The following is a 111,110-nucleotide window of genomic DNA, read 5'->3' as shown; positions in this document are numbered from 1 at the left end:
AACGGTCTCATCGCGCCGGAGATCGAGCCCGTGGAGTCCGGAGACGGTCTCGGATGGCGCACCCGGGTCACGCTGCACGTCGACGACACGGGCACGGTCGGACCGTACGCGTCGCGCAGCCACCGCGTCGTGCCGGTCACGTCGTACCCGCTGGCGCGGCCGGCGATTGCCGCGGCGGCCCTCGCGCTGAGCGGGGAGGCTCCCGGTCGCATCGAGCTCGTGGAGCCCGCCGACGGCACCGTGCGCATCATCCGTCGCGAGGAGACCGAGCGCGCTCCGCGCGTGCAGAGGGGCTTCCGCAAGCGGCCGGCCCCCGAGGTGATCCACGAAGTGGTCAACGATCGTCGCTTCGAGGTGGACTCCACCGGCTTCTGGCAGGTCCACCCACGCGCGGCCTCGGTGCTCGACGCCGCCGTCTACGGCATCCTCGACGGTCATGTCGACGACCAGAAGACCCACTTCGACCTGTACGGCGGTGTCGGCTTGTTCGCGGCGACCCTGGCCGACCTCGGCGGCACGGAGATCGTGACGGTCGAGTCGAGCGCACGCGCCACTCAGCATGCGGCCGCGAACCTCGCCGCCCTCCAGGTGGAGGCGGTGACGGCGCGGGTCGATCGGTTCCTGGTCACGCGGAAGGGCGGAGGCCGGGCCGGCGCCGTCGTGCTCGACCCGCCTCGCGCCGGAGCAGGGCGTCAGGTGGTCGAGGCGATCCACGGGCTCGCTCCCGATGCCATCGCGTACGTCGCGTGCGACCCGGTGGCACTCGCACGTGACCTCGGCACCTTCCGCACGCTCGGGTGGAACGTCGACCGTCTTCGCGGCTTCGATCTCTTCCCCCACTCGCACCATTTCGAGGTCGTGGCGCTGCTCACCCGATGAGGGATCCACGGCCTTCCGAGGGGACTCAGTAGGCTGAGGGAATGAGCACGGTCGCACTCATCGACGATCACGAGTCCGTTCGCCTCGGCCTCGAGGCCGCGTGCGCGCGGGATTCGCAGACCGTGGTCTTCTCCGGAAGCACCGTGTCGTCGTACATCGAGTGGCGGAAGGCGTCGAAGGCCGCACCGGCGGATGTCGTCGTGCTCGACCTCACGCTCGGTGACGGCACGACCGTGACCGAGAACGTCACATCGCTCGTGAACGACGGCGCGAGCGTCGTGATCCACAGCGTGGCGGATCGTCCTGCAGCCGTGCGGGAAGCCCTCTCCGCCGGGGCCGCGGGCGTGGTGAGCAAGTCGTCCGCACTCGACGACGTGCTGGACGCGATCCGCACCGTGGCGCAGGGTGAGGCCCTCAACAACGTGGAATGGGCGAGCGCCGTCGACGGAGACCGGGCGTTCGCCGATGCGCAGCTGGCCACCCGCGAACGGGAGGTCCTCCGGCTGTACGCGACGGGTCTGCCCTTGAAGGCCGTCGCCGAGAAGCTGGGGGTCGCCTACTCGACCGCCAAGGAGAACATCACCCGCATCCGCGTGAAGTACGTGGAGGTCGGGCGACCGGCACCGACGAAGGTCGACCTGCTCCGCCGGGCGATGGAGGACGGGATCGTCACGGCCGACGAGGCACTCGGTGGCCGCTGAGCCGCTGAGCATCCGCGACGCCTGGAGCAAGATTCCTTCTCCCGGCAGCACGGAGACGGCGTACGAACGCTTCACCGGCAAGCGCATGGAGCGGATCCTCGCCATCGTGGTCGCGATCGGCTCGGCTGTCCTCGGCGGACAGGCGCTGGTCTCCGCCGTGGCATCTCTGTCCAGCGCGGACACCGCACACGTCGTCACGCTGTGCGTGGTGTTCGTGCCACTGGTCGCGATGCTCGTGGCATGCCTCATCGGGCGCGGGGTGCGGACCTTCTCCGGGATCTTCGCCGTGGTCTACGTGCTGGCGCTCGCCGCATGGCCGACGGTCGTCGATCCCTCCGACAAGGGAGCGGGCGAGCAGCCGTGGATCTTCTTCCTCGTCAACGTCGGGGTCGTCGCGGCGATGCTCGCTTTCCCTTTGGCGCTGCAGTTCGCCTGGGCGGCAGGGATGCCGTTCGTCTACGGCTATGTCCGTCTCGTCCAGGGGGAGTTCTCGCGCGACTTCTGGGTGACGACCGCCTTCGACGTGTCGTTCACTCTCATCCTCGGCGTGGTGATCGTCTCGCTCGGATGGATGTTCCGTTCGGTCGCCGCCGGGGTCGACGAGGCCAGGGGACAGGCGGTCGCGTCGTATTCCACGGCTGCGGCAGCGGCTGCGGCCGAGGAGGAGCGGGCGGCGATGTCCGCTCTGATGCACGACAGCGTCCTGGCCGCTCTGATCGCCGCAGAGCGTGCCGAGGGCGAGCGCGCCAGGGAGCTGGCCGTGGCGATGGCACGGGAGGCTCTCACTCGCCTCGCGAACACCGAGGCCGCCGTCGCACAGGAGGGGAGCGACGAGCCGGTCGGAACGGGGCAGATCGTGGTCGAGCTGCGCCGGGCGCTGTCCGAACTCGGCGCGGACGCGATCGTGGAGGAGCGCGGGGGTATCGGACTCATCCCCGGACGCGCCGCCCGCGCCCTGGTGCTCGCGGCACGTCAGGCGATCGGCAACGCGGTGTCCCATGCGGGTGGACGCGGACTTCACATCATCGTCGAAGGTCACGGCGACGAGGGCATCGGCGTGACGGTCTCCGACACCGGATCGGGATTCGACGTCGAGTCGATCGGTGCCGACCGACTCGGGATCCGTGCGTCGATCTTCGCGCGCATGGCGGGAGTGGCCGGCACGGCCCACATCCTCTCCGACGAGCACGGGACGACGGTCGTCCTGGGATGGGAGCGCTCGTGAACCGCACCGTGCGGAGTGTCGCGACCTCCCTCGCCGTCGGCTTCGCGCTGTACTTCGTCGCCCGAGGGATCTGGTGGATCGAGCAGCCGACGGCTCCGCTGCTGATGGTGCTCGCGATCGGCATCTACCTCGTGGTGGTGAACATCGCGATCCTCGGGACCGGCGCGGTGGTGAGGATGCCCATGTGGTCCGCCGTCCTCGCACTGGTCGCGAGTGCGCTCATCCCCACCCTCGTCACCGTGTCGCTCGACCCGGCAGACCGGACTGCCCCCTTCGCCACGTGGTACATCGGCGCACTGGGGCTCCTCGGGGTCGTGTGCGTCGTCCGGAGGCGGGCTCTGATCGGGGTGCTTCTTCTCGGAGTCCTCGTGGTGAGTGCCTCGGCATATCTGGGATTCGTCGTGGCCCTGAACCTCGGGCTCGTCGGCTCCATCATGTGGGTGGCGGTCGCTCGGCTCCTCGTGATGTTCTGGGATCGTGCTGTGCGCGACACCGAGCGGCTCGCCGAGATCCAGCAGGCGGTGTCCGCGTGGCATGCGACGCAGCGGGTGCGTCAGCGGGAGCGGCGCCTGCGCACGCAGTTCGCGCTGGCGGTCGCCGGTCCCGTCCTGAGCAGGGTCGTCGCGGCGCGGGGCGCCTTGGACGACCAGGAGCGGATGGACGCTCGACTCGCCGAGGGCAGGTTGCGGGACGAGTTGCGTGGAGCCGATCTGCTCAATGATGCCGTGCGCAACGCGATCGAGGCGGCACGACGCCGGGGCGTGGTGGTGACGGTTTTCGACGAGGGTGGATTCGACGGGATCGACGAGATGCGTCGCGAACAGATCAGGGACGAGCTGGCGGTCGTGCTCAGCCGCGCGCAGACTGCTCGCCTGATCATCCGTTCCGCACGCGATCCTCGCGTCGCGGTCACCGTGGTCGGCCGCGCAGGAGCTCGGGCGTCGGGCGATGACGATGCCGTCGACCTCTGGCACGAGATCCCACGCTGAGTCCCGCGCTGAGGCACCGCCGAACGGGGAGATCGGAGCACGTCCTCGGCCCCGGCCTGGGGAGGTGACCGGAGTCGAGGATGGTGAGAGTGGGAGAGGGGCGGCGAATCCGCCTGCCCCTCTCCGTGCGGACAGTTACCCGAAAACCGTCCGCTGGTGGCCAGTCAGCGTCTGTCTACCCTGGGACAGAGAGACCAGCCGAACGCGAAGCGTCCCCCTCAGTCTGATGGTTCGCGCGAACATTGTCTGTAGGTATTTTGGGGGACACGATTTCAGCCCCGATAGGCCATCATTGGACGATGGCAACTCGTCGTGGCACCAATCTTCCGCGCATGGGCGACTTCAACCAGTCCGTGATCCTGGAGGCCATCCGGCAGTCCGGCGAGGGGCTCAGCAGGATCGAGCTCTCGACAGCGACGCGCCTCTCGGCGCAGACGGTGACGAACATCACCCGCAGACTCCTCGATGACGGGTTCATCAGGGAAGCGGGCCGAACGATCAACGGACCGGGCAAGCCGCGCGTCACCCTGCGTCTGGTGGCGGACAGCCGCTTCGCTGTCGGGGTCCATCTTGATCCGGCCCTGATGACGTTCGTGCTGCTCGACCTGTCAGGGGCCGTCGTGCGGCGCGTGAGCGTGCGCACCCCTGCGGAGGACCCGCCTCGGATCGTCGAGGCCATGGCGACGACCATCGACGCGTTGATCGCGGGCTCGGGTGTCGATCGCTCACGGATCGCCGGGGTGGGGGTTGCGGCTCCCGGCCCGCTCGATGCGGAGTTGGGCACCGTCATCGACCCGCCGAAGCTCACGGGGTGGCACCGCGTGCCGTTGCGCGCGGTGCTTGCGGAGGCGACGGGTCTGCCGGTCGTGCTGGAGAAGGACACGACGTCGGCTGCAGTCGGCGAGCTCTGGACGCGGCGGGAGTCGGCGGACGACTCGTTCGTCTTCATCTACCTGGGGATCGGGATCGGCGCTGCCCTCGCGCGCGATGGCGAGGCCGTCCGCGGGAGCACGCGCAACATCGGCGAGATCGGCCACATCATCGTCGACCCCGACGGGCCGTCCTGCGCGTGCGGGGCCCGCGGATGCGTCGAGGTGGTGTGCACCCCGCAGGCGATCGTCGAGCAGGCGGAAAGGGCGGGAGTGTTCGACGATGCGCATCAGACGAGCGATGCCGCGGCCGTCGATGAGCGGTTCGGGCAGCTGTGCGAACGAGCGGCCGCCGGGAACGAGGCGGCTGTGGAGGTGCTCCGGCGCTCTGCCGCGCACATCACGGTGCTGACGGCGGCGCTCACCAACATGCTCGACGTCGACCGTGTCGTCTTCGGCGGGCCGTTCTGGTCACGGCTCGCCGATGTCTACCTGGCAGAGATCCCCGACAGGCTCGATCGGGCCAGTGCGACCCGTGCGATACGCACGCTTCCGGTCGACGGCACGGTGGTGGGCGATGACGTCGGTGCGGTGGGTGCGGCGTGCGTGGTGCTCGACTCGGTCCTGAGCCCGCGGGCCTCGGATCTCCTTCTCGACAGCTGAATACTCGCGGGGTGCCGGCACTCGGGCATCCACGTTTGCACGCATAAGTCGAATCGATATAGTATTTGGGCTTCGTTCTTCGGACAGATCCACGGACTCCGCGTTCCACTGTGTGCACGGCACCGTCACACGATGCGGAACACGGATTCGGGCCTGGACGAGGAGGGATCCGTGCACCGCTTGCAGAGGGGTGCACGAGGCGGCGACGGGGACGCGGCCGCGCGGGGCTCTGGGGGTCCTGCGGTGATCGTCGACGTGGTTCGTGAAGCGGAGGGTTCACGGATCACGCCGACGGCGTCCCTCCGCGTGCCGAGCGGAGGCGGAAAACGGGAGCCGGGGCGATCAGCCGGAGAAACGCCCCCACGGGATGTCGCGCCGGAGCGGGCGACGCAGCGGACGCTGGGTCTTGGTCCAGGCGGAGACGGAGGGCTCGTCGGCCACCGCGGCAGCCTCCTCCGTCGCGTATGCCTCGCTGATCACGGCGATCAGAGCGGCAAGCTCCTCCTCGGTGGCAGCGCCGCGGGTGATGTCGAGCAGCGGCGCGTCGGGGGAGGGTTCCTCCTGCAGGTTCTGCTCGGTCACAGCGGGATGTTCCCGTGCTTCTTCGGGGGCAGCTCCGCGCGCTTTCCGCGCAGGGCGCGAAGTGCCTTCGCGATCGAGACGCGGGTGTTGGCCGGCTCGATGATGCCGTCGAGTTCCCCGCGCTCGGCGGCCAGGAAGGGCGACGCCACGTTGTACGTGTACTCGTTCGCGAGCCGGGTGCGCACGGCGGCGACGTCTTCGCCGGCCTCTTCGGCCTTCTTGATCTCGCCGCGGTACAGGATGTTGACCGCTCCCTGACCGCCCATGACCGCGATCTCGGCGGTCGGCCACGCGAGATTCACGTCCGCGCCGAGCTGCTTCGAGCCCATCACGATGTATGCGCCCCCGTACGCCTTGCGCAGGATGACGGTGACCAGGGGCACGGTGGCCTCTGCATAGGCGTAGAGCAGCTTCGCGCCACGACGGATGACTCCCGTCCACTCCTGATCCGTGCCGGGCAGGTAGCCGGGAACGTCGACGAGCGTGACGATCGGGATCGAGAAGGCGTCGCAGAACCGCACGAAGCGGCTGGCCTTCTCGCCTGCCTCGATGTTCAAGGTGCCCGCCATCTGCGAGGGCTGGTTGGCGATGATGCCGACCGAGCGGCCCTCGACACGACCGAAGCCGATCACGATGTTGGGCGCGAACAGCGGCTGCACTTCGAGGAAGTCGCCCTCGTCGACGACGTGCTCGATCACCGTGTGGATGTCGTAGGGCTGGTTGGTCGAGTCGGGGACGATCGTGTTGAGCACTCGGTCCGCGTCTGTCGTCTCGAACTCGAACGCGCTCTCGTACGACGGCAGCTCCGCCATGTTGTTGTCCGGGAGGAAGCTCAGGAGCGTCCGCGCGTAGTCGATGGCGTCGTCCTCGTCCTCCGCGAGGTAGTGGGCGACACCCGAGCGGGTGTTGTGAGTGTACGCGCCGCCCAGTTCCTCCATGCCCACGTCTTCGCCCGTGACGGTCTTGATGACGTCCGGCCCCGTGACGAACATCTGGCTGGTCTTGTCGACCATGATGACGAAGTCGGTCAGAGCGGGGGAGTACACAGCGCCACCCGCGGCCGGACCCATGATGATGGAGATCTGCGGGATGACTCCGGAAGCGCGGGTGTTCAGGCGGAAGATCTCACCGTACTTGCCGAGGGCGACGACGCCTTCCTGGATGCGTGCGCCTCCGGAATCGAGGATGCCGATGCAGGGCATCCCTCCGGCGAGTGCGAACTCCATGATCTTCACGATCTTCTCTCCGGCGACCTCGCCGAGCGAGCCGCCGAATGTGGAGAAATCCTGCGAGTAGACCGCGACGGTCCGGCCGTTGATCGTGCCGACCCCGGTCACGACCGAGTCGCCGTAGGGGCGGGAGCGGTCCATGCCGAACGCTGTCGTGCGGTGGCGCACGTATTCATCGAACTCGACGAAGCTTCCCGGGTCCACGAGCAGCTCGATGCGTTCGCGGGCGGTCATCTTGCCCTTGGCGTGCTGCTTCTCCTTCGCCTTCGCTTCTGCGTCGACGACGGCTTCGGTGTAGCGAGCGCGCAGATCCGCGATCTTGCCGGCAGTGGTAAAGAGGTCGGGCTTGTCCGTCACGGATTCCACCCTATCGTCGGCTCGCCCTCGGCCGTTGGATGCTCGCCACAACGGCTCGGCCGATCCTTTGGCGACCTGCGCTCAGCGCTCCTCGCGCTCCTCGCCGGGATTCGAGGGCAGGGAGTGGTCGCCGGCGCCGACCTCGAGCTCTTCCGGCTCGCTGCCGTGACGGCGCCCGGCGCGTCCACCGACACGGTGTCCGACCCACTCTGCGCCTCGTGCCACGGTGCCGGCGGCACCCACCACGGCGTTCCCGGCGTAGCGTGCGCCTCGCAGCATCCGCAGCTCGAACTTCTCGGCGCCGGGGATCGGCTCCAGTTCCAGTGGCAGGTCGATCGGGGCAGCGCCGAAGGCTTTGTGAGAAGTGGTCAGCACGCGTCGGCCGAGGATGTTGTTCCCCGCGCCTCCGATCGCGGCGCCGATCCCGAACGGAAGTGCCTTGCCGATGACCGACGCGCCGCCCTTCGCGGCGAACTGCTTCACGAACATGCTCTTGAGCTGGTCGACGAGGGGGCCGACCGCGGCGCGAGGGAGGGATTTCGTGACGAGCTCGCCCCAGTAGGAGGATCTGCTCCCGCCGCGGCCGGCCACCTGCCCGGCGAGCTGTCCGACGAGGTCGACGCCCTCCTTGCCGAGCATCAGCGTCATCACCAGAGCGCGAGCACGGTCCGGATTCGCGACCGCGATCCCGTGCACCTCGGCGACCGACTGCGCGAACAGTGCGGTGGACTCCACGAAGCCCACGGTCTCGACGCCGGAGAGGGCGAGGGTGACACCGGTGCCGATGCCGGGGACGACCGCGGTCGCTCCGACCGCCGCTCCTCCGGTCGTCACTGCCGCGAGGTAGCGGCGCTCGAGGATGCGGATGATCTCGGTGGGCGACGCGTGGGGATTGCGCAACCGGATGCTTCGGATGTGGGCGAGGACCAACGGTCGCTGGATCGCCAGCACGCGGTCGAGACCGCGCACCATCATCGGATGCTCCGCCGAGCCGGCGGGGGGCACGCCCTTATCCCACGGAGCATCGTCCGGGAGGGAGTGGATCTTGTGCACCTTGGGAGCCATGCAGTGATCCTATGGAGACAGTCCGCGAAAACGCCGAAAGCCCGGTCCCGCGAGGGGGACCGGGCTTTCGTGCCGTGCGATCAGACGAAGAGGTTCGCCCGCTCCAGGTCTTCCGCGAAGTCGACCTCGACCGCGTACAGGTCGGAGACGTCCATCGGCTCGAGCAGCAGCCCGTCCTCGGCGATCGCGAGTTCGAGACCGCGCTCGAAGTAGTCCTGGTCCTCCACGCGCTGGAGCTGACGCATGAACGCCTTCTTCTGGCTGGAGGAGATGTAGTTGATGCCCACGGCCTCGCCGAGTCCGCCCTTGACGGTCTTGGACAGTTCGTTGATGAAACCCTCGGCCGTGACCGTGTACTTCACCTCTTCGTCGCTGACCTTGGAGGTGTTGACCGTGACGAACGACTGGTCGCGCTCGATGTATTCGAGAGCGCGGCCGAGGATCATCGGATCGAAGACGACATCGCCGTTCATCCACAGCACTCCACCACGGCCCGTCGCACCGAGTGCGCGCAGCAGGCTCTTGGAGGTGTTGGTCTCGTCGTAGCGCTCGTTGTGGACGTAGTTCACGTTCGGGAATGCGTCGATGATCGTCTCGGCGCGGTAGCCGACCACGGTGGTGATGCGGGCGTCGGAACCGAAAGCGGCCCGGATGTTGTCGTGCTGCTGGCCCATGATCGTGCGGCCGTCGCTCAGTTCGGTGAGCGGCTTCGGCAGCGCGCGGCCGAGGCGCGAGCCCATTCCGGCGGCGAGGATGACGGTCTGAAGAGTCACGAGTGCTCCTAAAGGAAGTTGTGTTCACGGTCGATTAACCGACCAGACACTTCGTCGTGCCGCGTTCATGGTATCGATTCCGCCTGGGAACCCCAGGGCCAGGAGGTCCCCGTTGTCATTTCGTGATCGACTACACACGAGACGCACAGGGTTGGGACCACCCTGCGATTGCTGGGAAGTCCCCGCATCCGAGGGCAGTTTATTGCGCGGCGGCCTTGGCGCACAGCCGCCCGTTGATACCGTAGGACGGTGACTGCCTCCCCTGACGACCGCACCGCCCAGGTGGACCAAACCGAGACCGCGCAAGAGAAGACGTCGACGAAGCGCCCGACGTCGAAGAAATCGAGTACCGACGAGGTATCGACGGCTGAGACGACGGCAAAGCGACCTGCCGCGAAGAAGCCTGCCGTGAGGAAGCCTGCCGCGAAGCAGCCGGCCACGAGCAGCACCACGAGTGCCAAGAGGACGGCGGCTTCGAAGTCGCCGGCGGCGAAGACGTCGACAGCGAAGGCGTCGACAACGACAGCGAAGGCGTCGACAGTGAAGGCCGCGGCGGAGAAAGCCGCACCGACTGCCGACATCGTCGTGGAGCCGTTGGCCAAGGCGTTGCCCGATCAGAAGGGAACGTCGACCTCTACCGCGCGCGGCTCGGCAGCGGCTCGCACCGCCGCTGCGAAGAACTCGGCTTCGAAGACGACGGCGGCGAAGACCACGGCTGCCAAGAAGACTGCGGCGAAGACGACGGCGGCGAAGACGACTGCGGCGAAGACCCCGGCTGCCAAGACGACTGCAGCGAAGTCCACGGCGGCGAAGACGACTGCAGCGAAGACGACGGCGGCGAAGACTTCGACGGCGAAGACGGTCGCGGCGAAAGCTGCCGCGACGAAGGCGGCCGCGACGAAGTCCACTGCTCGTGCGGCCGCCGCCAAGACGACCGCGGCGAAGACAGCGGCGGCGAAAGCAGCGGCAGCGAAGAACGCGGCAGCGAAGAAGGCCGCCGATGAGGCCGAGAAGGCGGCGGCCGACGCGGCGAAGAACGCCCCGGAGCCCCGGGCGGCCGAGACGGCTCCGGTGGACTCTTCACGTTCCGCCGAGCCTGCAGCGGAGCCGGTGCTGCCGGTCGAAATCGCCTCGACGCCGGAGCCGGTGACTGAGCCCGCTTCCGAGCCCGAGCCGATTGCCGAGTCCGAGCCGGTTGCCGAGCTCGTCGATGCTCCCGCCCTCGCGGCGGAGGTCGTCGACGACGAACCGGTCGAGGTCGAGTCGGTCGCCGAGGCGCCGATCGAGTCGGGAACGGCTGCATCGGTCGAGGTCATCGAGGTCGTCGAGGCCGTCGGAAGTTCCGATGATGCGGCCGCGGAGGCGGCTGACGCCGTCGAGGAGCTGTCGGGCGGCGAGGCGATCAGCATCCGCGGTCTCGTCAAGCAGTTCGGCGACAACCGCGCCGTCGACGGCATCGATCTGACGGTGCCGGCCGGATCGTTCTATGGGGTGGTCGGTCCCAACGGCGCGGGCAAGACGACGACCCTCTCGATCGTCGCCGGACTCCTGCGTGCCGACGAGGGCAGCGTCGTGATCTGCGGAATCGACCAGGCGAAGCAGCCGCTGGCCGCGAAGAGACTGATGGGAGTGCTGCCCGACCGTCTGCGTACGTTCGACCGTCTCACGGGTCGTCAGCTGCTGTATTACTACGGGCTGCTGCGCGGCCTCGCTGCGGACGTGATCGAGAAGCGTGCGGCCGACCTCGCTCGCGCGTTCGACCTCGGCGATGCGCTCAGCCGGGTCGTCTCGGACTACTCGGCCGGAATGACCAAGAAGATCATGCTCGCAGGAGCCATGATCCACTCGCCGCGAGTGCTCGTGCTCGATGAGCCGTTCGAGTCGGTCGACCCTGTCTCCTCGGCCGTGATCCTCGACATCCTCCGCGCCTATGTCTCCCATGGAGGCACGGTGATCCTCTCCAGCCACGGCATGGACCTGGTCGAGCGCGTCTGCTCCCGGGTGGCGATCATCGTCGGAGGAGAGGTGCTGGCCGAGGGGACCATCGACGAGGTTCGCGCGGGACAGACGCTCGAGGCGCGCTTCGTCGAGCTCGCCGGTTCCAGCGGAGAGGTGGAGGGGCTCGAGTGGCTGCACACGTTCTCCGACTGAGGCTCGCGCTTCTGATCGGAACCCTGCGCGGTGACCGTCGGGTCCGTTCGATCATCTCGTTCGTCGCTGTCGTCGCCGTCACCGCCGTGGTGTGCATCGCGGTCTTCAGCCTGTCGACCGCCCCTGTGCCGGTCGCTCGGGCGGTCACCGTCCTCGGTGGTGCTGCGCTTCTGGTCGGTTTCCTCGTGGGGCCGCTTCTCGTCGGTGCGGTGGACCAGCTCGATCCTCGCCGGTTCGCGGTCTTCGGGGTCGATGAGCGCCACATGCCGTGGGTGCTCACGCTGGCCGCGTTCGTGAGCGTGCCCAGCCTCGCGCTCCTGGCCGTCTACATCAGCGTGTGCATCGTCGCGATCGGCGCGGGGACCCCGTGGCCGCTGGCGGTCCTGATGACTGTCATCGGCGTCGTCACCACCATGCTGGTCTCGCGGATCGGGATGGCCCTCAACGCGTTGCTCCTCCCCGAGCGGAGGTCTCGGGAGCTCACCGCCCTGTTCGCGCTCGCGCTGATCGTGATCGCCTTCCCGGTCGCGGTGTTCTTCGGATCGCTTCGGTGGGACGGCCTCGTGCCTCCTTCGCTGGCGACCCTTTCCGGTGTGTTCGGCTACAGCCCGTTCGCGGCGGCGCCGGCGTTCCTCTTCGATTCCGCGGCGGGGGCGACGGCATCCGCGTGGACCACGGGGATCATCGCGTTCCTCACCGTCGTTCTCCTCTGGATCTCGTGGGCGTGGGTCGTCCGCCGCCTCCTGACGACGACCGAGCGTCCGGTCGCCTCGCGGGAGCGCACCGGGCTCGGCTGGTTCGGGCTGCTGCCGTCGAACGCCTTCGGGGCGATCGCGTCTCGAAGCCTCGTGTACTGGCTCCGCGACCGTCGCTACATCATGAACATCATCGTGGTCCCGGTCGCAGGCGTGCTCACCGTGCTGCCGCTCATCGTCGCCGGTGTTCCGGTGGAGATCGCCGCGCTGGTCCCCGTACCGGTGATGGCACTGTTCTTCGGCTGGTTGCCGCACAACGACGTCGCCTACGATTCGACCGCGCTGTGGACGCATGTGGCGAGCGGGGTCCGTGGGCTTCCCGATCGCCTCGGCCGACTCGTGCCCGTACTGCTCGTCGCGATCCCGGTGCTCGCCATCGCGGTTCCACTGTCCCTCCTCCTCGTGGGCAACTGGAGTCTTCTGCTGCCGCTGGGTGGCGTGGCCGCCAGCCTGCTCTTCAGCGCCCTCGGCATCTCGAGCATCGTCTCGGTCGTGGCTCCCTACGCTGTCTCCCGGCCGGGAGACAGTCCATTCCAGCAGCCGCAGAGGCCCACATCCCGGGGGGTCTACGGGCCCGCAGCGACGTTCATCGGAGCGATCGTGCTGAGCGCGCCCACCATGTGGTTGTTCGCGGCGACGATCCTGGAGGGGACGGCGTATGCTCCCGCCACGTTCTGGGTCGGGCTCCTCACGGGCCTCGGGGTGCTGGCGCTGGGCGCCGTCATCGGCGGTCGCATCTTCGAGCGCAGCGGAGAGCGTCTCATGGAGTTCGTCGAGACGGCATGACGGCCACCCGCGAGGCTGTCGACGCGGCTAGACTCTCGGGATGAGTACTCCGCTGGACAGCCCCGATCAGGGCGGCGTGGCAACGCTTGATCGCGAACTGGAAGAGCTCCTCCGCGAAGAGAACCTCGAACCGGGCGACCACGAGCGCTTCTCGCATTATGTGAAGAAGGACAAGATCCTCGAGTCCGCGATCACCGGCAAGCCGGTGCGCGCCCTGTGCGGCAAGAAGTGGACTCCGGGTCGCGATCCGGAGAAGTTCCCCATCTGCCCTACGTGCAAGGAGATCTACGAATCGATGATGGGCTGATCTCAGTCCGCTTCGACGTACACGGTGGGGATCGCCGGGTCGGACTTGCTGAGCGCGAGCGCCCGCACCGGGAGTTCCTCGCGCACCCGCAGATGGTGGGCGCGAGCGGCTGCTGTGCCTTCGACCCCTTCGTAGGACGCATCTATGTCGCCGGCCTCGACGAAGGCGACCTGCAGGGGGCGGCCGTCGGGATGGTCGGCTGCGGTGTCGAGCTGCTCGAAGCCGTCGGAGACGACGACCGTCTCCGACGTGGCGACGCCGTCGGACAGAGTGCGGAACGCCGCCTTCCGTCCGCCGTGTGACGCCTTGTCCGCCGACGCCTTGGCGACACCTACCCACGACCCGGCGGCGTCCTGTCGCGCCACGAGCTTGTAGACCATGCTCGCTGTCGGGTATCCGGAGCCGGTCACGACTGATGTCCCCACTCCGTATGCGTCGACCGGGGAAGCGGCGAGGGCGGCGATCGCGTACTCGTCCAGATCGCTGGTCACCGTGATGCGCGTCGATGTGGCGCCGAGTTCGTCCAGCTGGGCACGGACGTCAGCGGCGACGATCGGGAGGTCGCCCGAGTCGATCCGCACACCGCCGAGTTCCGTGCCGGCGACACGGATGGCGGTCTCGACGCCGGTCCGGATGTCGTACGTGTCGACGAGTAGCGTCGTGCCGGAGCCCAGGCTCTCCACCTGGGAGCGGAACGCCTCCTCCTCCGTGTCGTGCAGCAGTGTCCAGGAATGGGCGGCTGTTCCCATGGTGGGGATGCCCCAGCTCCGTCCCGCTTCGAGGTTGCTCGTGGCGCCGAAGCCCGCGATGTAGGCCGCGCGAGCTGCCGCGACGGCGGATCGCTCGGCGGCACGGCGGGAGCCCATCTCGGCCAGTGGGCGCTCTCCGGCGGCGATGCTCATGCGCGACGCGGCGGTGGCGACGGCGGAGTCGTGGTTGAGCACACTCAGCGCGAGCGTCTCGAGCACGACCGCGTCTGCGAACGTACCCTCCACCGTGAGGATCGGGGAGCCGGGAAAGTACAGCTCGCCCTCGCGATAGCCGCGGATCGAGCCGGTGAACCGGTAATTCTCGAGATGCTTCAGAGACTCCGCATCGACGACCTCCTCGTCGCGCAGGAAACGCAGCTCGTCCTCGCCGAAGTGGAAATCGCGGAGCAGACCGAGAAGCCGGCCTGTCCCCGCCACGACACCGAAACGACGGCCTCCGGAGAGTCGTCGGGAGAACAGCTCGAACACGCTCGGGCGGAATGCCGTGCCATCGCGCAGGGAGGCGGCGAGCATCGTCAGCTCGTAACGGTCGGTGAGCAGCGCCGTCGACGTGGTCATGCGCTCAGTTTAGTGAGCGCCGTGATGCGCGCGGCGGGCCACGCGCGGGTAGGCTGGGGAGTCATGAACGACGCGCCGATCGGGATCTTCGACTCCGGTGTCGGCGGGCTCACGGTGGCGCGGGCCATCCGCGCCCAGCTGCCCCGTGAGTCGTTCGTCTACATCGGCGACACTGCGCACTCGCCGTACGGGCCGAAGCCCATCGCCGATGTGCGCCGTTACTCGCTCGAGGTGCTCGACACGCTCGTCGACCAGGGCGTGAAGATGCTGGTGATCGCGTGCAACACCGCATCCGCCGCCATGCTGCGTGATGCCCGTGAGCGTTACGACATCCCCGTGGTCGAGGTGATCGGTCCCGCGGTGCGCCGTGCCGTGTCCACGACCCGCAACGGCCGTGTCGGAGTGATCGGAACGGTCGGCACGATCGGCTCGCGCGCCTACCAGGACATGCTCGAGGTGAACGAGCGGCTGCAGGTCTTCACCGCCGCATGCCCGCGCTTCGTCGAGTTCGTCGAAGCCGGGATCACCGGCACGCCCGAAGTGCTCGCGGTGGCCGAGGAGTACCTCGCCCCCCTCCGCGATGCAGACGTCGACACGCTCGTGCTCGGCTGCACGCACTACCCCTTCCTCCGTGGTGCCATCAGCTACGTGATGGGCGAGGGCGTCACGCTCGTCTCCAGCGACGACGAGACCGCCGGTGACGTCTATCGCCAGCTCGTGCGCGGTGACCTGCTCGCCTCGCCGGATGCGACCGCAAGCTATGTGTACGAGGCCACCGGCGCCGCGACCGACGACTTCACCGCGCTGGCCAACCGACTGATGGGGCGTGAGGTGCGCGATGTGCAGCTCGTCCAGACCGGCGTCATCACCCTCCCCGACACCGCCTTCGAGTAGTCCCGATCGTCTCGCTCCGACGCGATCACCCATTCCGACCTGAGAGAAGCACATGTCCGAAATCGTCCGCGTCGACGGCCGCTCCACCGATCAGCTGCGTGAGATCACCATCGAGCGCGGCTGGAGTGCTCACGCCGAGGGATCGGCATTGATCAGCTTTGGCGGCACCAAGGTGCTGTGCACCGCGTCCTTCACCAACGGCGTACCGCGGTGGCTGACCGGCAAGGGCAAGGGATGGGTCACCGCCGAGTATTCGATGCTGCCGCGCGCCACGAACAGTCGGAACGACCGCGAGAGCGTCAAGGGTCGCATCGGCGGCCGCACGCACGAGATCTCCCGGTTGATCGGCCGCGCTCTTCGTGCGGTCGTCGACACGAAGGCGCTCGGCGAGAACACCATCGTCATCGACTGCGACGTGCTCCAGGCGGACGGCGGTACCCGTACCGCAGCCATCACGGGGGCCTACGTGGCGCTCGCGGACGCGATCGAGTGGGGTCGGGAGAAGAAGTTCATCGGCAAGAACTCCACCCCGCTGCTCGATTCCGTGGCGGCGGTGTCCGTGGGCATCATTGATGGCGAGCCCATGCTCGATCTGGCATACGTCGAGGACGTGCGCGCCGAGACCGACATGAACGTCGTGGTCACCGGCCGTGGACTCTTCGTGGAGGTGCAGGGCACAGCCGAAGGTGCACCGTTCGACAAGCGGGAGCTCGACGCGCTGCTCGAACTCGGCCTGGCCGGGTGCGCCGATCTGAAGGGCGCGCAACTCGCCGCGCTCGCGGGGGAGTGACGATGCAGGTCGTGCTCGCGACGCACAACGCGCACAAGGTCGCGGAGTTCCAGCAGATCGTCGAGCAGACGCGGCCAGATCTCGAGATCGTCGGTTATGACGGCCCCGAACCCGTCGAGGACGGCGTGACCTTCGCCGAGAACGCGCTGATCAAGGCGAGGGCGGCGGCTGCCCACACGGGGCTCGCGGCACTCGCCGACGACTCCGGCATCTGCGTCGACGTGCTCGGCGGCTCGCCCGGTGTGTTCTCCGCGTACTGGGCAGGGCAGAAGAAGGATGCGACCGCGAACCTCGAGCTGCTGCTGGACCAGCTGCGCGATATCGCCGACCCGCATCGCGCCGCGCACTTCACCTCGACGATCGCGCTGGTGCTGCCGGACGGCCGGGAGCAGGTCGTCGAGGGACGATGGCCGGGACGCCTGGCACACGCCCCGTCGGGAACGGGCGGCTTCGGCTACGACCCGATCTTCGTGCCGGACGGCCAACCGGCAGGGGAGGAGCGCTCGGTCGGCGAGTTCACCTCCGACGAGAAGCAGGCGCAGTCGCACCGTGCACGTGCCTTCGCCGAGCTCGTTCCGCTCCTCGCGGAGCTCTGAGCTCATCGTCCGCGGAAAAGTGCTGCTGAAGCTGAGAATCGTTACCCTTCCCGACATAGGCCGGAACTCGGACGATTAACTAAAAAATGGCGTGGCTTCCTGCGCCCTCAGGCTACTTCATGCCCACCGGTTTGGGCACGAGGTGGGCACGGAGCGGGTAGTCATCACGCCTAAGGGCGGCCTGTGAACGCCAGAGTCCACAGGTTCCGCGTTGGGTGCCCGTGCACCAAGTTATACACAAGGTTGATTAGCTCCGAACCTGGGAGCGGGCTGTGAATATGTAGGCGCGCGAAACCCCGGCATACGTCGCATAGCGACCCAATGTGACCCATAGCGACCTATACCGTCCGCTAGCGGGGGCGTGAGTAACGGGACTAGCTGATGCGTTTTCGAACAGAGGTCCGCACAATGTGTAGCCCCGCCGGTAGACTCGTACGTACGAGGTAACTCCTTCCACTTCCTAGTGAAAACGAGTACTCGTACAGAGAAAAACCCCCCGAGCCTAACGAACTCAAGAGGGGGGCTTCTCTACTCGATCCGCTCAACGAAGCGCGGGTCTGGCTCCTCGGTGGGGCCATCCGGAGCGGGAACTCTGGGTGGCCCTGAGAGCCTGTCAGTACACCTGGTGTGGGTGTATTACACCACTCTACGTCAGTATTCGGCTACGAGCTAGCTAGCTAGCTCGGGGGCGCTGGCAGGATGCGCCGGTTCCGGCGCGCCGTGTCATCGTCGGCAAAGTGCCATTCGAGGATCACGCCTGGACGGCTGAGGGAGTAACGCGCTCGCGCGAGTATCCCAAGAGAGTCCCCGGCGTAGATCGTGTGAGGGAAGCCGTGCCGGAACTCTAGGAGGTTCTGCTTCTCTGCGGGTTCGGCGATCACCTGAGTCACCACGACATCCCGTGTGGAGGCATTCTTAATCGTGAACAGGTCCCCGCTGTCGTGAACCGCATCACCCCAGGGTGGGGCGTTGTAACCGGCTGTCTCGCGCTTCTCGGCGCGACGGGCACGCCTGTACCCGAGTACACCAAGCGCGGCCCCGAGAATCGCGATGAGCCACGGCACCCAATCGAGAGCGGCTGTGCCGATTTTCGTCCAGTCGAGGTCAAGCATCGAGCGCCCTGTACACACTCGCTCGGCTGATCTGCTCTTTCTTGACAATTCGATCGATGGTCCACGCCTGCGCGCGGAGTGCCTTCACAGCGGCCACCTTCTCGGGCTTGAGCGCCGTCTTAGGTCGGGGCTTTCGCTCACCCTTCGCGGCAAGTGCGGCGCGGCCTTCTGCGGCTCGCTCCCTAGTGTTTTCACGCTCCCACTCAGCGATGCTGAGCATGATGTTCCGGAGGAGCTTTCCTGTAATGCCCTCAAAATCCTCGCCAGCTTTCAGGCTCTTGACGTGAATACCGGCCTCTTCCAGTTCCTCGAACGTCTGGAGGGTACCCAGGACAGTTCTTCCCAGCCTGTCCAGCGATGAGACGACGACAGTATCCCCAGGGCGGGCAACTGCGAGGAGTGCATTCAGGCCTGGGCGGTCCATCGTCTTGCCGCTGAGCTTGTCCTCATAGATTCGCTTCTCAGGGATGCCGTGATCGAGGAGCGCTTTCGTCTGGCGCTCGTAGGACTGCGCCACGCTAGACACGCGACGGTAGCCCCAGACATAGCCGGTAGTCGTGCTCTCTTCGGTGCCCATGGCGCGAGCGTATCACCGACTGAGTCTGTTACGCAATAGCTGAGCGCATCTCAAGTACCGCATTTGCTCGCTCTCCTGAGGCATTCTCAGCCAATGTCTCGACCGTCTCACGAACCATGCGAAATGAGACAGCCCGCCACCGGGATCTAGACGATGGCGGGCTGTTGGGAGGTCATCCGGCCTGACACGGATGACGGTTCTGAGCGTGCCGACTAAACCACGCCCAGAAGACTTTGTTACTTCAGGATGTCACCGAGCAGACCGGCCAGCCTCTCGACTTCAGGATTCTGAGTCGGTGCGGAGGTCAGACGGCGCGCTTCCGCGTTGTGGGGATCGAGGGCCTTCGCGATGTCGGCTTCCGTCCACTCTGTGAAGTTCTTCTTCTCTTCGATGGCGGCGCGCTCGGCATCGCGGTTCGACGCGATCACGGCACGTAGATATGTGTTGTCATCGTTCATTTTCATCTCCAAGGGTGGCGAGGACTTCGAGGGTCCACACGAGTAGTTCGATGTCGCTTTCTGATGCGGCGATCTTTCCGGCGTGGATGTCGCCCACTACCCCCACGAGGGCAGAGAGTGCATCGTCCGTGAGGGCCATGGTTCAGCCAACCGCTGGGATGTGCTGTGCGCCCTGGGCGATGGGGTTGAGCGCGTCGCCGTACTCGACCTGCATCTGCTTGAGTGCAAGCGCCCTATCCATTGGGTCAGAGATGCGCTGTGCGTACTCTCTCGCCTTCAGCGCTTCCCTGTACCTGTGACCTTCGTCGTCCTGGCCGATACCCATCCCATCAGGGGCTGGACCCTCAGCCCAGAGGACTTTGCCCCAGCGCTTGGTTTGGGCGTTGGCGTCGAGGTCGATCCAGGAATCCCCATTACGGTCGATGGTCTCGGCGTAAAGCTCGGCAGTGACCTCGAACTCTTCGCCAGCTTTCAGGACTCTGCCCGTAGCAGTGCCACCCACAGCGGATGGCACACCTGGGATCACGAAGCCGGAACTTCGGGCGTGTGCGGTGAACGGGAATCGAGAAGTAGCCACGTCAGGCTCCAATCGGCAGACGCTTTTTCAGGGCGTCTGCGAGGTCGGAGAGCACCGGGTGTGCTCTCAGGGTTCGGAGGAGGGAGCGGGTGCCCTCAGGGTCATATGCGGCGAACTCCGCTAGAGCATTCACGAGTTCCATGCTTTGCTCGAATGCGCGTTCGGCGGCAGTGTCATCGATGCCCAGGTGGTTGATTAGCACGGACAGCGCTTCGCTCTCTACTTTGATCGCCCTGGCTCGCGCTACCGGCGTGGCATGGCGGGAGCGCTGGCGAAGGTCGCGGGCATCATCCGCGATCTGGACGGCACGTACGATCACGTCAGTAGTGCTGGGTTCCTCTTCTGCCAGCTTCGCTAGATCGGACTTTCGAGAGATTGCAAAGCGGCTCAAGGCACTGACGGACAGCCCTGTCCAGGAGCGAATCGACTCGTAAGTCTCACCGCTGTCCAACGCGGCTTCGATGCGCGCTCTAGCGGGGTGTGTCTCCACGGTGGAGGGTCTTCCCGTTCGTACCATATCTGCATTCCCTTGAAATCTAGGGAGAATGCAGGAATCCCTGTTTTCGACCAGCACGCGGCCTAAAGGAGTCTCAATGAACTACCGCGTGATCGACGCCTGCATTCTCTCAATTACTACTATCGCTCTCACCGGGTCTCAACTACCGAGAAATCTCGAAACTTTATGAGAAATCATTGGTGGGCATTATCTAGAAATGGCCGACGTGATATGCGGGCCTAGAATTGTCGCGCTGATATCCAGGTGCCAGGAATGGGGCGCTAGGCGCTCTCAGTGCCTTCTGTAGCTTCTGAGAGGGGTTCTACGATCTGCCTGAAGCTCTTCAACGTCACCAACTCATCGATTCGCATGGATGCCTCGGTGACGGTCATCGTGTGCCACGACGATTCCTGTTCGCTTAGCTGGTCTTCAAGCGCCATCCCGTAGGCTCTCTGCTTCGCCGTCGCTGGCCATGTGTTCTCGGTCATGTGACCTCGCCTATCTCCATGTTGATGTTCTTGTAGCGCTTGCGCATGTTGTGGACGTTCCTCACCTTGATCCCCAAGTGCTCGGCGGCTTGCTTCGCTGTCATCCCTTGAGTTTCTAGAAAGTCCTCCATGGTGTACGTGGAGTACGCCTGCCCACCCTTGCGCCCGTGTTCCTGCTTCTGCTGGTAGGTCTCGGCGTTGAAGTTCTCGATGCACTTCTCTGCGGCGCGCGTGCACTGGTACAGGGCTTCCGATGAGAGGTAGTCGCCGGTGTACCCGGTGACCCCGCACTCGGCCATCACCTCTCGCTGAGCATCCTGGTAGACATCTCCCCACAAGTGGTACTTCAGGTACTCGTTTGTGCATCCCTGACCCAATGCACGCATTCCTGCCTTGATGAGTTTCTGAAACAGGATTCTGAAGTAGTTCTGAGCCAATGTCAGGTTGGGGTCATACTTCAGAGGTTGAGTTGTGAAGTTGGCGCTCCGCCGTCGGCCATGTTTGACCTGCTCGGCTAGTTTCTCCCATGCCTCATCCTCTTCTCTTATGGTTAGTGTTAGTTGTTGCACACCAAGAGACGAATCATGAATGTAAGCCTCATGTGCAGAGGAATCCTGTAGAATTGTCATATCAACTCCCATTCGACCCCGCTATGCTTCCCGGCTGGCGGGGTCGTTCTATGTATACGTGCGACTAGTCGGATTTTCCAGAAACGGCCTGCTTCTTGCGCGCCCGGTATTCGCGCCCGTGGCGCTTTGACGCTTCACTGCACGCATCGCATCGGCATCCGGCGTTATACGTGCTGACAATCCCGTGCGTCCTGGCTGAGTACTTCTCGGCTTGTGCCGGAACGGGGCCGTCGTACACATGGTTCTTGCCAATGCCCTCGGGCCTAGTTCTCGGTGCCTTGTCGGTCTTCGTAGGCTCCACGAAACGGACAGTCACAGGTCTGTGCTCCGGTGTCGTGTCGTCCGTACGTACCATCCGCTGAGACGGCTTCTGAGGGGTCTCTACGGGCTTCTCCGGGTTCCTGGATGCCCATGCTCGCCGACTGTCATACTCGGCCCTCAGATCGCGCTCGAAGTTCGTGCGTACGCTGCGCTCTTCATGTCGCGCCTCCAACACGATGCGAGCGCTGTCAGCATCGGTGCGAGCGGTAGCGGCGGCAGTGCAGAGGTACCGCCGTCGCCCCTCGGGGAGAGCATCGAGGGCACGGATGGCTGAGAGTGCTGTGTGAGTATCCACACCTATTACCGTCGCTCGTTCGGCGGATCGTTATTTGGGCGGACGGTGCTACATCGACGTATGCCCTAGCGTTCCCGCACACGTGCGCCATCTATGCCGCTCTGGGTGTGCGTTCCGACTAACTCGGCTTCCTAGCCATGGGATTGGGAAGCGAAGCGACCATCGCCTCATCACGTTCGGTATCCGTGTGCTGGTATCCCATCGCAACCTTCGTTGACTTGTGACCGCCACGCGCCATGATGTCCTTCAGCGTGACTCCGGGCTGTCTGGCGTATGTCGTCAGGCTCACATGCCGGATATCGTGCAAGTGCATCGCCGAGAGGTGCGCCCTTTCGCGGAGCTTGCGGAACATGCGTTCGGCGCTGTCAACCGACAAGCGCCCTCCACGCTGGTTCCTAAAGATCGGTCCTGTCCCTTCGGACGCACGGTAGAGATTCTCAAGTTCATCGGTAAGCCACGTGGGCAGGGCAAGCACACGTGCTTCGTTCTCACCGGTCTTCGTTCCCGAACGCATCCCCCACGGCGTCAGGTGGCGTTCGACATTGGCCTTGCGGTCGAAGAAGCTGATGTCCTCCCAGTCAAGCGCGACAGCCTCTCCAATGCGCATGGCTGTACCACTCAGAAGCGTCAGAAGTGCCCGATCCTGGGCGCTCTCCGTCGCAAAGTACAGACTGGCGATGTCGGATTCCGTGAACGTAGGACGCGGCTTTGCCATCGCCTTGGATGCCCCTTTGATCCGGCAGGGGGAGCGGCTGATCAGCTCGTCGTCCAGCGCCACCGCCATGATCTGCTTCAGCAAGCCATAGATGTCACGACGAGCGCACGGAGCGTGGCTGTAACCGTTCCACCATGCGCGGACTTGGGCGGCAGTGATGTCCTCGACGTGCTGTTGACCAAAGGTCTTGATGAGGATGGCGAGTCGCTTCTGTTGCTTGTAGTAGCCACCGGGGGAGTATCCGTCCGGCTCGCCGGGCCGACGTGAGTAGAGCCAAGTCTCTGCGAACACGTCGAACCTGGTTTCCGTCTTCGCCTCCTGCTCGCTCCGCTTCTTCGTGACCTCAGCGAGCTTCAGAGCGACGGCCTTCTCGGCTTTCCGCTTGCTGTCGTGGGTTCCTGCTGTACACCTCTTGCCATCCGGTCCCGTGAACCGGCCCTGCCACTTCCCTGACGGAAGCTGTCGTGCTGTCTCCATTTGGTGACTCCCTTCGTGTATGTGTACGCACGAGGAAGCCGTTTTTAAAGCGCCAGTCACAGCCGGTTTGGGCACGTGCGCCCATAGCCGCTCTGTGGCCTTACTGCCTACTGCTGAGACTGGTTCTCGTTACCCTTCCCGACTAGCCGCAACCCGCCGTCCGTGGCGGTTTCCCGGTCTAGCCTGGTGGCATGCACGATCACGCACCCGCGCCCGGCGGCATCCGTTCGGCCAGCAGCAGACGCCTGCTCGCGATCTCTCTGTCCCTCACGGCGACGGTGATGGTCGTGCAGGTCGTCGGTGCGCTGCTCTCCGGATCGCTCGCGCTGCTCGCAGACGCCGCGCACATGTTCACGGATGCGTCGGGCCTCGTCATCGCCCTGATCGCCGCGACCGTCGCCGCGCGCCCCGCGGATGACAGGCGCACCTTCGGCTATCAGCGGGCCGAGGTCTTCGGCGCGCTGATCAACGCGATCATCCTGATCGCCCTCGCGACCTGGGTCGCGGTCGAGGGCATCGGACGTCTCATCGATCCGGGAGAGGTCGAGGTCGCCGGCGGACTCATGCTGGTCGTCGCGATCGTGGGTCTCCTGGCGAACGCCGTGTCGATGTGGCTGCTGAGCCGTGCGCAGCGCACCAGCATCAACGTGCGGGGCGCCTATCTCGAGGTGATGGGAGATCTCATCGGGTCGGCTGCAGTGATCGTGGCCGCCGTCGTCATCCTGCTCACCGGGTGGATGCCCGCAGACGCGATCGCCTCCCTCTTCATCGCGGCGATGATCATCCCGCGGGCCATCGCGCTGCTTCGGGAGGTGTTCTCCGTGCTCGCCGAGTCGGCTCCGAAGGGCACGGCGGTGAGCGAGATCCGCACCCATCTGCTCGGATACGACGGCGTCGTCGGTGTGCACGACGTGCACGTCTGGCAGCTGACCCGCGGCGCGCCGGTGTTCACCGCTCACGTCAGCGTGGAGCCTGCGCTCTTCGCCGACGGGCGCTCCTCACAGCTGCTCACCGAGATGCAGGCGTGTCTCGCCGATCACTTCGACGTCGAGCACTCGACCTTCCAGATCGAGCCGGCAGAGCAGTCGGACTGCGAACCGCACCACGCCTGATCCGTCGGCGCGGCCCCGGCTCAGGACTCAGGCGTCGACGGGGGGCTCGACGGGACCCTCGACCGTGATCTCGAGAGGACTCTTGTCCGGTCGGATGCCTCGCCACCGGGCATGGCGGAGCACCCCGTCCGGCGTCCAGTTCGCGAACTCGACCTCGCCGACGACTTCCGGGCGCACCCAGAGCGCGTCGGAGGCGTCGGGGGCGGGAACGCCGTCGAGCGGGGCAGCGTCCACGCGAAGAGGGGTGAGGCGTGCGAGGAGGTCGCGCAGGATCCGATCGGTGAACCCGGTACCCACACGACCGACGTAGCGGAGCCGCCTCCGTCCCGACGAGGTGTCTGGAACGGCGAGAAGCAGCGACCCGAGCGTGCTCTCCCTGTCGCCCTTGCCCGGTCGGATGCCCACGATCACGGCTTCCTGCATCCTGGTGTGCTTGAGCTTCAGCCACGAGGGGGAGCGCTGTCCAGGGCGGTAGCGCGACTGCGGGTCCTTGACGACGACGCCCTCGAGGCCGAACTCCCTGCTCGCGGCGAGTGCTGCGTCGACGTCATCGAACACGGGTGGGACCTGGACGGGCGCCTCGAGCCCGGTGATCACGTCCTCGAGAAGTGTCCGTCGCTCGCGCAGCGGCAGGCCCGTGAGGTCGTGTCCGTCCAGGCGGAGCAGGTCGAACAGCATGTAGACGATGGGGGTGCGGATCACCTCGCGCTCGATCTCGCGGGGGCGGGTGAGGTGCATCCGATTCTGCAGGAGTGAGAAGCTCGGTCGGCTGTGGGCGTCGAACGCCACGATCTCCCCATCGACCACCGCGTCCTTCACCGGGAGGAAGGGGGCGCCGTCGGCGGTGAGCTCGGGGTAGCGGGCGGTGATGTCGGTGCCTCGACGCGCGTGCAGGAGCATCCGTCCGTCCGACCAGGTGCCCACCGCGCGGATGCCGTCCCACTTGACCTCGACCCAAGAGGGATCGCTCAGCGCGCGGGCCGTTCCGGGGGTCCCGTTCTCGGCGAGCATCGGCGCCATCGATGCTGCGGACGGTGGGGTGGCGGGTGCGGCTGAGCTCCGGGGATATCGATGGGAGCTCCGGGACTTCGCGGGTTGCGGCAGCGGAGCCGTCACGGACGGGCGGAGCGTGGCGAGCGGATCGACTCCCGCGGCGGCGCGCTCGAGCACCTCGTCGAGGTCGAGCTGGGCGAGATGCGGATCGGCGAGCTCGTCCCAGGTGCGGGGAGCGGCGACCCACGGCCGCGCACGACCGCGGAGCGAGTAGGGGGAGATGGTGGTCTTCTTGCCGTTGTTCTGACTCCAGTCGAGGAACACCTTGCCACCCCTGACCGCCTTCGCCATGACGCTGGTCGCAAGATCGGGGTGGTCGTTCTCGATCATGCGGGCGAGCTCCTTCACGACGGCGGAGACCTCGTCGCTCGTCTGCTCGCCGGGGAGCGAGGCATAGAGGTGGATGCCCTTGCTGCCACTGGTGACCGGCAGAGGGTCGAGGCCCATGTCCGACAGGATTCCGCGGGCGATGCGGGCGACCTCGGCACACTGCGGTAGCCCGACTCCCTCACCGGGGTCGAGGTCGAGGACGAGCCGATCCGGGTTTCCAGGAAGGCCTTCGGAAGAGAACCGCCACTGCGGCACGTGCAGCTCGATCGCGGCGACCTGCGCGAGCCAGACGAGGGTGGGGACGTCTTCGACGAGCGGATACTCCTTGGGCCCGTCCGAGTGCTGGATCGCCTGCCGCGGGATCCACGATGGTGCTCCCGGCTCGAGCTGCTTCGTGAAGAACGCGTCGGCCGGTGACTGAGCTGTCCCCACGCCCTCCACCCATCGTTTGCGAGTGACGGGGCGGCCGGCGAGGAGCGGGAGGAGCAGTGGTGCGATCGCCGTGTAGTACGCGATGACCTCGCCCTTGGTGGTGCCGGTCTCCGGGTACACGACCTTGTCGAGGTTCGTCACGCGCAGCCGTCGGCCGTCCACCTGCACGACCTGCGCCTCTCCCACCATGGAGCCAGCGTAGTCAAGGGCTGGTCGTGACGGCTGTGGCTGGTGTCTACTGGTGGGATGAGGACCATCTGGAAGGGCGCACTGACGTTCGGGCTCGTGAACGTCCCGGTCAAGGTGTACTCCGCGACCGAGGACCACGACGTGCCGCTGCATCAGGTGCATGACAAGGACGGCGGACGCATCCGCTACCAGCGCACCTGCGAGGTCTGCGGAGAGACCGTCGCCTACGCCGACATCGACCGCGCGTACGTCGAGGAAGGCCAGACCGTCGTGCTCACGAAGGACGACCTCGCCGCGCTCCCCGCCGAGAAGAGCAGGGAGATCGACGTCGTGGAGTTCGTGCCCTCCGACCAGGTCGATCTGCTCACGCTCGACAAGCCCTACTACCTCGAACCCGATTCCAAGTCGCCGAAGGCGTACGTCCTCCTGCGCAAGACGCTCGAGCAGACCGACCGCACGGCGATCGTGCGGTTCACCCTCCGGCAGAAGACGCGGCTCGCCGCGCTCCGTGTACGGGGGAAGGTTCTCGTCCTGCAGACACTGCTCTGGGCCGATGAAGTGCGTGAAGCCGCGTTCCCCGCGCTGGACGAGGACGTGCGGATCTCGAAGAAGGAGCTGGAGCTCTCGGCGTCGCTCGTGGACAGTTACTCGGCGGACTTCGACCCCGAGGAGTTCGTCGACGAGTACCAGAAGGAGCTCCGCACACTCATCGACGCGAAGATCGAGGCGGGCGAGACGTTCGACGTCGCGGAGACCTTCGGCGAGGCCGAGAAGGCAGCCGAGGGTGGTGAGGTCATCGACCTCATGGAGGCGCTGCGCGCGAGTGTCGCACGCTCGAAGGAGGAGCGCGCCAAGAACGCGGGCTGACCTGCTGCGGTCAGTGCTTGCCGTCGCCGTCCAGGTCGGGGGCGCGGTCGAACACGTCGGCGTCGAGCACGAGGTGCTGCGCCTCCTCAGCGTCGGTGACGACGTCTTCTCCGGCCGCGGCGGCCTTCTTCGCCTTGTGGCGCTCCGACAGGTAGTGCCACAGCGTCACCAGTGCCGTGCCGCCGACGGCAGCGAGAAGGATGAGGTCGATGTAGCTCTCCACGAACTCGGCGATCGGGGGGATGAACCCGATGAGGTAGCCGAACATGGTGAGCCCGAAGCCCCACAGCACCGCGCCGATCAGGTTGTAGAGCGTGTACTTGCGCCACGGCATGTGCCCGACACCGGCCGCGACCGGGGCGAAGGTGCGCACGATCGGCACGAAGCGAGCGAGGATCACCGTGATACCGCCGAAGCGCTCGAAGAACGCATTGGTGCGCTCGACGTTCTTCTTGCTGAAGAGCCCGGACTCCTTGCGCTCGAACACGGCAGGTCCGCCCTTGTGTCCGATCACGTAGCCGACCTCGCCGCCGACGAAGGCTGCAAGGCCGATGAGCAGGGCCACCCACCAGACGTTGATGCCGAAGACACCGTGCTCGGAACCCGCGATCGGGTGCGAGAGAAGGCCGGCGATCACGAGGAGCGTGTCCCCGGGGAGCAGGAATCCGACGAGCAGACCGGTCTCCGCGAAGACGATGAAGCACACCACGAGCAGAGCCCACGGACCGGCGGTGCCGATGATCGTGGCGGGGTCGAGCCAGGGGATGAGAGCGGTCGGTGCGTGCAGCATGGTTTCCAGCACTGGGGGAGTCCCGTCGGTCGTGAAGTGGTCGGCGGTGAAACAGAGCGATGTCGTGGCGACCTGAGAAGGCTGCCGTCGTCTCTCGTGCGGAAGGTGGGACTTGAACCCACACGCCCTGGGGCACAGGAACCTAAATCCTGCGTGTCTGCCAATTCCACCACTCCCGCGCGGTGGGAACAGTCTACTGATCGCAGAAACGGCGTGTCTGGGGATCCGCCCGCAGTCGGGGGGGGGGGGAGACTGGGCTCGGATTCTGCGTCGTGGGATGAGGCTCCAGGTCGGCTTGTGGATAACTTCGGAGGCCGAGCGTGGAATGTTGCGAGGATGCCTGAGTGAGTCGTCCGTCCGCCCTTGTCGCCGAGCGCGTACGGTCGCGTCTGCGTGCCGAGGGCGTCGACCCCGCCGTCGATCCGGAAGCCGCGTGGCGCATCGCTCACGCGGAGGTCCGCCGTCACGACGATCTCGCGCTCGCCCGCGGCGAGGCCCTGATCGAGGATGAAGCGGCGTGTGTGCGAGAGGTCCTCGCATCGCTCAGCGGATTCGGCGCGCTGCAGCCGCTGCTCGACGATCCGGAGATCGAGGAGATCTGGCTCAACGGCGCCGGGTACGTGCACGTCGCGCGGGAGGGTGCGGCCGAGCGGACCGGTCTTCGGCTCGACGAGGCATCGGTGCGCGACCTCGTCGAGAGGATGCTGCAGTCCACGGGGCGGCGGGTCGACATCTCAAAACCAAAATTTTGACATATTTCTGACCAGGGATTTTTCGGATCTTCCCCGTTCCGACGAGCCCTGGAGCCTCTTGCCTGTCACACGTCACCAGCGCCTCGCTCGCGGTCTTGCAGGTGCCGTGGCACAGATGCATCACGGCCCCGGATGAGGGGAGGTCTCCGGGGCCGTGAGGATTGGGGTGGGTCGAGTGCTACGCGGGCTATCGCCAGTCGTCGGCGACGAAGTCGGCGCATGCTGGCCTGGCCTCGTTGCCGTAGCAGTAACTGACGATGAACCCCTTCTTGATCTCTTCGCGGCTCATCGACTCAACGTCGAGCAGTGCCCAGTCCGCATCCTCACGATGCGCAAATGCTCCGGCATAGAGGTCTTCCACGCTGGAGCACGAGTCGTACACGGGATCAACGAGTGCTGCGAACTTCGTTTGCTCGTCCGCAATCATGGCGTCAAGCTGCGGCTGCTCGTTCTCGTCGATCGCTCCGTCGGCGTACAGAGCGTCGTACTCTGCGCCGAAGAGTGGGTGTGTCGCGTAGTGCTCGTTCATCGCCGCACTGGCGGCCTCGAATGCCGAATCGCAGGCAGATGACGCCTGGTCAGGCGTTGCCGGAGAACAACCGGCGAGCGCGACGATGGTCCCGATGGTGCCGAGAATGATGAGTGAGCGCTTGGCGAGCATGACCGCATGCTATCCGGCTCTAGCCCGAAGCTGCGGCCAGAGCGCGCCCGATGAGCGCCTCCGCGGCTTCCCGAAGCTCTCCGAGGTCGAGGTGACCCCACGGCTCGCGGTTCGGCGTGGTGCCAGCGGGCAGCGCGGCCCAGCCGATCAGGCCGTCGATGTTGTTCAGCGATCGCAGGTGTGACGGCACAGCGAGGAACGATCGCACGCTGAGCGTCATCGCGGAGATGCCGACGCCGTGCGCCTGGTCGATAGCGTGGTCGCACCGAGGGCACACCACGCCGTCGAGAGAGTCGGCCCGACCGGGGCCGCCGATGCTCGCAGAGTCCGCGGACATCAACGTCCAGACGCTGTCGGCGTCCTCTCGGAGCGCCTGGACTGCGCCGACGCCGCAGAGAAGACATCCCGAGGGCTTGCCGTCGTAGTCGACGCACTGCACGTCCACGGGCTTCTCGATGCGGCGCGCCAGGAGCCCCGCTGCCGTGTTCCGGAGCTCCCGGCGCTGTTCAGGGGAGATGTGCGACCAGCGAGCGCGTGAGGCGGGCGTCGAGGGCGCGTTGGCGAAGTCCGCATCACGCACGAGCGCCGCCCACCGAGCGTGGACGCCAGGCGCGGTGAGCGCGTCCATGAGGCGGAGCAGATCCGCGCCGGTCGTGGTGAGAAGGTCGATCGTCTTGGCGTCGGTGGTGCCCAACGCGTCGAGGGCGCATAGCGCGGACTCGAGGCGGTGAACGGCGATCTCGGCCGCGCCGATCCGCTGGCGCACCGCAGGGTGAGCCCCGAGGAGGTCGACGGCGCTGTGACGGATCAGTCGGCACTCATCGCAGCGCGTCACGTGCAGGTCGTGGCGCGGAGGTGCGTATCCCTCGTACCGGGTCCGGCCGAACACCTGGAGGACTTCGACCTCCGTCTCGGAATTGGCGCTCACGGCGACGCCGCAGCTTGCACAGGGAAGAGTCCCCGAGGGGAAAGACGTCCAGGGAGAGCGTTCGATGGTAGTGGTCATGATCGGTCCTATCGCTCGAAGTTCAGTAGCCGTAGGCGCTGGGGTCAGCACCCGGCGGGAGTTCCGCGATCTCACGCGCGATCTGCGCGCTCATCTCACGTTGAGCAGCGCGGAGGCGTCGCTTCACCTGGGGGTCAGACGTGCTCTGCAGCGCTTGGTCGAACATGCCGAGCACCGCCGACTTCTGCGGCGGCGCGGGCGGCTGCAGCCCTCGGGGCACGCGACCGTACTTCGGAATCGGCGCCACCTCGGGCTCGGGCTTCTGCTCCCACGCGGCCGGCGCGGGCGTGCTCTCGGGGGCGGGGTCCGGTCGCTGCATCTCGCGGTATCGCTCGGCGCTCTGGGTGACGTGGTGTGACGCCGGGATGAGCCGCGGCGCGTACTTCCTGGTCATCGGTCGTCCTCCTCGTGACTCGTGTGTAGGGCCGGGAACCAGCGGGAGTCCTCGGGCCCGAAGGTCGCGGGGCACCCCTCGTCGTGGCGCACGTCAACGACTCCGGGCGTCAGTACGTCCACGCCCGCAGCGCGTCCGCAAAGCGGGCAGCACCCGGTGGCGGTCGCAAGGACGCGGGCGACGACGCGATCCAGAACGACGGCGGGCGCGTTGTCGTCCAGGGTCGGCATGATCACGATGTGCCGGTCACCAAAGAGTGACCCGACCGCCCATGCTGAATATCCGACTGGCGTACCGGCAGGCGGAGTTCCGAGGAGGCCGATGATCGGTACGGCGCTCGCGGCCTGCTGGCTGCTCACCAGACGTGCGCGGAGGTCCGCGGGCGTGCTCATCGCTGCGCGATCCTCGCCTTGACGCGCTCAGCGCAGAACTCGATGCGGTCACCGCAGACGCCGCGTGCGCCGCCTTCACCGAGGCGGTAGCAGGGCTCTCCGACCGCGGCATCGTGGACCGGGCACGGCACGGTGATGATCGCAGGAACCAGGGCCGTGCGGCGGATGCCGTGGCGCACCTGCTCGGGCGTCGGCTCTGGTCGAGGATGCCCGCCGCGCGCGTGCAGTCCCGTTTCCACGCGCGCGGCGGGCTGGGGCCGCCCGGGATGCCTTACCGAGACGACCGACGCGTCAACGCCGCGAGCGGACGGCGCGGACGCGGGCTTGGAGGGGTGGGAGGATGTTGCGTTCGTGGGCATCGGCGGGCCTGTCAATCAGGCTCCGGCCCTGCTGCCAGACGAGCGTCTTCGAGGGCTGAGGCATCATGCCCTCTAGACGCCAGCGTACTACAGCAGGTTTTTCCGTGATACTCCCTGGGGGTACGAGGTACTCTTGTGGTCTGACCACACGCACGTTCGAGGGGATGGAGACCCACGATGAGCACGATGAGCATGACCTCCCGCACAATGTCGATGTCGCTCGACACGTCACGACCGACCCTGGCCGCGCGCTCGCTCGCTGCCGTGGATCGGGTCACCGATCCGAAGCTCCGGTTCGCCGCCTTCGATCGGCACATGCAGGACTTCCCGCCGCTGATCGCCAGCTGATTGACCTGAACTCGTCTGGACGCTTCACGGCGACGGGTTTCGGGTTTCGGGTTTCTTAGAAGGGGGAGCTTCGCACCCCCAGAGCTTCTAAGAGAACCCGAACACCCGAAGCCCTCTCGCGCGTGGCACGATCGATCCAGCTACGAACTCCGAGGGTCAGTCCTCGTCGGATTCAGGCAGACGCCACTGAACGCCTCGGATCTTGCCCTCCTGATGTTCTCGTGACTCGACCACGCCCTCAGCCCTCAGCACCTTGAGGAGTTTCGATCCGCTCGTGTAGGCGTCACCTGTCCCGCACAGGGTCTTCGTCCACGCCCAGCCGCCAGCGTCCGAGAGCTTCCGCAACAGCCGGTCGCGCTCGGAATCGACGGGGGCCACCGGCGCTACCGCCTTCCCCTCGGACGCCGCGCCCAGCGTGAGCCTGCCATCGTCTCCCAGGCTCACTCGGGCGTCGGAGACGATCGGGTCACCCAGCCGCGGCAGGGTGAGGAAGTGGCGCGGAGTCGTCGGGAAGATCGGGAACCGATCCGCACGCGCGATCCACATTCCGTCCCACTCGCCCATGCTTTCGAGGCCGTTCATGGGAGTGTTGACCCTCGGATCCATCGGAGAGTGCAGCACGCCCAACCCGTTCGGGATACCCGCCTCCTGCAAGAGCCTTCGGAACGCCGACGTGAACGCGCCGTAGCGGTTCGTGTCGTTGCCCAGCATGGCGGAGACACCGTCAGCAACGACGACGAGGGGCGGCTCGTGCGTGCCGGTGAAGCGAATCAGACGCTCTTCCCACCAGCCCGCCTTCGCCGGGTCGGTCAGATCGAACAGCGTTGCGCCGCCGCTCGCTGGCAGGTGCTCCACGATGAGAACACCTGCATCGAGTCCGAAGGGGCCGACGTAGCACGGAACGCCCGCGCGGGTGGAGAAGCTCAACCCACCTGCGATCAGTTCCTCGTGCACCGCTGTCGGGCGTGTCTCCGAATTGATCATCCACACGTCGCGGGCACGCTCCGCGTCGGTCATCTGTGTGGCCTCGAACGCGCCGAGGAACCGCCGATCCGGGATCAACAATGACGGTGCGAGCTCCCCGAACAGGAGCTTCGTCTTGCCCCACCCCTTCGGGCCGATGAAGGCCGGTACGGTGCCATGATTCCACAGGCCAGGAATGTAGGCGCGCGTCACCGCGCCTTCAGCTGTTGGGTCGAAGATTGGCGGCATGTTGCCGGTGTCGATCATTAGTCGATCTACCACCCTTTGCCGAGCCTTGCCTGTGATCGTGACGCCTGTCGCGTCGGTGATCCGCGCATCATGGAGGATTGCTGCACGTCTCGTTGAGGGTGCGCTCCGTAGCCGTTCATCGCCGTCGAACGGCCGGAGCTTGACCCTCTTGTCGTAGCGGTCGATCACCTCCACGACGATCCCGCTGAACCTGCTCATGCGTCGTCCTCCTCGTTGCCGTACCGGTCGCCAGACGCCAGACGCGTCTGGAAATCGCGCAGGGCTCCGTCAGCCTCCGCGCGCTCCTGCTCGCTCAACCTGAGCGGCGACGACTTCGGGAGCGCGAGGCGATCGAAATCCGCGATACTCTCGGCGCGCATGCGCTCCGCCTCGGCGATCTCGGCAGCAAGATTCTCCTCGGCGGCGCTCACGATCGAACTCCAGTCGTGAGGCTCGATGAAAGGAGCGTCGCGACGCGCAGGCACTGGTCGTCTGTGAGTGTTGGCAGCGGCTGCGTGGGTACCGGCGTCTCGCTCATTCGGACACCGCCTGGATGGGCAGTGGCTTGACGGCCGCGCCATAGCGCCGAAGACCTGTGCGCATCTTGGTTGGGCCAAGGATCTTCAGTGCGGCCTCGATTTCATCGAGGTTGAGCAGCATGGTGCCGTCATCAGCTCGGTACACCTGCAGGTATCCCTTGGATACCCAGTTCTTCGGCGTCTTGTCAGACACCTGGAAACGCTCGCGTACCTGGGCGAACGTGAGGAAGCGCGGTGTGCGCTCGGGGGTGTGCATGAGAAAAGCTCCTCAAGAAGAGGCACACGACGGTGCCGTTCTTGGGAGCTCTGGAATCGCGCTAACGCCCTGGGATTGGGTCGGCTCTCCTGCGCGGGAGGCGGTGGATTTCGAGGGCCGCCTCCGCTGCCCTCGGTAGTTCCAGTTTACCGGACAGACCGCTAGGCGGTCTATGCCATCAGGCGTCCGTTCCCGCACGACTGAGGCACCGAAACGGTCCCCTGACGGCATAGACCGCCTAGCTGATTTCCGTCCCGTCTGTAGGCCAGGGAGCGGTCGCGAAGACACGAATCCGTGGCGCACGCCCCGCCTGCGCCCGAGAGCATGTACCCTCGGGGCATATTCAGCGACTTCACCGGCGATTGTGTGTAAAGTTATGACCGAACAGCCGACACGCCTCATCAGGGTGTTCGACGAGAGCGACGTAGTCTTCACGGTCATCAACGACGGAGGAGAGAATGAAGGCGAGAAATTTGTCGATGCGCTTCAGGAGCAAGACAAGGCCAAGTTTCGCCGGTATTTCGAGTGGTTGAAGAACGGCCACCACATCAAGTCGCCCGAGAACATGCGGTACATCAGTGGCGACGACCCAAAAGACCGCGGCGCTGTAGTGCACGAACTGAAGACTCATCGACAGGGCGGACGGCGTCTCTACGTCGTTCACTTCGAGGGTCGCTGGTATGTGACCCACGGTGATCGCAAGGGTGGCGACAAACAAGTAGTGAAGAACGCCAAGAGGGCGTTCGCCATCTTCTGGGGTGGCTATGGAGAAGGAGAAGCTGATGGGACTGTTTCCGACCAATGATCCGCACCATGAGGCTGTCTACGCCAAGGAAGCGGCGATGGTCGATGCATCTGAACTCATCGCTCGCGCGCTCGAGGCCAGTGGCCTGAGCCGAGCCGAGCTCGCTCGGGTGTTGAAGGTCAGTCGAAGCGAGGTGACTGAGCGGCTTCGCGGCAACCGCAACATCACGGTTCGCAACCTTGCGGCGACCCTTCATGCTCTAGGTGCGGAATTGCAGCTCGGTGCACGGATGCCCGCGGCAGAGCAATCTAGTGCCCCGGTCGATCTGGCAAAGTACGCCGCCTGGAAGAGCCCGGCGCTTCATACGACTCATGTGTCCGAGCGTGCTGCGGCCTCTCGGTATAGGCGTCCCACCGCCCCCGAGTACAACACGCCCGTCCGTTCCGAATTCAAGCGGAAGGTCAGTGCCTGATGATCAAGTACCCGGCGCTGGAACTGCTGAGCCCGGAAGTCATGGAAGTTCGGGCCATGCGAATGGATGTCGACGAACCTCACCTCAACTGGTTAGTCGGATACGCTCCAGAGCGCGACGAAGACGACTTGGGACGCGTCGTGTTCGGTACCGTCCACGCCGGGGCCGAGGGAGGCGTGGGTGAGGTGACAGTTGCATGCCTCATGGCAGTCTCTGCAGAGGATGATCCGGGGGAGGAGTTCAAGGACCTACTGGTCCAGTCCCGAGCTTTGGAAACCCTGTGGGATACGGCGAGGATGGCGTTTCGGGCGGCAATCTCTGCCACCGAGTTTGAAGTCTCTCTGCCCGCGAAGGCCCCGGAGCCCGAAGTAAGTCAACTTGTTCGCTCGACACAAGACGACGCCGAGTCCGAGGTTGAATCTGACGTGGTGGGCGAACCGCTCAACGAGTGACTTCGCTGCCAGCTCTCAGAAATCTCACCCGAGACGCGGTCCAGGGCGCGCCCTTTTTCTCAGCAGGCATGATTTCGACTGTTAGCACAGTGGAGAGAACCGCACGCTGAACGTCGATGGGCGCGTCCAGGAACGCCTGCCCAGGGTCATCCGCCCGAAGGATCGTGCTCGACGCCGACGAGCGCAGCGCCTTCGCCATGCGGGCGTCAACCATCTCGATCTCGGCGGAAACTCGTTCCGTCGCTGCGCGTAGCTGCTTCGCGGTGATGTCACCGGCTGCGTAGTCACGCTCGAACGCATCGAGTCGGCGAGAGAGCTTCGCCCGCTCCTCGCGATCAGCGGCGATCACAGAGTCCTCGCCGGGCCGCATTGCTGCCATGACGCGCGGGTCGCGGATCAGCTCAGCCACCGCCCCACGTATGTACGCATCGGTGGGATCCGTCGAGATCGTGAGGTGCGCTCGCGCCGTGCAGCGGTAGAGGAACTTCCGCGCCCGCCCCTTGTTCGAGTTCGTGCCGCCGTAGGGCGCAGGACGCATAGCCGCACCGCACAGGCCGCACCGGTAGATGCCGCTGCCCAGCCAGCGGGTGTCGTTCCCGTGCTGTCGGCTGCGGGCCGGATCGGTCAGCATCGTGACGAGCGTCCGCCATTCGTCTTCTGGAACGATCGCGGGCCAGGCTGCCTGACCGATGATCTCCAGGTCGTAAGACCGCCCTCGGCGATCCCTGTTCGCGTTGCGACCTGGAAGACCATGAGCGAGCAATCCCGCGTTCCTAGGGCGCACCAGAACCTCTTTGAGCCGACCGTACGTCCACTCCCGCCCGGTCGCTGTTCGGCTTCCCGCGGCGTTCAGTTCGCGGGCGACGCCGGCCAGTGTACGGCCGGCCAGAATCGCCTTGGTGGCCTCACGAAGAACCTTCGCCTCGCTCGAGCGAATCGTTGTGCCGTCCTTGTCGTACCCGAAGGGGCGCTGGCCGCCGCGGTACTTCCCATCAGCCGCCATCTGATCCTTCGCCCGCTTCATCCGCTCCTTCGCGTGCTCCACCTCATGCTGAGCCGCAGCGCCGAGCATGCGCGCTACCATCCGCCCCGAGGCGGTGGCGAGATCGACAGTGCCCGCGGTCACGGTCTGAATCTGTAGATGATGCGCCTCAGCGAGGTTGACGAACTCCTCCAGCTCGGATGCGCGACGGTGCAGCCGATCCGTGTGCCACGCGACGATGCCGCGCACCTCGCCAGCGCGCACCGCGTCCAGCATCGCGCGGTACTGCGGCCTCGGAGCTCCTGAGTAGGCGCTGATGTCGTTGTCCACGTAGACCGTGACGACATCCCATCCGAGGCGCTCCGCCAGCGCTCGGCAGTCTGCCTCTTGGCGGTCGACGCCTAGTCCGCCGCCGGTCTTGTCGTGCGAGATGCGGGCGTAGATCGCGGCGGGGACGGCTGACGGCTTCTCCATATGTCTATTTTACGGTTTTGAGATCAGCCAGCCGTTCGTCGATGCCTCGCTTCCGGACGGGTCGCGTCTGCATGTGGCCATCGCCGATACTGGTAGGTCCGATTGTCGAAGAGTGCACTTTTGTGCGCGGCTCAGCGACGACGCGGGCTCGCCGCGAAGCGCGTTGGTAGGCCGTATTCGACCACGGTAGGTGAACATCGGGTGACGAAGCCATCATGGACTCGCGGTCTGATTCGATGAATGTCAATATAGAAGCATGTCAAATCAAGAGGTGGAGCTGGTTATCGTCGGGTCCGGTCCCGCCGGGTATACCGCGGCGGTCTATGCAGCCCGTGCGGGTCTCGCTCCGGTCGTGATCGCGGGTTCGGTCACCGCGGGCGGGGCGTTGATGACGACGACTGAGGTGGAGAACTTCCCCGGTTTCGTTGACGGTGTGCAGGGTCCGGGGCTGATGGAGTCGATGCGAGCGCAGGCGGAGCGGTTCGGTGCTCGGATCGTCTACGACGACGCGATTCGCGTCGATCTTGACGCCGACATGAAGACCGTTGAGACCGGTGCCGGCGAGACGTACCTGGCGCGGACAGTGATCCTGACGATGGGCTCGGCGTACCGCAAGCTCGGCCTCCCCGAGGAGGAGCGCTTGTCCGGGCACGGAGTGTCTTGGTGCGCGACGTGCGACGGGTTCTTCTTCCGTGACAAGGAGATCGCCGTGATCGGTGGCGGGGACTCGGCGATGGAAGAGGCTCTGTTCCTCACTCGGTTCGCGTCGAAAGTGACCGTCGTGCACCGGCGGGGCGAGTTCCGCGCGTCGAGGATTATGGCGCAGCGCGTGCTGGACGATCCGAAGATCGAGGTCGCGTGGGACAGCGAGGTCGCCGCGATCCTCGGCGACGAGCAGGTCACCGGGCTCATGCTGCGCGACACCGTCACCGGGGCCGAGCGCACGCTCGACGCGACGGGGGTGTTCGTCGCGATCGGGCACGATCCGCGCTCCGAGCTCGTCGCGGATCAGGTAGACACCGACGCGGACGGCTACGTTCGTGTCGCGCACCCGTCCACGCGGACGAACCTGGCTGGGGTGTTCGCGGCCGGGGATCTCGTCGATCACACGTACCGGCAGGCGATTACCGCCGCGGGCACCGGCTGCGCGGCCGCGCAGGACGCCCAGCACTACCTGTCGGACCTCGCACCCGCTACCGTTTCCGCACCTGTTCTGGAGGTCTTCGCATGAGCACCGTCACCCCCGTCACCGACGCCACTTTCCAGGACGAGGTCCTCGACTCCGAGTTGCCCGTCGTCGTCGACATCTGGGCGACCTGGTGCGGGCCGTGCAAGGCAATCGCTCCGATCCTGGATCAGCTCGCCGGCGAGTACGCGGGGCGTGTGAAGATCGTGAAGCTGGACGCCGATCAGAATCCTGAGACTGTGGCCGCCGCGGGCGTGACATCGATCCCGACCCTTGGCTTCTACCGGAACGGGGAACGGGTGGACGTGCTGATTGGCGCGCACCCGAAGCCCGTCTACTCGGCGAAGATCGAGGATCTGTTCGCATGACCGACACTCTGACCCGCGCCGCGCCGAAGCGCCTTTCCGCACTCGACCGGTGGCTGCCGCTGTGGATCGGCCTCGCCATGGTCGCGGGCCTCCTCCTCGGACGATTCGTGCCAGCGCTTTCCGACGCGCTCTCCGCAATGGAGGTCGGCGGGATCTCGATCCCGATCGGGCTGGGCCTGCTGGTGATGATGTATCCCGTGCTCGCGAAGGTCCACTATGACAAGGTCGCCGCTGTCACCGGGGACAAGAAGCTGCTGGTCTCGTCGCTGGTGCTGAACTGGCTGGCGGGCCCCGCGGTGATGTTCGCGCTCGCCTGGATCTTCCTGCCGGATCTGCCCGAGTATCGGACCGGGCTGATCATCGTGGGCCTGGCGCGGTGCATCGCGATGGTCGTGATCTGGAGCGACCTGGCCTGCGGTGACCGTGAGGCGACGGCGGTGCTCGTCGCGATCAACTCGGTCTTCCAGGTCGTGATGTTCTCGGTGCTGGGCTGGTTCTACCTCACGGTGCTGCCGGGCTGGCTGGGCCTGGACGCGCAGGGCCTGGTGGTCTCCGTCTGGCAGATCGCGCTGAACGTGCTCGTCTTCCTCGGCGTGCCGCTGGTGGCGGGCTTCGCGTCGCGATGGATCGGCGAGAAGCGCCGCGGCCGCGCCTGGTACGAGGAGAAGTTCCTCCCCGCGGTTGGACCATGGGCGCTGTACGGGCTGCTGTTCACGATCGTTCTGCTGTTCGCGCTGCAGGGTGAGCAGGTCACGTCCCGCCCGCTGGATGTGGCGCGGATCGCGCTGCCGCTGTTGATCTACTTCGGCCTGATGTGGTTCGCGGGGCTGCTGCTCGGCAAAGCGCTCGGCCTCGGCTACGCACGGTCGACGACGCTCGCGTTCACCGCGGCGGGCAACAACTTCGAACTCGCCATCGCGGTCGCGATCGGCACCTTCGGCGCGGCCTCCGGGCAGGCCCTCGCGGGCGTTGTCGGCCCCCTGATCGAAGTGCCCGTGCTGGTCGGCCTCGTCTACGTCTCACTCTGGGCCGCGAAGGCCTGGTTCCGCACCGACCCCTACGCCGTCGAATCGAGGACGTCATGACCGATACCGCCGTCAACTCCGACACGGAGGCGTGCGCGCCGTCCGCGACGCATGCCATCGGCACCGAGGCCGCGACTACCGTGGCCGGCGCGCTAAAGGCGCTCGCTGATCCGCTGCGTCTGCGGATGCTCTCCGCGATCGCGACCGACCCGCGCGGAGAGTCCTGCGTGTGCGACCTCGCCGAGCTCGCCGAGGTGTCACAGCCGACGGTCTCCCACCATCTGAAGGTGCTGAAGGAGACGGGGATGCTGCTGTCCGAGCGGCGGGGTACCTGGGTGTACTACCGCATCGCGCCGGGCAGGCAGCGCGCGGTCGCGGCTCTCCTTGACGCGTTCGCTCCCGCCGCAGCCGTCACGGACGAGCCTGAAGACACCGCGGCACGGGCCGAGGCCTTGCAGCAGATGGACGCCCGCGTGACCCGCCTCGCCGAGGAACTTACGGACGAGCTGACCGGGCTGAACCGGGAACTCGTGGTCGCGATCGTGCGCGAGTCCTACGCGGGCCTGGTGCGTTCGGCGAAGCTGACGGCGCACCTGATCCCGCTCACCGAACGCTTCGCCCGACAGCGCCTGGCCGACCTGACCCGTGATCGCAGCGCGGGCGTGCCGCAGGTACTGTTCGTGTGCGTGCAGAACGCGGGCCGCTCGCAACTCGCCGCCGCGATCGTCAACCGGCTCGCCGGGGGCAAGGTCATCGCCCGCTCCGCCGGGTCGACGCCTGCGGTGGATGTGCACCCGCACGTGCGCTCCCTGCTCACCGAGATCGAAGGCGAGCAGGAAGCCGATACGGCGTTCCCGAAGCCGCTGACCGACGACGCGGTGCGCGCCGCGGACGTGGTGGTGACGATGGGCTGCGGCGACGTGTGCCCGATCATCCCCGGCGTCCGCTACGAGGACTGGGCCGTCGGAGACCCAGCGCTGGCCTCCCCGGAAGGGGTCGAAGCGATCCGCGACGATATCGAGGGCCGCGTGCGCGAGCTCCTCGCCACCCTCACCGACTGAAAGAAGCGAACAACGATGACTGATCAGAAGCCCTCCGTCCTCTTCGTCTGCGTCCACAACGCCGGGCGCTCCCAGATGGCTGCCGGCTGGCTCCGCGAGCTCGCCGGGGACCGCGTCGAGGTCCGCTCCGCCGGATCCATGCCCGCCGACCAGATCAACCCCGTCGCCGTCGAGGCGATGCGTGAGGTAGGCATCGACATCACCGGCGAGCAGCCGAAGGTGCTCACCACGGAGGCGGTGCAGGACTCCGACGTCGTGGTCACGATGGGCTGCGGCGACGCCTGTCCGTTCTTCCCGAGCAAGCGCTACGAGGACTGGAAGCTCGACGACCCGGCAGGGCAGGGCATCGAGTCGGTGCGCCCGATCCGCGACGAGATCAAACGCCGCATCGAAGCGCTCCTCTCCGAGCTGATCGGACAGTGAGCCGGGTGGTGAGCGCACGACCTTCGTCCGAGCGTGGTCGCGTCGGGGAGGTGTTTCGGGCGTTCGCGAAGCTCGGCGTGACGTCGTTCGGCGGCCCTGTCGCGCATCTCGGATACTTCCGCGAGGAGCTCGTCGCCAGACGGAAGTGGGTGAGCGACGCGCAGTACGCGGAGCTCGTCGCCCTGTGCCAGTTCCTCCCCGGGCCGGCGTCGAGCCAGGTGGGCTTCGCGCTCGGCCTCGTTCGCGCAGGCTTCCGCGGGGCGCTGGCGGCATGGGCGGCGTTCACGTTGCCGTCCGCGGTGCTGCTGGTGTTCTTCGCCATCGGCGCGGTGTCCCTGGACGGCTCCGTGGGTGCGGGGTTACTTCTGGGTCTTAAAGCCGTCGCCGTGGCGGTTGTCGCGCACGCCGTGCTGGGGATGGCCCGAACGCTCACGCCCGATGTCCGCCGCGCCCTGATCGGCGTCGCCGCCGCGGTGCTGGCGCTGCTGCTGACGGGGAACCTTGGCCAGCTCGCCGCGATCCTCATTGGCCTGGCCTCGGGGATCCTCTGGTGCCGGCGGATCGACGTCGCAGCCTCCGAGCCGCTTGCCGTGCGCGTCTCGCGGCGTCTCGGGGCCTCGTGCCTGGTCGTGCTCGGCGTTCTGCTCGTCGCACTTCCCGTGGCCACCGCGCTGACGCGCAACGCCTGGTTCGGGATCGCGGACGCATTCACTCGAGCAGGAGCGCTCGTCTTCGGGGGCGGGCACGTCGTCCTGCCGCTGCTACAGGCGGAGCCTGCCGTCGCGGGCGCGCTCAGCCACGACCAGTTCCTCGCAGGTTACGGTGCGGCACAGGCCGTGCCTGGTCCGCTGTTCACCTTCGCCGCCTACCTCGGCTTCGAGATGCAGGACGGATGGGCGGCACCGCTCGCGGCGCTCCTCGCCCTCGCCGCTGTCTTCGTGCCCGGCCTGCTGCTCCTGCTCGGTGTGCTTCCCTTCTGGGAGCGCCTTCGCGGGAACCCCACGGTCCGCTCAGCGATGGCAGGCGCGAACGCCGCGGTGGTCGGGATTCTCGCCGCCGCGCTGTGGACGCCCGTGATCACATCCGGAGTGACCGGACTCGCCCCCTTGATCATCGCGCTCGGGTGCTTCCTCATGCTCACCGTCTGGAAGCTGCCGGCATGGATCGCTGTGCTCGCCGGCGCGGCGGCAGGCATCATCGCGAGCGTCGCCGGGATCGGCCTCGCCTGGGCATGATCATGCCCTGATGCGGTCGCCCAGCAGGCCGATGAACTCATCGGCCGCGGCGAGCTGCTTCTCGAGTTTCGCCCGCCGCTGCTCCGCGTCAATAAGGAACTCGGAGAGAAGCTGAGTGGCCTCAGTCCCGACGGAGCCTTCGACCTGGCCGGCGTCTAGCGCCCGCAGCAGATCGCCCATCTGCTCCAGCGAGTACCCGAGCGGCTTCATCCGGCGGATGAGCATGAGCCGTTCGTAGTCGTCCTCGGTGTAGAGGCGGAACCCGCCCTCGGACCTGCCGGAAGGCTCGAGGAGGCCGATTTCGTCGTAGTGGCGCAGCGTCCGCAGGGACAGCTCGGTGCGCTCGGCGAGCTCACCAATGTGCATCATCGCGGTTCCAGGCACGGCGCAGCTCCTTCTCATTCGCCCCCAACTCTCACGTTACGTTAGAGTTGTGGTTGGCTCGCATCTTCTAGCGGGTTTCATTCCGACTGCCACCCCTGACCGGGGTGCACCGTCGGGCGCGCGCAGACGCGCACTCACGCTTTCGATGGTGTCACATCGACCCATCTCGACCCCTGGGAGGCCTGCCTCATGACGACCATGACCGACGACAAGACGCGATACCGACCCGAGCCCTCGGTGCTGACTGCACTGAAGACCCCGCGGATCCTCACCCGCGAGGTCCTAGCTGGCCTCGTCGTCGCGCTGGCGCTGATCCCTGAGGCGATCTCGTTCTCGATCATCGCAGGGGTCGATCCGAAGGTCGGGCTGTTCTCGTCGTTCATCATGGCGGTGACGATCGCGTTCGTCGGTGGACGCCCGGCCATGATCACGGCGGCGACCGGTGCGATCGCTCTGGTCATTGCGCCCGTGGCGCGTGAGTACGGCATGGACTACTTCATCGCGACGGTGCTGCTCGCGGGCGTGCTGCAGATCGTGCTCGCGGTGCTCGGCGTCGCGAAGCTGATGCGGTTCATCCCGCGTAGCGTCATGGTCGGCTTCGTGAACGCCCTGGCGATCCTGATCTTCATGGCTCAGGTGCCCGAGCTCGTGGGGGTGCCATGGATGGTGTACCCGCTCGTCGCGGTCGGGCTGGCGATCATGGTGTTCATGCCGAAGATCACCAAGGTGGTCCCGGCTCCGCTGGTGTCCATCGTGCTCGTCACCGCCGCGGTCGTGGTCTTCGCGATCAACGTTCCTGCGGTCGGCGACAAGGGCGAGCTGCCCCGCAGTCTGCCGGAGCTGTTCATCCCGAACGTGCCCTTCACGTGGGAGACGCTGACGATCATCGCCCCGTACGCGCTGGCGATGGCGCTCGTCGGTCTCATGGAGTCCCTGATGACCGCGAAGCTCGTGGACGACGTCACCGACACTCACTCGAACAAGACTCGTGAAGGCTGGGGCCAGGGCGTCGCGAACATCGCGTCCGGCTTCTTCGGCGGCATGGGCGGGTGCGCGATGATCGGCCAGACCATGATCAACGTGAAGGCGTCCGGTGCGCGCACCCGCATCTCGACGTTCCTCGCGGGCGTCTTCCTCCTGATCCTCATCGTCGTGCTCGGCGATGTCGTCGCGATCATCCCGATGGCGGCGCTGGTCGCGGTGATGATCATGGTCTCGGTCGGGACATTCGACTGGCACTCCATCAAGCCCTCCACGCTGAAGCGGATGCCGAAGAGCGAGACCGCCGTCATGGTCATCACCGTCGCTGTCGTCGTCGCGACCCACAACCTTGCGATCGGCGTGATTGTCGGCGTCTTCGTTGCGGCGATCATGTTCGTGCGCCGAGTGGCGCACCTCGTGGACGTCACCCGCGAGGTCAGCGACCGCGACGGCGCTCAGGTCGCGCACTACACCGTCGAGGGGCAGCTGTTGTTCGCCTCCAGCAACGACCTCACCACGATGTTCGAGTACACCGAAGATCCCGAACGGGTGGTCATCGACCTCACGAGGTCGCACGTCTGGGACGCATCGACCGTCGCGGCGCTCGATGCGATCGAGACGAAGTATGAGCATCACGGCAAGACCGTCGAGTTCGTCGGAATGAACGACTACACAAACGCGTTCCACGCCCGACTCACCGGCGGGCTCGGGAACGGTCACTGACCTGCAGGAGGCAATGGCGGTCGCGGTTTAATCAGGGTTCTGCACGGAGCTTTGGATAGTCCGTCCAGTCGCCACTGGCAAGGCGCGACCAGGCAGCTGCTGACGCTGCTGTGATGCCGAGGAGATCGGAGACGATTCGTGGGTGCATCTGCCGGGTCAATTCGATCAGCGCGGTCGTCCGAGCGCTTCCTGAACGCAGCCCCTGCTGGCGCAGACGTCGGCTGAGTGGGCCTGGCGTGAGATGCAGCCCCGGATTCCTGCCGGGAAAGAGCCATCCCTCGGGTCGGTGTCTCGATGTGTCAGCGAGCTCGGCGATCGCATTCCCGAGGACCTCGGGCAGTTCGATTGGCTCGGCTCCGATGGTGAGCTTCACCGGTCGCGTTGTCAGGTCGACCTGATCACGGGTGAGCGCGACGATGCGAGTGAGGTGGAGGCCGTAGAGGAGCACGAGCAACCCAGCGGCACGCGTCTTGGGATCCATGTCCAGGTCCGAGAGGAACCTGCGAGCCATCTGCCACCGATGGTCGGATTCGTAGTGCCGGCCCTCGAGGTGGCTCGTGCGGAACTCTACGTGGAGTGTGCTGAGCCGGTGCCGTCGCAGCCAGCGTGTGAACGGGGCGAGGGCGTCGCGCTGGCTCGGTGAGCCCGTGAGAAATGCGTCGAGTCCGCGCTGCGAGAAGGTGGCCAGCGTCTCGTGCTGCGATCGGATCTCGTGCAGGAGCGCGGCGCAATGCCTGAGTGCTGCCCGCTGTCTCTGGAAGCCGGCCGCGGGGCTTGAGGGGCCCTGCGACACAGCCCGGAACGCTCTGGTGGACCGAAGAAGCTCCCAGGTGCAGTATCGACGCAGGATCAGCCGATCGTCGGCAGCTTCGATGCTCGCCAGCCATTCTTCAACCCAGTGATCGAAACGCACGGTCTCGACGTCGAGTTCTGGCAGCACGTTGGAGCGGACCAGCAGTGAGAGAAGGAAGGCGACCGACTGGCCAGACCGGGCCCTCGTGATGATCGCGTCCGCGGTGAGAGGCAGGGTTTCGTCTGCGAGTTCACGGAGCACGGCGGCGCATTTGCTCTTGTGCTGCCACCGCTCGAGAGAATTCGCCTTGCCGTGATGTGTGAGGAGGTAATCCGCGAGCGGCTGGAGTGCGGGACGGACATTGCCTGTGTCATCGCAGAGGAGCCGCTGGATGGTGATCGGTCGTCGACACTCGGCGCAGAGGCGATGCTTACGCACTTCTTCAATTGATCCGCAGCTGGGGCATGCCATCGTGATCGGCGAGCCGGCGCAATCGGCGCAGACCGTCTGCCCGTTCATGAACCCGGTGAGGAACACCTTGCGTCCGCACTCAGGGCAGGGTTGCGGGGTGCGCATCGCGTAGTAGCAACGAGCGCATACTCGCCGCCCGTCGAGATGGGAAGCGACACGTCCCGGTTCGCCGCAGAGCCCGCAGGTCTTGATCGGTGCGGTGTAGCAGTTCAGGCAGACGAGCTCGGGACGGCGGACGACGATAGTTGCCTGCTGACCGCACCGGGAGCAAAGGCCGAACGATCGACGATCAGCTCGCCAACATTCGCGGCAGAACCGCTTCCCGTCGATGGTGCGCTGCACTGGCCTGACCCGTCCGCAGGTCGCGCAGGCGACCGATCTGGCGTTCCGCTCGCAGCGCGAGCAATGCCTCCCGCCGTTCGGGGTCTTATGCGGCATCCGGACTGCTCGCCCACATGACTCGCATGTCGGCAGCACCACCCGGCTCGCTCCTTCTGCGACGAGTGCGTGGGCCAGGTCTTGGACGGTTACTGGCACGTTCCGGTGCTGGCCCTCCAACACCCCGGGTTGCTTCAGCAATGCGAGTTCGAGAAGCCGTTGCGTGAGGGGTACCGGCGCGACCGAATGCACGATCTCGGCCAGTTGCTCGGGTGAGATCTCAGGAACGAGAGGACGGACGAGAGCGACGATCTCCGCGACCCTCGGCTCCTGCGGAGGCTTCGCCGCCACGCTACTTCGTGCGCGGCCGGCGGATGGCGGCACGAACCGGCCGGAGATCGCCGATGGATCCGCGCGTCGCTTCCTCGCCCACGGCGACCGGGATCCCGGCCTCACGGCGGGTGATCGTCACGAGATCGTCGAGTGTGCACTCCAGCGCATCACAGAGTGCTGCGAGGACATCGAGGCGGACGCGCTGTGGCGGCTGCGTCACCAGCCGATACACCTGCTCCCGTGACAGGTCGATGCCGCGCTCCTCGAGCAGCGGCTTCAGCTTCGACGTCTGGAAGATCCCGCGCGATGCCATCACGCTGCGCAGGTTCCAACCGGTCTCGAGCTCAACGACCATCAGCTTCTCCTTCGATCAGGGCCTTCAACGCCTCCGCGAGCACCCGGTTCTTATAGTCCGAACTGACAGAGGCGTAGATGGAAGTCGTCGACGCGTGCATGTGCCCCACCTGCTCCTGGACGAACCGCTCCGCGTAGCCGAACTCCAGAAGGTGCGTGACGTACGAATGCCGGAGGCTATGCAGCGTTAGATCCTTCGACAGGCCAGCCTCGTCGCGCAACTCTGCGAACCTCCGGTCGAGATACCCGGCGGACAGGCGCGTACGCCGCTCGGTCACCCAGAGCGCGTCGAGGTCGGCACGCGGGGCGAAACGCTCCCTCGCTTGCTCGAGCCACTGCTGCATGCCTGGCACCCACCAATCGAACTCCGGCACCAGCAGGACCGTCCTACGACGAGGCGCACCGCCTCCCGCCGCCTTCGCCCATCGCACGTGGATCGCGCCGTAGCGCCCCCATTGGCGCATCTTGGCATTGTGATGCAGATCGACGGTGTCGAGCATGACCGCCTCGGTCCGGCGCAGCCCGAACGCATACACGGTCTTCAGCAGTTGCGCGTCCCTCAAGGCTCCGAGCGCGCCCTTCCGCCCGGAATTGACCAGCAGCTCGACACGGGCATCGGCCGTGTCGAACAGGCGCTCGACCTCGTCATACGTGAACGGACGACGCTTCCCGTCACCTTCGAACTCAAACCGGTGGGCGACCGTGTTCCATGGCAGGCACACCTGCGACGGGAACTCTCCGAACTCCCGATCGCAGATCTCCATCCAGTCGTACAACGGGCTCGTGAGGTAATCGCAGAACCCACGGATCGCACCATGATTGGCGCGCATCGTCGAGAGCGTCCGCGTACGCCCGCCGGACTCAGCGGTGAACTCGTCGACATCCGCGACGCTCCACTTCCACGGCGGTTTATCCACCAAGTCGCGGAACCTCACCACGGTGGCCACCCGATTCCGGATGGTCTGCTCACGCAGGCCTCGCGACAGCTGCTGCTTCCGCCAGCCTTCGATCATCGCGTCGAAGACCTGCTGCTCCGGGTTCACCAACACGACGTTCGACGTCGAAGTGATCAGCCGAAGCGCGGCAGGAGAGGCCCCAAAATCTTGCATTAGATGCAACAAAGTACGAGACAGTGCATCACCCTGTCAACTCTGATCCCAACATCCGCGAGATCACGCTGTTATGGTCGGAGGTGCTCGGCATCGGGTGCGACCAATAAGCCTCGATTGCAAGCGTAGACAGTTGCATTCACTGCAACTTGCGACCGTTTGCCAGGCGGAGTATCGTCCCAAGAGCGTTACTGGTAGGGCCGAATGTCGCAGGGTGCACTATTAGCCTTGGGGTTAGTTCAGTCAGCACTGTATGATCAGTGCATGCTGACCATTGCTTCACGCCTCGACGTTATGAACCGGCTCGGCCGGGCCATGGCCGACCCGACGCGCTCCCGCATCCTGATGACCCTGCTTGACGGCCCCAGCTACCCAGCCGTGCTCTCGCGCGAGCTGGAACTGACCCGCTCGAACGTCTCGAACCATCTGACCTGCCTGCGCGACTGCGGCATCGTGGTCGCCGAGCCGGAGGGGCGACAGACGCGCTACGAGATCGCCGACCCGCACCTCGCGGCGGCACTGACCACGCTGGTGGATGTGACGCTCGCTGTGGACGAGAGCGCGCCGTGCGTCGATGCCGACTGCACTGTGCCGGGCTGCTGCGGAGTCGGAGCGAGCGCATGAGTGATGTGACGAAGTCCCAGGTGGAAGGCGTCGAACTGGACGATGACGATGACGACCACGACGGCCCCTGGTGGACCGACCGCGGGATCATGGTCCCGGTCTTCTCCGGCGTCGCATTCCTGACCGGTCTCGTCCTGGAGTGGTCCGGGCTGGAGATCCCGGCGCTGGTGGCGTTCTGGATTGGTCTGCTGCTGGGCGCGTCGACGTTCACGCCGGGCGCGATCCGGAAGCTGTTCAAGGGCAAACTGAGCATCAGTCTCCTGATGACGATCAGCGCGATCGGCGCGGTCATCCTCGGCTACGTCGAAGAAGCCGCCGCGCTGGCGTTCCTCTACTCGATCGCCGAGGCACTGGAAGACAAGGCGATGGACCGCGCCCGCGGTGGACTGCGGGCGCTGCTCAAGCTCGTCCCGGAGACCGCGACCATCCGCCAGGACGGATCCTCAGTGGAGGTCGCCGCGAAAGACCTCGTTGTCGGTCAGCTGATGCTGGTGCGGCCGGGCGAGCGGATCGCGACCGACGGCGTCGTCCGGACGGGGCGCTCCAGCCTGGACACCTCCGCGATCACCGGTGAGTCGATCCCGGTGGAGGTCGAGCCCGGGGACACGGTCTCGGCCGGCGCGATCAACACCGCGGGAGCGCTGGAAGTCGAGACGACCGCAGCGGGCACCGACAACTCGCTCACCACCATCGTCGACCTGGTCGAGCAGGCGCAGGCGGAGAAGGGCGACCGCGCCCGCCTCGCCGACCGCATCGCCCGCCCCCTCGTGCCCGGCGTGCTGATCCTCGCCGTCCTGGTCGCCGTGATCGGTTCGCTGTTCGGCGACCCCGAGCTGTGGATCACCCGCGCCCTCGTCGTCCTCGTGGCCGCGTCGCCGTGCGCGCTGGCGATCTCGGTCCCGCTGACCGTGGTCGCCGCGATCGGATCGGCGAGCAAGTTCGGCGTGATCATCAAGTCCGGTGCCGTGTTCGAACGCTTCGGCGTGATCCGCCACATCGCCGTCGACAAGACCGGCACCCTCACCCGCAACGAACCGGCCGTCACAGCCGTGCTCACCGCCGACGGGATCACCGAGGCGCAGGCGCTGGCCTGGGCCGCCGCGCTCGAGCAGCACAGCACCCACCCCCTCGCGGCAGCGATCACCGCCGCCGCGCCGGATGCCCCTGCGGCCGATGCCGTGACCGAGCAGGCCGGGCACGGCATCGAAGGCAAGCTCGACGGCGCGCGGATCACCGTCGGCAGTCCCCGCTGGCTGGACGCCGGGACGCTCGGCGACCAGGTGGCAGTCCTGGAGGAGCAGGGCATGACGGTCGTGATCGTGCACCGCGACGGTTCGCCTGTCGCTGCGATCGGCGTCCGCGACGAGCTGCGCCCCGAGGTCCCCGAGGTCGTCCGCACTCTCGCGTCCCAGGGCATCGGCGTGACGATGCTCACCGGTGACAACGCCCGCACCGCCCGCGCCCTCGCCGCGCAGGCCGGGATCGAGGACGTGCGCGCCGAGCTGCGCCCGGAGGACAAGGCCGCTGCGATCGGCGAACTCGGCAAGAACGGGCAGGTCGCGATGATCGGCGACGGCATCAACGACGCCCCGGCCCTCGCGGCGGCGGACATCGGCATCGCGATGGGCGCGACCGGGTCAGATGCCGCGATCGAGTCCGCCGACGTGGCGTTCACCGGCCACGACCTGCGGCTGCTGCCGCGCGCGTTCGACCACGCCCGACGCGGACGGCGCATCATCAACCAGAACATCATCCTGTCCTTGCTGATCATCACCGCGCTGCTGCCGCTCGCTTTGTTCGGCGTCCTCGGCCTCGCAGCCGTGGTGCTGGTGCACGAGATCGCAGAGGTCGTCGTGATCCTCAACGGCCTGCGCGCCGCCCGGACTCGGAAGAGCGTCGCGTGACCGCGCAGGACGCCGCCGTCGAAGGGACCAGCACGCAGGAGCACAACCCATCGGCAGGGGGCAGACGTGCCCTCGGCCTTGCGCTCATCGTGGCCGTTCTTGCCCTGGCCGTGGACCAAGGGTCGAAGGCCCTCGCCGTGGCGCAGTTGACGCCGGGCGAGCGGATGCCACTGCTCGGCGACCTGTTCGGATTGTCGCTGGTCTTCAACCCCGGGGCCGCGTTCTCGCTTGGCTCCGGGGCCACCTGGATCTTCACGACCGTCGGCCTGCTCGCTGCCGTGATGGTGGTCGTTTTCGCCGTGCGGCTGCGCGGTGCCCGGTGGGGCGTCGCGCTGGGCATGGTCCTCGGTGGCGCGGTCGGCAACCTCATCGACCGGCTCGTGAATCCACCCTCGTTCGGGCAGGGGCACGTCACCGACTTCCTCGCCTACGGAAACCTGTTCGTTGGGAACGTCGCCGACGTCTTCGTCGTCGCCGGCGTCGGGCTGGTCTGCGTGAACCTGCTCCTACCGACTCCTCGCACGACAGCCGAAACCGACCGAACGGAGCCCGCTTCATGAAGGTCGAACTGCTGCACATCGTCGACTGCCCGAACACCGCCGTCGCCGAGCAGCACGCGCGCGCCGCGCTGGACTCGCTGGGACTCACGGACGTGCCCGTCGAGCTGGTCACGATCCACAGCGAGGCCGAGGCGGCGAACACCAGGTTCGGAGGCTCACCCACGGTCCTCGTCGACGGCGTCGACCTGTTCCCGACGACACCGGTTCGCTCGCTGGCGTGCCGGGTCTACGCGACGGAGGGCGGGTTCGCCGGAGCTCCCCGTCAGGAGCAGATCGAAGCGGCGTTGAGCTCACGAACCGCGTGAGCAGTGAGAGGGGGCGAGCTTATGGGACGCTTAGGTCGGTGTTGAGCGCAGGGCTGGGTACTCCGACCACTCGCCTCCGGACAGTCGCGCCCAGGCGGCAGCTGATGAAGGCGTGATCCCGAGCAGGTCGGACACAATCCGAGGATGCAACTGACGAGTGAGGTCCATCAGCGCGGTGACACGGGCGCTGCCGGCGAGGAGCCCTTCTTTGCGGAGTCGACGGCTGAGTGGTCCGGGGGTGAGTGGCCGGCCGGGGTTCCTGCCCGGGAAGAGCCAAGTGTCGGAGCGGTTGCCGTCGAGCAGCTGGACCATTGCTTCGGCGAGGACTTCGGGCAGCTCGATCGGTTCGGTTCCGACCGTCAGCGTCATGGGGCGCACGGTCGCATCGACCTGTGCACGGGTGATCGCGGCGATGCGGGTCAGGTGGAGTCCGTAGAACAGGACGAGCAATCCACTGACTCGCGTCACGGGATCCATGTCGTCTCGCGTGATGAACGCGCGCGCCATCGTCCACCGATGGTCGGCGGCGTAGTCGCGCCCTTCGAGGCGATGACTGCGGAACTCGACCCGGAGGCGGCTCAGGCGGTGCCGTCGCAGCCACCTGGTGAACGGCGCGAGGGCGTCCCGTTGTGAGGGCGAACCGGTGAGGAAGCCGTCGAGCGATCGCTGCGGGTATGTCGTCAGCGTTTCGCCGCTCGTGCGGATCTGCTGCAGGAGGGCCGCGCACTGCTTCAGCGCCGCCCGCACCTTCTGATAGGTGGAGCCGGATCGGACGGCCGTTTCCGGCCTGCCCCTGAGCGATCTTCCCGACGGCAGCAGCTCCCAGCTGCAGTACCGCCTTAGGAGGAGCCGGTCTTCGGGATGGGGGACGGTGGGAAGCCACCGTTGGAACCAGTGCTCGAACCTCGCCGCTTGGATGTCGAAATCGGGCAGCACGCCTGAGCGGATGAGGAGCGAGAGCAGGAATGCCACGGATTGCCCGGCTTGCGCTCTGGTCATGATCGCGTCCGCGGTGAGGGCCAGCGTGCCATCGGCGAGCTCGCGGAGGACGACCGCGCAGCGGCTCTTGTGCAGCCACCGCTCGAGGGAGATCGCACTGCCGTGGTGCGTCACCAGATACTCCGCGAGCGGGTGCAGCTCGGGGCGGATCTCTCCGCTGTCGTCAGCAAGCAGTTGCTGGATGGCGATGGGTCGCCGGCATTCCACGCATAGCCGGTGCTTGCGCACCTCTTCGATCGTCCCGCATCCGGGGCAGGCCATCGTGACGGGAGCTCCTGCGCACTCGGCGCAGACCTTGTGCCCGTTCATGAAGCCAGTGAGGAACACTTTCCGCCCGCACTCCGGGCACGGCTGGGGGCGTCGCATCGCGTAGTAGCAGCGGGCGCAGACCCGTCGGCCGTCCAGGTGCGTCGCTACGCGGCCCGGTTCCCCGCAGAGCTCGCACATCTTGACCGGCGCGGTGTAGCACGCGAGACAGACGAGCGCGGGGCGACGGACGATAATCGTGGCGTGCTGCCCGCATCGCGAGCAGTCTCCGAACGACCGCGGATCGGCTCGCCAGCAGTCCCGGCAGAACCGTTGCCCGTCGACGGTGCGCTGCACGGGCTGAACTCGTCCGCAGCCGGCGCACGCGACCGATCGGGCATTCCGTTCACAGCGCGAGCAGTGGCGACCGCCGCTCGGCGTCTTGTGAGGCATCCGAACGGCACGTCCACAGGAATCGCATGTCGGCAAGACGACCTGCCCGGCCCCCTCGTTCACGAGAGCGTGGGCCAGATCCTGCACCGTCACCGGTACGTTCCGGTGTCGCCCTTCGAGGACTCCAGGTTGTTTGAGGAGTGCGAGTTCGAGACGCCGTTGGGTGAGCGGCACGGGTGCGACTTCAGCCACGATCTCAACAAGGCGCTCCACCGGGATCTCCGGCGCGATCGCGTGGACGAGCCCGGCGACCTCAGCAACCCTGGGCTCCTGCGGAGGCTTCGCCACCGCGGCCTACTTCGAGCGCGGGCGACGGATCGTGGCCCGCACGGGCCGCAGATCGCCGATCGCACCCCGCGTCGCCTCTTCACCCACCGCGACCGGGGCCGCAGCCTCCCGGCGGGTGACCTGCACGAGGTCGTCGAGCGAGCACTCCAACGCGTCGCACAGCGCGGCGAGCACGTCGATGCGAACCCGCTGCGGTGCTTGCGTCACCAGTCGGTACACCTGTTCCCGGGACAGGTCGACGCCCCGCTCCTCGAGCAACGGCTTCAGCTTGGAGGTCTGGAAGATCCCGCGCGAGGCCATCACGCTGCGGAGGTTCCATGCGGTCTCGAGCTCAACGGTCATCTGCTTCTCCTTCGATGAGGGCCTTCAACGCGTCCGCGAGTACCCGGTTCTTGAAGTCCGAGCTGACGGAGGCGTAGATCGAGGTCGTCGAAGCATGCATGTGCCCGACCTGCTCCTGGACGAATCGGTCGGCGTAGCCGAACTCGAGCAGGTGCGTCACGTACGAATGCCGGAGGCTGTGCAGCGTCAGGGCCTTCGACAAGCCGGCCTCGTCCCGCAGCTCCGCGAACCGCCGGTCGAGATAGCCGGCCGACAGCCGGGTGCGGCGCTCCGTCACCCACAGCGCGTCAAGATCACTGCCCGGGGCGAAACGATCGCGCGCCTGCTCCACCCACTGCTCCATACCCGTCACCCACCAATCGAACTCCGGCACCAACAGCACGGTCCGTCGTCGTGGCGCGCCACCTCCCGCGGCCTTCGCCCACCGCACGTGAATCGCGCCATAGCGGCCCCACTGCCGCATCTTCGCGTTGTAGTGCAAGTCAACCGTGTCGAGCATCACCGCTTCTGTGCGCCGCAACCCGAACGCGTAGACCGTCTTCAACAACTGCGCATCGCGTAGCGCGCCGAGCGCCCCTTTCCGGCCTGACCCGACCAGCGCCTCAACGCGCGCATCAGCCGTGTCGAAGAGACGCTCCACCTCGTCATAGGTCAACGGGCGACGCTTTCCATCCCCCTCGAACTCGAACCGATGCGCGACGGTGTTCCACGGCAAGCACACCTGCGACGGAATCTCCCCGAACTCTCGCTCGCAGATCTCCATCCAGTCATACAACGGGCTCGTCAGGTACTCGCAGAATCCATGGATTGAACCGTGGTTGTTCCGCAGCGTCGACAACGCTCGAACCCGGCCCATCGAATCGGCAGTGAACTCATCGACGTCTGCGACGGTCCACTTCCAAGGCGGCTTGTCGACGAAGTCGCGAAACCGCGTGACAGTTGCCAGTCGATTTTGGATGGTCTGCTCACGCAACCCACGAGAACGCTGCTGGCTGCGCCACCCCTCCACCATCGCGTCGAAGACCTGCTGCTCCGGGTTCGCCAACGCGATGTTCGACGCCGACGTGAGCAGTCGAAGAGACGCAGGAGAACCACCAAAATCTTTCATTAGATGCAACAAAGTACGACAGGGTGCATCACCGAGTCAAGCCGAACGGACAGATTCCCGACATTCCGCTGATACGGTCGGAGCATCAAGGCCTGAGAAATCCCAGTAGTCCTCGCCAGCAGGTGTAGACAGTTGCATTCACTGCAACAGTCGATGGTTTGTGGTGCGTGGCTCGTGGGCTGTGAACATCCGCAAGTTCCTGCCGAAGTATCGTTCGCTCCAGGCGTTGACGGAGCAGGGCATGATGCCTCCGGCCGTCGCGGAACTGCTGCGTGCGGCGATGAACGACGGCCGCAGCGTGATCGTCTCCGGAGCGACGCATGCGGGCAAGACCACGATGCTCGGTGCGCTGCTCGCATCGTGCGTCGACTCGCAGCGCATCGTCACGGTCGAGGAGACGTTCGAGCTGGCGGTCCAAGGTCCTGATCTCGTGTCGCTCCAGGGACGCCAGGCGAGCCTGGAGGGCACGGGGGAGATCACGTTGCGCCGGCTGGTGAAGGAGGCGCTGCGTATGCGACCGGACCGTCTCGTCGTCGGCGAAGTGCGAGATGCGGAAGCCCTGGATCTGGTGCTCGCACTCAACACCGGCGTTCCCGGCGCCTGCACCGTGCACGCGAACTCTGCAGCGGAGGCCATCGAGAAGCTGACGATCCTCCCGCTCCTGGCCGGGCGCAACATCGACCGCTCGTTCATCGCGCCGGCGCTCGCCGCGTCCATCGATCTCGTCGTGCACTGCGTCCGAGACCGGGCGGGGCGGCGATATGTGCAGGAGATCATCGCTCCTACCGGCGACGTCGACGAGGGAGAGGTGCGGATCGAGCAGGTGTACCGGGCCGAGGATCGCGGCGTCGAGCTCATCATGGAGCGCACCGCCGTCCACCCGGTCGGAGCGTCATCGTGACGGTGCTGGTCGGAGTCATGCTCGCGGCAGGGATGCTGCTGTGCGTCTCCCCGTGGATGTGGCCGCCATCCGACGATGACGTGACGAAGACGAGACGGGGACGCCTGATGCGTCTGAGCGAGGAAGCGGGCATGGACGGGCTGTCGCAGCGCGCACTTCTCGCCGTCGTCGTCGCGATCGGGCTGATCGCTGCGTCCGGCGCGTGGCTGTTGACGGGCATCGGCGTACTCTCCGTGCTCGCGGGTCTCGCAGGGGCGGCCGCTCCGATCGTGTTCCTGCGCGGGCGGCGCACACGCCTGCGACGACTACGTCGTCAGCTCTGGCCGGATGTGTGCGATCTCCTGATCGCGTCGATCCGCGTGGGCTTGTCGCTTCCCGATGCCGTCGCGAGTCTGTCGGAGTCCGCGCCGAGGATGCTGAGGCCGGCGTTCGTCGTGTTCGCGCGAGATCTACGAGCCAGCGGCAGGTTCGAGACCAGCCTCGATCGCCTCAAATCCTCGCTCGCCGACCCCATCGGCGATCGAATCGTCGAGACCCTGCGGATGGCGCGGCAGGTCGGCGGCACCGAGCTGATCAGTGTGCTGCGGGCGCTCTCCAGCTCCGTGCGAGCGGATGCGGCGCTCCGAGGGGAGGTCGAGGCACGGCAATCCTGGATTCGCGGCGCCGCGGTCCTCGGGGCTGTCGCGCCGTGGGTGATCCTGGGGCTGCTCGTGCTCCGACCGGAGGGGGCGGCGGCGTACGGCACTCCGGAAGGCGTTCTCGTGATCTGTCTGGGAGCGGCGGTCTCCGTGGTCGCCTTCCACATCATGGTCCGTATCGGTCGGCTGCCCGAGCCGCGGCGGTGGTTCGGATGAGCGGGATCTCGGTGCTCGCGAGCGCCGTCCTGATCGGGTGCGGGTTCGCCGCCGGGGTGCTCAGCCTCCTCTCCGCGCTCCCGCGGTGGCGGGCGGCATCGCTGGCCGTGCGGATCGGCCCCTACGTGCGCGACGTCGTCGCCGATGATCGTCTGCCCCGCGGCGTCCTGCCTGCTGCGGGGGCGCTGCCTGCGAGCGGGCGGACGCTGTGGGACCGGGCACGATACGCGTTCGAAAGGCTACTCGGCGGGGGAGAGTCGCTCCGACAGCGTCTGGCACAAGCCGGAGTGCGGACCGACCCCTCGGCATTCCGGGGCAGACAGCTGGGGTGGGGCCTCGCCGGAGCAGGTGCGGGGGCGGTCGCGTTGACGGTGCTCGCGCTCACGGGGCGCCTGTCCGTGCCGACGGGCGTGATGCCGCTGCTGTGCGGGGTGGGAGCTGCCGCCGCCTATGACCTGCAGCTCTCCGCGCGGGCCAAGGCGCGACGAGTGCGGCTCACGGACGAGCTGCCGACGACGCTCGAGTTCCTGGCCCTCTGTCTGTCGGCGGGAGAGGGCTTCCTCGATTCGCTGCGCCGCGTGTCCGAGGTGGGTTCGGGGGAGCTCACCGCTGAACTGCGTCACGTCGTGCTCGCCGTGGGTACCGGGTCGCCGCTCGCCGATGCGCTGAACGAGATGGCGCGACGCCTGCAGCTGCCGGGCCTGTCACGGGTCGTCGATCAGGTGATCGCCGCACTCGAACACGGTGCACCGCTCGCCGCGGTGCTGCATGCCCAGGCCTCGGATGCGCGCGAAGACGCGAAGCGTGTGCTGATCGAGCAGGCGGGGCGCAAGGAGATCCTGATGCTCCTCCCGCTCGTCTTCCTGATACTCCCGCTCTCCGTGCTCTTCGCCGTCTATCCCGGGCTCTTCATCCTCCGACTCGGCATCGGCTGAGCATCAACGAAAGGACCACCATGATGACACCCACCTGCGACCGCGGGCGACTCACATCGACGGGAACCACTGCTCGGCTCCGCGCATTCTTCGCGGACGAGACCGGAGACGTACCCGGCTGGGTCCTCGTCACATTGATGACAGCCGGTCTGGTGGTGCTGATCTGGGCAGTCGCGGGGCCCGCGCTCACGTCGCTGTTCGAGCAGGCGATCCAGCGGGTGTCGGGACTGTGAGATGAACGACCGGCGTGTCTGCGCGGATGATCGCGGATCGGCTCCGGTGGAGTTCGTCCTCGTGGGTACGCTGCTGACCGCGCTCACGCTCGCGGTGCTGCAACTCGCGTTCGCGGTGTACGTGCGCAACGTGGTCCACGATGCCGCCGTCGAGGGGGCATATCACGCTGCTCTCGCCGACACGACCCCAGAGGAAGGCGCGGATGTCACCCGGGAGGTCATCTCACGCGCGGTCGGGTCGGAGTACGCCGACGACATCCGGATCGGGGTGTCCGGTGCCGCACCGTACGAGACGGTCGATGTCCGAGTCCGCACGACGTTCCCGCTGCTCGGACTGATCGGCCTTCCTCTCGCGATGGAGGTGGAGGCGCATGCACCTGCCGAGACGTTCGGTGAGGAATGACGAGGGATCGGCTGCCCTCGAGTTCATCGCGGCCGGGGTGATCCTGCTGGTCCCGCTCGTCTACCTCGTGATCGCGCTCGGCACCATCCAGGAGCAGACTCTCGGCGCGGAGGCGGCAGCGCGGCACATCGCCCGCGTGATCGCTCGTGCACCCGACGCGACGACGGCAGCGAAACGGAGCGATGCGGTGCTCGCCGGGATCGTCGAGGAGTACGGTCTGGACGAGGACACGGTCGATCTGACGCTGTCCTGCACACCGCAGTCTCTCGAGTGCCCGGCGGCCGGTGCGACGATCGTCGTCTCCGTGGCCACGCGGGTGCGGCTGCCGCTGATGCCGGAGATGATCGGTCTCGACAGGGCCACCGCCGTCCCCGTGCAGGCCGAGGCCGTGCAGAAGATGTCGAGGCAGTGGGGTTCGGAGCGATGAGGTCGGATCGCCGCATGCTCCGCTCCGGGATCGAGCAGGACGAGGGGAGTGTGCTGCTTCTCACACTCGGGTATGTGCTGCTCGCGCTGGCCGTGATCTTCGTGTGTGTCTGTGCCACCGACCTCTACATCGCCCAGAAGCGGTTGGATGCGCTCGCCGATTCCGCTGCGCTCGCCGGAGCCGACGGTTTCACGCTGGCCGTCCGCGACGGCACGGTGCGCGCCGAGCTGACCGACGCTTTCGTCGAGGAGCAGGCCGACGCCCTGGTCGCTGCGCTGCCGGGGGAAGCCTCGCTGGTAGCCGCCGGTACACCGGACGGGGTCACGGCGCGCATCACGGTCGCCGGGGAGTGGCATCCGCCTCTGGTATCACTGTTCGTCCCCGAGGGAGTCCCGCTGGAGTCGACGGCCACCAGCCGCACCGCTCTCCGGTGAGAACCTCGCTCAGCACGGGTCGTGCAGTTGCGCGAGCAGTCCGTGGAGTCGCGGCAGGAGCTGTGGCGGCACCTCTGCGGGCAGCGCGTCGACGGGCCACCAGCGGACGTCCTCCGATTCCTCGCTCACGGTGAGCGCGGCATCTTTGTCGACCACGACAGCGATCCCGATGTCCAGGTGCGACGAGCACGCGCCGAAGCCCGACAACAGGCCATGGTGGTCGAGGTCGTACGCGGGCGCGACGTCCGCCGGGGCCACCACGATCCCGGTCTCCTCACGCAGCTCCCGCAGGGCTCCCGCCACGACCGAATCGTCACCGTCCTCGACGTGGCCGCCCGGCTGCACCCAGAACTGTCCCTTGCGGTGGAAGACCAGCAGGGTGTGCCGGAGGGTGGCGTCGAACACCACGCACGATGCCGTGAGGTGGTCGGGCCCCGCGTCTCGGTGCACAGGCCCTCCTGCGACTCCGAAGAACGACGCGAAGTCTGCCTGCGCTGCGCGGTCTCGTGCGGAACGGGGGACGAAGGTCGCGACCAGGCGGTGGGCATCCGCCTGGAGGTTTGGGATCATTCCGGCTCTCCTTCCGGTGAGCTCTCCCCGGACTCCGGTCGTGCTCGGGGGACGAACTGCGGGATCCAGCGCAGGAAGCCGAGAGCGCCCACCAGCCCGACGGCGCCCATGGCGGCCGCGGCGAGCGGCAGCGACGCCACAGCCGTGATGGCCGAGACCAGCAGCGGGGCGATCGCGCCGCCCGCATCGGTGAGCGTGCGCCACGAACCGAGGAAGGCCGCGGGATCCCGCTTCGGCGCGACATCCGCCCCCAGCGTCAGCAGGATGCCACTGGACAGTCCGTTGCCGACGCCCAGGACCGCAGCGAACATGCCGAACCACAGCACAGCCGCATCCCCGTCGTGCGTGAACGACAGCGCCAGGAAACCCGCTCCCATGAGCACCATCGCGGGCATCGCCGCCCACAGCCGTCCGAAGCGGTCCATCACCTGACCGCTCGCATAGAAGAGCGCGAAGTCGATGGCCCCGGAGACGCCGACGACGAGGGCGATGGTCGAGGCGTCCAACCCCAGCGACAGCCCCCACAGGGGGAGCACGACCTGGCGCGCAGACCGGACGGCGGAGAGCGAAGCGGCGGCGAGTCCGAGGCGCCCGAGCACGGCACGCTGACGCCACATCGTCTGGAAGATGCCCAGGCGTTCGACCGTCGGGATGGACCCGCTCACGGCTTCGCCGGAGTCCTCCGGATAGCGCTCGCGCGCGGTCGTCGTCACGGGTGGGACCATCTTCTCCGGATCGGGGCCGAAGAGGACCAGTGCGACCATCACCACGAGACAAGCGAGGAAGAACCAGATCGCTGCGCTCTCGCTGCCGAAGAGCTGCAGCAGGGCGGCGGCGACGAACGGCCCGACGAAGATGCCGAGGCGGAAGCTGCCGCCCAGCAGCGAGAGGGAGCGGGCGCGGAAGGCGACAGGCACCCGGGTGGTCATGAACGCGTGCCGGGCGAGGCCGAAGGCCGCCGCGCAGATGCCGAGCAGGAACACCGACGCCGCCAGCACCCCGAGCGACGGCGCGAACACCATTCCGACACCGGCGACGATCGAGATCACCCCGGCGATCACCATGGTGTAGCGCTCGCCGATCCTGCCGACCGCCCACCCGGCGGGGAGGTTCCCGCACAGCTGGCCGATGACGAGGCACGAGGCCACGAGGGCGGCGAACGCGACGTCGGCTCCCATGGACGCGGCGAGCACCGGGATGAGCGGGATCACCGCACCCTCGCCGAGTGAGAAGAGGATCGTCGGCAGATACACCATCGGCCCGAACTGTCGAAGGACCGTCGATGCACTGCTCACGACTTCACGCTACTCCCGTTACCCGGAGCCCCCGGACGACGCAGTCCCCGCGCGGGCGGGCGGCACGTTAGGCTGAGGTGTCATGCTCGAACTAGATCTCTCCGCCGAAATCCAGGCGCTCAGGCACACCTTCGGCGACATCAGCGAGGTCGTCGATGTCTCCCGTCTCCGCGACGACATCGCGCGTCTCAGCGAGGAGGCCGGCGCTCCCGACCTCTGGGACGACACCGAGAACGCGCAGAAGGTCACCAGCGCGCTGAGCCACCGTCAGTCGGAACTCGCGCGCATCACCGGCATCGCGCAGCGTCTCGACGACCTCGAGGTTCTCGTGGACCTCGCCAACGAGATGGGCGACGAGGACTCCGCGCAGGAGGCCCGCACCGAGCTCGCCGCGCTCACGGATCTGATCAACCAGCTCGAGGTGCAGACGCTCCTCGACGGCGAGTACGACGAGCGCTCCGCGATCATCACGATCCGCTCCGGGGCCGGCGGCGACGACGCCACCGACTTCGCCGAGATGCTGATGCGCATGTATCTGCGCTGGGCCGAGCGGCACAAGTACCCCGTCAAGGTCATGGACACGTCCTACGCAGAAGGCGCCGGCATCAAGTCGGCGACGTTCGAGATCGACGCTCCCTACGCCTTCGGCACCATCTCGGTCGAGGCCGGCACGCATCGCCTCGCCCGTATCAGTCCGTTCGGCTCCGCCGACAAGCGGCAGACGTCGTTCGCCGCCGTCGAGGTCATCCCGCTGATGGAAGAGGCCACGGAGGTCGACATCCCGGAAAGCGACATCCGCGTCGACGTGTTCCGCTCCTCCGGCCCCGGTGGGCAGTCCGTCAACACGACCGACTCCGCCGTGCGGCTCACTCACCTCCCGACCGGCATCGTCGTGTCGATGCAGAACGAGAAGTCGCAGATCCAGAACCGCGCGGCCGCCATGCGCGTGCTGCAGACGCGACTCCTGCTGCTGCAGAAGGAGCAGGAGGCGGCGAAGAAGAAGGAGCTGGCGGGCAACATCACCGCGAGCTGGGGCGACCAGATGCGCTCGTACTTCCTCTACGGCCAGCAGCTGGTCAAGGACCTGCGCACCGGCCAGGAATCCGGCAACCCGGCGGCGGTCTTCGACGGAGACCTCGACGACTTCATCTCGGCGGGTATCCGCTGGCGCAAGCGCAAGACCGAGGACTGAGTCCACGAAGAAGGCCCCGGAGCGATCCGGGGCCTTCTTCGTGTCGGAGCGGTCAGCGGCCGGAGCCCTGCAGGGTGCCGGTCACATCCTCATAGCTGAAGAGGATGCACTGCACGGTGCGGTCTCCCTCCCGGACCCAGCTGCCCTTCGTGGGCTGGTAGTTGTAGAAGTCGAGTTCGGACGCCTCGTACGAGGTGCCGACATACGCCTGGAAAGCGTCGTAGCAGCCGTTCCAGGAGGTCTCGGTGAGGGCATCGTCGCCGGGGAACTCACCGCCGTCGACGTCGTAGATGAAGAAGACCTCGTCGGTGTGAGGCTGCTCGCAGGGCACGACGGGCAGCTCGGAGACCATCTCGTCTTCGCCATACACGACAAGCGGCAGGCAATCGCCGACTTCGAGAGCGTCGAACGGCGTCATCTCGGCGCCCTCGATCGAGGAGGGGTCCTGGCTCTCGGTGGCGGTACCTCCATCCGAGGGTCGTTCGCTGGGAATGGTGAAAGGACCGCCGCCGCTCGCCGGCGAGGGTGTGGTGGCGAGCACCAGCAGGGATACGGCGGCAGCCAGGGCTCCGCCGATCACGGCGACCGCGAGGCCGGCGATGCCCGGCCACTTCCGCGCGCGCAGGAACAGGGAGATGAGCGACATCACGAAGCCCACCGCGAGCAGGGCCCAACCGGCGATCGAGATCGGGGGGATGCATGCCGAGACCACGCCGATGACCACTGCCGCCAGGCCGCAGATGCCCACGACGGGGACTGCGGTCGGGGCTTGCGGGGTCGTGGTCGTCGGCCACGAGGCCGCCGGATATCCACCGTACGGAGGGTAGGCTGCACCGTTCGAGGGAGACGTCGACGCTGGCGCTGAGGGCGCGATCGTGTAGGGCGGGACGAAGGGCGCGGCCTCCACGTCTGCGGCGACACCCGCGGGGGAGGCGGTGTTCGCGGGAGCTTCCGGCGTCGGCTCGGCGACAGACGCTGCCTCCGCGCTCGATGCCGTGACGCCCGACTCCTCGACTGCAGCGGGGCTCCCGGTGACGACGTGCTCCGTCCACCGCAGCCCGTCCCACCACCGTCGATTCCCGGAGCCGTCGTCGTACCAGCCGGCAGGTGTTGTCATCAGGCGTTCCCGTGCGTCTTTCTCGGTCGGCGGTTGCGTGGTGAGGTCATCCTCGCGACGCCGGCCGTTCTGCGAGGGGCGGCCGTCAAGATGACGGTAGTGGCGGTGGTGCCCCTGTGTCGAATACTGGTCAGATCACACGCCGAAGGCCTCAGGAGCGGCGTGCTCCTGAGGCCTTTCCCTCGTGCTTCTGCCGGTCAGGGGACGAGGCAGACCGGCAATGCGTCGGCGAACACCTCAGTGAACGCCAGCGCGACATCAGGATCGCTGAACTCGGCGCTTTCACCTGAGGCGATGATGCGCAGCGTTTCGTCGTCGAGGTCGGAGATCGCGAACTGTTCGGCGAAGCAGGCGATGTGTTCCGGCGTGTAGCCCTCGGCTCCGGTGGACGCGACGATCGCCGCGATTCCGACGGCCAGTTCTTCTGCGGTGGGCCGGCCCGTTCCGGTCTCCGTGCCTTCGGTGTCGCTCGGAGCCGTCGCCTCGATCGAGGGCGACGAGGTCGGGAGCTTGTCGATCTCTTCGCTCACTCCCTGTGCGAACGCGAAGAGATACACGAACGACATCACGATGCCGATGATCGTGCCGACGACCGCCAGGATGAGGCCCGCGATGCCCGGCCATTTCTTGCCCTTCAGGAAGAGGGAGATGAGCGAGACGACGAACGCAGCGGCGAGCAGGACGAATCCGACGAATCCGACGACAGGGATGAACACCAGGATCGTGCCGAGCGCCGCGATGCCGAGTCCGACGAGCCCGAGAACCGAGAGCTTCTTGGGCTCCTCGGCGACCGGCTGTCCGTACGGGGCGGCGGCCGGGTAGCCCGTCGCGCTGCCCGGGTAGCCGGGTGCGACGCCGGGATACGCGTCGGCGGGCTGCGCAGGCACGCCTGCCGGGTACGCGGGAGGAGCCGCCGGGGCGGAGTAGACACCGAGGTCGTCGCTGAGCGGGGTCGTCGCAGCAGACGGGGCGTGGTCCTCGGGGATGACGACCGTCTCCTCGGAAGGACGGATCGCCGCGCCCTCGACCGGGGCGTCATCGATCGGCGTCGTCTCGGCGACGATCTGCTCCTCGGCGACGATCTGCTCCTCGGCGACGACCTGCTCCTCGGCGACGATCGGCTGCTCCTCGGAGGCGGCGGCAGTATCCGTGGCCTCAGGGGCGAAGTGCTCCGTCCACTGCTGTCCGTCCCACTAGCGCTGCCGTCCGGACCCGTCGTCGTACCATCCTGCGGGCGTTGTCATGGTTCCCCCTCGAAAGAATTCGGCGACCGCTTCGTGCGGCCGGCATCTTCATGTATAGCAGTGGCAGGTGACGCGGCACCGGCGCAGGATGCGAAGCGATCTCCATCCGCGCGGAGGAGGGACGTGCCACTGCGGGGTGTCGCTCGCAGCCAGAGCAGAGCCCGCGCTTAGGCTCGTAGCGCCATGATTCGGTTCGAGAACGTCACGAAACGCTACCGCGGGACGTCGAAGCCCGCCCTTTCCGGTGTCGACTTCGAAGTGCAACGCGGGGAGTTCGTCTTCCTCGTCGGTGCCTCGGGTTCCGGCAAGTCCTCCTGTCTGCGCCTCATCCTGCGCGAAGACGTCCCCACGTCGGGCCGGGTCGCGGTGCTCGGGCGAGATCTGCGCGCTCTCGCGAACCGCAAGGTGCCGTACTTCCGCCGTCACATCGGGTCGGTGTTCCAGGACTTCCGGCTGCTCCCGTCGAAGACCGTCTATCAGAACGTGGCGTTCACGCTCCAGGTCACGGGTGCTTCACGCGGCTTCATCCAGCAGGCCGTGCCTGAGGCTCTCGCCCTCGTCGGTCTCGACGGCAAGCAGAAGCGGATGCCCCACGAACTGTCGGGTGGCGAGCAGCAGCGTGTGGCCATCGCACGCGCTCTCGTCAATCGCCCGCAGGTGCTGCTCGCCGATGAGCCGACCGGAAACCTCGACCCCGCGACCTCGGTCGACATCATGCAGCTGCTCGCCCGCATCAATGCGGGTGGCACCACCGTGTTGATGGCCACTCACGAGGCGGGCTTCGTCGATCAGATGCAGCGTCGTGTGATCGAGCTGCGCGACGGCGAGATGGTCCGCGACGAAGTGCACGGCGGCTACGGCGACACCTCCAACATCCCGCGCCTCGTCCCGGAGGAGGTGCGTGGTGCGGCAGCGGCGGCAGCGCTGACCGCCGTCCAGGAGGTGCAGCGTCAGACGGCCGACCTCTCGGTGGTGCGCGCTGCCCTCGCACAGGAGCTCACCTCGCAGCGGAAGGCCGCAGCGACAGTCGATCGCGACGGTGAGACTGTCGTCCCACCGGCCCCGCGCACGGTCGAACCGCCGGAGCCGCAGCGCGCGCCGGCCGCGGACGCCGCTGCGGGCGTGGTCGAGCCTCCCGCCGTTGTCGAACCTCCCGCGGTGGTCGAACCCCCCTCGGCAGGAGAACCCGCGCCCGGTGCATGGCCGCGAACCCACCCGATCATCCTGCCGACGGTCGACGTCGCGGAGCTCGGTGTCGCGGATCGTCTCGGCCTCTCCGACGAAGACGACGAGGAAGTGGGCCCGACCTCATGAGAATCGGACTCATCCTGACCGAAGCCCTCGTCGGGCTCCGGCGGAACATCTCGATGGTGATCTCCGTCGTGCTGGTCACGTTCGTGTCGCTGACCTTCGTCGGCGCCGCGATCCTCATGCAGGGCCAGATCGGCGTGATGCGCGGCTATTGGGCCGAGCGCGCCCAGGTGGCGGTGTACATGTGCTCCGCCGTGTCGGAATCCGAGACGTGTCTCGACGGTGCGGCGAGCGAGGAGCAGGTCGCTGCCGTGCGCGCGCAGCTCGAGGGCGATGCGCTCAAGCCGCTCATCAGCTCGATGACCTTCGACACCAAGGAAGAGACCTACGCCAAACTCGTCGACCAGGTCGGCGCCGACCAGGCGAGCGTGCTCAGCCCGGACCAGGCCTTCGAGGTGTTCTTCGTGACCATGAAGGATCCCGGCCAGTCGCAGGTGCTCGCCGAGGCCTTCAGCGGCCAGGTCGGCGTCGAGCAGGTCAAGGACCAGTTGCAGTATCTGGAGCCGCTGTTCTCGGCATTGACGGTCGCGACCTACATCGCGGTGGGGATCGCCGTGCTCATGCTCATCGCGGCGACTCTGCTGATCGGAACGACGATCCGCCTGTCCGCGTATGCGAGACGCAAGGAGATCGGGATCATGCGCCTGGTCGGAGCGTCGAACCGCTTCATCCAGACCCCGTTCGTCCTGGAGGGCGTGTTCGCTGCCTTCCTGGGTTCGGCCCTTGCCAGCGCCGCGGTCGTCGCCGGCGTGCACTTCGGTGTGAACGGGTACCTGCGCGGGAGGGTGCCGTTCATCACGACCTGGGTGACGATGCAAGACGCCGCGCTGGTGGTCCCGGTGCTGATCGGCATCGGTGTGATCCTCGCCGCCCTGTCGGCCGGCTTCGCGATCCGACGCTGGCTGCGCACCTGATAGCCTGAAAGGCTGCTCGGTCGGAACGATCGATCGGGCTCATCACGGCACACAGGAGAGCATCATGCCCAGGGAACGCGGAGAGAAGGTCGTCGCGACCAATCGTCGCGCACGTCACGACTACACGATCGAGAAGTCGTACGAGGCGGGGATGGTGCTCACCGGCACCGAGGTCAAGTCGTTGCGCCAGGGACGCGCGAACCTCAGCGATGGGTATGCGTTCGTCAAGGGCAACGAGGTCTTCCTCGATTCGGTGCACATCCCGGAGTACTCCCAGGGGCACTGGACGAATCACTCCGCGAAGCGCATCCGCAAGCTGCTGCTGCACCGCGAGGAGATCACCAAGATCGCCCACGCGGTCTCGGCAGGGGGCTACACGCTGATCCCGTTGAAGCTGTACTTCTCCGACGGTCGCGCCAAGGTCGAGATCGCTCTCGCGAAGGGCAAGCGCGAGTACGACAAGCGGCAGACCCTGCGCGAGCGTCAGGATACGCGCGAGGCCGAACGCGCGATGCGTCTGCGCAACCGCGTGGGGGAGTAGCCTCCGCGCGGAGCGGCCGCCCTCACAGGCGCGGCTCGAAACCGAACACGTGGCCGAGGAACGTCAACTCCCGTTTGAGAGCGTCCACGATCGTGTCGGCACTGCGGAATCCGTGCCCCTCAGCGGGGTACAGCACGTACTCGTGCTCGACTCCGCGTGCCGCGAGCGCGTCGCGGATGGCCTCGGACTGCGAGGGGGGAACCACGCGATCCTCGCCGCCCTGCAGGAGCAGCACGGGTACCCCGATGCGGTCGGCGTGCGTGAGCGGCGAACGCTCGACATACAGGTGCTCGTCTTCGGGGAGGGGACCGACCAGTCCGTCGATGTACGACGCCTCGAAGTCGTGTGTCTCCGCCACGAGCATGCGCAGATCAGCGACGCCGTAGCGGCTGATCCCGGCCGCGAAGGTCCCGCCGCGCACCAGGGCCGACAGCACAGTCCAGCCGCCGGCCGATCCGCCGCGGATCGCGATGCGGTCCGGGTCGGCCAGGCCCGCGTCTGCCAGGCCGCGGGCCGCAGCGATCACGTCGTCGACGTCGACGATGCCCCACTGCCCGTCGAGACGTTCACGGTATGCGCGGCCGTACCCCGTCGACCCTCCGTAGTTCACGTCGAGCACGCCGATGCCGCGGCTCGTGTAGAAGGCGATCGCCTCGGAGGCAGCCCCTGTGACGTGCGCCGTGGGACCCCCGTGCACCAGCACGACGTAGGGCGGGAGCTCGTGATCGGACGCCGTCGTGCGCGGGTTCGCAGGCGGGTAGGCGAACGCGTGCACCGCCCCGTGTGGTCCATCGATCTCGATCGGCGTCGCCGGTGGCATCCACTCCGGGTCGACAGGAGCTCCGCCGCGCACCGTGACGACCTCACCCGATTCGATGTCGACGCACCACAGCCCGGCGGTCACCCGTGAGCCGTTACCAGAGAGCAGCACACGGGTGCCGTCGACATCATCGACGCTCACATGGCCATCGCCGGGGAACGGGATCACGCGGACGGCGGCGTCGGCAGCGCCTCCGGCATCGATCACCACGACCTCGTCGCGTCCGTTCGTGCGGACGGCGACGACACGACCGTCATCGAGCGGCCGGTACCAGCGGTTGCCGAGCACCCACAGCCCGTAGCCGGTATCGGCGTCCACCGGGGAGATCTGCTGTGCGGAGGCGACCGGGACGACTCCGTCCAGGGTGACGTGCTGCAGAGCCCAGCGCCCATCGGGATCATCGGCGAAGAGCAGTTCCGAGTCGCTCAGCCACTCCGGCTGCAGCGCCGCCCGTGAGGGGATCGTGTGCGGAGCGCCTTCGCCGACCTCGGCGATCTGCACCTGGGCGCCCTCCCACGGCATGGAGCCTCTGTCCCAGGCGACCCATGCGGCGCGGGTGCCGTCGGGGGAGAGCGCGGGGTGGGCGAAGAAGCCCTCGCCCTGCACGATCACCGTGAGGGCGGATGCGTCCTCGGCTGCGGAGCCGTCGACCGGGATCTCGACGATCGCTCGGAGATGCGGCGTGCTGGCGAGGTCTTCGCGCACGGCGAAGAGGCGACCGTCCTGCACGCGCAGGCCGCCGTGGGAGGGGCCTGGCGGTGTGAGAGCCACGGGGTCGCCGCCGATGCTCAGACGATGTACCCGCTGGTCTCCTGCGTCGACGAAGTACAGCGTTCCGTGCTCGTCCGCCGTCCAGGCGCCCCCACCGTATTCGTGTACGCGCGACCGCGCGCTCCAGGGCGCGGGCAGGATCTCGGCCCCTGACGAGCTCCGCACCGTCACCCGGCCCTTCTGCGCAGGCACGGACTCGCCCCACCAGATCTCCGAACCCACGAAACGGGCGCCGTCGATGCGGGGAGAAGACGCGGCGACCGATGCAGCGGAGTAGGGCGAGGACCAGGAACCGTAGGGGGACGACGACATGTCTCGAGCCTATGCGGCGTCGCAGCGGGCGTCGCGCGCTGAGGCGTGATCGGTCGACATCGACGGGCTCTATGCCCGGCGGCGAGTGCTTCTATTGGACGGGGTGTCACGCGGCGACTTATGTTCGGAGCGCCATCACCGGATGGCAGGGAGGGACGCCCTCCTCCATGGCCCGGTAGCGCGACAGCTATCGGGATTCCGACGTCGGAGGTCGCACGGAGCCGTGCGACCTCTGCTGGCCTGCGGCTCGCGCCGTCGCGCGCCCGACCCCTTTGGAGACCCCGAAAATGAAGACCGCATCCCGTGCCTGGATCGTCGCCCTCTGCTGGTTGACCGTCATGTTCGAGGGCTTCGACATCGTCGCCCTCGGCGCGACCATCCCCATACTCACAGACCCGGAGCTCGGGCACCTGGGCGTCACGGTCGCCGACCTCACGTTCGTCTCGACGATCTCCCTCGTCGGCATCGGCGTCGGGGCATCGGTGATCGGACCCCTCGCAGACCGCTTCGGGCGGAGGATCCCGCTGATCGTCTGCATCGCAGGCTTCTCGATCTTCACGATCCTGTTCCCGCTGATGCCGGATGTCGCCACGATGGGGCTGGTCCGATTCCTCGCCGGCCTGGGGCTGGGCGGCTGCATGCCGGTCGTCGTGACGATCATGCAGGAGTCGGCGCCGGGCGGACGTCGGGCGCATGCCTCGACGATCACCATGACCGGCTACCACGCCGGGGCGGTGCTCGCCTCGCTCGCGGCGCTCTGGGCTCAGGAGCACTGGGCTTGGCTGTTCTACCTTGGAGGTGCGCTGGGGCTTCTCACCCTTCCGTTCGTCATCGCCAAGCTCCCCGAGACGCATACCGCCCTTCCTCGGCACATCGACTCGGGACCGCGATACGGCATCCGCGACATCTTCACCGCCGGCCGTGCCCGCATCACCGTCGGCTTGTGGATCGCCGCCTTCATGGGGCTGCTGCTGGTCTACGGCCTGAACACCTGGATGCCCAAGATCATGGCGGGCGCCGGGTACAGCGTGTCCAGTTCGCTCGTCATGCTCCTCGTGTTGAACGTCGGGGCGATCGCCGGTCTGCTGATCGGCGGACGCCTGGGTGACGCGCGGGGCATCAAAGGCACGACCCTCGTGTGGTTCGGAGCGGCGGCGGTGCTGCTCGCCCTCCTGAGCATCAAGATGACCGATGTCTTCGTGCTGAACACGGTGATCCTGGTCACGGGCGCCTTCGTCTTCTGCGCTCAGGTGCTGGTCTACGGCTTCGTCGGATACCTGTATCCGAAGGCGATGGTCGCGACGGGGATGGGCTTCACCTCCGGTGTGGGGCGTCTCGGGGCCATCGTCGGGCCCTGGGTGACGGGGTCGCTGGTCGCAGCGGGGCTGGCGTACCCCTTCGGCTTCTACCTGTTCGCCCTCGTGGCGGTGATCGGATTCCTCGCGGTCGCCTCCATCCCCAAGCCGAAGGCGACCACGGCGGCAGCGTTGGCGGAACTCGAGCACGAGAGAGAGCCCGCCCCCGCCCCCGTGGACTGATCGGTGCCGGGGTGGTCCCGCGGTCACCCCGGCCGACGGTCGTCGCTGTCACCCATCGACAGCGTCTATGGAGAGCAGAGGCGGAATGTATTGGCATGTATATCAAGGGCAGGGTGATGATGACATCATGAGCGCACCGACCGTCATGACGACCACCTACGAGATCCTGCGTTCGCACGGCATGACGGTGGTGTTCGGCAACCCCGGTTCGAACGAGCTGCCGTTCCTGGCGGGGATGCCGGAGGACTTCCGCTACATCCTGGGCCTCCACGAGGGGGCGGTGGTCGGGATGGCCGACGGCTACGCGCAGGCGATCGGCGGCCCGGCCTTCGTCAACCTGCACGCGGCCTCGGGAACCGGGAACGCCATGGGCGCCCTCACCAACGCCCACTACGGCCATTCGCCGTTGGTCATCCTGGCGGGCCAGCAGGTGCGAGACACCGTGGGGCAGGAGGTCATGCTCTCGAACGTGGACGCCGCAGCGCTCCCGCGGCCGCTCGTCAAGCACTCCCACGAGCCGCTGGCCGCCCAGGATGTTCCGCGCGCGGTGACCCAGGCCATCCTCGAGGCCACGACGCACCCGCAGGGCCCCGTGTACCTCTCCGTTCCCTATGACGACTGGGCTCACCCGGCCCGCGACGACGACGCCTCACTGGCGTCGCGCACGGTCCGCGTCGGAGGCGGCCCGACCGCGGGCGACATCGAGGAGCTCGCCGCCCGGCTTGATGCCGCTTCCCATCCCGTGCTTGTTCTCGGGCAGGACGTCGACATCGCACGGGCGCAATCGGATGCGGTCGTGCTCGCGGAGCGGCTGGGTGCCCCGGTCTGGGTCGCGCCGTCCGCCCCGCGTTGCCCTTACCCCACCACGCATCCCCACTATCGGGGACTGCTGCCCACCGGCAGGGACGCGCTCCGCCGCAAGCTCGAAGGACACGACCTCATCATCGTGATCGGCGCTCCCGTGTTCCGCTACCACCGCTATGAGCGGGGGCGGTACCTTCCTGACCACGCCCAGGTCCTGCAGCTGACACAGGATCCGCACGAGGCGAGCCGCGCACCGGTGGGCGACAGCCTGATCGCGCCGGTGGGAGCGACTCTCGCCGCGCTGGCGTGGGCCGTCAGGGACCGAGGCGTCCGCCTCGACGCGCTGCCGACGCCTCCGGTCCGGCGCGTGCCGGGTGCACTGACAGGAGAGCAGATCCTCGAGGTGCTCAACGAGCACGTCACCGATCGGACGACCTACGTGAACGAGACGACGACGCTCGACGGCATCTTCCTCGACCGCGTCCACATGGACCGTCCTGACATGTATCACTTCCCCGCGTCGGGCGGACTCGGGTTCGGTCTGCCTGCCGCCGTCGGGATCTCGCTGGCCCGGCCGGACGATGTCGTGGTCGCGACGGTGGGCGACGGCAGCGCCAACTACGGCTTGTCCGCGCTGTGGACGGCCGCCCAGCAGCAGACACGGACGGTGTTCGTGATCGTGAACAACGGTACCTACGGTGCGCTGCGCGGTTTCGCCGCCGTCCTGGACGCGCTCGACGCCCCGGGTCTGGACGTGCCTGGAATCGACTTCGTCGCCCTCGCCACCGGTTACGGGGTGCCCGCGTCGTCGGTCTCGACACCGGACGAGTTCCGAGTGGCCTACCGTGCCGCGCTCGGTGCAGAGGGTCCCGTTCTCATCGACGCGCACGTGGTGCTCTGAGCGTCGTCCTGATCCCGCGAAACATCCATCCGTCAACGAAGGAGCTGACATGACGCTCATGGACCCCGCCCTGTGGGAGGGCAAGATCAACACCGGCGCGTGGGTCGCCGGATCGGGCGGCACGCAGGAGGTGAAGGAGCCGGCGACCGGCGCCGTGCTCGGACAGGTGGGCGTCGCGACGGCGGATGACGTCTACGCTGCGGCGATCCGCGCGGCGACGGTGCAGAAGGCGTGGGCGGCGACGCGCCCCGAGGACCGGGCGGCTGTTCTGCGCCGGGCCGGGACCCTCTTCGAGACGCACGCCGAGGAGATCCAGCGGTGGATCATCCGCGAAGACGGCTCGACACCGCCCAAGGCGGCGCTGGAGACCCACATCGCGGCGAACGAGTGCTTCGACGCCGCCGCGCTGCCTCACCTGCCCCAGGGAGAGGTGCTGGCGTCGAACGAGAACCGCTGGTCGGTCGCGCGCCGCACGCCGGCCGGCGTCGTGTCGGTGATCGCCCCCTTCAACTTCCCGCTGATCCTCTCGATCCGTGCCGTGGCCCCGGCTCTGGCGCTGGGCAACGCCGTGCTGCTGAAACCCGATCCCCGCACTGCGGTGTGCGGCGGCGTCGCGCTCATGCGGGTGTTCGAGGAGGCCGGTCTCCCCACCGGAGTGCTGCAACTGCTTCCCGGGGGCGCCGACGTGGGAGCCGCTGTCGTGGATGCGCCGGAGGTCGACGTCGTCGCCTTCACTGGCTCGACCGGCGCGGGGCGAGCCATCGGGCAGACCTGCGGCCGACTGCTCAAGCGCGCACACCTGGAACTGGGCGGCAACAACGCACTCATCGTGTTGCCAGGCGTCGACGTGGAGAAGGCCGCCTCCGCTGCCGCGTTCGGCTCGTGGATGAACTCGGGCCAGATCTGCATGACCACGGGTCGGCACATCGTGCACGAGTCGGTCTACGACGATTACGTCGCGGCACTGGTCCGGAAGGCCGAAGCCCTCACCGTCGGCGATCCGAACACCGAGGACGTCGCCCTGGGGCCTCTCATCGATGAACGTCAGACCGCGCACTGCGTCGAGATCGTGAACGCGGCCGCAGCGGAGGGCGCGACCATCGCGGCCGGCGGCACCAACGAAGGGCGCTTCTTCCGTCCCACCGTGATCACGGATCTCGACAGGGAGAACACCGCGTGGAGGAACGAGATCTTCGGCCCCGTCGCACCGGTGGCGAAGTTCAGGACGCTCGAGGAAGCCGTCGAGCTGGCGAACGACTCCGAGTTCGGACTCTCGATCGGGATCCTCGGAGAGGTCTCCGTGGCGATGGAGCTCGCCGACCGGCTGGATGCGGGCAAGATCCACATCAACGAGCAGACCGTCTCCGACGAATCCATGGCGGCCTTCGGCGGCACCAAGAACTCCGGCAACGGCACCCGTATCGGGGGAGCCTCGGTGAACGTCGAAGCCTTCACCGAGACGCAGTGGCTCACGATGCGATCACAGATCGCCGACTACCCGTTCTGACGCGAAGGGCCCCTCGGAGAAGAGGGGCCCTACGTCTCAGAAAGACGATGCGCGATGACCGCGTGAGGTGATCGAACGGCGGTTCAGACGGCGCGGAGCACCGCGACGACCTTGCCGAGGACGACGGACTCGTCACCGAGGATGGGTTCGAACGCGGAGTTGCGCGGAAGAAGCCAGGTGTGCCCGTCCCGGCGACGCAGCACCTTGACCGTCGCCTCGCCATCGAGCATGGCCGCCACGATCTCGCCGTTCTCCGCGCTGTTCTGGGAGCGGACGACCACCCAGTCGCCGTCGCAGATCGCGGCGTCGATCATCGACTCGCCGGAGACCTTGAGCATGAACAGGTCGCCCTTGCCCACCAGCTGGCGGGGGAGGGGGAAGATCTCCTCGACCTGCTGATCGGCCGTGATCGGCACTCCCGCTGCGATGCGTCCGACGAGGGGGACGAGTGCGGCGTCTCCGACCGGTGTCGCGACCTCGGCAGGGTTCTCCGTGCTGGCGCCTGGCAGATCGATGAGCACCTCCATCGCCCTGGTCTTCCCGGGGTCGCGACGCAGGTAGCCGCTGAGTTCGAGCTGCCCGAGCTGGTGGGTGACGCTGGAGAGGGACTTGAGGCCGACGGCGTCGCCGATCTCGCGCATGCTGGGCGGGTAGCCGTGGTGCGCGATCGAGTTCTGGATGACCTCGAGGATCGCCATCTGCTTCGGGCTGAGGCTCTTCCGGCGACGCGTGCGCGGTGCTTCCGACTCGGGGGCGGAGTTCTCGCTCATGGTGCTCCTTCGATGCGTGTTCCGACGTCCCTCTTCGAATGTCGGAGGCCCGTGGTGGGGTGTCCTTATCGAAACCGTATCCGAGAATCGGGCGAATCTGGAAGATCTGTTCGAGCGTGTCGACCAATTCGGTGATGTGGTTTCGAAGAATACTTGACAGATGTTCGAACTCGAAGATATCTTCGGTACGTAGCTTCGCATTCTCGGCTCCCGGCCGAGACGGGAATGCGAACGCTACGCCAACTTCACCGGCAGCCTCACGGCTCCGGGACAGGCTAAGGAGCACCACATGAGCAGCATCGGCTTCACCACCGCAGCGGTCATCCCGGCAACGCCCCGTCCTTCGACGAGACTCCGGTTGACGACGCGTGGTCGCGCTGTGCTCCTGGCTCTGGCCTCGGTGCCCCTTGCCGCGGGCATCGCTTTCGCAGCACTCAGCGGCGGCAGCGCGATCGCCTCGGGTTCAGACGCGGCTGCCGTCAGCGTCGAGACCGTGACGGTCATGCCCGGTGACACCCTGTGGTCGATCGCCACCAGCGTCGCCCCCGACGCCGATCCGCGTGATGTGATCGGCGACATCAGCCGGATGAACCTGCTTCGCGGCGGCGAGCTGCAGATCGGGCAGACGCTGGCGATCCCGGCTCAGTACGCACACTGAGCCGTCGAAGGCTCGGCAGGGGAGTCCGCATGGGCGGCAACTTTGCGTCATCGACCTCAGGCGCCGCCTAGCATGGGAAGGGTGACCCTCTCCCTCAACGATCTGCCGCTACGTGACGATCTCCGCGGACTGAAGCCGTACGGCGCTCCGCAGGCGCCACTGCCCATCGCGCTCAATGTGAACGAGAACACGCACCCCATCCCCGACGCGGTGGCGAGCGACATCCTCGATGACATCGCGGTCGCCATACGGGATGTCAACCGTTACCCGGATCGCGAGTTCACCACGCTCCGGGAATCGTTCGCGGAGTACCTGGGGCATGGCCTCGTCCCCGAGCAGATCTGGGCGGGCAACGGGTCCAACGAGGTGCTCCAGCACATCCTCCAGGCGTTCGGCGGCCCGGGTCGCACGGCTTTCGGGTTCGCGCCGACCTACTCCATGTATCCGCTGATCGCACAGGGAACCGGCGCGCGGTGGATCGCCGGCACCCGTCAGCCCGACTACACGATCAGTGCGGAGGAGGCGGCCGATCAGGTCCGGTCTGCCGACCCCGATGTCGTGATCGTCTGTTCTCCCAACAACCCGACGGGCACGCCGCTCGGACTCGACGTCATCGAAGCGGTGTACGACGCCGCCCGTGGCATCGTGATCGTCGACGAGGCCTACCAGGAGTTCGCCCCCCACGATGCGGTCTCCGCGCTCACGCTGCTCGAAGGGCGGCCGCGTCTGGCCGTCTCGCGCACGATGAGCAAGGCGTTCGCCTTCGCCGGGGCTCGTGTCGGCTACCTGGCGGCCGACCCCGCATTCATCGATGCGCTGCGGCTGGTGCGTCTGCCGTACCACCTGAGCGCGCTCACCCAGGCGGCAGCCGTCGCGGCGCTGCGCAACGCCGACGTCATGCTCGGCATGGTCGAGGAGATCGTCGAGCAGCGCGACCGCATCACGGCGACGCTCGAAGCGCTGGGATACCAGCCGCACGAATCGTGGTCGAACTTCGTGCTGTTCGGTGGGGTCGCCGATCCGAAGGCCACCTGGCAGCAGCTGTACGACCAGGGGGTGCTCGTGCGCGATGTCGGCATCCCGGGACACCTCAGGGTGAGTGCGGGCACCGAGGCCGAGACCACCGCATTCCTCGACGCCCTGGCCTCGATAGGATCGGCTTCATGAGCACTTCCGCACCGACCCCGCGCACCGCGAGCCGTGTGCGCCGCACGTCGGAGTCCACCGTCGAGCTCGAGCTGAACCTCGACGGCACGGGCGTGAGCCACATCGACACGTCGGTGCCCTTCTTCGACCACATGCTCACGGCGTTCGCGAAGCACTCGCTGACCGACCTCACCGTGCGCGCTTCCGGTGACACCCACATCGATGCCCACCACACCGTCGAGGATGTCTCGATCGTGCTCGGGCAGGCGATCCTCGAAGCTCTCGGCGACAAGTCGGGCATCTCCCGTTACGGAGACGCGCTCGTCCCCCTGGACGAGGCACTCGCGCAGGCGGTCGTCGACATCTCCGGCCGCCCGTATCTCGTGCACACAGGTGAGCCTGCGGGGTTCGAGCACCACCTGATCGGTGGGCACTTCACGGGCTCGCTCGTGCGCCACTCGTTCGAAGCAATAACATTCAACGCGGCCCTCACGGTGCACGTGCGTGTTCTCGGCGGGCGTGACCCTCACCACATCGCGGAAGCGGAGTACAAGGCGTTCGCCCGTGCGTTCCGGCAGGCCAAGGCTCTGGATCCGCTCGTCGACGGCATCCCGTCCACCAAGGGTGCACTGTGACCACGGCGCCCCGTGTCGCGGTGTTCGACTACGAGTCGGGCAACGTCCACTCCGCTGTCAAGGCGCTCGTCGCCGCCGGCGCGGATGCTGTGCTGACGCGCGACCGCGGTACCGCTCTCGAAGCCGACGGCCTGGTCGTTCCCGGCGTCGGCGCTTTCCAGGCGGTCCGAGATGCCCTGCGCGCGCACGGTGGGGACGAGATCATCGATCGCCGTCTCGCGGGCGGCCGTCCGGTGCTCGGCATCTGCGTCGGAATGCAGGTGCTGTTCGAGCACGGCGTCGAGCGGGGGCACGACACCGCGGGGCTCGGAGAGTGGCCCGGAGCTGTGACAGAGCTCAATGCACCGGTGCTTCCGCACATGGGCTGGAACACCGTCGAGCCCGGTTCGGACAGCGTGCTCTTCCGCGGCATCGAGCAGGAACGCTTCTACTTCGTGCACTCCTACGCCGCCCAGTCGTGGCAGCTCGACGTCATCCCGCCGTTCCCCGAGCCGGTGCTGACCTGGACGACCTACGGCGATCCATTCCTCGCCGCCGTCGAGAACGGCCCGCTGTCGGCGACGCAGTTCCACCCGGAGAAGTCCGGCGAAGCAGGGATCCGGTTGCTGCGCAACTGGGTCGAGAGCCTCTGACGACCCTGGCCGTCGTCATCCGTTTTGTCCCCCGCCGCCCGGCGGACTACCCTCGGTTCTCGTGCCCGAACCGGGCCGATGAGCTTCCCGATCCAAGGACCCCATGAACGACTTCGCGCAGTCCCCCTCGCTCACGCTCCTTCCCGCAGTCGATGTCGCCGGGGGCAAGGCGGTCCGTCTGACCCAGGGCGAGGCCGGGACCGAGACCAGCTACGGCGACCCGTTGGACGCCGCAGGGGAGTGGGTGGCGCAGGGCGCCTCCTGGATCCACCTGGTCGACCTCGACGCGGCATTCGGTCGGGGCAGCAATGCACCGATCCTGCGCAAGGTCATCAAGCAGTTCAAGGGTGTGAACATCGAGCTCTCGGGCGGCATCCGCGATGACGCGACGCTGGAAGCGGCTCTGGAGAGCGGCGCGACTCGGATCAATCTCGGCACGGCGGCGCTCGAGAACCCGGAGTGGGCAGCCGACGTGATCGGACGTTATGGCGAGGCGATCGCCGTCGGACTCGACGTGCGCGGAACGACGCTCGCAGCCCGCGGATGGACCAAGGAGGGCGGCGACCTCTGGGAGGTGCTCGACCGCCTCGAAGACGCCGGCTGCAGCCGTTACGTCGTCACCGACGTCACGAAGGACGGAACCCTTCGCGGCCCGAACCTCGAGCTTCTCCGCGAGGTGACCTCGCGCACGCCGAAGCCGGTCGTCGCGTCCGGCGGTATCTCGAGCCTGGACGACATCGCTGCGCTCCGCGACCTCGTGCCGCTGGGCGTCGAGGGTGCCATCGTCGGCAAGGCGCTCTACGCCGGCGCCTTCACACTGGCTGAGGCGCTGGATGTCGCAGGAGACTGACCCGCACGCGTGCGGACCGGAGTCGCACAACCACGGTGATTCCGCCGGTGTCCCCTGGGAGGGGCGCAGCTTCGAGTCGAACCCGCACGCCGCCGACGATGGTTCCGCTGACCCGGCTCTGCTGTCGGCTCTGCTGCGCTTCCGTGCCGGCGAGGGCAGCCAGTCCGAGGTCGTCGACGCCTTCCGTTCCGCGCGTGTGCTGATTCCCCTCATCGCGGAGAAGGGGGAGGAGGGGATCGCCCCGAACGGTCTCGCCGTGGACAAGACGCAGGAGCTCTCCATCGTCACGGTCGCGGCTCCGGACGGCCGGCGGGTGCAACCGGTGTTCTCGTCCGTCCAGGCGATGCAGGCATGGGACCCGTCCGCACGACCCATCCCGGTCGAAGCGATCCGCGCGGCGCTGGCCGCCTCGTCGGAGGACACCGATCTGATCGTGCTCGACCCGACCTCCGACACCGAGTTCGTCATCCGGCGTCCGGCCGTCTGGGCGATCGCCCAGGAGCAGCGCTGGGAGCCGAGCTTCCTGTCGACCGAGGTCTTCACCGCGCTTCAGGAGAGCGTCGCCCACGAACTGGCCGTGATCGATGTGGCCGTGGCTTCCGGAGACCCCGATGCGCGTCTGCGCGGCCCTGAGCTCATCGTGATCCTCGAGCTGGTCGACGGACTCGATCGCGAGGTGCTCGACGCCGTGCTCGCGCGTCTCGCACAACGCTGGGCCTCCGACGACCGGATCGCCGTGCTCGCCGACTCGCTGACCGTGAAGCTTCGCCGCAGCGCCTGAACCGCTTCGCTACGCTCGGGGCATGCCCCGGACTCTCGTGCGAGCTCGCCGCTGTCGTGCTGCTCGGAGGCGCCGTCGCCGGCACATCGGGCTGTGTGCTCAACGCGTGCCCGGCGATCGCCTACATCAGCACTGTCGTGGTCGACGTGAGCGCCTTCCCCGCGGCGACCGATCTCCAATTCTGCGCGGACGAGCAGTGCTCGCCGGCGCCTGGAGAGGAGGAGAGTCAGCACGCCAACCTGTTCTCGGCGTCTCCGGCGGACGACGGCACGTGGAGCTTGTTCTTCGACATGTCCACACCTGACGTGGTCGACATCCGGTTGTTCGATGCGCCGGGTGCCGTCATCCACGAGTCCGAAGAGTAGATCTCCTGGACCCGCACCGAAGGGCCGTGCCCAGGCCCGGTCTCGGCCGACCCTGTGGTCCTCGAGGCCCGCAGCGGCTAGCAGGGGCTAGTTGACCGGACCTGTCCACTTCTCGCCGGGACCCTTGCCGATCGGGTCGGGGATCGTGGATGCCTCGCGGAAGGCCAGCTGCAGGGAACGGAGGCCGTCGCGCAGCGAGCGTGCATGCATGTCGCTGATCTCCGGAGCACCGGCGGTGATGAGCCCGGCAAGCGCGTTGATGAGCTTGCGCGCCTCGTCGAGGTCGATCTGCGCTGCGGCGTCCGGATCGTCGGCGAGCCCGAGCTTGACGGCTGCCGCGCTCATGAGGTGCACGGCGGCGGTGGTGATCACTTCGACCGCGGGTACGTCGGCGATGTCGCGGGTGGCCGACGATGCGGCCTCCTCCTGACGTGCCCAGCGCTCTTCGCGCTCGCGTGCAGCCTCGTCCGGTGCCTGGTTCGTCACTTCGCCTTGCTTTCTGTTAGACTTTGGCGGGCTCCGGAGCGTCATGCTCCGGAACGAAAGAGGATTCACTTCCCACCCGCGCTTGCCGTTCAAGGCTACCGGGTCTTGCACTCCACCGGCTCCGTTCGTGAGAACGAGCCGGCAGGTAGGGTGCGGAGCCGGCGTCTGAATGCCGGTGGGCGGGGACGATTCCGATTTCGCCCGTGATGCAGACAGCATCGCGGTGGCCGAATCACATCGTCTAAGGAGTTCCGCATCAGCGATCCCCGCACCAATGAGCGCATCCGCGTCCCCGAGGTCCGCCTCGTCGGCCCCGCGGGTGAGCAGATCGGCGTCGTCCGCATCGAGGCCGCACTGCGCCTCGCGCAGGAAGCCGATCTCGACCTCGTCGAGGTCGCCCCGAACTCGAAGCCGCCCGTCGTCAAGATCATGGACTACGGCAAGTTCAAGTACGAGGCCGCACAGAAGGAAAAGGAAGCTCGCCGCAACCAGGCGAACACGATCCTCAAGGAAGTGCGCTTCCGTCTGAAGATCGAGGCTCACGACTACACGACCAAGCTCAAGCGTGCCGAGGGCTTCCTCAAGGCCGGCGACAAGGTCAAGGCCATGATCCTGTTCCGTGGACGCGAGCAGTCGCGTCCTGAGCAGGGTGTGCGTCTGCTGCGCAAGTTCGCCGAAGACGTGGCCGAGTTCGGCACCGTCGAGTCGAACCCGACCATCGACGGTCGCAACATGGTGATGGTCGTGGCTCCGCTCAAGAGCAAGTCCGAGGCGAAGCAGGAGCAGAACGCCGTGCGCGATGCCCAGCGCGCCGACAAGAAGCAGGCCGCGCGCGACGCGAAGAGCGAGTCCGCCGCCACTCCCGCGGAGTAACACCCGCCCACAGAGCTCCCGCACCGCGGGTTGACACCGTCGCCTGAGAAGGCGCCATACGAAGGAAGAGAAGATGCCGAAGCAGAAGACCCACTCGGGTGCTAAGAAGCGCTTCAAGATCACCGGAAGCGGAAAGCTGAAGAAGCAGCAGGCCGGGATGCGCCACAACCTCGAGCACAAGTCGAGCCGTCGCACCCGTCGTCTGAACCAGGACCAGGTGCTGTCGAAGGCTGACACCAAGGTCGCGAAGAAGCTTCTCGGTCGCTGACGCGCGCCGAACGCACGAATAGGAACACAGGAAAATGGCAAGAGTCAAGCGGGCAGTAAACGCCCACAAGAAGCGCCGGGTCATCCTCGAGCGCGCCTCCGGTTACCGCGGACAGCGTTCGCGTCTCTACCGCAAGGCCAAAGAGCAGGTCATCCACTCGCTGGTCTACTCGTACCGTGACCGTCGCAAGCGCAAGGGCGACTTCCGTCGTCTGTGGATCCAGCGCATCAACGCTGCGGCCCGCCAGAACGGCATGACGTACAACCGCTTCATCCAGGGCCTCGGCCTCGCGGGTGTCACGGTCGACCGTCGTATGCTCGCCGACCTCGCGGTCAACGACGCTGCCACGTTCACGACGCTGGTCGAGACGGCGAAGAAGGCTCTGCCCTCCGACGTCAACGCGCCGAAGTCGGCTGCGTAAGCACCTCTTCACACAGGGCGCTCTCCTTCGGGAGGGCGCCCTGTGGCGTTTCCCGGCGTGGAGTCAGCTGCTGCGCGGCTGACCGCACGGTCGACGAGAGCGGCCATGGCGACGGCACCCGCGTACACGACGATGTCGCGTCCATCGAATCCGGAGCCGAGGACGAGCCGGACCGGGGGGAGCACGGATGCCCACTCGCGAGGGATGCCCGTGAGCTGGAACAGTTCGACGCCGGCGCAGAACACGAAGGCGACGAGTGCCGGCGCGAGGGGGCGCCACCGTCCGGCGATCAGGGCGACGAGCAGATAGATGAGCACGGCGTACAGCGCATCGCCGATGACATCGCCCACGACGCCGGCGACGCTGCGATGGACGACGAGTCCGATCGGGACCGTCGCGACGGCGAGCACAGCGAGGGTGATCCGCCGACGGGAGCTCGTCAGCGCGGCATCGATCGTCATGCAGGCACCCTAACCCGATGGTGCGGGAGGGGGCCGTGCGTTCCCTAGACTGTGATCGTGCTGGAGAACCCCCGTTCGCCCCGAGTCCGTGCTGTCGCGAAGCTGACCAAGCGCAGCGCGAGGACTGAGACGGGCCTGTTCCTTCTGGAAGGCCCGCAGTCGGTTCGCGAGGCGCTCACCTACCGTCCCGAGGCGATCGTCGAGCTCTTCGCGACGCCGAACGGCTGGGAGCGGCATCCCGACATCCGCGCGAAGGCCGCCGAGGCGGACATCGAGGTCGAGTACGTCACCGAGTACGTGCTCAACGCGATGGCCGACACCGTCACACCGCAGGGACTCGTCGCCGTCGTCCAGCAGACGCCGACCTCGGTGCGGGACATCTTCGACGCGTCGCCGCGACTGGTGGCGATCTGCGAGGAGGTGCGCGACCCCGGGAACCTCGGCACGATCATCAGGGCCGCAGACGCTGCGGGTGCGGATGCCGTCGTGCTGACCGGTCGCACGGTCGATCCGTACAACCCGAAAGTGGTGCGCGCGACCACAGGGTCGCTGTTCCACCTGCCTGTCTCCGTCGGGGGAGACCTGGCGGAAGTCGTGAAGCGTGCCCATGCGGCAGGGCTGCGCATCCTCGCAGCGGACGTGAAGGGCGACGACCTGCTGGAAGCTCGCGCGGAAGGCGTGCTGGCCGAGCCGACCGGATGGCTCTTCGGCAACGAAGCGCGCGGGCTCGAGGACGAGGCGCTCGACCTCGCAGACCGCGTGCTCAAGCTGCCGATCTTCGGCCGAGCCGAGTCGCTCAATCTGGCGACCGCCGCCAGCGTTTGCCTGTACGAGAGCGCGTTCGCCCAGCGGGCGACGTCTGTCGACTGAGCTGACGGACGCCGAGGGAAGCGGGAAGCGGAGTCGATGAGGATTCTGATCGTCGAAGACGACGACCGGGTCGCCGGCGCGCTCGAAGCGTTCCTCGCCAGGTCGGGGTATGCGACCGTCCGTGCGGCGGATGGGGCGTCTGCGCTCGACCTTCTCGGAGCGGACACCGAGGTGGTGCTGCTCGATCTCGGGCTCCCCGACATCGACGGGGTCGACCTGTGTCGCCGGATCAGAGGCCGCTCCGAGGTCCCGATCGTGATCGTGACGGCCCGTAACCAGGTCGCGGAGCGCATCAAGGGCCTCCGTGCCGGTGCCGACGATTTCGTGGTGAAGCCCTACGACGTGCATGAGCTCCTGGCCCGCATCGAGGCTGTCACGAGGAGGTCAAGGCCGATGCGACCCGAGACGGATTCTCGTGTGCTGCTCGACGGGGGCAGTGTGCAGATCGACCTGGTCGCCCGCCAGGTGCTGGTCGACGGCGCGGCGATCGACCTCACACGCAAGGAGTTCGACATCGTCGCCGTCCTCGCGCGCTATCCGGGAGTGGCGGTGCCGAAGGACCGGCTGATCCGTGAGGTGTGGAACACGGACTGGCGGGGATTCGGCCACTCTCTGGAGGTGCACGTCGCGGCGATCAGGAAGAAGACCGGGCGTCGCGGGATCATCGAGACGGTCCGCGGCGTCGGCTATCGGCTCGCGGGGTCCTGAGTCGTGCGTCGCCGCCTGATCATCGTGTTCCTGATACCGCTCGTCGCGATCCTGGCCGGGCTCGGCGGGGCAGCGGGGTGGAGCGCTGCGCAGAGTGTCCAACAGGCCTTCTATGCGCAGCAGATCGGCGACCTGGGCTACTTCGCCACGAGTGCCCGCCAGGCTCTGCGCTCCGGCAGTGCCGCTGTCATCGAGGCGGAGGTCAAGCGGTTCCGCGAGGTCTACGGGATCGAGGTCACCGTCTTCGATCTCGGGGGCGGCGTGTGGGCCGCTGCGGAGCAGGACTCGGCGGTGCTTCGCGAAGACGATGCCGAGCGGGTCGCGCTGGCGCTCTCCGGGCGAAGGGCAGAGCAGCCGACGGTCGTGTTCCCCTGGACCGTCTCGGATGCCGCACTGGCCGAACCGGTGTTCGACGACGGAGACGTGATCGGCGCCGTGCTCGTCGCCGGAGATGTGGAGGCACCGCGCGCGGCGATCCTGCACCAGCTGCTGCTCATCTCGGCGATCGCGGCGGTGCTCATCGCGCTCGGCGTGCTCCTGGTGTTCCGCCTCGCCCGGTGGGTGCTGTCCCCGGTGCGCCGACTCGACGAGGCCATGGTCGCGATCGAGCGCGGTGAGATGGATGCGCGCGTGGTCGCGGACGACGGACCGCCCGAGCTCCGCCGCATGGCGGAGGTGTTCAACGGCATGGCAGATGAGATCGAACGGGTGATGACGAGGCAGCAGGAGTTCGCGCTGAACGCCTCGCACGAGCTGCGCAACCCTCTCAACGCCTTGCTCCTGCGCGTCGAGCATCTGGCGACAGGGCTCGGTGACGAGTGGCAGGGTGACGTCGAGGAGACGAGGGAGGAGGGGCGGCGGATGACCCGCATCCTGGAGACGCTGCTCGGCCTCGCACGCGGGGGCCGCGGCGACTCGACCATCTCCGCGGTGGATCTCGCCACCCTGGCCGCCCGGCGCCTGGATGCCTGGCGCGACGTCGCAGCGCAGCGCGGTGTGGGGTTGCGATCCGTCGGAGCGTCATCCGTGATGAGCGTGACCGACCGCACGATCGTCGAGAGCGCTCTGGATGCGGTGATCGACAATGCCGTGAAGTTCTCGCCCGCGGGTGCGCACATCGAGATCGGGGCGATACGGGAAGGAAGGGTCTGTCGGATCACGGTCCGCGACCACGGTCCTGGCCTCACCGACGAGCAGGCGGCCGCGGCGACCGACCGGTTCTGGCGCAATGCCGACACCGGGGACACACCGGGGTCGGGACTCGGGCTGGCGATCGCGAGCGACCTGCTGGCCACGCTCGGGGGAGAGCTGGCGGTCTCCTCGGCCGATGGCGGCGGACTCGAGGTCGCGCTCGTTCTGCACGACGGGACCACACCATGAGGCCCACCGTGAGGTCAGCAGCGCGGAGCGTCGTCGCGGGAGGGCTCGCACTCGCGGTCATGACGGCGCTGAGCGCATGCAGTCCGCGCGCCGACGAGTGGAGCGACGTCGAGTACGCGATCGCCAGCGGGGGATCCACCGGTGTCTACTACGACTACGGCAGCCACCTGGCGGGAGAGTTGTCGGATCGGCTGGACATCCGGATGGTCGCACAGGAGACCGCGGGATCGGTCGACAACCTGCTGCGGGTGAGCTCCGGCGAGGCCCTGCTCGGGTTCGCGCAGGGAGACGCCGCCGCCGATGCGGTGGCCGGCACCGGTGCCTTCGAGCGCCCTCTGGAGGTGGAGGCCCTCGCCCGCCTGTACGACGAGTACGTGCAGGTCGTGGTGCGAGGTGACTCGGACATCGATGACATCGGCGATCTTCCCGGCCGCACCATCTCGCTCGGTGCCGAGAACTCCGGCGTCAACGTGATCGCGAGCCGAGTGCTCGACGCGGCGGGGGTCGACCTCGGTTCCGTCAGCGACCCCCAGCTCGACCTCAGCGCCTCGATCGACGCGATGGAGCGGGGCGAGATCGACGGGTTCTTCTGGGTCGGCGGTCTGCCCACGCCCGGTGTGGCGGAGCTGTCCACGAGGTCGCCCGTCCGCCTGCTCCCGATCGAACCAGAGTGGGTCAACGCGGTGAACGAGCGCTACTCGCATGCCTATCGGCAGGCTGACGTCCCCGCAGGAACATACGGCCTGCCGGATTCCGCCCCGACGATGGCCGTCCCCAACTATCTCGTCACCGCCGCGTCCACGCCGGACGCCGTCGCGCACGATGTCCTCGCGGGGCTCTTCGATGCGCGACTGCGCATCGCGGGCGAGGTACCGACCGCGGCCTTGCTGGACCGGCGTTCGGCGATCTTCACCGGTCCGGTTCCTCTGCACCCCGGGGCGATCGACTACTACCGCGACCTGCGCGGGTGACTGCTCAAGAAATCCTCAAGAAGTCTGACAGCAGGCTCGGCGCTCTGCCATTGTGAGGTCGATCGCGCGCGATCGTCGCCTGCCGCAAGGACTGTCGTTGGGGCATTGCAGCAGGACGATTCCGCGGCCCGTGGGGGCGGGCCGCGGGGTACCCATGCACAGCAGCATTGGTGCCGCGATCAGGTGATTACGAACGTGTAAATCTCACCGAGGTGCCTGGAGACCCGCGCCCGACGCGGTTAGTTTGGAGAAATGATGACCTCTGATACCCCGCTCGTCGTGGTCGAGAACGTCCAGAAGCACTACGGCGACTTCCAGGCGCTCACCGACATCGATCTGACCGTGAACTCGGGGGAGGTCGTCGTCGTGATCGGCCCGTCCGGCTCCGGCAAGTCGACGCTGTGCCGCACGATCAACCGCCTGGAGACGATCACCAGCGGCAGCATCCGCATCGACGGCAAGGAGCTGCCGGCCGAGGGCAAGGGCCTGGCCCATCTACGTGCCGACGTGGGGATGGTCTTCCAGTCGTTCAACCTGTTCGCCCACCTCACGATCCTCGAGAACGTGACTCTCGGACCGATCAAGGTCCGCGGCATCAAGAAGGCCGATGCCGAGAAGGAGGCGATGATGCTGCTCGAGCGCGTGGGCGTGGCGCAGCAGGCGTCGAAGCTTCCGGCCCAGCTCTCCGGTGGTCAGCAGCAGCGCGTGGCCATCGCCCGCGCTCTCGCGATGCAGCCCAAGGTGATGCTGTTCGACGAGCCCACCAGTGCTCTCGACCCCGAGATGATCAACGAGGTGCTCGACGTCATGGTCGAACTCGCCCAGGACGGGATGACGATGATCGTCGTCACGCACGAGATGGGCTTCGCGCGCAAGGCCGCCGACCGCGTCGTGTTCATGGCGGACGGACGGATCGTGGAGGAGGCGACTCCCGAGGAGTTCTTCACGAACCCGAAGAGCGATCGCGCCAAGGACTTCCTCTCGAAGCTCCTCACGCACTGACGCGCCCGCACACTCACACACAGACCCTGCACACACAGCACACGAAGGAGACGCACATGCGACGCACACGGACACTGGCAGGCATCGGAATCGCGGCAGCCGCGCTGCTGACGCTCACCGCCTGCAACAGCGGAACCCCGTCCAGCACGGGAGCCCCGGAAGGCGGCGACGAGGGCGACTCCTCCAGCAGCACGCCGTGGACCGTGCTGACTGACGTCAGCATCGACGGCAGCCCGACGTTCGACCGGATCGAGTCCTCGGGAAAGATCAAGGTCGGCGTCAAGGAGGACCAGCCCGGTCTGGGCTACCTCGACCCCGTGACGGGTGACCGCACCGGATTCGACGTGGACATCGCGCGCTGGATGGCAGCATCGCTCGGCGTCGACCCGGAGAAGATCGAGTTCCAGGCGATCGCCTCCGCGAACCGCGAGCAGGCCATCGTGAACGGCGACATCGACTACTACGTCGGCACCTACTCGATCACCGACAAGCGCAAGGAGCAGATCTCCTTCGCCGGACCCTACTTCGTCACCGGTCAGGGCCTGCTGGTCGCGGCCGACAGCGACATCAAGAGCGTGGACGACCTGAGCGCCGAGACGACGGTCTGCTCGGCGACCGGATCGACGCCGATCCAGAACATCAAGACGAACTACCCCGAGGTGCCCACCAAGGAGTACGACACGTACTCGAAGTGCGTCGAGGACCTCAAGAACGGCCAGGTCGACGCCGTCACGACCGACGAGGCGATCCTCATCGGCTACGCGGCCCAGGACCCGGACAAGCTGAAGGTCGTCGGGAAGCCGTTCAGCGAGGAGCGCTACGGCATCGGTGTCGCCAAGGGCGATGACGCACTCGTCGAGTACTTCAACACGCAGCTGACCGACGGCGGCGAGATCTGGCAGCAGATCTTCGACAACAACCTCGGTGCCTCCGGCGTGAAGGCGACGCAGCCCGAGGTCGACCCGGTCGGTTGATCTTCGCGGGGCGGTCGGCATCGTCGGCCGCCCCGCTCATGCAGGACACTTTCGAGAACTCGAATCGACAGGAGCAGCAGTGGGAGTCATCTCCGACCACCTCGACCTCTGGGCAGAGGCACTGTGGGGAACCATCGTGCTGTTCCTCGGCGGCGGCATCATCGCGCTGATCCTCGGACTCATCGTCGGGGCCGCGCGTGTGTCGCCGGTCCCGATCGCCCGGGCCGTCGGCGGCGTCTATGTGAACTGGATCCGCAACACCCCGCTGACCCTGGTGATGTTCTTCTTCGCCTTCTGCCTTCCCATCCTTTTGGGGGAGCGGGTGAACCCGTTGCCCCTGGCGGTCGCCGCGCTCGGCATCTACACCGCGACGTACGTCGCGGAGGCGCTGCGGGCCGGAATCAACACCGTGCCGGTCGGTCAGGCCGAGGCTGCGCGTGCGATCGGCCTGAACTTCGGGCAGGTCATGCGCTACGTGGTCCTGCCGCAGGCGACGCGCTCCGTCGTCCCGCCCATGATGAGCGTGCTCATCGCGCTCATGAAGAACACCACGGTGGCGGCGGGCTTCTCGGTCGCCAACCTCGGCACCATCCGCGCCGCGCTCAGCGAACGCGGCGAGAACGCGCTCGTCGTGCTCCTGTGGGTCATGGTCGTCTTCGTGGTGCTGGTGCTGCTGCTCGCCTGGGTGCAGCGCGTTCTGGAGAACAAGTGGAGGATCGCGCGATGAGTTCCGTCCTTTTCGACGTCCCCGGCCCTCGTGCCATCGCCCGCAATCGGCTCATCGGAGTCGTGACGGTCCTGGTCGTCCTCGCCGTGCTCGGCTGGGTCGTGTGGCGGTTGTTCGCCACCGGGCAGTTCTCCGCGGAGAAGTGGAACATCTTCACGTTCTCCGCCGTCTGGGTCCGCTTCGGCGAAGGGCTGCTGGCCACGCTGGCCGCGTTCGCCGTCGCCGGCGTCGGGTCCCTCGCGCTCGGATTCCTGCTCGGCATCGGCCGCCTTTCGGAGCACGCCTGGGTTCGTGAGCCGGTCCGGTGGATCATCGAGGTGCTGCGAGCGGTGCCCGTGCTCATCCTCATGATGCTGCTGTACTACGGCCTCCCGGTGATCGGCGTGAAGATGCCGCCGTACTGGGCCGTCGTCATCGCCCTGATCGTCTACAACGGCTCCGTGCTCGCCGAGGTGCTGCGAGCCGGTATCGAGTCGCTGCCCCGCGGGCAGAAGGAAGCCGGCTACGCGATCGGCCTGCGAAAGACCGGGGTGATGTACTTCATCCTGATCCCTCAGGCCGTGCGGGCCATGATGCCGGTGATCATCGCCCAGCTCGTCGTGGCGCTCAAGGACACCGCGCTCGGCTTCATCATCACGTACAAGGAGCTCCTCTACGTCATCAACCAGATCGGCAACCAGGCGCCCTACGGCTCCCCGCTGATCCCGGCGGCGATCGTCGGCGGATCGATGTACGTGGCTGTGTGTCTCCTGCTGTCGTACATCGCCTACCGCCTGCAGAAGCGTGCCAAGCGCTCGCCGAAGGCAGGGCCGGCGGTGCCGGATCCCCGCCAGCACGGAGGCGAGACCAACACCTCGCTCATCGTGCTGCAGGGAGATGGGTCCGAGAAGGCGCGCTGATCCGCCAAAGCGACCCGCACGCCCCCGGTAGACTCGATTCTCGTGTCAGAGTCTCCTGAAATCACCCCGGAAGCGGTCGAAGCCGCTGTCGCCGATGCCCTCGCGGCGATCGCTGCAGCCGCCGACACCGCCGAGCTGAAAGCGGCCCGCGCCGCACACGTCGCCGAGGGATCGCCGCTCGCGGTCCTGAACGCCTCGATGCGCCAGGTCGCCCCCGAGAACAAGGCCGCGTTCGGCAAGCTCGTGGGCCAGGGGAGAGGGCGGGTGACCCAGGCGCTCGCCGCGAAGGAGGCCGAGCTCGCCGAGGCCGAGGTCGCCGCGCGTCTGGAGGCAGAGCGGGTCGACATCACCGCCGTGCCCTCGCGCACGCGTGTCGGTGCCCGGCACCCGCTGACGCTCCTGCAGGACCAGGTGTGCGACATCTTCGTCGGCATGGGATGGGAGATCGCGGAGGGGCCGGAGCTCGAGCACGAGTGGTTCAACTTCGACGCGCTCAACTTCGATGTGGACCACCCGGCACGCCAGGAGCAGGACACGTTCTACGTCGACCCGCCCTCGCGTCACCTGGTGATGCGCACGCACACGAGCCCGGTGCAGGTGCGCTCGATGCTCGACCGCGAGGTGCCGATCTACGTGCTGTGCCCTGGCCGGGTGTACCGCACCGACGAGTTCGACGCCACGCACCTGCCGGTGTTCACCCAGTTCGAGGGTCTCGTGATCGACAAGGGCATCACGATGGCGCACCTGAAGGGCACGCTCGACCACTTCGCGAAGCTGCTCTTCGGCCCCGAGGCCAAGACGCGCTTCCGCACCAACTACTTCCCCTTCACCGAGCCGTCCGCCGAGCTCGATCTGTGGCACCCGACCTTCAAGGGCGGCGCGCGCTGGATCGAGTGGGGCGGCTGCGGCATGGTCAACCCGAACGTGCTGCGCGCGGCCGGGATCGACCCCGAGGTGTACAGCGGCTTCGCGTTCGGCATGGGCATCGAGCGGGGCCTGATGTTCCGTAGCGACGTCCAGGACATGCGCGACATGGCCGAGGGCGATGTCCGATTCAGCGAGCAGTACGGGATGGTGGTGTGATGCGCGTCCCGCTTTCGTGGTTGCGTGAGTACGTCGATCTGGCAGCGGATGCCACGCCCGAGGATGTCCTCGCGGCCCTGGTGACCGTCGGCTTCGAAGAAGAGGACGTGCACCGCTTCGACATCACGGGTCCCGTGGTCGTCGGGCAGGTCGTCTCGCTGGAGCCGGAACCCCAGTCCAACGGCAAGACCATCAACTGGTGCCAGGTCGATGTCGGCGAGGCGAACGGCGGCATCCGCGGCATCGTCTGCGGCGCGCACAACTTCATCGTCGGGGACAAGGTCGTCGTGACCCTGCCCGGCGCGGTGCTGCCCGGTCCGTTCGCCATCGCCGCCCGCAAGACGTACGGCCACGTGTCGGACGGCATGATCGCCTCGGCGCGTGAGCTGGGACTCGGCGACGAGCACAACGGCATCGTCGTGCTGTCCGACCTCGGCATCGATGCGCCGGTCGGCACCGACGCGATCGCGCTGCTCGGCCTCGACGACGTGGCGGTGGAGATCAACGTCACGCCCGACCGCGGTTACGCCTTCTCGCTGCGCGGGGTCGCCCGCGAGTACGCGCACGCCACCGGAGCGGAGTTCCGCGACCCGGCAGAGCGCGATTTCGCGGAACTGCAGCCGGGCACGGGGCACACCACCGTGGTCGACGACGTCGCCCCCGTGCGCGGCAACGTCGGCGCCAGCGAGTTCGTGACCCGTGTCGTCCGCGACGTCGATCCCTCGCGTCCGACTCCGCCGTGGATGGTGGCGCGCCTCAGCCTCGCCGGCATGCGTTCGCTGGGCGTGCTGATCGACATCACCAACTACGTGATGCTCGAGCTCGGACAGCCCCTGCACGGCTACGACCTCGACAAGCTCACGGGCGGCATCACGGTCCGCCGTGCGACTCCGGGCGAGAAGATGACCACCCTCGACGGGGTCGAGCGCGCTCTGCACACCGAAGACCTGCTCATCACCGACGAGTCGGGTCCGATCGGGCTCGCCGGCGTCATGGGCGGCGGCACCACCGAGATGAGCGACACCACCCGGAACGTGATGATCGAGGCTGCCATCTTCGATCCGACCACGATCGCCCGTTCGGCTCGTCGTCACAAGCTGCCCAGCGAGGCGTCCAAGCGCTTCGAGCGTGGCGTCGACCCGCTGATCCCCTTCGTCGCGGCCCGGCGCGCGGCCGACCTCATGGTCGAGTTCGCCGGCGGCACGCTCACGGAGGAGGGCGGCGCGCTGTTCGCCGAGGTCTTCGTCGCCGAGATCGAGCTGCCCGCCGGCTTCGTGCAGGGACTCATCGGCGTCGACTACACCGACGACGAGATCACCGGGGCGCTCACCACCATCGGCGCCGACGTCACGGCCGGCGACGGTGGCGCGGGCTGGACCGTGATCCCGCCCACCTGGCGCCCCGACCTCACCGACAAGTGGACGCTCGCCGAGGAGGTCGCCCGCATCCACGGGCTCGACCGCATCCCCTCGGTGCTGCCGACGCCTCCTTCCGGACGCGGCCTCACTGCGCACCAGCAGGGCCGTCGCCGCGTGGCCGATGCGCTCGCCGCCGCAGGGCTGGTGGAGACTCCGTCGTTCCCGTTCACCACCGACGTGCAGAACGACCTGCACGGCTCCGCATCGGGGGAGCACCTGCCGAGCGTCCGTCTGGCGAACCCGCTCGACGGGCAGGCGCCGTACCTGCGCCGCTCGCTGATCCCCGGGTTGCTGCAGACCGCGCACCGCAACATCTCACGTGGGCTCACCGACCTCGCGATCTTCGAGACCGGCGTGGTGTTCCTGCCGGAGGCCGGAGTCGAGTACGGCACCGATGAGGTGCCGCCGCTGGGGGAGCGTCCGTCCGATGAGACGCTCGCGGCGCTGGACGCGTCGATCCCGCCCCAGCACCGGTTCGTCTCCGGGTTGCTCACCGGACATGTCGCCCCGCGCCAGCCCGGACGCCCGGCCGAGGCCGCCGGCCTCGTCGAGGCTCTGGACGCCGTCCGTGTCGTCGCGGCCGCCGCCGGCGTCGACGTCGACGTGGTGCAGGCCGAGCGTGCTGCCCTTCACCCCGGGCGGACCGGGGCGCTGCTGGTGGCCGGCGAAGAAGTCGGATACGTCGGTGAGCTGCACCCTGCTGTCGCCGACGGCGCGGACCTCCACGGGCGCGCGACCGTGTTCGAGCTCGACCTCGACCGCATCCTGTCGCTTGCCGGAGGACGGGTCGTCGCGGCTTCGCTGTCGACGTTCCCTGCAGCCACGCAGGACGTCTCGCTCACGCTTCCGGTCGGGGTTCCCGCCGCAGACGTGCAGGCCGCTCTCGCCGAAGGTGCGGGAGCACTGCTGGAGTCTGTGCGCCTCGTCGACGACTATCGCGGAGAGGGCGTGCCCGAAGGGTCGAAGAGTCTCACATTCGCTCTGAGGTTCCGCGCGGACGACCGCACCCTCACGGCAGCCGAGGCCACCGAGGCGAAACTCGCCGGAGTCGAGGTCGCTGCACAGCGCTTCGGAGCGGCGCTTCGCGACTGACGTCGGAGCCGCGATGTGAGGCGAACCGTGTCGTCCTCGGATGATCGAGGTCGGCGCCGGAGTACCGTGGCGGGATGAGAATCCTCCCCCAGGGCACTCCAGCCGCCGTCCCCGACGGGGCGAGACCGCTCGGCGAGGGGCCGTTCCTCGAGCCCGGCGCACAGATCGACTGGCACTACCGGAAACCGGGGTGGCAGCCGGGAGAACCGTCCAGGATCTCACCGATGCGCGTGGTGCGCGACGACGAGCGCGGTCTCGTGGCCTGGCTCGCTCCCGGGACGCTCCAGGAGGCGCCCGGCTCCAGCGATGGACAGCGCGTTCGGGAAGTGCCTCTCGCCCGGCGCTGGCTCGAACCGCGGACGCGCATCGTGGAGCGCTGGCGGGGCAACGGGGTGCTGTGCATCGCGCCCGCGGGCCTGCCGTGGTCGATCTGGCTGTTCTGGAGCGACGCCAGCGGCCCCGACTGGGTGTTCTCGGGGTGGTACGTGAACCTCGAGAACGCGCATCTGCGCACGGACCGTGACACCTTCTCGTCCGACCACATCCTCGACGTCGAGATCGATCCGGAGGGCGGCATCCACCTCAAGGACGAGGATGAGCTCGTCGCCGCGATCGAACAGGGGCGGCTCAGCTCCGAGCAGGCCGCGCAGATCGAGCGACACGCAGACGCCGCGATCGCGGCGTTCGAGGCCGACGACTGGCCTTTCGACTCCGCCTGGACCCGCTGGCGGCCCGATCCCGCCTGGACCGTTCCGGTGTTGGCGGGTCTGGACCGGTTGGCCGCCGGCACACCATGACGGATGTTCTGATCCTCGGCGGAACCGGCTGGCTCTCCGCTCGCATCGCCGGGCACTGGCGCGACCACGGAGCCGCGGTCACCTGCCTCGCTCGAGGCACACGGCCCGCGCCGGAGGGAACGGTCCTGGTGCGTGGCGATCGCGAGGACGCGTCGACCTACGCCGACCTCGCACGACGGGAGTGGGACCACGTCGTCGACGTCTCCTCCCAGGCGGCGCATGTCGATCGGGCGGTCGAGATGCTCGGCGATCGAGCGGCACGATGGACGTACGTGTCATCCGTGTCGGTGTACTCCGACGACGAGACGGTCGGTGCGGACGAAGCGGTTCCACGACACCCGGCGGCGGCTCCCGGCGACGAGTACGAGTACGCGGCGCAGAAGGTCGCCGCCGAGGACGCCGTCGCCCGATTGGGGGAGCGGGCGCTCGTGGTGCGTCCCGGCCTGATCGTGGGCGACGGAGACCCGAGCGACCGCTTCGGCTACTGGAGTGCCGCGTTCGCTCGTGCCGACGCTGACACCGTGCTGTTGCCCCCGCTGGACGGGCGGAGCGCGCAGTTGATCGACGTCGACGATCTCGCGGAGTACATCGTGACCGCGCGAGGCAGCGGAGCCGTCAACGCCGTCGGCGACGAGAGGCCTCTCGTGGATGTGCTGCAGTCGGTCCGCGCTGCATCCGGGCACACCGGGGCGACCGTCGTCGCGGACGAGGAGTGGCTCATCGCGCATGGCGTGGACCACTGGTCCGGCCCGCATTCCCTGCCGCTGTGGTTTCCACCCGAGATGACGGGATTCATGACCCGCTCGAATGCGGCGTTCCACGAGAGCGGAGGCGTGCTCCGTCCGCTCGTCGACACGATCGAGCGCGTGCTCGCCGACGAACGGGAGCGCGGACTCGACCGCGAACGACGTGCCGGGCTCACGCGCGCGCAGGAGCGGGCGCTGCTGGCCGATCGCTAGACTGCGACCAGTGACACGGGGTGCCGCGATCCGCGGCTGAGAACAGACCCGTCGAACCTGATCTAGTTCGTACTAGCGAAGGGATGTCGCGATGAGAGATCTTCTGCGTCCTGATTCCACACACGATCTCGCCGAAAAGGCTGCGGTGCTGCTGGGGGTGTTGCGTGAGGCGCCACCGCTGACGCACTGCATCACCAACGCCGTGGTCACCGGCTTCACCGCCAACGTGCTGCTGGCGCTCGGCGCTGCTCCCGCCATGGTCGACATCGTCGGGGAGGCCGGCATGTTCGCCGGTGTCGCCTCGGGGATGCTGATCAACCTGGGAACGCCCACCCCGGAGCAGCGCGCGGCGACTCTGGAAGCCGTCACCGGTGCGCGGGCAGCCGGTACGCCCTGGGTGCTCGACCCCGTCGCGGTCGGTGCGCTCCCGGTGCGCACCGCACTCGCGCGTCAGCTCGTCGAGCAGCGTCCGACCGCGATCCGCGGCAACGCCTCGGAGGTGCTGGCTCTCGCGGGGCTCAGCACCGGCGGGCGGGGTGTGGATTCCACCGACAGCACCGAGTCCGCGGCTGAGGCCGCATCGGCGCTGGCTCGGACGACACGCGGCGTGGTGGCCGTGTCCGGCCCGCTCGATCTGCTCACCGACGGGGAGCGCGTGCTGCGGTTGTCCAACGGGCACGAGCTGCTCACGAGGGTCACGGGCGGCGGTTGTGCTCTGGGCGCGGTGATGGCCGCCTTCCTCGGTGCGGCGCGGGGCACCGGACACGATGCGCTCACGGCGGTCGCGTCTGCGAGCCTCGTCTACACGATCGCGGCGGAGCAGGCAGCAGAACGGTCCACGGGGCCGGGGACCTTCGCCGTCGCACTGCTGGATGCGCTCGCTGCGGTGCGCTCCGACGACATCGTGGCCCGTGCCCGCGTCGAAGGCGGTGCGCTGTGAACGCCGACCTCTCGCTCTACCTCGTCACGGATGCGGCGCTGTGCGGAGACCGGGGCGTCGTCGAGACCGTCCGGCGCGCGGTGGACGGCGGGGCGCGCATCGTCCAGCTGCGCGACAAGGAGGCGACCGAGGCGGAGACGGTCGAACAGCTGGTGGCCCTGTCGCAGGCGATCGACGGTCGGGCGCTGCTGGTGGTGAACGATCGGCTGGATGCGGCTGTGGCGGCGCGCGAGCGCGGAGCCCGCGTCGATGGCGTGCACCTCGGTCAGGGAGACGCCTCGGTGCTGCGCGCCCGTGAAGCACTCGGACCCGACGCGTTGATCGGCCTCACCGCCAACACCGCCGCGCACCTCGATGCGGTCCGCGCGCTCCCGCCCGGAACGGTCGACTACCTCGGGGTCGGGGTGATCCGCCCGACCCTCACGAAGCCGGATCACCCCGCCCCGCTCGGCGTGGAGGGCTTTCGTGACTTCGTCCGGAACAGCCCGCTCCCGTGCGTGGCGATCGGCGGCGTCGGCATCGACGACACCGAATCCCTGCGCGATGCCGGAGCATCGGGGCTGGCCGTCGTCTCGGCGTTGTGCGCGGCTGACGATCCGGCTGCTGCAGCGACGCGGTTCCTGCGACGCTGGCGCTCCGGCATCGTGCCGAGGGTGCTCAGTATCGCCGGGAGCGACCCGTCCGGAGGGGCGGGTATCCAGGCCGACCTCAAGTCCATCGCCGCGAACGGCGGATACGGGATGGCGGTGCTCACGGCGCTCACGGCGCAGAACACACGCGGCGTCCGTGCCGTGCACGTTCCGCCGGTCGACTTCCTGCGTGCGCAACTCGACGCGGTGTCGGACGACATCGTGATCGATGCCGTGAAGATCGGGATGCTCGCCGACGCCGAGGTCATCCGCACGGTGGGGGCGTGGCTCGACCGCGTACGCCCGCCCGTCGTGGTGCTCGATCCCGTCATGGTCGCGACCTCCGGCGATCGGCTGCTGGATCCGGCGGCGGAGAGAGCACTGCACGAACTCCTCGCGCGAGCGACTCTGATCACCCCGAACCTCGCCGAGCTCGCGGTGCTCGTCGGTCGAGACATCGCCGACTGGGAGGATGCCGTCTCGGCTGCGCACGAGCTGTCCGCACGGATCGGCGCGGCCGTTCTGGTCAAGGGCGGGCATCTCGTCGGAGACGAAGCCCCCGATGCGCTGGTCGACGCGGCGCTCGGGCTGCGCAGCGACTTTCCAGGGTCACGCATCGCGACCGACAACACCCACGGCACCGGCTGCTCGTTGTCATCTGCGCTCGCGACCCTTCTCGCACGGGGGCTCGACGTGGGCGAGGCTGTGGGGGCTGCGCGCGTCTGGCTTCGCGAAGCCCTGCGGGCGGGGGACGCGTTGCGCGTCGGCGGTGGGCACGGGCCGATCAACCACTTCGCCGGACTCTGGCAACGGGCAGGAACAGAGGCGCGGCCGGCGGTGGACGACATCGCGGCGGACTGGTGGCACGACATCCGGGAGATCCGCACCGCGATCGACGAGCTGCCCTTCATCCGCGCGCTCGCCGACGGAACGCTCGAGCGTCGACCGTTCCTGTCCTATCTCGCCCAGGACGCGCTGTACCTGCGTGAGTACGCCCGTGTGCTCGCGCAGGCGTCCAGGCTCGCGCCGACGTCCGATGAGCAGGCGTTCTGGGCGGAGTCCGCGCGCGGTTCGATCGCGGGCGAGCTCGAGCTGCACGCGTCGTGGTTGACTCCGACGCAGGGGGTGAGCACGGACACCTTCTCCGCCGAGCCGGGGCCGGCGACCACCGCCTACCTCGATCACCTGCGCTCTGTCGCGTTCGGTGGGGACTACGCCGAGATCGTCGCGGCCGTCCTCCCGTGCTTCTGGCTCTACACCGACCTCGGCCGACGCCTGCACGCCGGAGCCTTCGGTCCGTACGCGCGGGATCCCCGGCATCCATACGCCTCGTGGCTGGCGACCTACGCCGACCCCGCGTTCGAAGAGGCGACCGAGACGGCGATCGCCTACGCCTCCGAAGCGGCGGCAACGGCTGATGCCGCGATCCGCGCCAGGATGCGCCACGTCTTCGAGGTCTCGAGTGCCCACGAACTCGCCTTCTTCGCCGCGCCGCTGGAACCCTCACCCCGCAGATGACGATCCGGATTTGCGGTGGCCGCCGAGGCCGCGCTACTGTCGCGACATGCCTTCGGCCGCCACCGCTTCTCCGACGCTCGCTCCGAGCGTCATCGCTGTGCGCCGACGCCGCGGCCGCCGACTGTAGGCGACCCCGCCCTTCTGCCCGTGCGCGCACGGCGGTCGAGTGCCGGTGTCGCCGCCTCCGGCCCCGTCCACGGTCCCGATTTCCTCGAGGGCCTGACCGTTAAGGTAGAAGCATGACGTATTCCGTCGCCGTCTCCGGCGCATCCGGCTACGCAGGCGGCGAGATTCTGCGCCTCCTGGCCGCCCATCCCGACATGGAGATCCGCACCGTCACGGCGCATTCGAACGCCGGGCAGCCTCTCGTCGACCACCAGCCGCACCTGCGCTCGCTCGCGCACCTCACGCTGCAGGACACGACCCCGGAGATCCTCGCCGGCCACGACATCGTGTTCCTCGCCTTGCCGCACGGGCAGTCGGGGCAGTACACCGATGCGCTGGGTGATGTCCCGCTCGTGATCGATGCCGGCGCGGACCACCGGCTCACGTCCGCCTCGGCGTGGGATGCGTTCTACGGCGGCGACTTCCATGAACCGTGGACCTACGGCGTGCCAGAGCTGCTCGTCGACGGGGTCAAGCAGCGCGAGCACCTCCGCGGAGCCACGCGCATCGCGGCGCCGGGATGCAACGCCTCCACCGTGAGTCTCAGCCTCGCCCCCGGCGTGGCCGCCGGGGTGATCGACCCGTCCGACATCGTCTCCGTGCTCGCCGTGGGGCCTTCCGGCGCGGGGAAGAGCCTCAAGACGAACCTGCTCGGCAGCGAGATCCTCGGCACCGCCAACCCCTATGCGGTCGGCGGCACCCACAGACACATCCCCGAGATCCGTCAGGCGCTCGCCGCGGCGTCCGGGACGGAGCCCGACGGCATCCGGATCTCGTTCACACCGGTGCTGGTGCCCATGTCGCGCGGGATCCTCGCCACGTCGACCGCACCCATCGTCGACGGTGCGACGGATGCGCAGATCCGTGATGCCTGGCAGAGCGCCTATGGCGACGAGACCTTCGTGCAGCTGCTGCCGGAGGGACGCTTCCCCCGCACGGCCGACGTGCTCGGAGCCAACACCGCGCTGATCGGCCTCGCGATCGACCGGGCCGCGAACCGGGTCACGGTCGTCACCGCGGTCGACAACCTCGTCAAGGGCACCGCCGGCGCTGCCGTCCAATCCATGAACATCGCGCTGGGTCTCCCCGAAGCCCGCGCCCTCTCAGTGAACGGAGTAGCGCCGTGAGCGTCACCGCCCCCGCAGGATTCGAAGCGGCCGGTGTCGCCGCCGGGCTCAAGTCGACCGGCAAGCCCGATGTCGCCGTCGTCGTCAACCGCGGACCTCGCAAGGTGGGTGCCGCAGTCTTCACGAGCAACCGCGCCAAGGCGAACCCGATCATCTGGTCGCAGCAGGCAGTGGCCGACCGGGTCGTCGAGGCCGTGGTGCTCAACTCCGGCGGTGCGAACTGCTTCACCGGCGCGTTCGGGTTCCAGACCACCCACCAGACGGCGGAGAAGGCGGCCGAGCTGCTCGGCGTCAGCGCCGGAGATGTGCTGATCTGCTCCACCGGCCTCATCGGCACCGGCGACGAGACGTTCCGCTCGCGCGTGCTCGCCGGCACCGAGCAGGCGATCGCCGAGCTCAGCGCCGATGGCGGAGAGAGCGCGGCACAGGCGATCATGACCACCGATACCGTTGCGAAGACCGCCGTGATCAGCCGTGATGGCTGGACGATCGGCGGCATGGCGAAGGGCGCGGGAATGCTCGCGCCGGGACTCGCCACGATGCTCGTGGTGATCACGACCGACGCCGTCCTCGAGCCGATGCAGGCCGATGAGGCGCTGCGCCGTGCGACAGGGCAGACGTTCGACCGTCTCGACTCCGACGGCTGCATGTCGACGAACGACCAGGTGACGCTCCTCGCCAACGGCGCGTCCGAGGTCGTGCCGGAGCTCGATGACTTCACCGCCGCGCTCATCGAGCTCTCCCAGGAGCTCGCGGTCAAGCTGCAGGGCGATGCCGAAGGCGCGAGCCATGACATCACGATCGAGGTGCAGCACGCGGTGTCGGAGCAGGAAGCCGTCGAAGTGGGCCGTTCGGTCGCGCGCAACAACCTCTTCAAGGCGGCGATCTTCGGCAACGATCCGAACTGGGGACGAGTGCTCGCGGCGATCGGCACGACGAGTGCGCAGTTCGACCCCTACGACGTCGACGTCTGGATGAACGGCGTGCGGGTCTGCAGCCAGGGTGGTCCGGACCGCCCACGCGAAGAGGTCGACCTCACCCCGCGCGCCACGCACCTCGTGATCGACCTCAAGGTCGGGGAGTCGACGGCCACGGTGCTCACGAACGACCTGACCCACGACTACGTGCACGAGAACAGCGCCTACGCCTCATGACCGACATCCAGGACACCACGCCGGACGTCGCCGCGCAGAAGGCCACGACGCTCATCGAGTCGCTGCCGTGGCTGAAGAAGTTCCGCGACCAGATCGTCGTCATCAAGTACGGCGGCAACGCCATGGTGTCGGAGGAGCTGCAGGACGCCTTCGCTCAGGACATCGCCTACCTCCGCTATGTCGGAGTGCTTCCGGTCGTGGTGCACGGCGGGGGCCCGCAGATCTCGAACATGCTGCAGCGTCTGGAGATCCCGAGCGAGTTCAAGGGCGGCTACCGAGTCACCAACACCGAGGCGATCAGCGTCGTGCGCATGGTGCTCACCGGGCAGGTCAACCCGCAGCTCGTGTCGAAGATCAACTCGCACGGTCCGATCGCCACGGGTCTCAGCGGTGAGGATGCCGGGCTCTTCGGCGGGCGCCGTCGTGGTGTCGTGATCGACGGCGAAGAGGTCGACCTCGGTCGGGTGGGCGATGTCGTCGAAGTCGATCCGACGCCTGTGCTCGACCACCTCGCCGCCGGGCGCATCCCCGTCGTGTCGAGCATCGCCCCCGATCTGGATCACCCCGGTCAGTCGCTCAACGTCAATGCGGATGCGGCGGCGGCGGCCCTCGCGGTCTCGTTGCACGCGCGCAAGCTCGTCATCCTGACCGACGTGCCGGGCCTCTACGCCGACTGGCCCAACCGCGATTCACTGGTGTCGCATCTGACGTCGGATGCGCTCATCCAGATGCTTCCGACGCTCGAGTCGGGGATGATCCCGAAGATGCGGGCCTGTCTCGACGCGGTCGAGGGCGGCGTCGACGCGGCGGCGATCATCGATGGACGGGTGCCGCACTCGGTGCTCGTCGAACTCTTCACCAGCAAGGGAATCGGGACCGAAGTGGTCCTGGGAAAGAACGAGGTGACGGCATGACCGTCTGGCAGGACGATGCGGCACGCGATCTCGTGCTCAACGCGGGAGAGCGGCTCGCGCTGCTGGTCCGCGGTGAGGGCTCGTACCTGTGGGATGCCGACGGCCGACGCCACCTCGACTTCCTCGCGGGCATCGCGGTGACCTCGCTCGGGCACGCGCATCCGGCCTTCGTCGAGGCGGTCTCGACGCAGGCGGCCACGCTCGCGCACGTGTCGAACTACTTCGCCACCCCGCCCCAGCTCGCGCTCGCGGCACGCCTCAAGCGTCTGGCCGGTGCCGGCATCGACGGCCGCGTGTTCTTCTCGAACTCGGGCGCGGAAGCCAATGAGGCCGCCTTCAAGCTCGCGCGTCTGCACGGCGGCTCCGAGCGGCCGCGCATCCTCGCGCTCGAGAACGGTTTCCACGGTCGCACGATGGGATCGCTCGCGCTCACGGCCAAGGCCTCGATGCGCGCGCCGTTCGAGCCGATGCCCGCCGGGGTCGAGCACATCCCGGCCACGATCGAGGCTCTCGAAGCGGCGATGGACGATCGCGTCGCCGCCGTGATCGTCGAGCCGATCCAGGGCGAGGCCGGGGTGGTCGAGCTGCCCGAGGGCTATCTCGCTGCAGCACGCTCGCTGACCCTCGCTCACGGCGCCCTGCTGATCGTCGACGAGATCCAGACGGGTGCCGGCCGCACGGGTGCATGGTTCGGATTCAGTCACGAGGGCATCACCCCCGATGCGATCACCCTCGCCAAGGGCATCGGCGGCGGCTTCCCGATCGGGGCACTCGTCACGTTCGGTGCCGCGAGCGCGCTCTTCACCCCCGGCTCGCACGGCTCCACGTTCGGCGGCAACCCGCTCGCGACCGCGGTCGCGGATGCAGTGCTGGCCGAGATCGAGAGTGCCGGCCTGGTCGAGAACGCCGCGCGTCGCGGTGCGGAGCTGCGCGAGATCCTGCTCGGCATCGATTCGCCCCTGATCGACGGCGTACGTGGCCGTGGTCTGCTCGTCGGCGTGGCACTGACCGCGCCGGTCGCCGGCGCGGTCGTCGCAGCCGCCCAAGAGCGCGGCCTCATCGTCAACGCCGCCAACCCCGAGACGGTTCGCATCGCACCGGCTCTCACGATCGGCGACGCCGAGCTCGCCGAGTTCCGCGAACTGTTCGCCGCTTCCCTCGCCGACGTCCAGGCCTCCGCTGCCGGAAAGGTACCCGCATGACCCGCCACCTGCTGCGTGACGACGATCTGACCCCCGCCGAGCAGGCCGAGATCCTCGATCTCGCCATCGAGCTGAAGAAGGACCGTTGGGCGGACAAGAGCCTCGCCGGCCCGCAGACCGTCGCGGTCATCTTCGACAAGTCCTCCACGCGCACCCGCGTCTCGTTCGCGGTGGGCATCGCGGACCTCGGCGGTTCGCCGTTGATCATCTCGACCGCGAGCAGCCAGCTCGGCGGCAAGGAGACCCCGTCCGACACCGCTCGTGTGCTGGAGCGTCAGGTCGCCGCGATCGTGTGGCGCACGTACGCGCAGTCGGGTCTCGAGGAGATGGCGGAAGGTACGCGTGTGCCGGTCATCAACGCGCTGTCGGATGACTTCCACCCGTGTCAGCTGCTCGCCGACCTGCTCACGATCCGCGAGCACAAGGGCGACCTGAAGGGGCTCACGCTGACGTTCTTCGGAGACGGGCAGAGCAACATGGCGCACTCCTACGCGCTTGCGGGTGTGACCGCCGGCATGCATGTGCGCATCGCCTCTCCCGAGGACTACGCTCCCCGCGCGGATGTCATCGAGGCCGCCGATCGCCGCGCCGCCGAGACCGGCGGGTCGATCGCGCTCTACACCGATCCCGTCGAGGCCGCTGCAGGCGCTGACGTCGTCGTGACCGACACCTGGGTGTCGATGGGCAAGGAGGAGGAGAAGCTCGCACGCATCCGCGACCTCGGCGGCTACAAGGTCACCCCGGAGACGATGACCCTGGCCGATCCCGAAGCGATCTTCATCCACTGCCTTCCGGCCGACCGCGGCTACGAGGTCGACTCCAGTGTGATCGACGGCCCGCAGAGCGTGGTCTGGGACGAGGCCGAGAACCGACTGCACGCGCAGAAGGCTCTCCTGGTCTGGCTCCTCGGCAAGAAGGACGCGTGATGAGCGACACGACGCACGAAGGCACCAACGAGGGCGCGCTCTGGGGTGCGCGATTCGCCACGGGTCCCTCTCCCGAACTCGTCGAGCTGAGTCGTTCCACCCACTTCGACTGGATCCTCGCGCCGTACGACATCGCGGGCTCCCATGCCCACGCCACCGCGCTCGAAGCGGCGGGATATCTGGAGCCGGATGAGGCGCGGCGGATGCACGAGGGGCTCGACGCGGTCGCGCGCAAGGTCGCCGACGGCACTCTGCTCCCCGTGCCCACAGACGAGGACGTGCACGGCGCGCTGGAGCAGGCGCTGATCGCCGAGCTCGGGCCGGAGCTCGGCGGGCGACTGCGCGCCGGACGCAGCCGCAACGACCAGATCGCCACGCTCGTGCGCATGTACCTGATCGACCATGCGCGAGTGATCGCCCGCGACATCCTCCGGGTGATCGATGCCCTGGTCGCCCAGGCAGAGGCGCATCCCACGGCGATCCTTCCCGGCCGCACGCATCTGCAGCACGCGCAGCCGGTTCTGCTCGCCCACCACCTGCAGGCGCACGGATGGCCGCTGGTCCGTGAACTCGAACGGCTCGTGGACTGGCGTCGACGGGCTGGCGTCTCGCCCTACGGCGGCGGAGCGCTGGCCGGTTCCACGCTCGGGCTCGATCCCGCACTCGTCGCGACCGAGCTGGGTCTCGACCGTCCGGCCGAGAACTCGCTCGACGGCACGGCGGCTCGCGATGTCGTGGCGGAGTTCGCCTTCATCACGGCCATGACGGGCGTCGACATCTCGCGTCTGTCCGAGGAGATCATCCTCTGGAACACCCGGGAGTTCGGCTTCGTCACCCTCGACGACGGCTACTCGACCGGCTCGAGCATCATGCCGCAGAAGAAGAATCCCGACATCGCCGAGCTCGCTCGGGGCAAGTCGGGGCGACTGATCGGAAACCTCTCGGGTCTGCTTGCCACCCTCAAGGGCCTCCCGCTCGCGTACAACCGCGACCTGCAGGAGGACAAGGAGCCGGTCTTCGACTCGGTGCGGACGCTCGAGGTGGTGCTTCCCGCATTCGCCGGGATGGTTGCGACCCTGCGTTTCGACACCGAACGCATGGCGGCGCTCGCCCCGCAGGGTTTCTCTCTCGCGACGGATGTCGCGGAGTGGCTCGTGAAGCGCCGGGTACCGTTCCGCGATGCGCACGAGATCTCCGGCGCGCTCGTGCGGGCGTGCGAGGAGCAGGGGATCGGCCTGGAGGACGCATCCGACGAGCTGCTGCTCTCGGTGTCGCCGCATCTCGTTCCGGAGGTGCGCGAGGTGCTCACGATCGAGGGCTCCGTCGCGTCGCGGACCGGCGTCGGCGGCACTGCGCCGGAACGCGTCGCCGAGCAGCGCGCGGAACTCGTCGCGCGCGCGCAAGCAGCCGCCCACGCCCTCGGCATCTGACCTGAGGTATCTGACCGGAGGCGCAGGCGGCCGTCGTCGCGGCCTGCTCAGTGCAGGTCGGCGTCGGCCTCCGACCGCTCCCAGCGCGTGAAGCGCACGGTGAGGCCGGCGCGTGTCGGAGCCGCGAGGAACGGACCGGCTGCCGCGGCTGCCTGTCCGTCGAATGGCGCGACCCTGACGAGTCGCCAGGGGCCGTCGTCGGCGCGGGCGCGAACGATCAGGGAATCCGCCCAGCGGCTGACGCGCACGGTGATCTCGCTCTCGAGCCACTCGTCGACGTGGCCGACCGACCAGTCGGAGCCACCGGCGGTGACCACGGCCCCGAGTCCCAGATGGCCGTCGGCGTACTCGAGGCCCGTCTTCACCCAGTGCTCGTCGTCGATGCGCACGAAGACACCTGCCTGGTCGAACTGGCCGTCCCACGGCGCGCGGAAAGAGACCTCCATCGCCTCGCCGACCCCGAGCGGGGCGAGCAGAGCGTGCTCGGTGTCGTGCACGAAGCCGTAGGCGGTGTGCCGCCAGGCGTCGCTGCTCTCCACGGCGGTGACATCGAGCGGGGCCGTTCCGTCGGGCAGCGCGGCGGGGGAGGCCGGGGCGTTGGTCCAGGCTCCGTCGGACCAGGGGATCATGTGCGATTCAGGCATGTCCCCAAGATATAACCAATAGACGCATAAGTCTAGGATTATTCGTGATATGGTTATGCCATGGTCATCGCGGTACTCGCCGACATCGTGGGCTCTCGTCGTCTCGACGACCGCACGGCCGCGCAACGCGTGCTCGACGACACGATAGCCAAGGTCGAAGCAGACCTTCCGTTGGCGGCGCAGCCGCTCACGCCCACGGTCGGCGACGAGCAGCAGGGGGTCTACCTCGATCTGGGCGACGCGATGGTGTCGCTCCTGATGATCCAGCTGCGGCTGCCGGACGGAGTCGCCTTCCGCTTCGGCATCGGGGTGGGGGAGGTGCGCCCGGTCGAGTCCGTGCACGGTGAACTCGCCGACGGACCGGGTTGGTACGCGGCTCGAGCAGCGATCGAGACCGTGCACGCGCGAGAGAGTCGCGCCGTGCCGCGCACGCGGTCCTGGATTGTCGGATCCTCCGGGCAGGATGAGGTCATGGAGAGCACGATCGCCGCGTCGAACGCCTACCTCCTCGTCCGCGATGAGCTGGTGGGGGCGATGAGCGAGCGTGAGCGACGGCTCGCCTACGGTCGTCTGCTCGGTCGATCCCAGCAGGAGCTCGCGGCGGAGGAGGGCATCACCCAGCCCAGCGTCTCCAAGTCGCTGCGCAATGCGGGAACGGCCGCGCTCATCGAAGGCGTCGCCGCACTTCGAGGGTCGCGCGCATGATCGTCGCGGGGTTCCTCCTCCTGGCTGTCGGCGCCGCCGATCTGGTGCGTCAGTTCGCACCCCGCCGTTGGATCGGCTACCTCGTGGTCGCCATCGTGCTGCTCCTGCTCGGCAGCATCAGCGATGCGCTGCTCCCCATGGTGCTCGCCCTCGTCGTCGGTGCGCTCTGGGTGTGGTGCATGCCGACGGAGCGCCCGGCGCCCCTGGGGTTCTGGCCCGCCGTCCTGCTCGCCGCACTGAGCGTCGGTGCGGTCGTCTGGCTCGGTGCCCGTTCTGAATCCGGTCTCATCGGAGCGACGTGGCACCTCCGGTCGCCGTTCGGGGAGGTTCCGTTCGACCTCGCCATGCTCGCGCTGGGCGCCGGGGTCTTCCTCCTCGAGTCGTCGAACCTCGTGGTGCGCGCGGCACTCGACGGCGAGCACACGTGGATTCCGCGCGACCCGGCCGTGCCGACAGTGGCGGAAGAGGCCCCAGTCGCACCGGACGCCGTGGAGGACGGAGCCACCGATACGGCGTCGACACCCCGCGATCCGCGCAGCGGCTTCAAAGGCGGTCGGCTGATCGGACCGCTCGAGCGCATCCTCGTGCTGATCCTCACCCTCGCCGCGGCGTACCCGATCCTGGCCGCGATGCTCGCCGCGAAGGGCATCGTCCGATTCCCCGAGATCTCCCGCGACGGCGAGACCGGCGCCCGCGCCGAGTACTTCCTCGTCGGAAGCCTGGTGAGCTGGGTGATCGCACTGAGCGCCGCGTTCCTGGTGTGGTGGGCCGCGCACAGTTGAGCTGCACCGCGCTGATAGCCTGGAGCGCGTGTCAACTCCCGCTCTGACGACCGCACCCCAGGCGATCGACCCCACGTTCGAGAACGTGTGGGACGAACTCGTGTGGCGTGGCCTGGTCCACGTGTCCACCGACCAGGAGGCGCTGCGCGCCCTGCTCGCGGGAGACCCCATCACGTACTACTGCGGGTTCGATCCGACAGCGCCGAGTCTGCACCTCGGAAATCTCGTGCAACTGCTCACCCTGCGTCGCATCCAACTCGCCGGCCATAAGCCGCTCGGCCTCGTCGGCGGCTCGACCGGACTCGTGGGCGACCCGCGCCCCACGGCCGAGCGCACGCTGAACACCCGGGAGACGGTCGAGGAGTGGGTCGGGCGCCTGCGTTCGCAGGTGGAGCGCTACCTCAGCTTCGAGGGTGAGAACGCCGCTCGCATCGTGAACAACCTCGACTGGACCGCGCCGCTGAGCGCGATCGACTTCCTGCGCGAGATCGGCAAGTACTTCCGTGTGGGCACGATGCTCAAGAAGGACGCGGTCGCCGCGCGGCTCAACTCCGACGAGGGCATCAGCTACACCGAGTTCAGCTACCAGATCCTGCAGGGGCTGGACTTCCTCGAGCTGTACCGGCAGTACGACTGCGTGCTGCAGACCGGCGGCTCGGATCAGTGGGGCAACCTCACCAGCGGCACCGAGCTCATCCGTCGTGCCGAGGGCGCATCGGTGCACGCCATCGGCACACCCCTCATCACGAACAGCGACGGCACCAAGTTCGGCAAGAGCGAGGGCAACGCGATCTGGCTCGATGCCGACATGTGCAGCCCCTACCGGATGTACCAGTTCTGGTTGAGCACCGCGGACAGCGACGTGATCGACCGCCTGAAGGTGTTCACGTTCCTGAGCAGGTCCGAGATCGAGGAGTACGCGGAGCTCGTGGCGTCGGAGCCGTTCCGCCGGGCCGCCCAGAAGAGGCTGGCACTCGAAGTGGTGGCGACCGTGCACGGAGTCGAGGCGACCGCGGCGGTGATCGCGGCATCCGAGGCTCTCTTCGGCCAAGGTGACCTGAACGCCCTCGACGCCGAGACGCTCCGCACCGCTCTGGAAGAGCTGCCGAATGCGACCGTCGCCGCAGGTGCACCGGTGGTCGAGGCCCTGGTGTCGACGGGACTCGTGTCGAGCCTGTCCGAGGCGAGGCGCGCGATCACGCAGGGTGGCGTCACGCTCGACGGCGAACGCGTCGACGACGAGACGGCGACGATCCAGGGCACGCTTCCCGGCGGGGTCTCCGTGCTCCGCCGCGGTAAGAAGACTCTCGCCGGCGTCTTCGTCGGCTGAGTCGGAGCTCGATGCCGTTCACGCCCAGTCACGCGCTCGTCGCGCTGCCGTTCATCCGCACGCCGCTCGTGCCGGCGGCGATCGCGATCGGTGCGATGACGCCGGACCTGCCGTTGTTCGTGCGTGGCGTCGGACTGAACTACTCGTTCACGCACACGTTCGGCAACGTCCTGTGGACAGGGCTTCTCGCGTTCGGGCTGTTCCTGATCTGGCGGGTCGTGCTCCGTCCGGCTGTTCCCGAGCTCGTCCCGCTCCGGCTGGCCCGGCGGCTGCCCGACGAGTGGAACGACAGGGGTCTCGCAGTGGCAGGAGCCGCCGTCGGCGTGGGGCGGGCGCGCGCGTATCCGTTCCTGCTCGCCGCATCGTTCGTGATCGGTGTGCTCTCGCACATCGTGTGGGACCTCTTCACGCACGAGGGCCGGTGGGGCGTGCACCTGTTCCCCGGTCTCGGTGAGACGTGGGGACCGCTCCCCGGCTTCAAGTGGCTCCAGCACGGGTCGAGTGCGATCGGTCTCCTGATCATCGGCATCTGGGCACTGCTCTGGCTGCGCCGGCAGACCCCGCGTCCGACCGTGACGCAGTCGTCGCCGAGCTGGGTGCGCGTGGCGTGGTGGATCTCGCTTCCCCTGATCCTCGTCGCGGCGTGGGTCGGAGGGCTCGTCGTCCTCGGCCCGCTCGATGCGGAGTTCACCGTTCAGCATCTCGCGTACCGGGTGCTCCCTCCGGCGTGTGCGCTCTGGGGTGTGCTCACCTTCGGGCTCTGCGTCGCGCTCTCGGTGCGAGGACGCCGTCACCACACGGGCTGATCGGACCCCCAGGCGTGCGGGGCCGCGAACTCGAGTCCCGCGAGGGCCGGTCGCGCGGTCACGACGGTGCTTCCATCGACGTCGAACCGCGCCGTATGCCGCCGCACATCGAACTCGCCGTCGTCTTCCGCGACCGCGCGGCGCGGCATCCCGAGGAGTTCCGCCGCGACGCGACGGAGCGATGTGCGGATGACGCACGAACGCTCATCCCGTGGGTGGTGCCGAAGCCGAGTGGTCACGGCGGCCGCGAGCAGGTACCCCGCGCTGTGGTCGAGTGCTTGCGCGGGAAGAGCGCCGGGGCGGTCGCCGTCCACCGATTCGATGAGCGAGATGCCTGACTCCGCCTGCACGAGACTGTCGAAACCGGCGCGCTCCGGGTGCTCCGTTCCCCAGGCGCTCAGTTGCGCGACCACCAGGCCAGGGTGCCGGTGCATGAGCAGGTCGGGATTCAACCCCAGCCGGTCGAGCGCCGCGGGACGGTAGCCGAGCACGACGGCATCGGCGCGCGCGAGCAGATCATGCAGCTCAGAACTCCGCGCGTCCCACACAGCCGACCGTTTGCCGTGGCCGGTGTCGAGGTGCTGCCACTGCGGTTCGGGCAGCCTGGGCGGATCGATGCGCAGCACATCGGCACCGAGCAGCGCCAGCGTCCTCGTGCACACCGGGCCGGCGATGACTCTTGTGAGGTCGAGGACGCGCATTCCCCGGAGAGGCAGCGGCTCCGAGCGCGCAGACAGCTGTCCGATGTGGTGGCCGATCGCGCCGGATGCACTGCCCGGTCGGCTGATCTCCAGCAGCGGCCGCGCCCGTGCGACGTGATCGACGGCAGGATCCTCCGCAGCGACCACGACAGCGAGACCGCCGGCAGCGGTGATGTCGCTGACCGCGTCGAGGGAAGCCCGCTCCGCGAGGGCGTCCCGCACGAGATCGCCACCGGCGCCTTCCCCCAAGCCCAGCCCTGCACGCAGGGCGGCTGCATGGTGCGGGTAGTTCCCGTGGGTGCGCACCCATCCATCCGCGGCCCGCCAGAACCCCGAGTACTCGGACCAGACCGGGGGAGCGAGCCCGTCGATCGTCAGAACCCTGTCGCTGCGGTACGCGACCGCGATGCGTTCCGGATCGAGTGAGGCAGGGGACCGGCCCGCGGCAAGCATGACGGCACCCACACTCGCCCAGGCGAGATCCGCGGTGGCCAGGCGTGAGGGGAGTGGGGGGACCACGGGGACCGGTCGAGCGGCGTCGTCTTCGTTGCTGAGGCCGAGCTCCTGCCTCATGCGCGCAAGCATCTGAAGGGCCGCTTCCCCCCGACGCGAGCGTCGGTCGGGGGAGGGGACGGATGTGCGTGCGGGGAGGCGACGATCCGCTGCTTCAGGCATGGCGTGATCGTACTCCGCGCGCACTTCCCGGTGGAAACCGGGCCTGACCCGGAGGAAACTGCTGGCGGAGTCAAGGCGACACGCCCGGGAGGGATGGCCCGATTTGCCAGATCCCCGGGACCCGCGTAACTTATTACTTGTTCGCCCCACAGGGAAGCGGAGGAGCCAAGAGCTTCACCCCCCTCAAGCGGAGAACCACTCCCGATCCGCTCTCACTTGAGAGAACAGGCGCTTGCGTCTAGGATAGGGACTCCACCTCTTCTGCGGCTGTCATCAGCTGCGCTGCGGATCTCTGATTCGCACAGCGCGCCGATTTGACAAGCGGGACAAGGTGGGTAAGATAGAGAAGTTGCCCTGCGGGCCTGGCTGTGATGGCTGGGTCGTGGGAGCATCCGATCCTTGAGAACTCAACAGCGTGCACTTGTCAAATGCCAAATTATCCTCGTCTAGCTTCGGCTGGGTGAGAATTCCTTTGGATCAAAGACCAGCCCTTCCGGGGGCTGGCAATGGATGAAGTCAGCAATGAATTTGTCTCTTTGGTCAGCATCAAACTCGCTGCGTTCCGGTTTTTCCCCGGTTCGTATGCATTTCTTTTTTACGGAGAGTTTGATCCTGGCTCAGGATGAACGCTGGCGGCGTGCTTAACACATGCAAGTCG

The 111,110-nt window shown here is 67.6% G+C and carries 119 protein-coding genes, 1 tRNA gene, 1 rRNA gene and 1 riboswitch (1 of these 122 running past the window's edge); of the genes, 78 read left to right on the top strand and 43 right to left on the bottom strand.

The features are described from left to right. The 5 genes from RN51_RS06745 to RN51_RS06725 all read left to right on the top strand — a co-directional run. Positions 1–879, top strand: partial view of a class I SAM-dependent RNA methyltransferase gene (locus RN51_RS06745; protein WP_045263281.1) — the 3' portion only. 369 nt of this gene lie to the left of the window's left edge; only the last 879 of its 1,248 coding nucleotides appear in the window; its start codon lies off the left edge, out of view; it ends in the stop codon at positions 877–879. Between the two features lie 41 nt (positions 880–920). Next, the gene (locus RN51_RS06740; RefSeq protein ID WP_045263280.1) at positions 921–1,580 is read left to right on the top strand and encodes a response regulator transcription factor; all 660 of its coding nucleotides are present in this window, start codon (positions 921–923) and stop codon (positions 1,578–1,580) included. Then, positions 1,570–2,805, top strand: a complete 1,236-nt coding sequence (locus tag RN51_RS06735; protein WP_052674623.1) for an ATP-binding protein — start codon at positions 1,570–1,572, stop codon at positions 2,803–2,805. The genes RN51_RS06740 and RN51_RS06735 overlap by 11 nt, the downstream gene beginning before the upstream one ends. Continuing rightward, positions 2,802–3,794 (top strand): hypothetical protein, encoded by a 993-nt coding sequence (locus tag RN51_RS06730; RefSeq protein WP_231579240.1) that lies wholly within the window; start codon positions 2,802–2,804, stop codon positions 3,792–3,794. Before RN51_RS06735 ends, RN51_RS06730 begins: the two co-directional genes overlap by 4 nt. 332 nt (positions 3,795–4,126) lie before the next feature. After that, on the top strand, positions 4,127–5,326 hold the full coding sequence (locus tag RN51_RS06725; RefSeq protein WP_045263278.1) for an ROK family transcriptional regulator: 1,200 nt from the start codon (positions 4,127–4,129) through the stop codon (positions 5,324–5,326). Positions 5,327–5,668: 342 nt separating this feature from the next. Here RN51_RS06725 and RN51_RS06720 read toward each other — a convergent pair whose 3' ends face one another. From RN51_RS06720 to RN51_RS06705, 4 genes are all read right to left on the bottom strand, one after another. Further along, a complete protein-coding gene (locus RN51_RS06720; RefSeq protein WP_045263277.1) occupies positions 5,669–5,908 on the bottom strand; it encodes an acyl-CoA carboxylase subunit epsilon in 240 nt (79 codons plus the stop codon). Continuing rightward, positions 5,905–7,494, bottom strand: a complete 1,590-nt coding sequence (locus RN51_RS06715) for an acyl-CoA carboxylase subunit beta (protein ID WP_419865793.1) — start codon at positions 7,492–7,494, stop codon at positions 5,905–5,907. The genes RN51_RS06720 and RN51_RS06715 overlap by 4 nt, the downstream gene beginning before the upstream one ends. Before the next feature lie 81 nt (positions 7,495–7,575). Next, positions 7,576–8,559, bottom strand: coding sequence for a hypothetical protein (locus RN51_RS06710; RefSeq protein ID WP_045263275.1), 984 nt, complete (start codon positions 8,557–8,559; stop codon positions 7,576–7,578). 80 nt (positions 8,560–8,639) lie between these two features. After that, positions 8,640–9,332 carry an NTP transferase domain-containing protein gene (locus RN51_RS06705; protein WP_045263274.1) on the bottom strand — a complete coding sequence of 231 codons (693 nt, stop codon included), beginning with the start codon at positions 9,330–9,332 and terminating at the stop codon, positions 8,640–8,642. Positions 9,333–9,740: 408 nt separating this feature from the next. On the opposite strand from RN51_RS06705, the gene RN51_RS18825 reads away from it, so the two are divergent. From RN51_RS18825 to RN51_RS06680, 3 genes are read left to right on the top strand one after another with little or no spacing between them, the layout of a single operon-like run. After that, positions 9,741–11,483, top strand: coding sequence for an ABC transporter ATP-binding protein (locus tag RN51_RS18825; RefSeq protein ID WP_331454201.1), 1,743 nt, complete (start codon positions 9,741–9,743; stop codon positions 11,481–11,483). Next, the gene (locus RN51_RS06685) at positions 11,459–13,024 is read left to right on the top strand and encodes a hypothetical protein (protein ID WP_045263272.1); all 1,566 of its coding nucleotides are present in this window, start codon (positions 11,459–11,461) and stop codon (positions 13,022–13,024) included. The genes RN51_RS18825 and RN51_RS06685 overlap by 25 nt, the downstream gene beginning before the upstream one ends. 40 nt (positions 13,025–13,064) lie before the next feature. Beyond that, entirely contained in the window at positions 13,065–13,331 is a 267-nt protein-coding gene (locus tag RN51_RS06680) for a DUF3039 domain-containing protein (protein WP_017828506.1), read from the top strand. Positions 13,332–13,333: 2 nt separating this feature from the next. Here the strand turns inward: RN51_RS06680 and RN51_RS06675 are convergent, their stop codons facing one another. After that, positions 13,334–14,659, bottom strand: a complete 1,326-nt coding sequence (locus tag RN51_RS06675) for a nicotinate phosphoribosyltransferase (protein ID WP_045263271.1) — start codon at positions 14,657–14,659, stop codon at positions 13,334–13,336. A gap of 63 nt (positions 14,660–14,722) precedes the next feature. Between RN51_RS06675 and murI the strand changes: the two genes are divergently transcribed. Genes murI through rdgB form a run of 3 tightly spaced genes read left to right on the top strand, consistent with a single transcriptional unit; the run spans position 14,723 to position 16,939 of the window. Further along, complete coding sequence (murI, locus tag RN51_RS06670) at positions 14,723–15,553, top strand: glutamate racemase (RefSeq protein ID WP_045263270.1); 831 nt, start codon at positions 14,723–14,725, stop codon at positions 15,551–15,553. 52 nt (positions 15,554–15,605) lie between these two features. Beyond that, on the top strand, positions 15,606–16,343 hold the full coding sequence (gene rph / locus RN51_RS06665) for a ribonuclease PH (protein ID WP_045263269.1): 738 nt from the start codon (positions 15,606–15,608) through the stop codon (positions 16,341–16,343). A gap of 2 nt (positions 16,344–16,345) precedes the next feature. Beyond that, complete coding sequence (gene rdgB, locus RN51_RS06660; RefSeq protein ID WP_045263268.1) at positions 16,346–16,939, top strand: RdgB/HAM1 family non-canonical purine NTP pyrophosphatase; 594 nt, start codon at positions 16,346–16,348, stop codon at positions 16,937–16,939. 677 nt (positions 16,940–17,616) lie between these two features. Here rdgB and RN51_RS06655 read toward each other — a convergent pair. The 9 genes from RN51_RS06655 to RN51_RS06620 all read right to left on the bottom strand — a co-directional run bounded on the left by RN51_RS06655 (position 17,617) and on the right by RN51_RS06620 (position 23,084). Next, complete coding sequence (locus RN51_RS06655) at positions 17,617–18,051, bottom strand: hypothetical protein (protein ID WP_045263267.1); 435 nt, start codon at positions 18,049–18,051, stop codon at positions 17,617–17,619. Then, a complete protein-coding gene (locus RN51_RS06650) occupies positions 18,044–18,628 on the bottom strand; it encodes a recombinase family protein (protein WP_045263266.1) in 585 nt (194 codons plus the stop codon). Before RN51_RS06650 ends, RN51_RS06655 begins: the two co-directional genes overlap by 8 nt. 236 nt (positions 18,629–18,864) lie before the next feature. Further along, on the bottom strand, positions 18,865–19,086 hold the full coding sequence (locus RN51_RS06645) for a hypothetical protein (RefSeq protein ID WP_045263265.1): 222 nt from the start codon (positions 19,084–19,086) through the stop codon (positions 18,865–18,867). Continuing rightward, positions 19,076–19,225, bottom strand: coding sequence for a hypothetical protein (locus RN51_RS18385; RefSeq protein ID WP_156149121.1), 150 nt, complete (start codon positions 19,223–19,225; stop codon positions 19,076–19,078). The genes RN51_RS06645 and RN51_RS18385 overlap by 11 nt, the downstream gene beginning before the upstream one ends. Before the next feature lie 3 nt (positions 19,226–19,228). Next, positions 19,229–19,663, bottom strand: coding sequence for a hypothetical protein (locus RN51_RS17955; protein WP_156149120.1), 435 nt, complete (start codon positions 19,661–19,663; stop codon positions 19,229–19,231). A gap of 1 nt (position 19,664) precedes the next feature. Further along, positions 19,665–20,114 carry a hypothetical protein gene (locus RN51_RS17950; RefSeq protein WP_052674621.1) on the bottom strand — a complete coding sequence of 150 codons (450 nt, stop codon included), beginning with the start codon at positions 20,112–20,114 and terminating at the stop codon, positions 19,665–19,667. 326 nt (positions 20,115–20,440) lie between these two features. Next, positions 20,441–20,647: a DUF3072 domain-containing protein gene (locus RN51_RS06630; protein ID WP_045263262.1), complete on the bottom strand. Its 207-nt coding sequence runs from the start codon at positions 20,645–20,647 to the stop codon at positions 20,441–20,443. Then, positions 20,644–21,276, bottom strand: coding sequence for a hypothetical protein (locus RN51_RS06625; RefSeq protein ID WP_156149119.1), 633 nt, complete (start codon positions 21,274–21,276; stop codon positions 20,644–20,646). Before RN51_RS06625 ends, RN51_RS06630 begins: the two co-directional genes overlap by 4 nt. 734 nt (positions 21,277–22,010) lie before the next feature. Further along, positions 22,011–23,084 (bottom strand): tyrosine-type recombinase/integrase, encoded by a 1,074-nt coding sequence (locus RN51_RS06620; protein ID WP_045263260.1) that lies wholly within the window; start codon positions 23,082–23,084, stop codon positions 22,011–22,013. A 191-nt stretch (positions 23,085–23,275) separates the two neighbouring features. Here RN51_RS06620 and RN51_RS06615 point away from each other — a divergent pair, with 191 nt between their 5' ends. Further along, positions 23,276–24,196 carry a cation diffusion facilitator family transporter gene (locus tag RN51_RS06615; RefSeq protein ID WP_045263259.1) on the top strand — a complete coding sequence of 307 codons (921 nt, stop codon included), beginning with the start codon at positions 23,276–23,278 and terminating at the stop codon, positions 24,194–24,196. A gap of 27 nt (positions 24,197–24,223) precedes the next feature. On the opposite strand, the gene ligD is transcribed toward RN51_RS06615, so the two are convergent. Continuing rightward, a complete protein-coding gene (ligD, locus tag RN51_RS06610; RefSeq protein WP_045263258.1) occupies positions 24,224–26,200 on the bottom strand; it encodes a non-homologous end-joining DNA ligase in 1,977 nt (658 codons plus the stop codon). A gap of 57 nt (positions 26,201–26,257) precedes the next feature. Between ligD and RN51_RS06605 the strand changes: the two genes are divergently transcribed. Beyond that, complete coding sequence (locus tag RN51_RS06605; protein ID WP_045263257.1) at positions 26,258–27,067, top strand: Ku protein; 810 nt, start codon at positions 26,258–26,260, stop codon at positions 27,065–27,067. 10 nt (positions 27,068–27,077) lie between these two features. Here the strand turns inward: RN51_RS06605 and RN51_RS06600 are convergent, their stop codons facing one another. Both RN51_RS06600 and RN51_RS06595 read right to left on the bottom strand, forming a co-directional pair. Next, positions 27,078–27,857: a DedA family protein gene (locus RN51_RS06600; protein ID WP_045263256.1), complete on the bottom strand. Its 780-nt coding sequence runs from the start codon at positions 27,855–27,857 to the stop codon at positions 27,078–27,080. A 97-nt stretch (positions 27,858–27,954) separates the two neighbouring features. Next, positions 27,955–28,036, bottom strand: a tRNA-Leu gene (locus tag RN51_RS06595). Between the two features lie 165 nt (positions 28,037–28,201). Between RN51_RS06595 and RN51_RS06590 the strand changes: the two genes are divergently transcribed. Beyond that, positions 28,202–28,609, top strand: a complete 408-nt coding sequence (locus RN51_RS06590; protein WP_045263255.1) for a hypothetical protein — start codon at positions 28,202–28,204, stop codon at positions 28,607–28,609. A gap of 187 nt (positions 28,610–28,796) precedes the next feature. Here RN51_RS06590 and RN51_RS06585 read toward each other — a convergent pair whose 3' ends face one another. From RN51_RS06585 to RN51_RS06565, 5 genes are all read right to left on the bottom strand, one after another. Then, positions 28,797–29,270 (bottom strand): hypothetical protein, encoded by a 474-nt coding sequence (locus RN51_RS06585; RefSeq protein ID WP_045263254.1) that lies wholly within the window; start codon positions 29,268–29,270, stop codon positions 28,797–28,799. 19 nt (positions 29,271–29,289) lie between these two features. Continuing rightward, positions 29,290–30,198, bottom strand: coding sequence for a hypothetical protein (locus tag RN51_RS06580; RefSeq protein ID WP_045263253.1), 909 nt, complete (start codon positions 30,196–30,198; stop codon positions 29,290–29,292). A 100-nt stretch (positions 30,199–30,298) separates the two neighbouring features. Continuing rightward, positions 30,299–30,670 (bottom strand): hypothetical protein, encoded by a 372-nt coding sequence (locus RN51_RS06575; RefSeq protein WP_045263252.1) that lies wholly within the window; start codon positions 30,668–30,670, stop codon positions 30,299–30,301. Further along, positions 30,667–31,062, bottom strand: a complete 396-nt coding sequence (locus RN51_RS06570; RefSeq protein WP_045263251.1) for a hypothetical protein — start codon at positions 31,060–31,062, stop codon at positions 30,667–30,669. Before RN51_RS06570 ends, RN51_RS06575 begins: the two co-directional genes overlap by 4 nt. Next, entirely contained in the window at positions 31,059–31,301 is a 243-nt protein-coding gene (locus RN51_RS06565; RefSeq protein WP_156149118.1) for a hypothetical protein, read from the bottom strand. Before RN51_RS06565 ends, RN51_RS06570 begins: the two co-directional genes overlap by 4 nt. Before the next feature lie 297 nt (positions 31,302–31,598). Here RN51_RS06565 and RN51_RS18380 point away from each other — a divergent pair, with 297 nt between their 5' ends. Beyond that, positions 31,599–31,769 (top strand): hypothetical protein, encoded by a 171-nt coding sequence (locus RN51_RS18380; protein WP_197073194.1) that lies wholly within the window; start codon positions 31,599–31,601, stop codon positions 31,767–31,769. Positions 31,770–31,925: 156 nt separating this feature from the next. Here the strand turns inward: RN51_RS18380 and RN51_RS06560 are convergent, their stop codons facing one another. The 3 genes from RN51_RS06560 to RN51_RS06550 form a co-directional block, all read right to left on the bottom strand. After that, positions 31,926–33,176 carry a hypothetical protein gene (locus tag RN51_RS06560; protein ID WP_156149116.1) on the bottom strand — a complete coding sequence of 417 codons (1,251 nt, stop codon included), beginning with the start codon at positions 33,174–33,176 and terminating at the stop codon, positions 31,926–31,928. Between the two features lie 20 nt (positions 33,177–33,196). Beyond that, positions 33,197–33,412: a hypothetical protein gene (locus RN51_RS06555; protein WP_156149115.1), complete on the bottom strand. Its 216-nt coding sequence runs from the start codon at positions 33,410–33,412 to the stop codon at positions 33,197–33,199. Positions 33,413–33,515: 103 nt separating this feature from the next. After that, the gene (locus RN51_RS06550) at positions 33,516–33,776 is read right to left on the bottom strand and encodes a hypothetical protein (protein WP_045263247.1); all 261 of its coding nucleotides are present in this window, start codon (positions 33,774–33,776) and stop codon (positions 33,516–33,518) included. 376 nt (positions 33,777–34,152) lie between these two features. On the opposite strand from RN51_RS06550, the gene RN51_RS18375 reads away from it, so the two are divergent. From RN51_RS18375 to RN51_RS06535, 3 genes are read left to right on the top strand one after another with little or no spacing between them, the layout of a single operon-like run. Beyond that, entirely contained in the window at positions 34,153–34,581 is a 429-nt protein-coding gene (locus tag RN51_RS18375; protein ID WP_045263246.1) for a type II toxin-antitoxin system RelE/ParE family toxin, read from the top strand. Next, a complete protein-coding gene (locus RN51_RS06540; RefSeq protein WP_082066481.1) occupies positions 34,541–34,993 on the top strand; it encodes a helix-turn-helix domain-containing protein in 453 nt (150 codons plus the stop codon). The genes RN51_RS18375 and RN51_RS06540 overlap by 41 nt, the downstream gene beginning before the upstream one ends. After that, the gene (locus RN51_RS06535; protein WP_045263244.1) at positions 34,993–35,445 is read left to right on the top strand and encodes a hypothetical protein; all 453 of its coding nucleotides are present in this window, start codon (positions 34,993–34,995) and stop codon (positions 35,443–35,445) included. The genes RN51_RS06540 and RN51_RS06535 overlap by 1 nt, the downstream gene beginning before the upstream one ends. Here RN51_RS06535 and RN51_RS17945 read toward each other — a convergent pair. Continuing rightward, positions 35,435–36,901: a recombinase family protein gene (locus tag RN51_RS17945; protein ID WP_052674620.1), complete on the bottom strand. Its 1,467-nt coding sequence runs from the start codon at positions 36,899–36,901 to the stop codon at positions 35,435–35,437. The two genes, RN51_RS06535 and RN51_RS17945, sit on opposite strands and share 11 nt — an antisense overlap. 256 nt (positions 36,902–37,157) lie before the next feature. Here RN51_RS17945 and trxB point away from each other — a divergent pair, with 256 nt between their 5' ends. The 6 genes from trxB to chrA are packed head-to-tail and all read left to right on the top strand — an operon-like array spanning position 37,158 to position 42,199. Continuing rightward, positions 37,158–38,132, top strand: coding sequence for a thioredoxin-disulfide reductase (gene trxB / locus RN51_RS06525; protein ID WP_045263243.1), 975 nt, complete (start codon positions 37,158–37,160; stop codon positions 38,130–38,132). Beyond that, complete coding sequence (gene trxA, locus RN51_RS06520) at positions 38,129–38,455, top strand: thioredoxin (RefSeq protein WP_045263242.1); 327 nt, start codon at positions 38,129–38,131, stop codon at positions 38,453–38,455. Before trxB ends, trxA begins: the two co-directional genes overlap by 4 nt. Beyond that, positions 38,452–39,540 (top strand): ACR3 family arsenite efflux transporter, encoded by a 1,089-nt coding sequence (gene arsB / locus RN51_RS06515; protein WP_045263241.1) that lies wholly within the window; start codon positions 38,452–38,454, stop codon positions 39,538–39,540. The genes trxA and arsB overlap by 4 nt, the downstream gene beginning before the upstream one ends. Further along, positions 39,537–40,541 carry a metalloregulator ArsR/SmtB family transcription factor gene (locus RN51_RS06510; protein WP_045263240.1) on the top strand — a complete coding sequence of 335 codons (1,005 nt, stop codon included), beginning with the start codon at positions 39,537–39,539 and terminating at the stop codon, positions 40,539–40,541. The genes arsB and RN51_RS06510 overlap by 4 nt, the downstream gene beginning before the upstream one ends. A gap of 15 nt (positions 40,542–40,556) precedes the next feature. Then, complete coding sequence (locus RN51_RS06505; protein ID WP_045263239.1) at positions 40,557–40,964, top strand: arsenate reductase ArsC; 408 nt, start codon at positions 40,557–40,559, stop codon at positions 40,962–40,964. Between the two features lie 8 nt (positions 40,965–40,972). After that, complete coding sequence (gene chrA / locus RN51_RS06500) at positions 40,973–42,199, top strand: chromate efflux transporter (RefSeq protein WP_231579239.1); 1,227 nt, start codon at positions 40,973–40,975, stop codon at positions 42,197–42,199. On the opposite strand, the gene RN51_RS06495 is transcribed toward chrA, so the two are convergent. After that, positions 42,200–42,583, bottom strand: coding sequence for a MerR family transcriptional regulator (locus RN51_RS06495; protein ID WP_045263237.1), 384 nt, complete (start codon positions 42,581–42,583; stop codon positions 42,200–42,202). Positions 42,584–42,772: 189 nt separating this feature from the next. Between RN51_RS06495 and RN51_RS06490 the strand changes: the two genes are divergently transcribed. Then, on the top strand, positions 42,773–44,287 hold the full coding sequence (locus RN51_RS06490; protein WP_045263236.1) for a SulP family inorganic anion transporter: 1,515 nt from the start codon (positions 42,773–42,775) through the stop codon (positions 44,285–44,287). 31 nt (positions 44,288–44,318) lie between these two features. On the opposite strand, the gene RN51_RS06485 is transcribed toward RN51_RS06490, so the two are convergent. From RN51_RS06485 to RN51_RS06475, 3 genes are all read right to left on the bottom strand, one after another. Then, on the bottom strand, positions 44,319–45,893 hold the full coding sequence (locus RN51_RS06485) for a hypothetical protein (protein WP_231579238.1): 1,575 nt from the start codon (positions 45,891–45,893) through the stop codon (positions 44,319–44,321). Between the two features lie 388 nt (positions 45,894–46,281). Further along, positions 46,282–46,617, bottom strand: a complete 336-nt coding sequence (locus RN51_RS06480) for a helix-turn-helix domain-containing protein (protein WP_045263234.1) — start codon at positions 46,615–46,617, stop codon at positions 46,282–46,284. Next, positions 46,607–47,662: a tyrosine-type recombinase/integrase gene (locus tag RN51_RS06475; RefSeq protein WP_045263336.1), complete on the bottom strand. Its 1,056-nt coding sequence runs from the start codon at positions 47,660–47,662 to the stop codon at positions 46,607–46,609. Before RN51_RS06475 ends, RN51_RS06480 begins: the two co-directional genes overlap by 11 nt. Before the next feature lie 327 nt (positions 47,663–47,989). Between RN51_RS06475 and cmtR the strand changes: the two genes are divergently transcribed. From cmtR to RN51_RS06455, 4 genes are read left to right on the top strand one after another with little or no spacing between them, the layout of a single operon-like run. Then, positions 47,990–48,349, top strand: a complete 360-nt coding sequence (gene cmtR, locus RN51_RS06470) for a Cd(II)/Pb(II)-sensing metalloregulatory transcriptional regulator CmtR (RefSeq protein ID WP_045263233.1) — start codon at positions 47,990–47,992, stop codon at positions 48,347–48,349. Further along, complete coding sequence (locus tag RN51_RS06465) at positions 48,346–50,253, top strand: heavy metal translocating P-type ATPase (RefSeq protein ID WP_197073193.1); 1,908 nt, start codon at positions 48,346–48,348, stop codon at positions 50,251–50,253. The genes cmtR and RN51_RS06465 overlap by 4 nt, the downstream gene beginning before the upstream one ends. Beyond that, positions 50,250–50,813, top strand: coding sequence for a signal peptidase II (gene lspA / locus RN51_RS06460; protein WP_045263232.1), 564 nt, complete (start codon positions 50,250–50,252; stop codon positions 50,811–50,813). The genes RN51_RS06465 and lspA overlap by 4 nt, the downstream gene beginning before the upstream one ends. After that, positions 50,810–51,118: a hypothetical protein gene (locus RN51_RS06455; RefSeq protein ID WP_045263231.1), complete on the top strand. Its 309-nt coding sequence runs from the start codon at positions 50,810–50,812 to the stop codon at positions 51,116–51,118. Before lspA ends, RN51_RS06455 begins: the two co-directional genes overlap by 4 nt. 30 nt (positions 51,119–51,148) lie before the next feature. Here the strand turns inward: RN51_RS06455 and RN51_RS06450 are convergent, their stop codons facing one another. From RN51_RS06450 to RN51_RS06440, 3 genes are all read right to left on the bottom strand, one after another. Beyond that, a complete protein-coding gene (locus tag RN51_RS06450; RefSeq protein ID WP_231579237.1) occupies positions 51,149–52,426 on the bottom strand; it encodes a hypothetical protein in 1,278 nt (425 codons plus the stop codon). A 684-nt stretch (positions 52,427–53,110) separates the two neighbouring features. After that, positions 53,111–53,446: a helix-turn-helix domain-containing protein gene (locus tag RN51_RS06445; protein ID WP_017828522.1), complete on the bottom strand. Its 336-nt coding sequence runs from the start codon at positions 53,444–53,446 to the stop codon at positions 53,111–53,113. After that, the gene (locus tag RN51_RS06440) at positions 53,436–54,491 is read right to left on the bottom strand and encodes a tyrosine-type recombinase/integrase (RefSeq protein ID WP_045263229.1); all 1,056 of its coding nucleotides are present in this window, start codon (positions 54,489–54,491) and stop codon (positions 53,436–53,438) included. The genes RN51_RS06445 and RN51_RS06440 overlap by 11 nt, the downstream gene beginning before the upstream one ends. A gap of 244 nt (positions 54,492–54,735) precedes the next feature. Between RN51_RS06440 and RN51_RS06435 the strand changes: the two genes are divergently transcribed. Genes RN51_RS06435 through RN51_RS06405 form a run of 7 tightly spaced genes read left to right on the top strand, consistent with a single transcriptional unit; the run spans position 54,736 to position 58,741 of the window. Then, complete coding sequence (locus tag RN51_RS06435; RefSeq protein WP_231579236.1) at positions 54,736–55,455, top strand: CpaF family protein; 720 nt, start codon at positions 54,736–54,738, stop codon at positions 55,453–55,455. Beyond that, positions 55,452–56,309 (top strand): type II secretion system F family protein, encoded by an 858-nt coding sequence (locus RN51_RS06430; protein ID WP_045263228.1) that lies wholly within the window; start codon positions 55,452–55,454, stop codon positions 56,307–56,309. Before RN51_RS06435 ends, RN51_RS06430 begins: the two co-directional genes overlap by 4 nt. Then, a complete protein-coding gene (locus tag RN51_RS06425; protein ID WP_045263227.1) occupies positions 56,306–57,244 on the top strand; it encodes a type II secretion system F family protein in 939 nt (312 codons plus the stop codon). The genes RN51_RS06430 and RN51_RS06425 overlap by 4 nt, the downstream gene beginning before the upstream one ends. Before the next feature lie 23 nt (positions 57,245–57,267). After that, entirely contained in the window at positions 57,268–57,477 is a 210-nt protein-coding gene (locus tag RN51_RS06420; protein ID WP_156149124.1) for a hypothetical protein, read from the top strand. Position 57,478: 1 nt separating this feature from the next. Beyond that, positions 57,479–57,880 carry a TadE/TadG family type IV pilus assembly protein gene (locus RN51_RS06415; RefSeq protein ID WP_045263225.1) on the top strand — a complete coding sequence of 134 codons (402 nt, stop codon included), beginning with the start codon at positions 57,479–57,481 and terminating at the stop codon, positions 57,878–57,880. Beyond that, positions 57,870–58,307, top strand: a complete 438-nt coding sequence (locus tag RN51_RS06410; protein WP_231579235.1) for a TadE family protein — start codon at positions 57,870–57,872, stop codon at positions 58,305–58,307. Before RN51_RS06415 ends, RN51_RS06410 begins: the two co-directional genes overlap by 11 nt. A gap of 14 nt (positions 58,308–58,321) precedes the next feature. Next, entirely contained in the window at positions 58,322–58,741 is a 420-nt protein-coding gene (locus RN51_RS06405) for a pilus assembly protein TadG-related protein (RefSeq protein ID WP_045263333.1), read from the top strand. 9 nt (positions 58,742–58,750) lie between these two features. Here RN51_RS06405 and RN51_RS06400 read toward each other — a convergent pair whose 3' ends face one another. Together RN51_RS06400 and RN51_RS06395 are read right to left on the bottom strand one after the other, a co-directional pair. After that, entirely contained in the window at positions 58,751–59,311 is a 561-nt protein-coding gene (locus RN51_RS06400) for an NUDIX hydrolase (RefSeq protein ID WP_045263223.1), read from the bottom strand. Then, positions 59,308–60,567 carry an MFS transporter gene (locus RN51_RS06395; RefSeq protein ID WP_045263222.1) on the bottom strand — a complete coding sequence of 420 codons (1,260 nt, stop codon included), beginning with the start codon at positions 60,565–60,567 and terminating at the stop codon, positions 59,308–59,310. The genes RN51_RS06400 and RN51_RS06395 overlap by 4 nt, the downstream gene beginning before the upstream one ends. Before the next feature lie 121 nt (positions 60,568–60,688). On the opposite strand from RN51_RS06395, the gene prfB reads away from it, so the two are divergent. Next, positions 60,689–61,798, top strand: coding sequence for a peptide chain release factor 2 (prfB, locus tag RN51_RS06390; protein ID WP_045263221.1), 1,110 nt, complete (start codon positions 60,689–60,691; stop codon positions 61,796–61,798). A gap of 52 nt (positions 61,799–61,850) precedes the next feature. Here prfB and RN51_RS17940 read toward each other — a convergent pair whose 3' ends face one another. Together RN51_RS17940 and RN51_RS18660 are read right to left on the bottom strand one after the other, a co-directional pair. Further along, complete coding sequence (locus RN51_RS17940) at positions 61,851–62,915, bottom strand: DUF2510 domain-containing protein (protein WP_052674618.1); 1,065 nt, start codon at positions 62,913–62,915, stop codon at positions 61,851–61,853. A gap of 197 nt (positions 62,916–63,112) precedes the next feature. Further along, entirely contained in the window at positions 63,113–63,802 is a 690-nt protein-coding gene (locus tag RN51_RS18660) for a hypothetical protein (RefSeq protein WP_052674617.1), read from the bottom strand. 540 nt (positions 63,803–64,342) lie between these two features. Between RN51_RS18660 and ftsE the strand changes: the two genes are divergently transcribed. The 3 genes from ftsE to smpB all read left to right on the top strand — a co-directional run bounded on the left by ftsE (position 64,343) and on the right by smpB (position 66,925). Beyond that, positions 64,343–65,473: a cell division ATP-binding protein FtsE gene (gene ftsE, locus RN51_RS06370; RefSeq protein WP_045263219.1), complete on the top strand. Its 1,131-nt coding sequence runs from the start codon at positions 64,343–64,345 to the stop codon at positions 65,471–65,473. Further along, a complete protein-coding gene (ftsX, locus tag RN51_RS06365) occupies positions 65,470–66,384 on the top strand; it encodes a permease-like cell division protein FtsX (RefSeq protein ID WP_045263218.1) in 915 nt (304 codons plus the stop codon). The genes ftsE and ftsX overlap by 4 nt, the downstream gene beginning before the upstream one ends. A gap of 64 nt (positions 66,385–66,448) precedes the next feature. After that, positions 66,449–66,925 (top strand): SsrA-binding protein SmpB, encoded by a 477-nt coding sequence (gene smpB / locus RN51_RS06360; RefSeq protein WP_045263217.1) that lies wholly within the window; start codon positions 66,449–66,451, stop codon positions 66,923–66,925. Between the two features lie 22 nt (positions 66,926–66,947). Here smpB and RN51_RS06355 read toward each other — a convergent pair whose 3' ends face one another. After that, the gene (locus RN51_RS06355; protein ID WP_045263216.1) at positions 66,948–68,828 is read right to left on the bottom strand and encodes a prolyl oligopeptidase family serine peptidase; all 1,881 of its coding nucleotides are present in this window, start codon (positions 68,826–68,828) and stop codon (positions 66,948–66,950) included. 287 nt (positions 68,829–69,115) lie between these two features. Between RN51_RS06355 and RN51_RS06350 the strand changes: the two genes are divergently transcribed. From RN51_RS06350 to RN51_RS06340, 3 genes are all read left to right on the top strand, one after another. Then, complete coding sequence (locus tag RN51_RS06350) at positions 69,116–70,366, top strand: MFS transporter (RefSeq protein WP_045263215.1); 1,251 nt, start codon at positions 69,116–69,118, stop codon at positions 70,364–70,366. A 127-nt stretch (positions 70,367–70,493) separates the two neighbouring features. Next, complete coding sequence (gene mdlC / locus RN51_RS06345; RefSeq protein ID WP_045263214.1) at positions 70,494–72,071, top strand: benzoylformate decarboxylase; 1,578 nt, start codon at positions 70,494–70,496, stop codon at positions 72,069–72,071. 49 nt (positions 72,072–72,120) lie between these two features. Continuing rightward, entirely contained in the window at positions 72,121–73,578 is a 1,458-nt protein-coding gene (locus RN51_RS06340) for an aldehyde dehydrogenase family protein (protein ID WP_045263213.1), read from the top strand. Between the two features lie 83 nt (positions 73,579–73,661). Here RN51_RS06340 and lexA read toward each other — a convergent pair whose 3' ends face one another. Continuing rightward, positions 73,662–74,348 carry a transcriptional repressor LexA gene (gene lexA, locus RN51_RS06335; protein WP_045263212.1) on the bottom strand — a complete coding sequence of 229 codons (687 nt, stop codon included), beginning with the start codon at positions 74,346–74,348 and terminating at the stop codon, positions 73,662–73,664. A gap of 289 nt (positions 74,349–74,637) precedes the next feature. Between lexA and RN51_RS06330 the strand changes: the two genes are divergently transcribed. From RN51_RS06330 to RN51_RS06300, 7 genes are all read left to right on the top strand, one after another. Further along, the gene (locus RN51_RS06330; RefSeq protein WP_045263211.1) at positions 74,638–75,006 is read left to right on the top strand and encodes a LysM peptidoglycan-binding domain-containing protein; all 369 of its coding nucleotides are present in this window, start codon (positions 74,638–74,640) and stop codon (positions 75,004–75,006) included. A gap of 81 nt (positions 75,007–75,087) precedes the next feature. After that, the gene (locus RN51_RS06325) at positions 75,088–76,173 is read left to right on the top strand and encodes a histidinol-phosphate transaminase (RefSeq protein WP_045263210.1); all 1,086 of its coding nucleotides are present in this window, start codon (positions 75,088–75,090) and stop codon (positions 76,171–76,173) included. Then, complete coding sequence (gene hisB / locus RN51_RS06320; protein WP_045263209.1) at positions 76,170–76,787, top strand: imidazoleglycerol-phosphate dehydratase HisB; 618 nt, start codon at positions 76,170–76,172, stop codon at positions 76,785–76,787. Before RN51_RS06325 ends, hisB begins: the two co-directional genes overlap by 4 nt. Further along, complete coding sequence (gene hisH, locus RN51_RS06315; RefSeq protein WP_045263208.1) at positions 76,784–77,419, top strand: imidazole glycerol phosphate synthase subunit HisH; 636 nt, start codon at positions 76,784–76,786, stop codon at positions 77,417–77,419. Before hisB ends, hisH begins: the two co-directional genes overlap by 4 nt. A 103-nt stretch (positions 77,420–77,522) precedes the next feature. Next, on the top strand, positions 77,523–78,269 hold the full coding sequence (gene priA / locus RN51_RS06310) for a bifunctional 1-(5-phosphoribosyl)-5-((5-phosphoribosylamino)methylideneamino)imidazole-4-carboxamide isomerase/phosphoribosylanthranilate isomerase PriA (RefSeq protein WP_045263207.1): 747 nt from the start codon (positions 77,523–77,525) through the stop codon (positions 78,267–78,269). Further along, entirely contained in the window at positions 78,253–79,050 is a 798-nt protein-coding gene (locus RN51_RS06305; protein WP_045263206.1) for an SseB family protein, read from the top strand. Before priA ends, RN51_RS06305 begins: the two co-directional genes overlap by 17 nt. Positions 79,051–79,106: 56 nt before the next feature. Further along, positions 79,107–79,415: a hypothetical protein gene (locus tag RN51_RS06300; RefSeq protein ID WP_045263205.1), complete on the top strand. Its 309-nt coding sequence runs from the start codon at positions 79,107–79,109 to the stop codon at positions 79,413–79,415. An 87-nt stretch (positions 79,416–79,502) separates the two neighbouring features. On the opposite strand, the gene RN51_RS06295 is transcribed toward RN51_RS06300, so the two are convergent. Then, positions 79,503–79,901, bottom strand: a complete 399-nt coding sequence (locus tag RN51_RS06295; protein WP_017828562.1) for a DUF1844 domain-containing protein — start codon at positions 79,899–79,901, stop codon at positions 79,503–79,505. A gap of 255 nt (positions 79,902–80,156) precedes the next feature. On the opposite strand from RN51_RS06295, the gene infC reads away from it, so the two are divergent. The 3 genes from infC (at position 80,157) to rplT (ending at position 81,463) form a co-directional block, all read left to right on the top strand. Further along, positions 80,157–80,774 (top strand): translation initiation factor IF-3, encoded by a 618-nt coding sequence (gene infC / locus RN51_RS06290; RefSeq protein ID WP_156149114.1) that lies wholly within the window; start codon positions 80,157–80,159, stop codon positions 80,772–80,774. Positions 80,775–80,847: 73 nt separating this feature from the next. Then, positions 80,848–81,042, top strand: a complete 195-nt coding sequence (gene rpmI / locus RN51_RS06285; protein WP_017828564.1) for a 50S ribosomal protein L35 — start codon at positions 80,848–80,850, stop codon at positions 81,040–81,042. Positions 81,043–81,076: 34 nt separating this feature from the next. Beyond that, complete coding sequence (gene rplT / locus RN51_RS06280) at positions 81,077–81,463, top strand: 50S ribosomal protein L20 (protein WP_017202428.1); 387 nt, start codon at positions 81,077–81,079, stop codon at positions 81,461–81,463. 8 nt (positions 81,464–81,471) lie between these two features. Here the strand turns inward: rplT and RN51_RS06275 are convergent, their stop codons facing one another. Next, the gene (locus RN51_RS06275; RefSeq protein ID WP_045263203.1) at positions 81,472–81,924 is read right to left on the bottom strand and encodes a DUF2809 domain-containing protein; all 453 of its coding nucleotides are present in this window, start codon (positions 81,922–81,924) and stop codon (positions 81,472–81,474) included. A 57-nt stretch (positions 81,925–81,981) separates the two neighbouring features. Here RN51_RS06275 and RN51_RS06270 point away from each other — a divergent pair, with 57 nt between their 5' ends. The 20 genes from RN51_RS06270 to argH all read left to right on the top strand — a co-directional run bounded on the left by RN51_RS06270 (position 81,982) and on the right by argH (position 104,809). Beyond that, positions 81,982–82,794: a TrmH family RNA methyltransferase gene (locus tag RN51_RS06270; RefSeq protein WP_045263330.1), complete on the top strand. Its 813-nt coding sequence runs from the start codon at positions 81,982–81,984 to the stop codon at positions 82,792–82,794. Positions 82,795–82,830: 36 nt separating this feature from the next. Next, positions 82,831–83,502 carry a response regulator transcription factor gene (locus RN51_RS06265; protein ID WP_045263202.1) on the top strand — a complete coding sequence of 224 codons (672 nt, stop codon included), beginning with the start codon at positions 82,831–82,833 and terminating at the stop codon, positions 83,500–83,502. Positions 83,503–83,505: 3 nt separating this feature from the next. Then, entirely contained in the window at positions 83,506–84,882 is a 1,377-nt protein-coding gene (locus RN51_RS06260; protein ID WP_045263201.1) for a sensor histidine kinase, read from the top strand. An 8-nt stretch (positions 84,883–84,890) separates the two neighbouring features. Then, positions 84,891–85,853, top strand: coding sequence for a TAXI family TRAP transporter solute-binding subunit (locus tag RN51_RS06255; protein ID WP_231579234.1), 963 nt, complete (start codon positions 84,891–84,893; stop codon positions 85,851–85,853). A 255-nt stretch (positions 85,854–86,108) separates the two neighbouring features. Further along, a complete protein-coding gene (locus tag RN51_RS06250; RefSeq protein WP_045263329.1) occupies positions 86,109–86,855 on the top strand; it encodes an amino acid ABC transporter ATP-binding protein in 747 nt (248 codons plus the stop codon). Positions 86,856–86,911: 56 nt separating this feature from the next. After that, positions 86,912–87,829 carry a glutamate ABC transporter substrate-binding protein gene (locus RN51_RS06245; RefSeq protein WP_045263199.1) on the top strand — a complete coding sequence of 306 codons (918 nt, stop codon included), beginning with the start codon at positions 86,912–86,914 and terminating at the stop codon, positions 87,827–87,829. Between the two features lie 79 nt (positions 87,830–87,908). Continuing rightward, positions 87,909–88,556, top strand: a complete 648-nt coding sequence (locus tag RN51_RS06240; RefSeq protein WP_045263198.1) for an amino acid ABC transporter permease — start codon at positions 87,909–87,911, stop codon at positions 88,554–88,556. Then, the gene (locus RN51_RS06235; RefSeq protein WP_045263328.1) at positions 88,553–89,455 is read left to right on the top strand and encodes an amino acid ABC transporter permease; all 903 of its coding nucleotides are present in this window, start codon (positions 88,553–88,555) and stop codon (positions 89,453–89,455) included. The genes RN51_RS06240 and RN51_RS06235 overlap by 4 nt, the downstream gene beginning before the upstream one ends. 42 nt (positions 89,456–89,497) lie before the next feature. Continuing rightward, positions 89,498–90,538, top strand: coding sequence for a phenylalanine--tRNA ligase subunit alpha (gene pheS, locus RN51_RS06230; RefSeq protein WP_045263197.1), 1,041 nt, complete (start codon positions 89,498–89,500; stop codon positions 90,536–90,538). Further along, positions 90,538–93,048 carry a phenylalanine--tRNA ligase subunit beta gene (gene pheT / locus RN51_RS06225; RefSeq protein ID WP_045263196.1) on the top strand — a complete coding sequence of 837 codons (2,511 nt, stop codon included), beginning with the start codon at positions 90,538–90,540 and terminating at the stop codon, positions 93,046–93,048. Before pheS ends, pheT begins: the two co-directional genes overlap by 1 nt. Before the next feature lie 74 nt (positions 93,049–93,122). After that, positions 93,123–93,845 (top strand): DUF402 domain-containing protein, encoded by a 723-nt coding sequence (locus RN51_RS06220; RefSeq protein ID WP_082066475.1) that lies wholly within the window; start codon positions 93,123–93,125, stop codon positions 93,843–93,845. Further along, on the top strand, positions 93,842–94,804 hold the full coding sequence (locus RN51_RS06215) for an NAD-dependent epimerase/dehydratase family protein (RefSeq protein ID WP_045263195.1): 963 nt from the start codon (positions 93,842–93,844) through the stop codon (positions 94,802–94,804). The genes RN51_RS06220 and RN51_RS06215 overlap by 4 nt, the downstream gene beginning before the upstream one ends. A 6-nt stretch (positions 94,805–94,810) precedes the next feature. Continuing rightward, positions 94,811–94,905: riboswitch (TPP riboswitch) on the top strand. Further along, on the top strand, positions 94,896–95,744 hold the full coding sequence (thiM, locus tag RN51_RS06210; protein WP_082066487.1) for a hydroxyethylthiazole kinase: 849 nt from the start codon (positions 94,896–94,898) through the stop codon (positions 95,742–95,744). (Overlaps the previous riboswitch by 10 nt.) Then, entirely contained in the window at positions 95,741–97,891 is a 2,151-nt protein-coding gene (locus RN51_RS06205) for a bifunctional hydroxymethylpyrimidine kinase/phosphomethylpyrimidine kinase (RefSeq protein WP_045263194.1), read from the top strand. Before thiM ends, RN51_RS06205 begins: the two co-directional genes overlap by 4 nt. A gap of 239 nt (positions 97,892–98,130) precedes the next feature. Beyond that, the gene (argC, locus tag RN51_RS06200) at positions 98,131–99,183 is read left to right on the top strand and encodes an N-acetyl-gamma-glutamyl-phosphate reductase (protein ID WP_045263193.1); all 1,053 of its coding nucleotides are present in this window, start codon (positions 98,131–98,133) and stop codon (positions 99,181–99,183) included. Beyond that, positions 99,180–100,337, top strand: a complete 1,158-nt coding sequence (argJ, locus tag RN51_RS06195; RefSeq protein WP_045263192.1) for a bifunctional glutamate N-acetyltransferase/amino-acid acetyltransferase ArgJ — start codon at positions 99,180–99,182, stop codon at positions 100,335–100,337. Before argC ends, argJ begins: the two co-directional genes overlap by 4 nt. Further along, positions 100,334–101,251, top strand: coding sequence for an acetylglutamate kinase (gene argB, locus RN51_RS06190; protein ID WP_045263191.1), 918 nt, complete (start codon positions 100,334–100,336; stop codon positions 101,249–101,251). The genes argJ and argB overlap by 4 nt, the downstream gene beginning before the upstream one ends. Then, a complete protein-coding gene (locus RN51_RS06185) occupies positions 101,248–102,453 on the top strand; it encodes an acetylornithine transaminase (RefSeq protein ID WP_045263190.1) in 1,206 nt (401 codons plus the stop codon). The genes argB and RN51_RS06185 overlap by 4 nt, the downstream gene beginning before the upstream one ends. Beyond that, the gene (gene argF / locus RN51_RS06180; protein WP_045263189.1) at positions 102,450–103,379 is read left to right on the top strand and encodes an ornithine carbamoyltransferase; all 930 of its coding nucleotides are present in this window, start codon (positions 102,450–102,452) and stop codon (positions 103,377–103,379) included. Before RN51_RS06185 ends, argF begins: the two co-directional genes overlap by 4 nt. Continuing rightward, on the top strand, positions 103,379–104,809 hold the full coding sequence (gene argH / locus RN51_RS06175) for an argininosuccinate lyase (RefSeq protein ID WP_045263188.1): 1,431 nt from the start codon (positions 103,379–103,381) through the stop codon (positions 104,807–104,809). Before argF ends, argH begins: the two co-directional genes overlap by 1 nt. Before the next feature lie 47 nt (positions 104,810–104,856). Here the strand turns inward: argH and RN51_RS06170 are convergent, their stop codons facing one another. After that, positions 104,857–105,453: a DUF1349 domain-containing protein gene (locus tag RN51_RS06170; RefSeq protein WP_045263187.1), complete on the bottom strand. Its 597-nt coding sequence runs from the start codon at positions 105,451–105,453 to the stop codon at positions 104,857–104,859. Between the two features lie 60 nt (positions 105,454–105,513). Here RN51_RS06170 and RN51_RS06165 point away from each other — a divergent pair, with 60 nt between their 5' ends. The 4 genes from RN51_RS06165 to RN51_RS06150 are packed head-to-tail and all read left to right on the top strand — an operon-like array spanning position 105,514 to position 109,076. After that, on the top strand, positions 105,514–106,158 hold the full coding sequence (locus RN51_RS06165) for a SatD family protein (RefSeq protein ID WP_045263186.1): 645 nt from the start codon (positions 105,514–105,516) through the stop codon (positions 106,156–106,158). Next, entirely contained in the window at positions 106,155–106,940 is a 786-nt protein-coding gene (locus RN51_RS06160) for a hypothetical protein (RefSeq protein WP_045263185.1), read from the top strand. Before RN51_RS06165 ends, RN51_RS06160 begins: the two co-directional genes overlap by 4 nt. A gap of 28 nt (positions 106,941–106,968) precedes the next feature. Beyond that, positions 106,969–108,270 carry a tyrosine--tRNA ligase gene (gene tyrS, locus RN51_RS06155; RefSeq protein WP_156149113.1) on the top strand — a complete coding sequence of 434 codons (1,302 nt, stop codon included), beginning with the start codon at positions 106,969–106,971 and terminating at the stop codon, positions 108,268–108,270. A gap of 11 nt (positions 108,271–108,281) precedes the next feature. Then, positions 108,282–109,076, top strand: a complete 795-nt coding sequence (locus tag RN51_RS06150; protein ID WP_045263183.1) for a DUF4184 family protein — start codon at positions 108,282–108,284, stop codon at positions 109,074–109,076. Here the strand turns inward: RN51_RS06150 and RN51_RS06145 are convergent. Then, positions 109,061–110,350, bottom strand: coding sequence for a CoA transferase (locus RN51_RS06145; RefSeq protein WP_231579233.1), 1,290 nt, complete (start codon positions 110,348–110,350; stop codon positions 109,061–109,063). The genes RN51_RS06150 and RN51_RS06145 overlap by 16 nt on opposite strands. Before the next feature lie 696 nt (positions 110,351–111,046). On the opposite strand from RN51_RS06145, the gene RN51_RS06140 reads away from it, so the two are divergent. Then, positions 111,047–111,110 (top strand): 16S ribosomal RNA (locus RN51_RS06140); the annotation flags it as partial.

Origin of the sequence: Microbacterium oxydans (assembly GCF_000956405.1) — a bacterium.
Taxonomy (GTDB): domain Bacteria; phylum Actinomycetota; class Actinomycetes; order Actinomycetales; family Microbacteriaceae; genus Microbacterium; species Microbacterium oxydans_C.
This window is presented reverse-complemented; position numbering and strand designations above follow the sequence as displayed.

What these genes read in the sequence shown, in the direction of transcription:
- cmtR (WP_045263233.1), top strand. Translation starts at nt 47,990, where the DNA reads ATGCTGACCATTGCTTCACGCCTCGACGTTATGAACCGGCTCGGCCGG.
- trxA (WP_045263242.1), top strand. Translation starts at nt 38,129, where the DNA reads ATGAGCACCGTCACCCCCGTCACCGACGCCACTTTCCAGGACGAGGTC.
- RN51_RS06245 (WP_045263199.1), top strand. Translation starts at nt 86,912, where the DNA reads ATGCGACGCACACGGACACTGGCAGGCATCGGAATCGCGGCAGCCGCG.
- RN51_RS06630 (WP_045263262.1), bottom strand. Translation starts at nt 20,647, where the DNA reads ATGACCGAGAACACATGGCCAGCGACGGCGAAGCAGAGAGCCTACGGG.
- RN51_RS18380 (WP_197073194.1), top strand. Translation starts at nt 31,599, where the DNA reads ATGAGCACGATGAGCATGACCTCCCGCACAATGTCGATGTCGCTCGAC.
- hisB (WP_045263209.1), top strand. Translation starts at nt 76,170, where the DNA reads ATGAGCACTTCCGCACCGACCCCGCGCACCGCGAGCCGTGTGCGCCGC.
- argH (WP_045263188.1), top strand. Translation starts at nt 103,379, where the DNA reads ATGAGCGACACGACGCACGAAGGCACCAACGAGGGCGCGCTCTGGGGT.
- RN51_RS06415 (WP_045263225.1), top strand. Translation starts at nt 57,479, where the DNA reads ATGAACGACCGGCGTGTCTGCGCGGATGATCGCGGATCGGCTCCGGTG.
- RN51_RS18385 (WP_156149121.1), bottom strand. Translation starts at nt 19,225, where the DNA reads ATGGCCCTCACGGACGATGCACTCTCTGCCCTCGTGGGGGTAGTGGGC.
- RN51_RS06425 (WP_045263227.1), top strand. Translation starts at nt 56,306, where the DNA reads ATGAGCGGGATCTCGGTGCTCGCGAGCGCCGTCCTGATCGGGTGCGGG.
- RN51_RS06150 (WP_045263183.1), top strand. Translation starts at nt 108,282, where the DNA reads ATGCCGTTCACGCCCAGTCACGCGCTCGTCGCGCTGCCGTTCATCCGC.
- argC (WP_045263193.1), top strand. Translation starts at nt 98,131, where the DNA reads ATGACGTATTCCGTCGCCGTCTCCGGCGCATCCGGCTACGCAGGCGGC.
- RN51_RS06570 (WP_045263251.1), bottom strand. Translation starts at nt 31,062, where the DNA reads ATGAGCACGCCCGCGGACCTCCGCGCACGTCTGGTGAGCAGCCAGCAG.
- RN51_RS06535 (WP_045263244.1), top strand. Translation starts at nt 34,993, where the DNA reads ATGATCAAGTACCCGGCGCTGGAACTGCTGAGCCCGGAAGTCATGGAA.
- trxB (WP_045263243.1), top strand. Translation starts at nt 37,158, where the DNA reads ATGTCAAATCAAGAGGTGGAGCTGGTTATCGTCGGGTCCGGTCCCGCC.
- pheT (WP_045263196.1), top strand. Translation starts at nt 90,538, where the DNA reads ATGCGCGTCCCGCTTTCGTGGTTGCGTGAGTACGTCGATCTGGCAGCG.
- ligD (WP_045263258.1), bottom strand. Translation starts at nt 26,200, where the DNA reads ATGGTGGGAGAGGCGCAGGTCGTGCAGGTGGACGGCCGACGGCTGCGC.
- RN51_RS06215 (WP_045263195.1), top strand. Translation starts at nt 93,842, where the DNA reads ATGACGGATGTTCTGATCCTCGGCGGAACCGGCTGGCTCTCCGCTCGC.
- RN51_RS18375 (WP_045263246.1), top strand. Translation starts at nt 34,153, where the DNA reads ATGACCGAACAGCCGACACGCCTCATCAGGGTGTTCGACGAGAGCGAC.
- thiM (WP_082066487.1), top strand. Translation starts at nt 94,896, where the DNA reads ATGAGAGATCTTCTGCGTCCTGATTCCACACACGATCTCGCCGAAAAG.
- RN51_RS06220 (WP_082066475.1), top strand. Translation starts at nt 93,123, where the DNA reads ATGAGAATCCTCCCCCAGGGCACTCCAGCCGCCGTCCCCGACGGGGCG.
- RN51_RS06615 (WP_045263259.1), top strand. Translation starts at nt 23,276, where the DNA reads ATGCACGATCACGCACCCGCGCCCGGCGGCATCCGTTCGGCCAGCAGC.
- RN51_RS06455 (WP_045263231.1), top strand. Translation starts at nt 50,810, where the DNA reads ATGAAGGTCGAACTGCTGCACATCGTCGACTGCCCGAACACCGCCGTC.
- RN51_RS06395 (WP_045263222.1), bottom strand. Translation starts at nt 60,567, where the DNA reads ATGGTGTATCTGCCGACGATCCTCTTCTCACTCGGCGAGGGTGCGGTG.
- RN51_RS06350 (WP_045263215.1), top strand. Translation starts at nt 69,116, where the DNA reads ATGAAGACCGCATCCCGTGCCTGGATCGTCGCCCTCTGCTGGTTGACC.
- RN51_RS06275 (WP_045263203.1), bottom strand. Translation starts at nt 81,924, where the DNA reads ATGACGATCGATGCCGCGCTGACGAGCTCCCGTCGGCGGATCACCCTC.
- RN51_RS06600 (WP_045263256.1), bottom strand. Translation starts at nt 27,857, where the DNA reads ATGCTGCACGCACCGACCGCTCTCATCCCCTGGCTCGACCCCGCCACG.
- rpmI (WP_017828564.1), top strand. Translation starts at nt 80,848, where the DNA reads ATGCCGAAGCAGAAGACCCACTCGGGTGCTAAGAAGCGCTTCAAGATC.
- RN51_RS06625 (WP_156149119.1), bottom strand. Translation starts at nt 21,276, where the DNA reads ATGACAATTCTACAGGATTCCTCTGCACATGAGGCTTACATTCATGAT.
- RN51_RS06710 (WP_045263275.1), bottom strand. Translation starts at nt 8,559, where the DNA reads ATGGCTCCCAAGGTGCACAAGATCCACTCCCTCCCGGACGATGCTCCG.
- argF (WP_045263189.1), top strand. Translation starts at nt 102,450, where the DNA reads ATGACCCGCCACCTGCTGCGTGACGACGATCTGACCCCCGCCGAGCAG.
- RN51_RS06510 (WP_045263240.1), top strand. Translation starts at nt 39,537, where the DNA reads ATGACCGATACCGCCGTCAACTCCGACACGGAGGCGTGCGCGCCGTCC.
- RN51_RS06305 (WP_045263206.1), top strand. Translation starts at nt 78,253, where the DNA reads ATGTCGCAGGAGACTGACCCGCACGCGTGCGGACCGGAGTCGCACAAC.
- RN51_RS06450 (WP_231579237.1), bottom strand. Translation starts at nt 52,426, where the DNA reads ATGAACGGGCACAAGGTCTGCGCCGAGTGCGCAGGAGCTCCCGTCACG.
- RN51_RS06740 (WP_045263280.1), top strand. Translation starts at nt 921, where the DNA reads ATGAGCACGGTCGCACTCATCGACGATCACGAGTCCGTTCGCCTCGGC.
- lexA (WP_045263212.1), bottom strand. Translation starts at nt 74,348, where the DNA reads ATGAGCGAGAACTCCGCCCCCGAGTCGGAAGCACCGCGCACGCGTCGC.
- RN51_RS06645 (WP_045263265.1), bottom strand. Translation starts at nt 19,086, where the DNA reads ATGAACGATGACAACACATATCTACGTGCCGTGATCGCGTCGAACCGC.
- RN51_RS06585 (WP_045263254.1), bottom strand. Translation starts at nt 29,270, where the DNA reads ATGCTCGCCAAGCGCTCACTCATCATTCTCGGCACCATCGGGACCATC.
- RN51_RS06405 (WP_045263333.1), top strand. Translation starts at nt 58,322, where the DNA reads ATGCTCCGCTCCGGGATCGAGCAGGACGAGGGGAGTGTGCTGCTTCTC.
- RN51_RS06250 (WP_045263329.1), top strand. Translation starts at nt 86,109, where the DNA reads ATGACCTCTGATACCCCGCTCGTCGTGGTCGAGAACGTCCAGAAGCAC.
- RN51_RS06540 (WP_082066481.1), top strand. Translation starts at nt 34,541, where the DNA reads ATGGAGAAGGAGAAGCTGATGGGACTGTTTCCGACCAATGATCCGCAC.
- RN51_RS06465 (WP_197073193.1), top strand. Translation starts at nt 48,346, where the DNA reads ATGAGTGATGTGACGAAGTCCCAGGTGGAAGGCGTCGAACTGGACGAT.
- RN51_RS06675 (WP_045263271.1), bottom strand. Translation starts at nt 14,659, where the DNA reads ATGACCACGTCGACGGCGCTGCTCACCGACCGTTACGAGCTGACGATG.
- rdgB (WP_045263268.1), top strand. Translation starts at nt 16,346, where the DNA reads ATGCAGGTCGTGCTCGCGACGCACAACGCGCACAAGGTCGCGGAGTTC.
- RN51_RS17945 (WP_052674620.1), bottom strand. Translation starts at nt 36,901, where the DNA reads ATGGAGAAGCCGTCAGCCGTCCCCGCCGCGATCTACGCCCGCATCTCG.
- mdlC (WP_045263214.1), top strand. Translation starts at nt 70,494, where the DNA reads ATGAGCGCACCGACCGTCATGACGACCACCTACGAGATCCTGCGTTCG.
- RN51_RS06655 (WP_045263267.1), bottom strand. Translation starts at nt 18,051, where the DNA reads ATGCTTGACCTCGACTGGACGAAAATCGGCACAGCCGCTCTCGATTGG.
- RN51_RS06355 (WP_045263216.1), bottom strand. Translation starts at nt 68,828, where the DNA reads ATGTCGTCGTCCCCCTACGGTTCCTGGTCCTCGCCCTACTCCGCTGCA.
- RN51_RS06445 (WP_017828522.1), bottom strand. Translation starts at nt 53,446, where the DNA reads ATGACCGTTGAGCTCGAGACCGCATGGAACCTCCGCAGCGTGATGGCC.
- RN51_RS06490 (WP_045263236.1), top strand. Translation starts at nt 42,773, where the DNA reads ATGACGACCATGACCGACGACAAGACGCGATACCGACCCGAGCCCTCG.
- RN51_RS17940 (WP_052674618.1), bottom strand. Translation starts at nt 62,915, where the DNA reads ATGACAACACCTGCCGGCTGGTACGACGACGGCTCCGGGAATCGACGG.
- RN51_RS06145 (WP_231579233.1), bottom strand. Translation starts at nt 110,350, where the DNA reads ATGAGGCAGGAGCTCGGCCTCAGCAACGAAGACGACGCCGCTCGACCG.
- smpB (WP_045263217.1), top strand. Translation starts at nt 66,449, where the DNA reads ATGCCCAGGGAACGCGGAGAGAAGGTCGTCGCGACCAATCGTCGCGCA.
- murI (WP_045263270.1), top strand. Translation starts at nt 14,723, where the DNA reads ATGAACGACGCGCCGATCGGGATCTTCGACTCCGGTGTCGGCGGGCTC.
- RN51_RS06725 (WP_045263278.1), top strand. Translation starts at nt 4,127, where the DNA reads ATGGGCGACTTCAACCAGTCCGTGATCCTGGAGGCCATCCGGCAGTCC.
- RN51_RS06420 (WP_156149124.1), top strand. Translation starts at nt 57,268, where the DNA reads ATGACACCCACCTGCGACCGCGGGCGACTCACATCGACGGGAACCACT.
- rplT (WP_017202428.1), top strand. Translation starts at nt 81,077, where the DNA reads ATGGCAAGAGTCAAGCGGGCAGTAAACGCCCACAAGAAGCGCCGGGTC.
- rph (WP_045263269.1), top strand. Translation starts at nt 15,606, where the DNA reads ATGTCCGAAATCGTCCGCGTCGACGGCCGCTCCACCGATCAGCTGCGT.
- RN51_RS06235 (WP_045263328.1), top strand. Translation starts at nt 88,553, where the DNA reads ATGAGTTCCGTCCTTTTCGACGTCCCCGGCCCTCGTGCCATCGCCCGC.
- RN51_RS06480 (WP_045263234.1), bottom strand. Translation starts at nt 46,617, where the DNA reads ATGGTCGTTGAGCTCGAGACCGGTTGGAACCTGCGCAGCGTGATGGCA.
- RN51_RS06160 (WP_045263185.1), top strand. Translation starts at nt 106,155, where the DNA reads ATGATCGTCGCGGGGTTCCTCCTCCTGGCTGTCGGCGCCGCCGATCTG.
- RN51_RS06265 (WP_045263202.1), top strand. Translation starts at nt 82,831, where the DNA reads ATGAGGATTCTGATCGTCGAAGACGACGACCGGGTCGCCGGCGCGCTC.
- RN51_RS06505 (WP_045263239.1), top strand. Translation starts at nt 40,557, where the DNA reads ATGACTGATCAGAAGCCCTCCGTCCTCTTCGTCTGCGTCCACAACGCC.
- RN51_RS06550 (WP_045263247.1), bottom strand. Translation starts at nt 33,776, where the DNA reads ATGCACACCCCCGAGCGCACACCGCGCTTCCTCACGTTCGCCCAGGTA.
- RN51_RS06575 (WP_045263252.1), bottom strand. Translation starts at nt 30,670, where the DNA reads ATGACCAGGAAGTACGCGCCGCGGCTCATCCCGGCGTCACACCACGTC.
- RN51_RS06170 (WP_045263187.1), bottom strand. Translation starts at nt 105,453, where the DNA reads ATGCCTGAATCGCACATGATCCCCTGGTCCGACGGAGCCTGGACCAAC.
- prfB (WP_045263221.1), top strand. Translation starts at nt 60,689, where the DNA reads ATGCTCGAACTAGATCTCTCCGCCGAAATCCAGGCGCTCAGGCACACC.
- RN51_RS06650 (WP_045263266.1), bottom strand. Translation starts at nt 18,628, where the DNA reads ATGGGCACCGAAGAGAGCACGACTACCGGCTATGTCTGGGGCTACCGT.
- RN51_RS06330 (WP_045263211.1), top strand. Translation starts at nt 74,638, where the DNA reads ATGAGCAGCATCGGCTTCACCACCGCAGCGGTCATCCCGGCAACGCCC.
- arsB (WP_045263241.1), top strand. Translation starts at nt 38,452, where the DNA reads ATGACCGACACTCTGACCCGCGCCGCGCCGAAGCGCCTTTCCGCACTC.
- RN51_RS06340 (WP_045263213.1), top strand. Translation starts at nt 72,121, where the DNA reads ATGACGCTCATGGACCCCGCCCTGTGGGAGGGCAAGATCAACACCGGC.
- RN51_RS06605 (WP_045263257.1), top strand. Translation starts at nt 26,258, where the DNA reads ATGAGGACCATCTGGAAGGGCGCACTGACGTTCGGGCTCGTGAACGTC.
- RN51_RS06400 (WP_045263223.1), bottom strand. Translation starts at nt 59,311, where the DNA reads ATGATCCCAAACCTCCAGGCGGATGCCCACCGCCTGGTCGCGACCTTC.
- RN51_RS06620 (WP_045263260.1), bottom strand. Translation starts at nt 23,084, where the DNA reads ATGGAGACAGCACGACAGCTTCCGTCAGGGAAGTGGCAGGGCCGGTTC.
- RN51_RS06165 (WP_045263186.1), top strand. Translation starts at nt 105,514, where the DNA reads ATGGTCATCGCGGTACTCGCCGACATCGTGGGCTCTCGTCGTCTCGAC.
- RN51_RS06680 (WP_017828506.1), top strand. Translation starts at nt 13,065, where the DNA reads ATGAGTACTCCGCTGGACAGCCCCGATCAGGGCGGCGTGGCAACGCTT.
- RN51_RS06185 (WP_045263190.1), top strand. Translation starts at nt 101,248, where the DNA reads ATGACCGTCTGGCAGGACGATGCGGCACGCGATCTCGTGCTCAACGCG.
- priA (WP_045263207.1), top strand. Translation starts at nt 77,523, where the DNA reads ATGAACGACTTCGCGCAGTCCCCCTCGCTCACGCTCCTTCCCGCAGTC.
- argB (WP_045263191.1), top strand. Translation starts at nt 100,334, where the DNA reads ATGACCGACATCCAGGACACCACGCCGGACGTCGCCGCGCAGAAGGCC.
- ftsE (WP_045263219.1), top strand. Translation starts at nt 64,343, where the DNA reads ATGATTCGGTTCGAGAACGTCACGAAACGCTACCGCGGGACGTCGAAG.
- ftsX (WP_045263218.1), top strand. Translation starts at nt 65,470, where the DNA reads ATGAGAATCGGACTCATCCTGACCGAAGCCCTCGTCGGGCTCCGGCGG.